Raw genomic sequence first — 102,950 nt, forward strand, 5'->3', positions numbered from 1 at the left:
CGCCGAGCCGCCTCGACGCGGACCCGCTCGACGTAGGCGGCGGGCGGCACGCCGAGCTCGGCGGTGAAACGCCGTTGCAGGTGCCGCGGGCTCAGCCCGGCACGTTCGGCGAGGTCGCCGATGCCGTGCCGGGCGCCGGGGTCGGTGTTGATCGAGGCGACCGCGGCCCGCACCGGGTCGGTGGCCGGCTGCGCCGACCAGAGCGGCACGCTGAACTGCGACTGGCTGCCGGGACGGCGCAGGAACATCACCATCTCCTGGGCCACCGCGTGCGCGATGTCCCGGCCGTGGTCCTGCTCGACCAGGGCCAGGGCGAGGTCCATCCCGGCCGTCACCCCCGCCGAGGTCCACACCCGCCCGTCCCGGATGAAGATCGGGTCGCAGTCGACGACCAGCTCGGGGTGCTCGTCCAGGAGCTGGCGTTCGCGGCTCCAGTGGCTGGTGACGCGGTGGCCGGACAGCAGCCCGGCCGCCGCGAGCAGGAGGGTCCCGCTGCACACCGACGTCAGGCGCCGGCAGCCGGCCCCGGCGGCGGCGACCCAGCCGACGAGGTCCCGGTCGCCGCGGATCTCGTCCACCCCGAGCCCGCCGGTCACCACCAGCGTGTCGATGCCGTCCGGGTCGAGATCGCCGACGCCGTGCGAGGCGTACACCGGCAGGCCGCTCTGCCCGCGCACCGGCCCGGCGGCGGGCGCCGCCACCTGGAGGTCGTAGCCGCCGGTGAGCCGGTGCGCGTGCTGGAAGATGTCGTGCGGCCCGACGAGGTCCAGCGGGTGGAACCCCTCGTAGATCACGAACACGATGCGGCGGGTCATGCCTCCAGGCTGCCTTCCGCCTGGTCATGGCGTCAACGACACGTACCCCACAGTTCGCGCCACGCGTTTTTTACGCGGGGTCCTTGAACGAGCAGTCCGCCGGGTCGTCGGGCTGATCGAACTCGCCCTGCGGCACGGGCAGCGGGGCGTCCTTGACCGTGTAGCCGGTGATCGGCCTGCCGTACGGGCCGCGGCTGACCGGGCTGAACGGGGCGGGCCCGGCGCCCATGTGCTGGCACCGCCACTCGACGACGCCCCAGGAGAAGCCCATCCGGTCGTACTTGTGGCCGCGCGGCGACTGGTAGAAGGTCAGCGTTCCGCGGCGAGCGTTCGCCGGGACGTCGTCCTGGCGGATGCCGGAGACCACCGCGACCGGGCCGGTGGCCATCACGTAGTCGACCTTGATCGAGCCCCAGTGGTCCTTGGGCGGCTGCCCCGGCGCGTCCGGCGCGTAGTGGTTGAACCTGATCGTGCCGCGCGCCGCCCCGAAAACGATCTTGTTGTTCTCGATCTTCCAGGGGTTGCCGTGCGCGTCCACGATGAACCGGCGGTACGGGTACTCGGTGTCGCCCGGGAACGTCACCCAGGCGTCACCCGTGACGTGCGCCTCCTTGACCCCGCCCTGCGCCGTCGCCGTCGCCGTCGCCGCCGTCGTTCCGCCGGGCTGGGCCTGCGCCGCCGCGCCGCCCGCGCCCAGCGCGGTCGCCGTGATCGCCACCGCCATGCCCGCGAACGCCGTCCGTCGCCTGAGAGCCACTGTGAGCCTCCTCGTGAGAGACGGGCGGCCCTGGCGGCGCGCCCGCGCCTCACAGACTTCCGGCGCGGCGGCCGTGGGGCTTCCCCCGTACGGCCGAGGCGTCTAGCCCGCAGGTGTCGGTGTCCTTCCCCCGTCCGGGCCGGTGCGGAAGGTGAGGCGGTAGGCGCTGGGGGAGACCCCACGTGTCCACCGACCGGTGGACACGGCGTTCCACCGGTCGCCGCTGCCGCCGGAGACCCCCGGACGACCAGCATCGATGTCATGAAGAACCTCCCCGTACGCATGGCGCGCTGGAGCGCGCACCACCCCTGGCGCGCGATCGCCGCCTGGTTCCTCTTCGTCTTCGTGTGCCTGGGCCTGGGCATCGCCGTCGGCGGCAACGCCGCCCAGTCCGCGGACTACCGCGTCGGCGAGGCCGGCCGCGCCGAGGCGCTCCAGGAGCAGGGCGGCATGGAGCGCAGGCCCCTCGAACGAGTCCTGATCACGGCGCCCGGCACGGCGGACCACGCCCGTACCTCGGCCGCCGCGCGGGACGTCACCGGCCGGATGAGGGCACTGCCCGAGGTCGCGTCCGTGGCACCGCCCGTGAGGTCGGCCGACGGCCGGTCGGTCCGGGTCGACGTCACCATGAAGGGCACCGAGCAGGACGGCAAGAAGTACGTCGAGCCGCTCCTCGCCCAGACCGCCGAAGTCCAGAAGGCCCACCCGGATCTGAGGATCGACGAGTCCGGCGGCCCCTCCATCAGCAGGGACGTCCAGGGGCAGCGCGGCGAGGACCTGTCCCGCACCGAGATGATCGCGCTGCCGGTCACGCTGATCGTCCTGGCGCTGGTCTTCCGCTCGATCCTGATGGCGATCGTGCCGGTCGTCCTGGCGATCACCTCGATCATGTCGGCCGTCGGCCTGTCGATGCTCGCCTCGCACGTGTTCCCGGACGCGGGCGTCGGGATGAACGTCATCCTGCTGATCGGCATGGCGGTCGGCGTCGACTACACGCTCTTCTACCTCAAGCGCGAACGTGAGGAACGGGCGAGATCACACGGCCGGCTCGGCTCCGCCGCGATCGTGGAACTGGCCGCCGCCACCTCCGGCCGCGCGGTCGTCGTCTCCGGCCTGGCCGTCGCCGTCTCCAGCGCCACCCTCTACCTCGCCGACGACGTCATCTTCGACTCGCTCGCGACCGGCGCCATCGTCGTCACCCTGGCGGCCGTCGTCAGCTCGCTGACGATCCTGCCCGCGCTCCTCGCCAAGTTCGGCCACCTCGCCGGCCGCCGCGCCCGCGAGCGCAAGCCCGAGGCCATGTCCGAGGCCATGCCCAAGGAGCCGCGCACCGGCCGTGTCGCCACCGCCGTGACCAGGCACCCGGTCCTGACCCTCGCCGCGGGAACGGCGGCCATGCTCGCCCTCTGCGCGCCGCTGCTCGGCCTCAACCTGACCGACGTGGGCCGCGAGACCTACTCCCGCGAGCTCCCCGCCATGCAGGCCTACGACCGGGTGAACGCCGCGTTCCCGGAGCTCAGGGCCATGAACCAGATCGTCGTGAAGGCCGCCCCGGAACGTTCGGCCGAGGTGACCGCCGCCCTGAACGACCTGGCCGCCCGCACCACGAACGACCCGCTGTTCGCCGGCACCCCCCAGCTGCGCACCTCGCCCGACCACCGCGTCACCATGCTGGAACTCGGCGTCCCGCACGTCGTCAGCACCCAGGCCGCACGCGACTCGCTCACCAAGATCCGCGAGATCCACCTGCCCGCGACCGTCGACCGCCTGGGCGTCCAGGCCGAGGTCACCGGTGAGGTGGCCCGCTACGTCGACTACCCCGACCACCAGAAGAACACGATGCCGATGATCTTCGGCGCCCTGCTCCTGGCCACCTTCCTCCTCACCCTCCTCGCGTTCCGCTCCGTCGTCCTCGGCCTGCTGGGCGCCGCGCTCAACCTGGTCTCGGCCGGGGCGGCCCTGGGCGTCCTCACCCTGGTCTTCCAGGGCACCTGGGCCGAGGGACTGCTCGGCTTCACCTCGATGGGCTCGATCGGCTCCCGCGTCCCGCTGTTCCTCTTCGTGATCCTCTTCGGGCTCTCGATGGACTACCAGGTCTTCGTCCTCAGCCGGATCCGCGAGGCCGTCCAGAACGGCGCCCCGACCCGCACCGCCGTCACCGACGGCCTGCGCCGCTCCGCCGGCGTCGTCACCGGCGCCGCCCTGGTCATGGTCACGGTGTTCGCGAGCTTCGTCCCGCTGCACCTGATCGAGATGAAGCAGTTCGGCTTCAGCCTGGCGGTCGCCGTCCTGCTGGACGCGTTCGTCGTCCGGCTGCTGATCCTGCCCGCCGCCCTGCTCCTGCTGAACGACCGGACCTGGTGGCCGGTGCGCCCGAAGCCGCAGGTCACCACCCACGATTCCCGATCACTGCAGAACGTAGGCTGATCACCATGCGGCCCCCCGACGACCAGTACTGGATCCTCCGCTGGAACGACATCTCCTGGATGCTCCTCGGCGTCACGCCCACGTTCATCGCGGGCCTGAGCGACGAAGGCGCGATCCGGTACTGGTCGCTCGGGCTCCCTCTCGCGCTGGCCGCCGCCTACGCCCTCCTGGCCCCGCGCCACCGCACCACGTTCCTCGGCGTCCTCATCCTCGGCCTGGGCGCCCTGTCGTACGTCCGCACGGGCGGGGCGGCCCTCTTCATCGTCTCGATCCCGCACTTCTGGATCCTGACCGGCAACCCCCGTCGCGCGATCGCCCTCAGCGGCGCCGCCGCCGTCGCCACCGCCGCCGGCGGCGTCCTCCGCAACGGCGATCCCCTCACCGGCAACGCCGTCGTCACGCTCCTGGCCTACGCGGCCAGCATCGTCCTCGGACTCGCCATGGTCAGGCTGCTCCGGCGCAGCGAAGCCCGCGCCGACCACCTCAGCCAGGCCCTCGAACAGACCCAGCAGGAGCTCGCCGAGGCCCACCAGCGCCAGGGCGCCGCCCTGGAACGCGAACGCCTCGCCCGCGAGATCCACGACACCCTCGCCCAGGGCTTCGCGTCCATCGTCGTCCTGGCCGAGGCCGCCCGTTCCGAGGCCGACCCCACCCACCGGCTGGACTCCATCGAACGCACCGCCCGCGACAACCTGGCCGAGGCGCGCGCCCTCGTCGGCGGCGCCCAGCCCGCCACCGGCACGATCGCCCGGACGCTCCGCCGCACCCTCGACCGCTTCGCCCAGGACACCGCGCTGTCCGTCGACGCCGACCTGCCCGACCTCGACTGCGACCAGCAGACCCGCGTCGCCCTCCTGCGCTGCACCCAGGAGTCGCTGGCCAACGTCCGCAAGCACGCGCACGCCACCACGGTCACCGTCGTCCTGGCCCGCGCCCCGCACGGCATCGAGCTCGAGATCACCGACGACGGCCGCGGCTTCGACCCGGCGACCGCCCAGGGCTTCGGCCTGAACGGCATGCGCGAGCGCCTGGCCGAACGCGGCGGCGACCTGACCATCACCAGCGCGCTCGGCGAGGGCACCCGCATCCTCGCCCTCATCCCGGACGGTGCCCCGTGACCCGAGTGATCCTGGCCGACGACCACACCGTCATGCGTTCGGGCCTGGCCGCCCTGCTCTCCGCCGATCCCGGCATCACCGTCGTCGGCGAGGCGGACAACGGCCGCGACGCCATCGCCCTCACGGAACGCCTCAGCCCGGACGTGGCCCTCCTCGACCTCCGCATGCCCGTCCTCGACGGCGTGGCGGCCACCACCGAGATCGTGAAGACCGGCACCCGCGTGCTGATCCTCACCACCTACGACACCGACACCGACATCGAACGCGCCGTCGAGGCCGGCGCGGTCGGCTACCTGCTCAAGGACGCCACCCGCGAGCAGCTCGTCGACGCCATCCACGCCGCCGCCCGGGGCGAGACCGTCCTGGCGCCCCGCGTCGCCCAGAAGCTCGTGGCCCGCATGCGCCGCCCGCCCACGACCCTCAGCCCCCGCGAGCTCGACGTCCTGGGGGCCGTGGCCGACGGCCTCTCCAACCCCGAGATCGCCAAGCGCCTCTTCATCGGCGAGGCCACGGTGAAGACCCACCTTCTCCGCATCTTCGCCAAGCTCGACGTCAGCGACCGCACCCACGCCGTGGTCGTGGCCATGGACCGGGACCTCCTGCCCCGCCCCTGATCCGTGCCGGCCTCATCCGGTGCCGGCGATCTGGGTGACGATGAAGTCGAGCCGCTCCTCCTGCAAGCCTGGGGGGATGCGGCCGCTGTCCGCCAGGACGGCCATGCCGTGCAACGCGCTCCAGGTGACCTCGGCGAACAGCTCGCGCCGTTCGTTGTCCGGGCTGAAGCAGGCGACGAACTCGTCGAAGCAGGCCCGCAGCGGGGGCGGCGTCTCGGCGCTCGCGAACTTCAGGTCGGTGGGCAGGACGAACATGGCCTGGTAGAGGGCGGGCCGCTCGGTCGCGAACTCCAGGTAGGCGCGGCAGACGGCGCGCAGAGCCTGCGCGGGCTCGGGGGCGGCCTGCCGCGCGCGGTGCAGGGAGGCGGCGAGTTCGACGAACCCGTCCAGGGCGACGGCGGCCACGATGGCGTCCTTGCCGTCGAAATGGCTGTAGAGCACCGGCTGGCTGTACTCGACCCGTTCGGCCAGCCGCCGTGTCGTCACCGCCTCCCAGCCCTCGGCCTCCGCGAGTTCGCGCGCGGCCGTGATGATCAGCTGATGACGGTGGGCGCGTTCACGTTCGCGGCGCTCGCTGATGGCGGACATGACCCCATCATAGCAACGCTAGACATCCTGTCGCAGATAGATCTTCGCGTGACCGCTGGGGATCACCCGGGGTCGCGAACCGGCGGGCCACCGCTTTGTGACAAAACGCGGCCGCTCGCACTCACCGGATTGACAAGCGCGCGAACGCGCACGAGACGTCGCTTCCCCGATTGTCAGTCGGGTGCGAAATATTCACCCCAAATGACGTCTCCGGCATAAAGAGAACGGCGCGGGTCTGACCGTACGGTCATGGCCACTGGGCTGGACCGATCACCGCGACGGCTCACCCCCCGCAACCGATCGTCTGTCGAAGGAGCCCACATGACAGCGGGCGTCGCCGAGCTCGGCAATAAAGCGCCACTCCCGGACATCTCGCCCAAGCCCGTCCCGCTGGTGGAACGCATCAGCGTCGTTTTCTTCGTGGTCGGCCCGGTCGTCGCCGTCGCCGCCGCGGTGCCCTTCTTCTGGGGCTGGGGAATCGGCTGGACGGACGTGGCGATCTTCCTGGTGCTCTATCCGTTCAACGCTCTCGGGATCACCGTCGGGTACCACCGCCTTTTCACGCACAAGTCGTTCAAGGCCAAGCGCTGGTTGCGGATCGTGCTGGCGTTCCTGGGCGGCCAGGCCTGGCAGGGCTCGGTCGTCTTCTGGGTCGCCGACCACCGGCGGCACCACAAGTACGCCGACATGGAGGGCGACCCGCATTCCCCGTGGGCGTTCGGGCCCGGCGTGTGGGGGCTGACCAAGGGGCTCTTCCACGCCCACATGGGCTGGCTGTTCCGCAAGCGCCGGACCTCGCGCAGCAAGTACGCGCCCGACCTGCTCGCCGACCCGGACCTGAGGTTCATGGGCCGCAACGACGTGTACGTGCTGATCGCCGCCTCGACGGTACTGATCCCGATGGGGCTCGGCGCGCTGCTGACGTGGTCGTGGCACGGCGCGGTGACGGCGTTCTTCTGGGCCGGTCTGCTGCGCGTCTTCGCCGGCGACCACATCACGTTCTCGATCAACTCCATCTGCCACGTCTTCGGCAAGGAGCACTTCCAGACCCGCGACCGCTCCCGCAACGTCTGGTGGCTCGCCATCCCGTCGTTCGGCGAGTCCTGGCACAACCTCCACCACGCCGACCCCACCTCCGCGCGGCACGGCGTCCTGAAGGGCCAGATCGACATCAGCGCCCGGGTGATCTGGCTGTTCGAGAAGTTCGGCTGGGCCTGGGACGTCCGCTGGCCGGACGAAGAGCGCCTGGCAGCCAAGAGGATCCCCTGAGGAGGAAAGTGTGAAGGAGCTCGACCGGACCCCGCTCATCGAACGACTGGGCCGCTGGGCCGACAAGTACCCGGACGACCGCGCCTACACGTTCGTCGACTACGCCGTGGACGTCGACGGCGTGGAGATCGAGATGACGTGGGGCGAGCTCGACCGCAGGGCGCGCGCGGTCGCCGCGACGATCCGCCGCACGGTCGAGCCGGGCGAGCGGGTCGCGATCCTGGCCCCGCAGAACCTCAACTACGTCGTCGCGCTGCTCGGCGCGATGTACGCGCGGGTCATCGGGGTGCCGCTGTTCTCGCCCGACCTGCCCGGCCACGCCGAGCGGCTTCTGGCGGTGGCCCGCGACTCGGGCCCGACCGGCGTGCTGACGACGAACGAGGCGCTGCCGCACGTGACGGCGTTCTTCGAGCAGCACCCGGACCTGCGGCCGCGCGAGACGATCCTGGTCGACGAGGTCGAGGACGGGCTGGAGTGGACGCCCGAGCCGATCGACCCGGACGACATCGCGTACCTGCAGTACACCTCCGGCTCGACCCGCACGCCCGCCGGCGTCATCGTCACGCACGGCAACCTGGCCGTGAACGCCGAGCAGTGCTGGGGCACCTTCGACGGCGTGCCGCGCCGCTCGTCGGGCGCCACCTGGCTGCCGCTGTTCCACGACATGGGGCTGGTGACGGCGGTCGGCCTGCCGCTGGCGTACGCGAGCCCCGCCCACCTCATGGACCCGGTCGCGTTCATCATGCGGCCGGCGCGGTGGCTGGAGCTGCTCTCCCAGCTGGAGGAAGGCTTCACCTGCTCGCCGAACTTCGCCTACGAGTACCTCACCGCGCAGGTCACCGCGGAGGAGAAGGCCAAGATCGACCTCAGCGGCGTGCAGGTCTTCATGAACGGCGCCGAGCCGATCCGGCCGCACACGCTGGAAGGCTTCCTGGAGGCGTTCCGCGAGTGCGGGCTGCGGCCCGAGGTGCAGGTCCCGGCGTACGGGCTGGCCGAGGCGACGGTGTACGTCGCGTCCTCCTCGCGCTACGAGCCGCCGGTGCTGACGAGCTTCGACCGCGACAAGTTGTCGGCGGGCGAGGCCGTGGTGGTGCCGGCCGACGCCGAGCGCGCCGCCGTGCACGTCGGCTGCGGGCAGCCGTACGGGCAGGAGGTCCTCGTCGTCGACCCGCGGACCGGCGTCGCCAACCGCGACGGGCTGGTCGGCGAGATCTGGATCCACGGGCCGAACGTGACGGCCGGCTACTGGGGGCGCCCCGAGGCGACCGCCGAGACGTTCGGCGCCCGGCTCGCCGAGCCGGTCGAGGGCGTGCCGGACGGGCCGTGGCTGCGCACCGGCGACCTCGGCGTCATGCACGACGGCCAGCTGTACGTGACGGGCCGGATCAAGGACCTGGTGATCGTCGACGGCCGCAACCACTACCCGCAGGACATCGAGTACACGGCGTACACCGCCGACGAGGCGATCCGCAACGAGTACGTGGCGGCGTTCTCGGTCGACACCGGCGAGGGCGAGGCCCTGGTCGTCGTGGCGGAGCGCAACCGGCGCGTGCCGATCCGGCGGCTCGACATTGAGGCCGTCGAACGGGCCGTGCGCGCCGCCGTCAAGAACGGCCACGACGTGCGGGTGCACGACTTCGTGCTGATCGAGACGGGCACGCTGCCCCGGACCACCAGCGCCAAGATCGCCCGCGCGGCCTGCCGCAAGGCCTACCTGGACGGCACCCTTCAGGTGACCGTCGTTCCCACCGAGTAGGCGGGGATTCCCGCTGCCGCCGGTGCCCACCCCCGGCGGTGGCGGGGCTCCAATCCAGGTGCCGCGCGTCCGGCCCGAGGCGCGGGGGCAGGCCGCGGGGTCAGGCCGCGGTGAGGGCTTCCAGGCGGGCGAGCTCGCCGCGCGACGCGACGCCGAGCTTCGGGTAGGCGTTGTAGAGGTGGTAGCCGACCGTGCGCGGGCTGAGGAAGAGCTGCGCGCCGATGTCGCGGTTGGTGAGCCCGGTCGCGGCGAGCCGCACGACCTGGAGCTCCTGCGGGGTCAGCAGGCTCAGCCGGTCGGCGGCGCCCCGCGCGGCGTGCGCGTCGCGCACCGGGCGGGTCTCGCCGGTCGCGCGCAGCTCGCCCCGGGCGCGCTCGGCCCAGGGCACCGCGCCGAGCCGTTCGAAGATCTCGAGCGCGGACCGCAGGGGGGTGCGGGCGTCACCCCGATGACCTGTGCGGCGCAACCACTCGCCGTACAGCAGCTCGGTGCGGGCACGCTCGAACGCGCGGCCGCAGCCCTGGTGGAGGGCGACGGCGCGGGCATAGAGGTCGCCGGCCTCTTCCTCGGGGGCGAGGAGGGCACGGGACCTGAGCGCGACCGCCTCGGCCCAGGCCATGCCGGTCGCGCGTGCCCACGTCTCGAACGACGCCAGGGCCGCGGCAGCACGTTCGGGCCTGCCCGCCCGCGCCGCGGCCTCGACGTGGTCGGGCAGCGTGTAGAGCCCGGCGATGTCGTACCGCGCGACGCCGGCGCCCAGGTCGTCGCGGCGGCGCAGCGCGTCGTCGTGGCGGCCGAGCCCGAGGTCGAGCACGGCGAGGGCGCTCGCCGACCACACGTCGCCGCCGGTGGCGAGGTCGCGCGCGGCGGCCTCGCCGCCGTCGATCGCGCTCAGCATGGCGAGGATGCCGCGCGCGTCGCCGGCGTAGAGGCTCTGGCCGGTGTCCTCGGCGATCCGCAGCGCCTCGGTGGCGGACGCCCGAGCGTCCTGGTGGGCGCCGCGGAACAGCTGCACGCGGGCGAGCGTGCGGAGCGCCTCCGGCAGGACGCCGACCGCGCCCAGCTCGCGGCAGTCGGCGACCAGCGCGGCGGACAGGTCTCCGGCCAGGTCCAGGTCGCCCGTCAGCACGGCCCACTCGATCGTGCACGCCCGTTCCATCAGGCCGAGCCCGGCCAGCACCGCGCCGCCGCCGGTGAGCAGGCGGCGGAGCGGCGGCACGCCGGCGGCCGGGTCGCCCGCCGCCAGTCCGGCCATCCCGGCCGCCGCGTCCAGGAACAGCCCGGCCGCCACGTCGGCCGACTCCGGCAGCAGGCCGCGGATCCGCGCCGCCGTCTCCGCCGTCGCGGCGGCGTCGCCGGTCGCGTAGATGACGCCCATCGCGTCGAACACCATGAACGCGGCCTTCAGCGGCGCCCGCTCGACGGCGCCCTCCGCCCCCTCGACGAGCAGGGCGTGCGCGGTCTTGGGCAGGCCGCGCACGTAGGTGTCCAGCGCCCGTACCTGCGCCAGCTCCGCTCGCATCAGCGGATCGGTCACGTGCGACCCGGCCAGGCCCGCGAACTCGGCCGCCCGGCGCAGCTGGCCGGCGTCGGCGGCGGCCCGCGCCGCCAGCGCCAGCCGCCGCAGCCGGTGCGGCGTCTCGACGCTGAGCTGCGCCGCACGGTCGTACGCGGCGGCGACGGCCGCGTAGCCGCCGCGGCCCCGCGCGAACTCGGCGGTCTCCTCCAGAACGGACGCCACGTACTCGTCGGGCTCGCTGGTGGCGGCGGCGAGATGCCAGGCGCGCCGGTCGATGTTGCCCACGCAGGGGAGCGCGTCGGCGAGGGCCCGATGCGCCGCGAGCCGCGTCCCGACCGGCACGCTCTGGTACGCGGCGGCCCGGATCAGCGGATGCCGGAACGTCAGCCGTCCCTCCGCCAGCCGGACCAGCTCCTTACGTTCCGCCGGGTCGAGGTCCTCGACCGCCGCGCCGAGCCGCCCGGCCGCGGCGATCACCGGCGTGAGGTCGCCGGTGCCCTCGGCGGCGGCGACCGCCAGCACGGTCCGGGTCGCCTCGGGCAGCGCGGCGATACGGTCGGCGAAGGTGCGCTGGATGCGCGCGTACGGCATGGCGCCGGGGTGCTCGGCGAGCATGCCCTCGCGCTGCGCGGCGGGGAGCTCGCGCAGCGCCAGCGGGTTGCCGCGGGCCTCGCCGGCGATCTGGTCGCGGACGTAACGCGGCAGGTCACCGGCGTGCTCGGCCAGCAGGTCGGCCGCGGCGCCGCCGTCCAGCCCGGTGAGCGTCAGCTCGTCCAGGCCGGGCGCGGGGAACGGCGGCGCGTGGCCCTCGCGGGCGCCGAACACCAGCACCACCCCTTCGGCGTTCAGCCGCCGCGCCGCGAACAGCAGCGCGTCCGCCGACGCCGGGTCGAGCCAGTGCGCGTCGTCCACCAGGACCAGCAGCGGACGTTCCTCGGCCAGCTCGCCCAGCAACGACAGCACGGCCAGCCCGATCAGGAACCGGTCGGCGGCGGACTCCTCGTGGCCGAGGGCCCCGCGCAGCGCGCGCGCCTGCCGATCCGGCAGCGTGCCGGCGCGGTCGGCGACCCGGCCCAGCAGCAGGCCGAGCCCGGCGAACGGGAGGTCGCTCTCGGCCTCGACGCCGATCGCCCGCAGCACCTCGAACTCCGGCCCGGCCGCTCCCGCCGCGTACTCCAGCAGTGCGGACTTGCCGATCCCCGCTTCGCCGCGCACGACCACGGCGACGCTGCGCCCGCCGCGGGCGCCCGCCAGCATCCGGTCGATCCGGCCGATCTCGTCCGTTCTGCCATAGAGCATGGTCGGGAGCGTAGGTCACCGATCGGCCCGGCCGGATCGGGCGCTGGACCGAGCCCGGGTCCTAGGACTCCGGGACCAGGACGACCTTGCCGGTCGTGCCCCGGCCGAGCAGCTCGGTGTGCGCCCGCGCCGCCTCAGCCAGCGGGAAGCCCTGCACCGCGGGGACGAGCCGTCCCGCCGCGGCCTCGGCGAGGGCCTTCTCCTGCATCGCGCGCAGCCCGCCCGGCACGTTCACCAGGCGCGGCCCCAGCGCGACCGTGACCTCGGCCATCCGGTCGAACAGGTCCCGGGTGGTCAGCTCGGTCATCGTCCCGGCCGACCAGCCGAACAGCACCATCCGCCCGCCGAACCCGAGCAGCTCGAACGCCTCCCGCCCGGCCCGCCCGCCGACCCCGTCGAAGACCGCCGTCACGGCCCGCCCGCCCAGCCCGGCCGAGACCTCCCCGGACCAGCCGGGCGCGCTGTAGTCGACCGCCACATCGGCGCCCGCCGCCCGCACCCGCGCGACCTTGGCCGCCCCGCCCGCCACGCCGACGACCGTGGCGCCCGCCGCCTTCGCCGCCTGGACGAGCAGCAGCCCGACACCGCCCGCCGCGGCCGTCACCAGGACGACGTCCTCCGGCGTGACCGCGCCGACATGGTGGATCGCGAGCGCCGTGCGCCCGGTGCCGACCATCGCCACGGCCGCCCCGAAGTCCAGGGTGGCCGGGACCTCGAACAGCGCCTCGACCTCGCGCACGGCCAGTTCGGCGTACCCGGCGTGGACCAGCCCCAGATGGGTGACCACCCGCCGTCCCAGCCAGCCCGCGTCCACCCCCTCGCCGACCTGGTCGACGATCCCGGCGACCTCGCGGCCCGGGGTGACCGGCAGGTCGGGCAGCGGGAACGGCAGCCCGTCCGCTTCCCCGGCCTGCACCGCCGTGTCCAGGAGGTGCACCCCCGCGGCCTTCACCGCGATCCGCACCTGGCCGGGGCCCGCCTGCGGGTCCTCGACCTCCTCGTAACGCAGGTTCCCGGCGGGGCCGAACTCGTACAGCCTGATGGCGCGCATATCGATCACTCCGTTCGTTCGCCGCCCCCGACGTTAGGGACGGCGATCACCGGCTCGCCTCTGTCGGACGACCGGGGCGCGCCCGGCCGCCCGGACCCAGTCGCGTGACAGAGGCGGCCCGCGTGCTCGCGTTCCTAACGTCCGGGTCATGAAGAACGAACCCGCCACCGACCCGCCTCCCGCCGTGCCCGTCGCGGGAGCCCCGCCGATGCGCTGGGCTCCCGTGATGGTCACCGCGCTCGCCATGTTGATGGTGACCCTCGAACTGAGCCTCTCCTCGGTCACGCTGCCCGCCATCGGCGCCGACCTGAACGTCGGATCCGCCGCGACCAAGTGGGTGATCCTCTCCTACGCGCTCCCCACCGCGGCGCTCGCCATCCCGCTCGGCCGCTGGGTCGACCGCGCCGACGCCCGCACGGTCTTCCTCTTCTCGGTGACCGGCGTCGCCGTCTCCAGCGTGCTGGCCGCCGTCGCCCCCACGTTCTGGCTCCTGCTGGCCGCCCGCGTCCTCCAGGGCGTGCTCGGCGCCGCGGTCGCCGCCGTCTACATGCCGATCGTCGCCGCCTCCGTCCCGCCCGAACGGCGCGGCCGGGCCCTCGGCTACGTCGCGACGGTCATGCCGCTGGGCGCGATGGCCGGCACCTCCATCGGGGGCTTCATCGCCGACGGTCTCGGCTGGCGCCCCGTCCTCCTCATCAAGCTGCCGATCCTGGCCGTCGTCCTCTGGCTCGGGCACCGTGTCCTGCCGCGCGGCGAGGGCGGCCTGCCCCGGCCCGGCCGCGCGCTGTACGGCGACACCCTGATCCTGGGCGGGGCCGTCACCGCGCTGCTCCTCGCGTTCGACCGCGTGGAGGCCGAGGCGCACGGCCTCGCGATCGCCCTCGCGGTCGTGGCGGTCGTCCTCGGCGCCTGGTGGTCGCGGCTGCCCGGTTCACGCCCGATCCTCGCGCTGACCCGCCGCCCGGCCTTCGGCCTGCCGCTCCTGGGCCTCCTGCTCCTCGCCTCCTACATCGGCCTGACCCTCTTCCTCCTGCCGTTCTACGTGTCGGACGTCTTGGACGGCGGCCCGGCGATGATGGGCCTGGCGCTGATGTTCTTCGTCGGAGCCTTCGCGGCGGCCTCGCCTCTCAGCGGGACCCTCGCCGACCGGTTCCCCGTCCGCCTGGTCGCCACCGCCGGAGCCGCGCTCAGCCTGGCCGGGACCCTCCTGGCCCTGACCCTCGGCCCGGACGCCGGCGTGTTCGACCTGGCCTGGCGGCTGGCCCTGATCGGCCTGGGGCAGAGCCTGTTCAACGTCCCCAACAACACCGCGATCCTGGCCGCGACGCCACCGGACATGGTCGGCGCGGGCAGCGGCGTGAGCATGACCGTCCGCACCCTGGCGTTCACGGTGGGCCCGTCCCTGGCCGCGCTGGCCTACACCCTCGGCGGCACCGGCGCCTCCGGCTTCCGCGCGGGCGTGCTCCTCATCGCCGCCCTTCAGGCCGCCGGACTCCTGGCCGCCCTCTCCGCCCGCACTCCGCCGGGCAACGCGTAGGGGCGTGTGCCCCTCAAGCCCGCGAACGTTCGGCGGAGCGGGTCAGGCGCCGCTGGCGGGTTCCACGGGAGTGGGGTCGGGGCGGCCGGCCTTGAGGACTTCACGCCAGGTGGAGCGGTCGAACGCGGCGGGGGTGGTGGTGGCGATGAAGTCCTCGATGGTGGCGGCGAAGCGCGCGGGGTCGTCGTGGTGGGGGAAGTGGCCCGCCCTCTCGAAGATCTCCAGGCGGCTGCCGGGAAGGGCCTTGTGGGCGATGTCGGCGTGGTGGACCGGGATGATGCCGTCGCGGTTGCCCCACACGATGAGGGTGGGCATCTTCTCGGCGAGGTAGGTGCGGTCGAGCATGGTGATGGCCTGGCCGCGGATGTCGAGGGCGGCGTGCACGGTGCGGAGGAAGGCGCGGCGCGCGGTCGGGTCGGCGAAGTGGCGGTAGCGGCTCATGAGGTAGTCGAAGTCCCCGCCCAGGCCCGCGCCTCCCGCACGGCGAAGGAGGGGAGAGGTCAGGGTGACGGCGCCGCGGACGAGGCGGTTGGTGAGGAGCGTCATGCCCGCGGAGGCCCAGGGCACCGAGGCCAGGCGGAAGGCGGGGTGGACCTCGCGGCCCAGGCCGGCGCTGCTGATGAGGGCGACGCGTTCGCACCGTTCGGGGAACTGGTAGGCGAACTGCATCGCCACCCCGCCGCCCAGGGAGTGGCCGACCACGGTGACCCGGTCGACGCCGAGGACGGTCAGCAGGTCGCGCATGCCGCAGGCGTACGCGGCCACGGCGTAGTCGGCGCGGGGTTTGTCGGACTCGCCGTGGCCGAGGAGGTCCGGGGCGATGACGGTGTGGTGCTCCGCGAGGCGGTCGATGACGCCGGACCAGGTCGCCGAGCAGTCGCCGATGCCGTGGATCAGCAGCAGCGGCGGGCCCTCGCCGGCCATGCGGAACGCGCGCCGGTAGCCGTGAACCTCGCGGTACTGGAGCATGAGGGCAGCGTGAACGAGCCCGGTTTCGGGGGAGTTACGAGTGCGTTGACGATGAGTCAATCAGCGCCCTGACCGTGGCTCAGCGTCCGGTGACCGAGCGGACCAGGGCGCGGGTCTCGGCACGGCGCTCCCAGGCGACGACCGCGAGGACCACGCCGAAGACGATGGGGAGGACGACCAGTCCGGGGGCGTCGAGGGCGGTGCACTGGGCGATGGCCGCACCGATCATCAGGCCGACCAGGCCGGTCGCGGCGGCGCCCGCGAGGCGCGGGATCAGCAGGCCGATGCCGCCGGCCAGCTCGACCGCCCCGGTGAGGTAGCGGAACCACTCACCCCAGCCGATCTTCACGAACGTCTCGACGGCGTCCTTCTGGCCGGCGAACTTGGGCAGTGCCGAGGCGACGATGAGGAACAGCCCGATCGTGATCTGGAGGCCCCAGAGGACGCGGCGCAGGGTGCGGTGGTCGGGGGTGGCGCTCGCGGTGTGAACGTGGGTGGCGGCCATGGTCTTTCCCTCCGGGACGGGTGATGCCTCAGGGGCATCCGTGGTTGTCTCGAACGGGTAGACCGGGCCGCCACCCCGAACTCATCGCTCCCGCGAAGGATTTCTCACGGAATCTTCGAGGGGGCGCTGACCTGCTGAATCAGCTGAACGACGGCATGATCTCGTCGTGGATCAGCCGCAGCTGGGTGTCGACGTCGGCGACGCCGGCCACCTCGCGGCCGGTGAACGACTTCACCAGCGCGCTGTCGGTGATCGCCAGGATCATGTGGTTGACGCCGGACGGCTCGATCTCGCGCTTGATCTTCGCCGTGACCTCGTCGGGGGTGCCGGCGAGCGAGAGCTTCTCGGTGATGTCCGGCGTGGTCAGCTCGATGGCCTTCGCCAGGTCGCCGCCGCCGATCGCCTCGATGATGGGCTCGACGTCCTTGGGGCTCACGCCGTTGCGTTCGAGCTGCTCGGCCGGCATCGCCGACGCGTACAGGCCGACCATGCTGCGCGCGGCCTCCTTCGCGGCGGCCGAGTCGGGCCCGGTCGCGAAGACCACCCAGGCGCCGATGTCGAGCGTCGTCCAGTCCTTGCCCGCGCGCGCGGCGCCGGCCTTGAAGTGCTCGACCGCGTAGTCGTACGCCTCGCGGGAGTAGGACAGCGCGTGGTGCACGCCGTCGGACAGCTCACCGGCCGCCTCGAACGACTTCGGCCCCCGCATCGCCCCGATCTTGACGGGCAGGTGCTCCTGGACGGGCCGCGCGAACGTGAACAGCCCGTCGTAGGAGTAGAACTCGCCGTCGCGGGTGATGGTGCCCTCGTCCAGCAGCGTGCGGACGACCTCGACGGCCTCCTTCACGCGGGTGAGCGGCTTGGTCTTCGTCCAGTCGATCTTGTACTGGGCCAGCACGCCGAAGTTGCCGCTGCCGAGCACGACCTCGGCGCGGCCGTTCGTCAGCTCGTCCAGGGTGGCGGCCGCCTGCGCGATGAGCGTCGGCTCGCGCAGCGTCACGGCGGACACGCTCGGGCCGAGGCGGATCTGCGAGGTCTGCGCGGCGGCGGCGGCGAACAGCAGCCACAGGTCCTTGTGCCACGGCTCGTCGGCCGCGTAGCAGGCGTAGAACCCGAGCTCGTCGGCGAGCCTGATCGAGGCGAGCGACTCGGTCAGCGGGTAGTCGGGGAGCATTGCGTAGCTGAACTTCATGGGTCTCCTTGGTGATGCCCTTGCGATGTGCGCGGGGGAAGCTGGGCAGAACGGTGGCTCTCGTGCGGCGGCTCCTCTCGCGGCCGGGCTCCGTGCTCCCGGTCAGCCCTTGATCTCGGTCCAGGCGCGGGCCCAGCGGTCGTAGTCGACGCACTCGCTGCCGCGCCCGTCGCCGCAGTCGGCGACCGGCGTCTTCCAGAACGCGATGCGCCGGTAGAACGCGGCGTCGCCGACCTGGAAGTCCTCGCAGAAGCCCGGCTCGGTGAACCGGCAGGCCTTCGGGTTGGCCGGCGCCTCGCCGAACCACTGGGCGACCTGCGACTGCACCCGCGCGGACGTGATCCAGTTCATCCAGCGGTACATGCAGTTCGGGTGCTGCGCCTTGGACGAGATCATCCAGGTGTCCGACCAGCCGGTGGCGCCCTCGGTCGGGAGCGTGGTGTCCACCGGGGCCTTCTCGGCCTTGGCCAGGTTGGCGATCACCTGCCACGAGGTGCCGGCGTGGTTGTCGCCGATCTTGAACGCCTGCACCTCGTCGAGGTAGTTGTGCCAGTACTGGCTGATGTTGGGCCGCTGCTTCTTGAGCAGCCCGACCGACGCGTCGAACTGCTCGCGGTCGAGCGCGTAGACGTCCTTGATGCCGAGGTCGGGCCGGTGCGTCTTGAGGTAGAGCGCGGCGTCGGCGATGTAGATCGGGGAGTCGTACGCGGCGATGTGGCCGGCGGCGGGCGACTTCTCGTCCCAGACCACGTTCCACGAGGTCGGCGGTTGCGGGAACTTGTCGGTCCGGTACATCAGCAGGTTGGCGCCGTAGCCGTGCGGCGCCCCGTACATCTGTCCCTTCACCGAGTTGTAGGGCTGGTTCTTGAGGTACGGCGCGATGTCGGCGTAGTTGGCGAGCAGGCCGGTGTTGACCGGCGCCACCTCACCGCCGTAGATGAGCCGCAGGCTGGCGTCGCCGGAGGCCGACACGCCGTCGTAGCGGCCGGTCTTCATCAGCGCCACCATCGAGTCCGAAGTGTCGGCGACCTTGGTGGTGACCGCGCATCCGGTGGCCCGTTCGAACGGGGTCACCCAGTCCACGGCCCTGTCGCTGGAGCCGTCTTCGGCGTAGCCCGCCCAGGCGACGAGGTTGAGCCGGCCCTCGCCCGGCCCGATCTCCTGTTGAACGGGGATCGCGGGCGCGGCCGCCTCGCCCTTCGGCTCGCCGTCGCTGCAGGCGGCGGCGGTGGCGACCGTGAGGACGGCCGTCAGGGCGGTGGCGATAACGGGTCGTACCGATCTGACGTTGATCACGATCGTGGGATTGTAGGCGCACGGACGGTGTTCGTGTGGGGCTATTAGCGTTATCTCGTCATGATCAGTAAAACTCCCCGCAATCGGCCCATAACTGATCTCTCCGGTAGTAGCATCCCCTGCGTTCGTCGCTAACCGTCACCGAACGAAAGCCTTCCGCTGTGGGAACCAAAGGCCGTCGAGCAGGTTCGGGAGCTGGTCATCGGCGCATCCGGCCGGGGTCCGGACGGTTCAGATCCGTCCGGTTCAAGGTCGTGGCGCTCGTCCTGGTGTCGCTGGTGTCGCTGAGCGCCCTCTGGGCGTTCGCGGCCAGCCTGACCCTGGGCGACGGGCTCAACCTGCGCAAGGTCGACACCGTCCACGACCATTTCGGCTACCCGTCCGGCGCGCTCGGCAGCGCGCTGCAGGCCGAACGCCGGCTCGCCGCCGTCTACCTCGGCAGCGGGCTGCCGGGCGACCAGGCCGCGCTGGAGTCGGGCCGGCTGGTCACCGACCGGCAGGCCGACCTGTTCCGCCGGCTCACCGCCGACGAGGGCGCGCAGGACGCCGCGTCCCAGCAGGCCCGCGGTCTCGCGGCCCGGATCGTCCAGCAGCTGGACGCGCTCGGGACCACCCGGACCGCGGTCGACCGCAAGAGCATGACCCGCTCCCAGTCGTTCACCAACTACACCGCCGTCATCACCGATCTCGGAACGTTGCAGGGATCACTTTCGACGCTCAGCAACGCGGACGTCGCCCGGGACGCTCGCAACCAGGTGTCGCTGACGCGTGCCCGCGAGATGCTCGCGCAGGAGGACGCGCTGCTCGCCGGCGTGCTGGCGGCCGGCCGGATGACGCCGGCCGAACGTGCCGAGTTCAGCCGCCTGGTCGGCGCCCAGCGCACCCTCTACGGCCTCGCCGCGCCGGAGCTCGCCACCGCCGAGCGCGCCTACCTGCAACGGATCACCGGGATGCCGGAGTACACCCGGCTGCGGACCCTCGAGGACCGGTTCGCCGGGCAGGCCCGCCGCACGACCGAGGCCGAGACCGCCGTCCTGTGGAAGACCACGGCCGACTCCAACCTCACCCGGCTGCGCGGCCTGGAGCTGGCGCTGGCCGACGCCTCCGAACGCCGCGCCGAGCCGATCGCGAACGGCATCATGGCGCGCCTGGTCATCGCGGGCGCGCTGGGCGCGGTCGCGGTCGTCGTGTCGATCGTGCTGGCGATCTGGGTCGCCAGGTCGGTCATCCGCGACCTGTCGGGCCTGCGCCGGGAGGCGCTCGACCTGGCCGACGTGCGGCTGCCGCGGGTGATCGGGCGGCTGCGCCGCGGCGAGGAGGTCGACGTCGCCGCCGAGGCGCCGCCGCTCTCGTTCGGCACCGCCGAGATCGACCAGGTGGGGCAGGCGTTCAACGCGGCCCGCCGCACCGCGATCCAGGGCGCGGTCGAAGAGGCCACGCTGCGCCGCAGCATCAACGACGTCTTCGTCAACCTGGCCCGCCGCAGCCAGGCCCTGCTGCACCGCCAGCTCGGCCTGCTCGACGCGATGGAACGCCGGATCAACGACCCGGAGGACCTGGAGGACCTCTTCCGGGTCGACCACCTGGCCGCCCGCATGCGCCGCCACGCGGAAGGCCTGATCATCCTGTCCGGCCAGGCGCCCGGCCGCGCCTGGCGCAACCCGGTCGCGGTCATGGACGTCGCCCGCGCGGCCGCCTCGGAGGTCGAGGACTACACGCGGGTCAACGTCGCGCCGATGTCGCGCGCGGCGGTGGCCGGCATCGCGGTCGCCGACGTCGTGCACCTGCTGGCCGAGCTGATCGAGAACGCCGCGATCTTCTCGCCGCCGCACACCACGGTCCAGGTGACCGGGCAGCAGGCGGCGCGCGGCTTCATCATCGAGATCGACGACCGCGGCCTCGGCATGACGCCCGAGGCGCTCGCCGCCGCCAACGAGCGGCTGGCGTCGCCGGGCGAGTTCGACCTGTCCGACACCGCGCAGCTCGGCCTGTTCGTGGTCGGGCGCCTGGCCCGCCGCCACAACGTCAAGGTGTCCCTGCGCATCTCGCCGTACGGCGGAACGACCGCGATCGTCCTGCTGCCGCTCGACATCGTCACGCCGGGCGACGACGAGCGGCTCGACTCCGGCCCGGCCGCGCTCACCCGCCGCGCCGAGGACGCGCGCATCCCCGTCGGGGCGGTGCGCGACTTCCGCCACGACTCGGGATCGGGGCAGTTCCCGGCGATCGAGTCCGGGGGCGGCGGCGCGGTGTTGCGGCTGCCGGTCGGCGACGACACCGGCGGCTTCCCCGTGGTGGACGGCGGTGGCGCGCGGCGCGCGGACACGGGCGGCTTCCCGGCGGTGAGCGGCGGAAGCTCGCCGCGCACCGGCACCGGTGGCTTCCCGGTCGTGGACGGCCGCGGCGCCCCGCGCGCGGGCTCCGGCGGCCACCCGAACGCCGGCGGCGGCCACCGGGCTCCGGTTGGCCACCCGGCCACGGACGCGGGCGGCTACCCGGCCACGGACGCGGGCGGCTACCCGGCCACGGACGCGGGCGGTCATCAAGGTGCGGCCGGTGGCTACCAAGGCGCAGGCGCCGGCGGCTACCAGGACGCGGGCGGCGGGGGCTACCCGGGCGCCGGTGACACGGGCGGCTTCCCGCGCGCGGACGCGGAAAACCCGCCGGGCGAGGCCTTCGCGCGTGCGGACACCGGGCCCTTCCCCCGCGTCGACACAGGGGGATTCCCCCGCGCCGACACCGGAGGATTCCCGGTCGCCGACACCGGCGGGATCCCGCGGGTGGACGCGGCGGGGACGCCGCAGGCACCGCCGCCGACCGGCCCGCCGGTGACGTCCGTGCCGCCGCCGGTCTTCGACGAGCTCTCGCCGATGCCCGCCGCGCCGCCGGTGCCGCCCGAGTCGGTCGTTCCGCCCGACGTGACCGGCGAACGCCCCGAGCTGCCCGTCCGCCGCAAGGCCCCGGGCGGCGCGTCCCGGCCCGACCTGCCGCGGCGGGTGGCGCAGGCCAACCTCGCTCCGCAGCTCCGCCGCGACCGCGGCGCCGGTGCGGGCGAGCCGGCGGCCGCCCCGGCGCCGCCACGGTCCGAACGTTCACCCGAAGAACTGCGCTCCATGATGTCGTCCATCCAGCGGGGCACCCGACGCGGTCGCGCCGAAGGCGTGGAGGACGGCGGAGGGTCGTGATCACGTGATGACCGGACCCGGGAACGAGTGGTTCGACGAGGACGCCGGTCCCCTCGTGCGTTCGTACGCGCTCACGCGCGGCCGTGCCCGCCCGGTCACCCGGGAGGCCTTCGACATGATGGCCGTCATCGAGGCGCGCGGCCGGCCGTCGTTCAGCCAGGCCGGGATCGGCCCCGAGCACCTGGCGATCCTCGAGCTGTGCCGGCGTCCGCTGCCCGTCGCGGAGATCTCCGGGCAGCTGCACCTTCCGCTCGTGGTCGTGCGCGTGCTCCTTGGCGACCTGCTCGACCAGCGCCTCATCGGCGTCATGCGGCCCCGGCGCGAGGAGGCGCCCGGGGCCGACGGCGTCGTCACCGAACAACTGCTCAGGGAAGTGCTCCATGGACTCGAAGCCCTCTGACACCGTCCCGTACCCGGTGAAGATCCTGGTCGCGGGCGGCTTCGGCGTGGGCAAGACGACCCTGGTCGGCGCGGTCAGCGAGATCAGGCCGCTGCAGACCGAGGAACTGCTCACCGAGCAGAGCGTCGGCGTCGACGACACCTCGGGCGTGGAACGCAAGACGACGACCACCGTCGCCATGGACTTCGGCCGCATCACGCTCAGCGAACGGCTGATCCTCTACCTGTTCGGCACCCCGGGCCAGGACCGGTTCTGGTTCATGTGGGACGAACTGGCCGAGGGCGCGCTCGGCGCGGTCGTGCTGGCCGACACGCGCCGCCTGGCCGAGTGCTTCCCCGCGGTCGACTACTTCGAACGGCGCGGGCTGCCGTTCATCGTGGGCGTGAACTGTTTCGAGGACGGTTACGACTACGCGCCCGGGGAGATCTCCGCGGCGCTCGACCTGAGCCCCGACATCCCGGTGCTCCTGTGCGACGTCCGGATGCGCGAGAGCGGCAAGCAGGTCCTCACCACCCTCGTCCGGCACGTCATCGCGCGCCGGGCGCAGCGGACGGCCGGCGCGGCGTCCGGCTGACGTCCCGGCGGAACGCGGCATGCCGGCGGGGGAGAGGACTCCACCCGCCGGCACGATGCGGCTCGAGGTGATGCGCGCCGGCGGTGCGGCCCGGCGGTGATCAGGCGGGTTCCGGCGCGAGGGCCGTGGCCGTGGCCGGAGCCGGCGCGGACACGGTCTTGGCCGCCGGAGCGCCGTCGCCTGCCGGGGCGCCGTCGTCGTTCGCCGGGGTGTCGTCGTCGGTGGGACGGGTGAGCGGCACCTGCTTGATGAACCAGGAGGTGGCGAAGGCCAGGACGGCGAGGACGGTCGCCAGCAGGAAGACCTGGTGCGTGCCGGCCGAGACCGCCTGCTCGTACACGTTCCGCACCGCCTCGGGCAGCCTGGCCAGCGCCGCCGAGTCGAGCTGGGCGTTCTCGCCGCCGCCCGCGGACGCCATGCCGTGGCCGGCCATGACGTCCTGCACCCGGCCGGTGAAGAGGGCGCCCGCGACCGCGACGCCGATCGAGCCGCCGATGGTGCGGGAGAGCGTGGCGGTGGACGAGGCGACGCCGAGGTCCTTCGGCTCGACGCTGCGCATCGTGATGATCATCGTGGTCTGCATCAGGCAGCCCATCCCGGCGCCGAGGAAGGCCATGAAGACCATCGAGGTCGGGCGGCCGGTGCCGGTGCCCATCGTGGAGAGCAGGAAGACGCCGATCGAGATGAGCAGGGCGCCGGTGATGATGACCGGCTTGTAGTTGCCGGTACGGGTGATGTACGGGCCGGCGAAGCTGTTGACGAGGATCATCGACAGGAAGACGGGCATCATCAGGATCCCGGCGTTGGTCGCCGAGGCGCCCTGGACGGCCTGCTGGAAGAGCGGCAGGAAGGTCATCGAGCCGAACATCATCACGCCGAGCATGAACCCGATCAGCGTGACCAGGGTGAAGTTGAGGTTGCGGAACAGGCCCAGCGGCAGCACCGGCTCGGCGGCGCGGCGTTCGACGGCGAGGAAGGCGGCGGCCGAGACCACCGACAGGACCAGCAGGCCGATGATCGTCGCGGAGCCCCAGGCGTACTGGTTGCCGCCCCAGGTGGTGGCGAGCACCAGCGAGGCGATCGCGGTGCCGAGGAGGGCGACGCCCAGGTAGTCGATGCGCGCCTGGCTGCGCTGCTTGGGCAGGTGCAGCACCGTCGCGACCATCACCAGGGCCAGCGCGCCCAGCGGCAGGTTCACGTAGAAGCACCAGCGCCAGCTCAGGTTGTCGGTGATGAAGCCGCCGATCAGCGGCCCGCCGATCATCGTCAGGCCCATCACCCCGGAGATCATGCCCTGGTAGCGGCCCTGCTCCTGTGGTGGGAAGAGGCTGCCGATCAGTGCGAACGCGCCGACCATCAGCCCGCCGCCGCCGATGCCCTGCACGGCGCGGAAGGCGATCAGCTGGGTCATGTCCTGGGACGTTCCGGCCAGCATCGAGCCGATCAGGAAGATGACGATCGAGGTGAGGAAGACGCCCTTGCGGCCGTACATGTCGCCGAGCTTGCCCCAGACGGGGGTCGTCACGGCGACGGACAGGGTGTAGGCGGTGACCACCCACGACAGGTGGGCCATCCCGCCCAGGTCGCCCACGATGGTCGGCATCGCGGTGCCCAGGATCAGGTTGTCCAGCGAGGCCAGCATCATCGCGATCAGCACGGCGCCCAGGACGACGTACTGGTTGCGGGCCTTGCGCGGGGTCTCGTCGGGAGGTGTCTCGGCGGGGGCCGTCATCGTGCTCATGTCGTCAGCTCCTGGGGGTGGATCCTGAGTCCGGGAGCAACTTACTTGCCGCCCGGCTAGTTATGTTGAGGAGAACGTACGGCGCTAACTTGCCGGGCGTCAAGTAAGTTAGGGTCGGACCTTGGACCTAGGCCGTACGCGGAGGGAGGGTGATGTGACCAAGCCGCAGACCCGGCGCAAGGACACGTACCTGCGCATTCAGAACGCCGCGCTGGAACTCTTCCTGGAGCACGGCTACGAGAAGACGTCCCTGCGAGAGATCGCCGAGAGCCTCGGCGTCACCAAGGCCGCGCTGTACTACCACTTCAAGACCAAAGAGGACATCGTCCACAGCCTCTTCGCGCGGCTCGGCGGCGAGTTCGACGAGCTGATCGAGTGGGGCGATGCCCAGCCGGCGACGCTGGACACCAGGCGCGAGCTGCTGAGCAGGCTCAACACCATCCTGGCCGGCGGCGCCCCGATCTTCCGCTTCCTCCAGGAAAACCAGGCCGCTCTCCGCGACATGCGTCTGGGCGAGGACTTCAAGGCGCGCATGCAGTCCCTCGGCCGCCTGCTCACCGACGACGACGCCGGCATGGTCGACCGGATCCGCGCGGTCAGCTCGCTCTTCACCGTCTACTTCGGCGGGTTCGCGCTGATGGACATGGAGGGGACGATGGAGGACAAGCGCGCCGCGCTCCTCCAGGTCGCCGAGGAGATGCTCACCGCCGCGCACGCCCCGAAGCCGTCGCCCGAGCCGAAACCGACGCCGAAACCGACGCCGAAACCGACGCCGCGGCCGTCGCCGGAGGCGTCGGCGCGGCCGTGATGGAGACCGAGGCCGCGGCGCGCGAGTAGGCGCCGGGCGTGGTGCCCGTCCAGCGTTTGAACGCGTAGGTGAAGCTGGACGTCCCCGAGTAGCCGAGCGCCGCGGCGACGGACTCGACCGTGCGGCCGGTGGCCAGCATCGCGCGGGCGGCGGCGCTGGTGGCCTCCGCGAGGAGCTCGCTGTACGCGACGTTCTCGGACCGCAGGCGCCGCCGCAGCGACCGTTCGCTCAGGCCGAGCCGGGCCGCCGTCTCCGCCTGGCCGGCGATGCCGGCCCCGGCCTCCAGCCGCCGGCGCAGGTCGGCGCGCACCCGGGCGGCGAGCACCCCGCCCGGGTGCGCCGAACGGCGGGCGCGCAGCTGGCGCTCGCAGTGGCGGCGGCTGAGCTCCGCGGTGGTCGGGTCGGCCTGGGGGAGCGTGGCCGACAACGTCAGGGCACTGATGGTTCCGCAGGTCACGGTCCTGCCGAACGACGGGCGGACACCGAGGACCGTCTCGTAGAGCGCGGCGTAGGACGGCCGGGCGTGACGGAACCTCACATCGTCCAGCCGTACCTCGGGCCCGGCCAGGTCGCGGACGAACGTGGCGACCGCGGCGAGGTCCCGTTCGGCGAGGAAGCGCGCGACCTCCTCGCCGTACGAGGCGCGGATCGCGCGGTCGTCGATGACGCTGCGCAGCGCGCCGGTCGTACGTTCGGCCGTCCACGGTGAGAACGCGTACGTGAGGTCGAAGTAGCGCATGCCGGTGTCGACCGCGGTGCCGAGCGTGGGGCTGCTGATCGCGGCGAGGCCGAGCAGCCCGAACGTGGTCGGGTGGTAGCGGGCGCCCGCCCGCAGGCCGAGACCGGGGACGTGGCCGAGCGCCCCGACCAGGTTGGCGATCAGGGCGAGTTCCTGGCCGGCCGAGATCTCGGCCTCGGGGTCGGCGAGGTCGGCGCGGGTCAGCCCGGTCCCGGCGAGGCACCGTGCGGCGGGCATGCCGTGCTCGGCGGCCAGCCGGGTCAGCAACACCGCGCTCGCGGCACCGCGGCGCGGCGCCCAGGTGACCGGATCCGTCATCCAGGCGGCCGTAACTCGCATGTCCTCACCAGCCCCTGCCTCGTGGCGTTCCAAGGGATGAGCAGGACACTAGACGCGTATTGGCAGTCTGCCAATAGCCTCCCGTGCGGTCGCGTACGCCGGGACGCGCCGCGAGGGCCACCGGGTCGCGCACGCGCTGCGCACGGCACTGATCAGAAGCCCGGGAGATAGGTGCCGGGGCCACTAGCATCACTGCTTATGGAGCTGCGGCAACTCGAATACTTCGTGACCGTCACCGAGGAGGCCGGCTTCACGCGGGCCGCCGCCAAGCTGCACGTCGCCCAGCCCGGCGTCAGCGCGCAGATCCGCCAGCTCGAACGCGAGCTCGGCCAGCCGCTGCTCGACCGGTCCGGCCGGACCGTGCGGCCGACCGAGGTGGGCGCGGCCGTCCTGCCGTACGCGCGGGCGGCGCTCGCCGCCGTCGCCGGGGCCAGGCTCGCGGTGGAGGAGCTGACCGGCCTGGTGCGCGGGCACGTCACGGTCGGCGTCGTCGAGTGGATGACCGTCCTCGACCTGCCCGGCCTGCTGGCCGAGTTCCACGGCGACCATCCGAACGTGGAGATCACCATGTTCGAGGACCAGACGGTCGACCTGATCGAGGCCCTGCGCACCGGCCGGCTCGACCTCGGGATCATCAGCATCGGCGACCCGCCGGAGGGACTGGAGACGCAGGTCGTCATCGACCAGGAGATCGTCGCCGCCGTCCCGCCGGGCCACGAGCTGGCCCGGCGGGAGTCGATCCCGCTCGCCGCGCTCCGCGACCGCCCCCTGATCTCGCTCCCGAAGGGCACCGGCCTGCGCGGCGTCTTCGACCGGGCCTGCGCCGCGGCCGGGTTCACCCCGCAGGTGTCCTTCGAGGCCGGCGACCCGCCCATGCTCGCCCGGCTCGCCGCCCGCGACCTCGGCGTGGCGATCCTGCCCGAGTCGGCCGCCCGCGCGTTCGCCGCCGAGGTGCGCACCGTCCGGATCGGCCGCCCGCGCCTGCGCGGCCGCATCGCCCTGGCCTGGCGGGCCGACGGCCCGACGAGCCCCGCGGCCCGCGCCCTCATCACCCTCGCCCGCACCCGAATGCCGGCTCCCGCCCCGGCTCCCGCCTGACCGTTCCTGCCGGCGCGGCTGACCACCCGCGGCCGACCGACGCGGCCGACCCGTACGTGGCGGGCGGTGCCCGGCTCGGCGCGGCGCTGGCCCGTGACGGCGCGCTGCCCCGGCGGCTCGGCGGCCCCGGCCCGCTGGCGGCCGTCACCGGCGTGCTCACCGTCCCGGTCGTGCTGAGCGGCCTCGATCTCGACGCGCCGATGCGGGCCACGGCGGCCTGCCTGGCCGCGGTCACCGTCCTGGCCATGGCGGCGGCCGTCCGCCTCCTGCCGGGACGCGGGCGCGCGGTCGCCGTGGCGGCCACCGCATTCAGCGCGGTCGTCGTGATGTCCTGCGGGCTCTTCCTCCTGCTCCCCGCCGTTCGCGCCGCGGACCGGCGGGCGGTGGCGCCCCGAGGGTGGGCACGAATGGAGAAGCACGGCCGGGGAGCGCCCACCTAGCGTGAAGGGCATGGAGGGACCCATGCTCACCTTGCCCCTGTGGCCGCCGAAGACCGTCGCCGTCCTGACGACGGTCGGCCCGGACGGGCCGCACGCGATCCCCGTGTCGTCCCCGGTGCGGGCGGGGGACCGTTCGATCCTGATCAGCCTGCACCGGTCGCGGCGGTCGCTCGGCCGGATCGAGGACCTGCCGCGGGTCGCGCTGCTGGTCACGGCGGACGGCGTCGCGTTCACCGCCCGCGGCACCGCCCGGATCGTGGCGCACGGCATGGCCGGCGCGCCCGACTTCGCCGCCGTCGAGATCATCGTCGGCGACGTCGACGACCACCTGACGGGCGTGTCGGTGCGGATCGGCCTGGACGACCGGATCGATACCCTCCTACAACTGGTCGCGATACGCCGCAGGTGCAGGGCCGCGGCGCGGCCAGAGGAGGCCTGACATGGCAGAACCGCGCGGCCCGGTCCAGCGCAGGCAGGACGCGCTCGCCAGGCTCGAACAGGACGTCGACGCGTGGGTCGCCACCGCCGACGAGAAGACCGGGACCCCGTACATGATCCCGCTGTCGTTCCTCTGGGACGGCACGACGCTGCTGGTCGCCACCCCCGCCGCGAGCCCGACCGCGCGCAACCTCCAGGCCACCGGCAAGGTGCGCCTCGGCATCGGGCCCACGCGCGACGTCGTCCTCATCGAGGGCACGGCGGAGGCCGTCCCCGATGCCGAGATCCCGGCCGCGACCGGCGACGCGTTCGCGGTCAAGACCGGCTTCGACCCGCGCGCGGAGACGAACGAGTACCTCTACTTCCACATCCGGCCGCGACGGCTCCAGGCATGGCGCGAGGCCAACGAGATCGCCGACCGCGACCTCATGCGCGCCGGCGCCTGGCTCGTCTGAACGAAGGATCGCCCATGTTGTTCAAGGCCGTCGTCGAACCGTCCGGGAACGCCACGGCGGTGCGGGTGCCCGCCGAGGTGCTCGACGCGTTCGGCGCGGGCAGACGCCCGCCCGTCACCATCACGATCAACGGCCACACCTGGCGCAGCCGCGTCGCGGCGATGCGCGGCCTGTCGCTCATCGGCATCAGCGCCGCCCACCGCAAGGGCGCCGGGATCGAGCCGGGCGACGAGGTCGAGGTGGAGGTCACGCTCGACACCGAGCCGCGCGTGGTCGTCGAGCCGCCCGACTTCGCCGCCGCGCTGGACGCCGACCCGGCCGCGCGCGCCGCGTACGACAAGCTCGCCTACAGCCACAAACGGCAGCACGTGCGGGCCATCGAGGACGCCAAGACCGAGGCGACCCGGCAGCGCCGGATCGCCAAGGCCGTCCAGACCATCGTCGGCGACTGACCCGGGTCAGAGGCCGTAGGCCTCCAGGAGGCGCAGCCAGATCTCGCTGACCGTCGGGAACGACGGCACGGCGTGCCAGAGCCTGTCGAGCGGCACCTCGGCGGTGACGGCGATCGTCGCCGCGTGCACCAGCTCGGCGACCCCGGGACCGGCGAACGTGACGCCGAGCAGCACCTTGCGCCGCTCGTCGACGACCGCCTTGGCCCGTCCGGTGTAACCGTCGCCCAGCAGGTAGGCGCCGCTGACGTCGCCGATCTCGTACTCCACGGCCCGCACGTCGAAGCCCTGGTCGCGCGCCGCCGCCTCGGTGAGCCCGACCGCGCTGACCTGCGGGTCGGTGAACACCACCTGCGGCGCCCCGTACCCGTCGGCCACGTCGCGCAGCCCCGGTCCCTCGTCCGGCTCGCCCTTGGCACGGGCGACGATCACGTCGCCGCAGACGCGGGCCTGGTACTTGCCCATGTGGGTGAGCAGGTTGCGCCCGTTGACGTCGCCGACCGCGTACAGCCACTCCGAGCCGGGAACGCGCAGGCTGTCGTCCACCCGCACCGGCCCCTTGGCCTCCAGCCCCGCCGTCTCGAGGCCGATGCCGGACGTGGCGGGACGGCGCCCGGTGGCCACCAGGATCTCGTCGGCCTCGACCGTCGACCCGTCGTCCAACTGGACGGTGACCGTGCCGTTCGCGTGCCGTTCGACGCGGGTCGCGTTGGTGTTGAGCCGGACGTCGACGCCGCCCGCGCGCATGGCGTCGGCGAGCAGTTCGCCGGCGAACGGCTCGTTCCGTTCGAGCAGGCGACCACCACGGACGATCAGTGTCGTCTCCTCCGCGCCGATCGCGTGCAGGGCCTGAGCCATCTCGCACGCCACCACGCCCCCGCCCAGGACCGCGAGCCGCCGCGGCACCTCGCGCAGGGTGGTCGCCTCGCGGCTGCCCCACGGCCTGGCCTCCGCCAGCCCCTCGATCGGCGGGACGACCGGCACGCTGCCGGTGGCCAGCACCACCGCGTGCCGCGCCCGGACGTCGGTGACCGCGCCGTCCGGCCCCGTCACCTGGACCGTCCGGTCCCCGGTGAGCCGGCCTCGGCCGCGGATCAGCGTCGCGGGCAGCTTGGTGATCCACTCGACCTGCCCGGCGTCGTCCAGGTGCGAGACCGCCTCGTCCCTTCGGGCCAGCACCTTGCCGGCGTCCACCGGGCCGAGCTCCAGCCCCGGCACCCGGGCCACCTCGCCCATCAGGTCCATCGGCCGCAGCAGCGCCTTGCTCGGGATGCACGCGTAGTAGGAGCACTCACCCCCGGCCAGATGCTCCTCGACCACGGCGCACGAGAACCCTCCCCGCACCACCCGGTCGGCCACGTTCTCGCCGGCCGGGCCGGCGCCAATCACGACAACGTCGATCTCCAGATCGGCCATGAGCCCACGTTATCCCGCCTCGCCGCCGCCGGTCGCAGGCACTCCGTCCACAGGTCACGAAGCAGTCGAACGGCCCTTCGCCGCCCAGCGCGGCGGCGGCGAAGAGCCGCCCGGGCCCCGGCGGGCGAAGCCGGGGCGAGCGGGCGGCCGGACGCGCCGGGGCGGAGGGCGCGCCCGGCCTCTGCGGGGCCGGAGACCTGGTGGCGGCGGCTTTACCGCCGGAATTCAGAACGCTGAGAGCACCCCTGAGGAAGGGGCGAACGGTGCCGAAGTGCGCACGGTGCAGAGTCGGCGAGTCACGGCCTGGCCGCTCCTCCCATCGGGCATTTCTCCATTGACCGCACTCGTCAGAAGCTTCTTACTCTCACTTTTCAAGGTCAGCAACAAAGCCACAACAAACGTCCGGATGTGGACGGATTCCTCACCCTTGAGTGGCGCGAGCAAATTCAACCCCCGCCCGCCGCCTACCCGTCCCCACCACCGTCGCCGCCTGCTGATCCGCTGACACCGGACCCGGCGGGTGTACGGCGGGCACGCCGGCCGCGCAGTTCGAAGAAGCCCCAGAAGGCCAACGAGGCCAGCCCGAACGCCAGGAAGAGGGCGAGCATCCGCATCCCCGCCCCCGGCGTGCGGGTCTCACCGGCCTTGGTCGCGAAGAGGACGTGGGTGAAGAAGAGCGTGGTGAAGCCCATGACCCCGGCCCACGCCCGGTCGCTCCATTCGGCGAGGTCCCGGCCGTCCATGAAGGTCAGCGGGATCAGCGCGAACAGGACCGTCTCGATGCCCATCACGACGAACCCCGCCAGCACCGCGTCGCCCAGCAGAACCCATGCGTCGCGGCTGCCGTCGTCGGCCGCCGAGTCCAGCGGGATCCGCGCCACCCAGGCCACGACCACGGCGCCCAGCGTGACCGCCGCCGCGATGAGGACGCCACGGCCGGCGAGGACCTCGTTCTCCCGCTGGGACGCCGGACGGCGCCGCCGCCGTCCGCGTCCTCCGGTCGTCCGGCCCGCCCGTTCGGGCTCGTCGGCGGCCAGGAACAGCCCGTACACGTAACCGGGCCTGAACCCGGCCGCCACGGTCGCCACCGAGCACATGGCCGCGACGACCAGCGCGCTCGGAACGGGCCGCAACTGCACCCGCTCGCCCGTGACGTGATAGCGGTACGCGACCGCGACGCCCGAATAGAGCGCCGTGGTGGCGACGACCGCGACGATGATGCCGATGGCCGAGAAGAGCGTCTTGAAGTTCGGTCCGACGCCCCCGCCGGCCACCAGGAGCAGTCCCGCGGAGACCGTGATGAAGAGCGCGACCCGCACGGCGGTGGAACCCCCGGTCCAGTCGCGGTTCCCGAGCCGCAACAGGCCGCGGATGTCGTCCCGGTTCTTCTCGTAGGTCTTGTTGAAGACCTCCGCGGGGAAGCCCACGGCCACGATGATCAGCCCGGCGAGCAGGACCGACGCCAGCGAGCGCGGCAGCCCGAACGGCACCTCGTGCGGCGAGGGCAACAGCGACGCGAGCCCCGACCTGAGGTCATCGTTACCGGGTGGCCCGGCGATCTGCAGGTCGGCGGCCGCCGACACGCGCCGCTGCCCGCCGCTGACACAGTCCAGATCCAGAACACGCCGCCCCGGCCGCGTCCCCGCCGGAACGACCACGGCACCGGTGACCGCGGACTCGTTGCTGGCCCTGTCGACGGCGGTGATCGGCGAACGCAGCGGGAGCACGCGGTCCGCCAGGCGAGGAACGTAGCTCTCGCAGTCCTGCGGGTACTTCCTCCCCATCACGAGCACGGTGGCGCCGGGCAGCGCCGACTTCGGCGACACTGACACGGAGGTGACCTGAGGCGGCGGTGGCGGCGAAGTCGTCGTGGTCGGTGACGGAGAAGGCGTCGGGTCCGTACTCGTAGGCGTCGGGCCGGTCGGCTCGCCGCCCGTGGGACCCGTGGTCGGGACTGACGGACCACCGGGAGGCGATGACGTCGACGTCGAGGGCGATGGGGAAGTGCTCCTCGGCCCGGGCGAGGTGGGTGTCACCGTCGGCGTGATCGGCGGCTTCGTAGGCCCGAGACCGGGGTCGGCGATGACGACGAAGAGCGCGGTCGCCGCCGAACCGGGGTTCGTCGCACACTCGGCGCTGATCGTGTGAACGCCCTCACGAGCCCCTTCGGGCACGGAGAACGTCGAGATGAACGCTCCCTGGTCGCTCACGTCGGCCGTGGGGAGCGGCGTCCCGCCGTCCCAAGTCACGAGGGCCTGCCCGGAACGTCCGCGCCCTGCGGCGTCGCAGTCGAAGGCGATCCCGCTCAGTTGCACGGCCTGGCCGGTCGCCCCGCTGCCCGGAGTCGCCTTGATGCCCGGTGGACCGTCGAACGGTATCTGGAGAACGGTGAGGGTGCGTTCTGCCGCGACCTTCTCGTTCCCGATGCACCGGGCCGTCACTTTGTACGGTCCATGCTTCGCATCGTCCGGAATTGTGAACGATCCGGCGAACGAACCTTCGGGGGTGACGGTCTGCGAATTGACCGACTTAGGCTCGGGAGAGCCAGGCCAGAGCACTTCGACGCTACCGGCGGCGTTTTCACCGACTCTGCAGTCGAAGCCCGTCCCGATCGGAGTGATCACATCACCCGGGTAGGCCACCGGGGGATCGAGGAACAGTTCCGGCTTGAGGACCTTCGTCACGGTGAAGGTCAGGGATATCTTGTCTTCGCCGCAGTGACCGGTCACCTCGTGTTGGCCTTCATTCACCTTGGGCACTTTGAACGAGGCTGAAAAGTCATCCGTGGAGTCCGGCGTGGCCTTTCCGAGCTCTGTCGTGGTGTCCCACGTCAACCGCACGTCCGCGCAACCCACGGCACGACCGCTGGCCTGGAAGAACTGACCTGGATTTCCGTGGTCCGGCGTTATCCCGAACTCCTCGAAGTGCCCTTTCTCGGTCCCCTCCACCACGAATTCTGTGGTGACGGAGACCTCTGGGTAGTCCTTACACCTCGCCGTGACGACATGCCGTCCCTCGCCGGCGCGCTCCGGGATCTTGAAGTCGGTGCCGAAGCTCCAGCCGGTTCCGCTGACGGGAGATGTCACCGGAAATCCGGGGACGTCCTCATCCCACAGGATTTCGGCCTGCCCGTCCCCCTCGGGCCCGTCACCGTTGCAGTCGAATCCAGATCCTGCCGCGTGAATCGGGTCCGTGGTCTTCCCCGAGCCCGGGACCAGTGTGACTCCTGGGACGTACACGGACGTGCTCGCGGTCACCGTGTCATCGTCCGTACAGCGAGCGGTCACCGTGTACTGGCCCGGCTGGGCGTCAGCTCTCACTTTGAGCAGGTGCGAGAGCCCACCTTCGCCATCGACACTTGCCTGCACATCAGAATCGATGAGTTTGTGCTCCGGTGTGGCCGGACTGGTCGCCGAGATGGTGACCTGGGAAACCTCCGGGCACTTCAGTTTGTGGCCCGAAATTTCGAAATCCTTGCCCGGTACCGCCGAACGTGGGCGAGCCGAGATCGAAGGTGGTTCCGCTTTCACTGTCACCGAAACACGGGCAGTTGCTTTGGGATACGGCTGTTCCAGTGGCTGCTGCATATCGGCGACCTGACACGTGGCCATCAGGCGATACAGCCCGGGGGTGGTTCCCGCGGGGATCGTCACAATGATGTCCGTGCTGCCCGCACTACGAGACTCGGCTGCTTGCACCAGTGTCCAGAGGGCTCCCTTGTCAACCCACCACTCCTGCAGCCAGATCTGCACGTTTCCGGTGTACTGGAGGGCCAATTCGGCGGAAGGTGACGGAGGCGAGCAGTCGAACCCGGTGACCGTGACCGTGGTTCTTCCTTCCGCCGGGACGGCCGCGGGCTTCACGGTGATTGTGGCCTCCGCCGCCTGCGCGTTCCCCGGGACCGCTAGTGACGCCGTGCAGAAGGCGGCCGTCAGCAGCAACATCCATGCCGCCAGACGGGCACGTCTTCTGGGCAGGTCGGTCATCGTTCGCCACCGGTCGTCAGGTCCGGACCCACGAACGGGCGTTCCCCGGATCCGTTCATCGTGGATCTCCTTTGGTGCCTCACCGTTCATGCTCGTTCGGCCTCGCCCCTGGGGCATCGGGGACCGCCCCAGGGGTTCGCCTAGTGAGGCCGAACGGAGCCGCAGGTGTTCACCAGAGCGGCTCGGCCTACGCCTCGGAATCGTTTCGCGCAGGATGCAGAGAGGCCGAGAGGGGCTCGAACGTCTCGGGGAGGTCCGCGGGCCGCGCCAGAGCCACGTCCTCCGTGGCGTCTGCGGGCTCGGGCCATGGGCGAGGACCGCCGGGCGAGATCGGCTCCGGCCCGTTGTCGTTCAGTTGATCACGAACCATGCCACTGCCGTTTCCGTCGTCGGGGCCTGAGTGAGAAAGATGGTGAACGCGCCGGCCGCCGGGTCGGGCACCGCGGCCCGTACGGCGACGCCGGGGCGGTTCGCCTGGAGCGTCGCGAGCACGACGCTGTCCGCGCGCACCGTCGGCCCGGCGACGGTGACCTGTGCGGAGCCCGCCGGGACCACCGTCCGCCCGCTGGAACTGAACCGCGCCGACCCCTGCACCTGGAGCGCCGTGGACCCGGCGTTCGGCGCGGTGGCGTACACCCCGATGCCTCCGGCATCGGTCGCCGTGGCACCGAAGACTCCGATGCCGCCACGGGCCGTGGCGTCGCCCTCGACGCCGATCCCGTAGTCGGTGTTGCTGCGGCCGATCGTCCCGATCGATCCCTCGCCCCAGACACCGAGGCGCGCGAACCCGAGGACGCCGACCCCGCTCGCCAGGCCGTTCAGGTTGATGCCCTCGACCCCGAACCCGTCGGCGCCGGACACCTCCCCGATGACCCCCGCCACCGGGGCGCGCCCCCGGACGCCGACACCTTCCTTGCTCCGGCCGTCGACGCCGGTCCCGCCCCCGACGTCCTCGCCGACAACCCCCGCACTGGCCTTGGCGACGCCGCGTACTCCGACCCCGGCGCTTCCACCTTGGAGGTAGAGCGATGTGCCATAAACGCCGTCACCGTTGTAGCCGTACGAACGTACGCCCACGCCCTGGTAGGCGACCGCGTAAAGGCCGTCACCGCCCGCCTGGCTGGCGAAAAGATAGAACCCCGTGCCATTCGCACCGCCGCCCGCCGAGTTCCACAGCGAGGTGGACGTGTTCTCGTTGTTGTTCGCACCCTGGCCTTGGATGACAGGTTGTCCGTCCGTCATAACATTCCCCCGATCCGCTTTCGCTCTAGAAAAGAGCCTACGTCGCAACCTTTCAAGAGCAAGAGCGGCGAATGGAAATGCCCACTTCAGGTCACAATTCCGGGATCCTGTATCCGAATCAATTTCTCCACCCCAGTAACCCACGCCGCAGGACACCCCGGCTTCACCACACCCGCAAGGGCCAGTCGAGATCGACGGCGAACGACTCGGCCGAACTCACTGGCGGACCGAGCGTTCAAAGCCCCGCCCGGCCCCGCCGTCCGAAGCGCGGAGCGTCGTGCGGCAGCCGGCCTCGGCGCCCATGGCTGATCGCGGCGGCCCGCAGGTCCGGTCGCCGAGCGACGTTCACCGATGAGCGGCCAGTACCGCCGCGAGGCCTTCTTGCAGATCTTTGACGAAGTACTCGGGAACCTCCAGCGACGGGAAATGCCCCCCGCTTTCGGGTGACCTCCATCGGACGATCTGCCGGTACCGCTCCTGCGCCCAGGGGCGCGGGCACTTCTCGACGTCGCGGGGATACATAGTGATTGCCGACGGGACGTCGACCCGAAGTTCGGGGTCGAGCGAGTTGTGACTTTCGTAGTAGATGCGGGCCGCCGACGCGCCGGTCCGCGTCAGCCAATAGAGGGTGACGTCGTCAAGAACGTTGTCTCTGGAGATCGTCTCGAACGGGCTGTCTTCGGTGTCCGACCACTCGGCGAACTTGTCGAGGATCCAGGCGAGAAGCCCGACCGGTGAGTCGACGAGCGAGTAGCCGATGGTCTGCGGTCGGGTCGCCTGCTGCTTCGCGTACGCCGCGCGGTGGCGCCAGAAATCGCGGGTCTCCTCGGCCCATTCGCGCTCGACCGCCGTCAGCCCCTCCGTTGCCAACCCGGGCGGTCCCTCCGCGAACGTCGTGTGGATGCCCAGGACGTGCGTCGGGAACCTGCCGCCGAGAACCGTGGTGATATTGCCACCCCAGTCGCCGCCGTGGGCCACGAACTCGCTGTAGCCGAGCCTGCCCATCAGTTCCACCCATGCGGCCGCGATCTTTTCGGTTCCCCATCCGGTGGCGGCCGGCTTGTCGCTGTAACCGAAGCCTGGGAGCGACGGCACCACGACGTGGAACGCCGGCGCGTCCGCGTCTTTCGGATCCGCCAGCTCGTCCACTACGTCGATGAACCGGGCAACGCTGTCCGGCCAGCCGTGGGTCAGGATCAGAGGAGTGGCATCCGCGCGCGCGGATCGGCGGTGCAGGAAATGGATTCCCAGATCATCAATGGTCGTGCGGAACTGGCCGACCCGGTCGAGACGCTCCTCGAACGACCGCCAGTCGTACCCGGTGCGCCAGTAGTCCACGACATCGACGAGGTCGGCAAGAGGAACGCCCTGGTCCCATCGGCGAGGGTCGGGCGCGGCGCGACGCACCGTCTCGGCCTCCGGTAGCCGCGCCGCGGCCAGCCGCGCGCGCAGATCGTCGAGGTCGGCGTCGGTCGCGTGGGCTTCAAACGTTTGCACGTCGCGGGTCGGACGGGACATGAGACCTCCTGGCCATCGCGGAACCGGCTAAGACGGTTCTAACATCCCGTCCTGCCACCGTGCAACCGGCTAAGGTGGTTCCATGAGCGCTGGGTTCCCTGACTTTCGCCTCGGTAGCGTGCTGGCGACCAGCTTCACGGGGACTCTGACGGAGCGCCGCGGCAACGCCGTGGAGCGCATTCCCACGCCGCAGCGACTCGTCGACTGGCTGGCGGTGAACGGCCTCGCCGTGGACTCCTGCACCACCGCCCAGCTCGACCTCGCCCGGGAACTGCGGGAGTCGATCCACCTCGCCGCGACAGCGGCCGCGGTCCAGGACGCTCTCCCCGCATCTGCCGTCCACGTCATCAACGACCGCAGTGCCGAGGGTCGGGCCGCTGCGATCCTGACGCCCGAGGGCAAGCGGCAATGGCGGCTCAGCTCGGGCTCCCGCGTGGAAGACGCCCTGAGCGTGATCGCCGCCGATGCGATCAGCATCATCGCGGGCGAACGAGACGGAAGATTGGCCTTGTGCGCATCACCGACCTGCCAAGCCGCCTTCTTCGACACCAGCCAAAGCCGCACCCGCAAATGGTGTGACATGAACACGTGCGGAAACCGTCAGAAGAAAGCACGCTTCAACGCCAACCAGCGCAAACCCTCTAGGTCGGCGAAGTGATCGTTACGCTCTCGACACGATGGTGGACGCGACCGGAGGTACATCGTCACGTTCTCCAGATCGCTACTACAGGCAGCGCGACCGTACAGGGCGTAGTCCCGGCCCAGATGCGATGCAGCGCCATGTCCTGGCTCAGGACGCCGACGCGGCGGTGAGGGCGGCCGTGAGCGCCCAGTCGAGTACCCAGTGGCGTTCGCCGAGGATCGTCCGGTGGACGTCGAATCCCATCTCCGGCCACCGGGCAAACGGGGCGGCGAAGGTGTCGCGAAGCGCGGGCCGGCCGTGGATCGGCTGCTCGCCGCCGTGCAGCCAGAACCGGAGTCCTGCCCGATGAGAAGGGCGTCACCTGCGCCGTTCTCCTCACCCGGGCGGCGGCGTTCTTCACCTCCCGCGGCATCACCCGCATCCAACGGGTACTGACTGACAATGCCAAGAACTACCGGATCTCACGAGCGTTCCAGCAGGACTACGCCGAGCCGGGCGCCCGACAGAAATTCACCCGCCCCCGCTGCCCATGGACCAACGGCAAAGCCGAACGCCTCAACCGCACCCTCGCCCAAGAATGGGCCTACCGACAGCCCTACACCAGCAACCAGCAACGCACCGACCAACTGGCCACCTGGCTGCAGCACTACAACCCCAAACGCCCACACGTAGCCCTCGGCGGCCAGCCACCCATCACCCGCCTGACACCAAGATCACGATCAGGTACATCTAGATCGCCGACACCGATGCAGCCTCACTTCTGATGCCGAACTCGCGGGTCAGCTCCTCGAACGCTTGCAGTGAGTCGGAGTCCGTCATCGACTCCCCGGTCAGGTCCTCGAGGCGCTCTCTGACCATGGGAAGGCCGCTCGCCCATTCCCGGACATGCCAACGGATCATGCCGTCCAGGTAGCGGCGCGCGGCCTTCCCGCCTCCGAGGACTGATCCCCGAGCCATGTGGTGCCGCCCGGCCTGGATTCGTTCAAAGGCCCACAACAGCGTGAAGTAGGCATGCCTGATCTTCTGGGGGGCGAAGTCCAGGTCAGGTTGGGGTGGGCCGTGAACAAGGGTGCCGAGGGCATCGCGCGCTCCGGCGACCTGCCCGCTGGTCAGGTCTTCGTGCAGGGACCGCGCCAGCTCGTAGTAATCGTGGCGCCGGTTCAATGCGTAGACCACCATAACCGCGGTGACACTGATGAGCGCGGAGACCGCGCTGGGAATCCAGTTCATTGCCTCGGCTGATCTCCTTCATCCGGCCTCACCGTCGCGGATGGAAGCAAGGCATGGGCGGGCAGACAGGCCAGCGGCCGGAGCTATGGTTGCGCTGGGGCACTGGTCGGACGATGGTGCGGCTTCTCTGGTTCCCGGAGGCAACGTCCTCGGGTGTCGGCTGGCTGGTTCCACGGGAGTTCGAGGCGATCATCCGCGGTGAGCGCTTACCGCGGGCCGTACAAGGTTTCCAGCAGGCCCCGCCATCGCTCCGGCGACATCAAGCAGGTCACTGGTGAACACAAAAACGGTGGTTCCCGGGGATGTGGTCTGGCTTCAGCAGAGGCGAGTTTCGCCGCCTTGACTCTGTTGTCTGACCCGTGAAATAGGTCTGGTTGGCCCAGCCATGGGCGCGTACCGTTTCCGCTGATGTCACACACGCCCCAGGCCTGAACCCCTGTGGCGTCGGCTGGTTCACCGTGTGTGTGCTCGTAGATCTCGGCGAAGGGGACCTCCGTGAGCGACAAGCGTGACGCCAGTGTCGGCGCACTTGAAGACCTGTCGCGGATGTTCAGCAAGCATTCCAAGAACCTGGACGCTTTGATCAAGAATCCGAACGGTCGGACGGTGTCGAGCACGGAGATCTGATGGGGGCCGGGTGCGGACCGGTTCCGGGCTCCGTGGATGGAGGCCAAGACCGCGTTCGACAAGATGGCGATCGCTCTGGAGCAGGGCGGCCAGGACCTCAAGCGTTCGCAGCAGAAAATCGAGGCGGCCACTCGCTGACCGCACCCGTCCTCCCTGTGGCGGGTCGGCGGGACTGCCTGGGTTTTCGCACCAGGGGGTCAACTGCCTCAGCGCCCAGGGGGATCACATTCGTTCCTGTGGCAAAGGTTGAAATGCGGTGAGTGCCCTTCTCTCCCCTGTCAACGCTTTGCTGATCGGGGCCTGGTGGTGGTCTGATGACACGGGCTGAGCAGGCGGCGGTGCGGTTGACGCAGATCAAGCAGCTGGCCGAGCAGCACGGGAACGCGTTGCGATCCTCGTTCGGGCTGTTGCTGGAGGGCGCGCTGGTCGGCCCGGCCGCCGACCGGCTCCTGTCCGACCTGGCGGACCGGCACCGCGATGTGCGCGCGGGGTTCTATGCGGCGTTCGATGCGGCAGAACGGCTCGCCGCACAGACCCAGGGCGGACCACCCCACGTCGGCGAGCCCTACATCCCAGGACCACCACGCGGTGGCCGACGCACCTCCACAGACGTACGAAGTGGCTCGCCCGACGGACTGCACCGGCTCGGTGTGGAGTTGGGCCGCGCGGGTCGGGAGTGGGAAGACGCCGGCGGCGCGCTGGTTCGGATCTTGGACGGCCTGGGCTTGGATACCGGCCCGGGGCATGGGATCCGCCGGGCCGGCGGCTGGGTGGCCCGCCAGCAGCAGGATGTGCACCGGCGGCGCGATGAACTGCTCAAGGCCGATCGTGACGCGGCGGTGCAGGCCGCGGTGCAATCGGCCATGGGTGTGGTGCGCGGCCTGGCCGCAGGGCTCGGGCAGGACGGTGACGGCAAGGGGCCGTGGGAGACCGCGCTGAGGAAGACGTGGCATGACTACACCCAGAGATATTTGGCCGGAGTGTGGGACGGCACCAAGGACCTGGGCCTGTACACGCTGGCCAGCAACGCCAGCACCGCCCCGTTCTACATGATGGTCGACTGGGACAGCTGGGAACAGCGCGGCCCGATCGGCCAAGCCAAAGGCCTGGCTCAAGGCGCACAACACCCCGTCGAGTTCGGCAAGGCGCTGATCAACTGGGACCTGTGGAAAAAGGACCCACTGCGCGCCTACGGAACCATGGTCCCCTCCATCGTCATCGGCGCCGTCACCATGGGCACCGGCTCGGGCAGCGCCGCCGGCAGCCGCCTCGCCGCCGCCCTCAGCAAGGCCAAAGTCACCGAGCGAATCGATGCGCTGCGCAAGGCCGGCCCTGGGGCACACGGTGTCCAACGACACCTGGATCCAACTGACGATGATCTGAAAAGAAGGCTGGGTACACCCAAGTACAACGATGACGGGTCACCGAAGCTCAAGAATGGGTTCGTTGTAACGAAAGACAAGATCGACCCAATGACCGGTACGACGAAGGACGGCGTCACTGGAAAGCTGCACAAGGTCGGACCGTATGCCACGAAATTTAATGATCCGAAGACATTCCAGAACGTTGAAGGGGTGTTGCGCATGCGGGCGCTGAAGAGTGGCGACTATGTCCAGAAGGTTCCGATCGAAGAACTTCTGGGCAAGAATGGACACAAGCACTTCACTGGTTATTTCATTGACCCCAACAGCCCAGGAAATTATCTGCCTATTAATTTCAAGGGAGGTGCGATCAAGGCGATCTTCAAGAAGGATGCGAACGGGAATCTTTATCCGTACACTATGTACCCAGATCCTGCCCCTGGAGTGCATCCATGAGCCATAGGTGGCTTCATCGTGAATGATCAGTTTCAGAAATTTGTCGAGGTTGGCCTGCATGTCGAACAGGTCAATGACCTTGAAAGCATGAAAGAGGTTCTCGAGGCGGGTTCGGCCGACTATGCGGCGGCGGTCAAGAAGGGGATGCAGGAATTGATTGCGAAACGCTCCCTTTCTGTGGACGACTGGTTCCATCAAACTTATGTTTCGTTTGATGACGAGGATGAGCTGTATTCGTACCTGCAGGCTGCCTATGATTACCTTTTTGGAAGCAGGTCTGAGCCGCCGGAGATCGATTGAGTCCGGATCCATCAGAGGTTTCAGTTGCCGCCCTTGGGTGTTGATTTCGACTCGACGCGATCGCCCAGGGCCAGGGCCCACTGCTCGAGCTGCCGGTAGCCGTCCTGGGTGACCTCGATCGTGGTCTGGGCCAGGCGGCCGCCGATCCCGTTCAGCTTGATGTACCCCGCGGCGCTTCAGGGTCTACGCCAAGTGCATCGACGGGCAGCACGATCAAGCCCGGAGGCGCATCTCAGACGCGCTCAAGGACTGATGGTCGGAATCCCACCCGCTTGCCCCGTGGGCAGGCATTGGGCAGGACTGGCCGCACAGCGCCGAATCTAGCGCACACAACCGCACACAGCATGAAGCCCCTGACTGGCGTAGTCGCTGGTCAGGGGCTTGTTTTGGCTGATCTTGGAGGCGCCCCCGGCAGGATTCGAACCTGCGACACCCGCTTTAGGAGAGCGGTGCTCTATCCCCTGAGCTACGGAGGCAACGCCGTCGAGCGTAGCGGACGGCAAGTACAGGGTAGAGGAACGGGAGCACCGATGGCTCCTCCTTATCGACGGGCTATAGGCCTGATCGGTTCGTATCGGTACGCTTCGTTGCCGTGACGGGACGGCATCGAGGGGACCTATCGGGGTTGAAGCGAGCCCCGTGGCAGGTGATCGCTGCTGTTGTCACGGCGGTTGTCGCGGTAGTGCTCGTGGTGGGGATCGTGTCGCGGCGCGGGGGCGAGGAGCCGCAGGTGGAGCGGCCTCAGGTGGCGCAGACGCAGCCGACGCCGACGGTGTCGGAGACGTACCCGACGTACGGCGAGTACGTTCCGCCGCGGCCCGTGCAGACGCGGGCGCCGCGGTCGACGCCGCGGGCCACGGTGACGCCGTCGCGCAAGCCGACGCGGCGGCCGTCGGCCGAGGCGCGGAGGTGCCCGCGGGGCTGGGAGGACGTCCCGTTCCTGCGCCGGTGGTGCCAGCGGAACGGTTACAGCGTCCGGTAACGCTCTGGTCACTCAGAACCTGTAGTACCGTTCCTGCGGATTGCTCCGGGCATGCAGGAGGAACGAGTGCCAACCCCTCGGTCAGCGGCGCTGGCTGCGGTTTTCCTGGTGATCTTGGCACCGGGGGCGGCGCGGGCGGAGAGTGACCCGATTGAGGCGTTGCGGCGGCAGGCCACCGAGGCGCGCACGCAACTGGAGAAGGCCACCAAACAGATGGAAGGCCGCAAACGCGATTTGGCACGCTCCCAAGACAAGCTGCGTGTCACGCTGAAGGATCTCGGCAAGGCGGAGGCGGAGCTCAACCGCATCCGCGAACCGCTGGCCAGGCTCGCGAACGCGTCCTACCAGCAGCCGGGCGCCGCCGGGTCGATGGCCATCTTCGGCGGCGGCGATCTCAACGACGCGCTGCGCGCCACCGCTGACGTCACCCACCTGGCGAACGGGCAGGACGCCCTGGTGAAGAAGGCCGACGAGCTCCAGAGCCGCCGGCAGCAGCTCTCGTCGACCGCGCAGGACCTCCAGTCGAAGAACGCGGTCGAGCAGACCAGGCTTCAGCAGGAGATCGACGGCCTCAGGAACAAGTCGACCCAGCTCACCAAGGACCTCACGGCGACGCTCAACCGCATGAGCATCGGCCGTGACCGGCGGCTCGAACTCGGCTGCGACAAGAGCCTGGCGGCGAACGCCCGGAAGTTCCCCAACGGGCTGATCCCCAGCAAGTACCTGTGCCCGCTGCCGCAGAAGGGCGAGCAGTTGCGGGCCGACGCGGCGCTGGGCTTCTACAAGCTGAACGCGGCGTACAAACGGCGGTTCGGGCGCGACATGTGCGTCACCGACTCGTACCGCAGCCTGGCCAACCAGAACCGCGTGTACGCGCAGCGGCCCGGGTTCGCGGCGGTGCCGGGCACCAGTAACCACGGCAAGGGCCAGGCGGTCGACCTGTGCGGCGGCGTCCAGAACTCTGGATCGTTGCAGTTCAACTGGCTGGAGGCCAACGCCGGGAAGTACGGCTGGCGCCACCCGGCGTGGGCCTACTCCAACCCGTTCGAGCCCTGGCACTGGGAGTACGGCACAGAGGACGAGGACGACTAAGGCCTGTTTCGACTCCGGGGCACGTCCTAGGCCTGCGCCGGGGCCTCGGCGGTCGGCACCACCTCGACCGTGCAGTGGGCGCAGCGGCGGGCCTTGATCGGGATGTCGCTCAGGCACTGCGGGCACTCGCGCGTGGTCGCGTCCTTGTTGCGGTCCAGACGTTCGATCAGCTTGGTCGTCGGCAGCACCACGACGAAGTAGACGATCAGCGCGGTGATGAAGAACGTGATCGCGGACGTCAGGAAGACGCCGTACGGGAACCTGGTCCCGTTGATGGTGACGGCCAGCTTCGTGTAGTCGGGCTCGCCTCCGAACAAGGCGATCAGTGGCGCGATGAAGGACGTCGCGAAGTCCTTGACCAGGCCCGCGAACGCCGCACCGACGACGAACGCCACTGCCAGGTCGACGAGGTTGCCGCGGATCAGGAACTTCTTGAAGCCGCCCATGGAATGCTCCTGCGGGGGTAGGGGGTCGTGTACACGACCGCCTGTACCCACAGAGGCGGCTCGATCACGCGGTGGCGGGGGCCGCGCTCTCCTCAAGTTGCGACGTGCAGAACGTGCAGAACGCGCAGAACGCGTTGTCTTGATCGGAACGCTGCTCAGGCAGCGCGGACAGTCGCTCTCGCCGACCTCCTCCTCTGTGCCCCATCCGCGTCACCACCTCGCCGATCGGCGGCACGACGGGATGTAGATGATCGCCGCCGTGATCAGGAACGAGATGCGCCGCCGTGAGAAAGATCGCATAGGTGGACCCTTTTGGGGGCCGGGATTGGTCCTGGTCTAAGGGCGTGTGTGCGGACCTGGAGGCGGTCGGACTTTGGTTGCGTTCGTCGTGGTCCTGGTGCAGGCCCGAGATCGGCGTGGGCTGAAGGCGCGGAGGGGGTGGGCGGGGAAGCGGGGGTGGAGTGTGGGCAGGGGAGTGGGCGGGCGTGGGTGGGCGCTCGCTTTCTGGTTGCGCAGGGGATTTTCGTATTAGGCGGTGGGGGTTACTTCGGTGGTGCAGTACTTGCAGCGGGTGGCTTTTACGGGGATCTCGCTGAGGCAGGCGGGGCAGTCTCGCTCGGTGGCCTCCTTGTTGCGGTTGGCCCGGTCGATCAGCTTGGCGACGGGGGAGACGACGAGGAAGTAGACGACGGCGGCGATGATCAGGAACGAGATGAGGGCGTTCAGGAAGACGCCGTAGGTGAACTTGGAGCCGTTCACCGTGAAGTAGAGGGAGGCGAAGTCGGGCTGGCCGCCGATCGCGGCGATCAGGGGCGTGATGAACGAGGAGACCAGGGTGGTCACCAGGGCGCCGAAGGCGGCGCCGATGACGACCGCGACGGCCAGTTCGACCAGATTGCCGCGCAGGAGGAACTTCTTGAAGCCTTCCATGGCCCCCCGATTCGTACTCGATCAGTTACGGATAGTTACCCCACGATAGTCAGCGACAATCTTGATCGTGCGGAGGCTGTGACGAGTGCCGCCGCCTGTGTCGGGGACGTCGCGACGACGATGAGGGCGCCCTGGTCGGTGGGCTCCTCCCGGGGGACGGCGATCACGGTCACCGCGGACACGACGGGCGTGGCGGGGGAAGCGGGCTGGTCGGCGGGGGGCGTGGCGAGGACGTCGATGCGGTCGCCGTGCTGGAGGAGGCGGGTGGACGTCGGGTCGGACATGCGGATGGGGGTCGCCACGACGCCGGGGGTGTGGTCGCGGAGGAGGCCGGGGCCGAGCAGGCGGGCGTCGGTGAGCGGTTCGCCGCGGCGGACGGGGCCGGTGAGGACGCGGCCGGTGGCGGGGGAGCGGAGGGCGCCGTCGGGGACCAGGGCGGTGGGCAGGGCGAGGGCGCGGACGTCGCCCGGGCGGAGGGCGGCGCCACCCGGGAGGTCCCGGGCGGCGGCGATCACGGTGACGGACGGGGGCGGGGCGGGACGGAGGGCGAGGAGCGCCAGGCCCGTCGCGGCCGCGGCCAGGGCGGCTGCGAGCGGGCGGCGCCGGCGGGCTAAGCGGGCCTTCATCAGGGGAGCTCGATCGGGAGCTTCATGCCGTCCAGCGTGCGGGGGCAGGGGCAGGTGCGGTCGGCGGGGAGCGCGGTGATGACGTCGGAGACGACGGCGCGGAGGCGGTCGATGTTGTCGCCGAAGACGCGGTAGACCTCTTCCATCGTGACGCCCTCGCCCTCCTCGATGCCGGCGTCGAGGTCGGTGACGAGGCAGAGCGGGGTGTAGCAGAGGGCCAGCTCACGGGCGAGGACGGCTTCGGGGTGGCCGGTCATGCCGACGAGCGTCCAGCCCTGCGCCGCGTACCAGTGCGACTCGGCGCGGGTGGAGAAGCGCGGCCCCTCGATGACCACGAGGGTGCCGCCGTCGACCGGTGTCCAGTCGGCCTGGCGGGCGGTGTCGACGGCGACGGCGCGGCCGGTGGGGCAGTAGGGGTCGGCGATCGAGACGTGGATGGCGGCGGCCTCGTCGTAGTAGGTCTGCGTGCGCGCCGTGGTGCGGTCGACGAACTGGTCGGGGACGGCGAGGGTGCCGGGGCCGTAGCCGGGGGTGAGCGAGCCGACCGCGCTGGGGGCGACGACCTGGCGCACGCCGAGGGAGCGCAGCGCCCACAGGTTGGCGCGGTAGGGGATCTTGTGCGGCGGGAAGCGGTGGTCGCGGCCGTGCCGGGGTACGAACGCGACGCGGCGGCCGTTGAGGTCGCCGATGGCGATGGGGTCGCTGGGCGGGCCGTACGGGGTGTCGACCGTCACCTCCTCGATGTCGTCGAGGAACGAGTAGAACCCGGAGCCGCCGATGACGCCGATCTCGGCCGAGGGTGCGGAAGGCGTTGTCATGCCGCTGACATTAACGAGCAGATCACCGCCGCTGCGAGCCCCCCCTCGCACCTGTGGATAACTCCACTGCGGACGGAAGACCGGGTGGTGAGGGGAAGGCCCGCCAGGCAGTGGAAGGACCCGATGGGCATGGGGAAGGGGCCCGGCGGGAGGTTGCCGGGCCCCTTCCTTCTTGCGGGCCGGGGGTCTGGAGTGAGCGCTCCGGTCCCCGGGGTGGATCAGCCGACCGGGTCGAGGACCTTGGGCGGCTCCTGGGCGGTGGTGGGCTTCTCCTTGGCCAGGCGGCTCGGCGCCCAGATGCGGCGGCCGATGTCGAACGACAGGGCCGGCAGGAGCAGCGAGCGGACGATGATCGTGTCGAGCAGGACGCCGAACGCGACCACGAAGCCCATCTCGGCCATCGAGACCAGCGGCAGGGTGGCGAGGGCGGCGAAGGTCGCGGCGAGGACGAGCCCGGCCGAGGTGATGACGCCGCCGGTGACGGTGAGGCCGCGCAGGACGCCGCGGCGGGTGCCGAGGGTCTGCGACTCCTCCCGGACGCGGTGCATGAGGAAGATGTTGTAGTCGACGCCCAGGGCGACCAGGAAGATGAACGCCAGCAGCGGGAATCCCGCGTCCGTGCCCTCGAAGCCGAAGACGTGATCGAAGATCAGCGCGCAGGCTCCCAGTGAGGCCAGGAACGACAACACGACGGTGGCCATCATCAGCAGCGGCGCGACCAGGGCCCGCAGCAGCGCCACCAGGATGAGGAAGACCACGACCAGGACGATCGGGATGATGACCTTGTTGTCGCGGACCGAGGCGCGCTGGATGTCGAGGTTGGTGGCCGTCTGGCCGCCGACCTTGGCGTTCGCGTCGGGGACGCGGTGGACGTTGTCGCGGAGCCGGTCGATGGTGTTCTGTGCGGCCTTGCTGTCGGCGGCGTTCGCCAGGGTCGCCTCGTACTGGACGAGGCCGTTCACGGTGGCGGGCTTGCCGACCTCGGCGATCCCGGGCGTGCCGGCGACGGCGCGGGCGATCTCGTCGGACGCGGACGCGTTGGCGATCACGACGGCGGGGGCGCCGGAGCCGGCGGGGAAGTGCCGGGCGACGGCCTCGGCGCCGACGATCGAGTCGGGCTTGTCGACGAACTGGCCCGCGTCCGAGAGGCCGTCGGCCTTCAGCGAGGTGAGGCCGAACGTCATCGCGACCAGGCCGACCGAGGTGAGGGCCCAGATGGCGCGGGGGTGCGAGCTGACGAGCCGGGCCACCCGGCTCCAGATCCCGTGCTCCTTGTCGTACGCGTCGGGGTCGAGGTACTTGGCCTCGAAGTGCGGGCGCTTCGGCCAGAAGATCCAGCGGCCGAAGATGACGAGGAGGGCGGGCAGCAGGGTGGTCATGGAGGCCAGGGCGGTGAGGACGCCGGCCGCGGCGACCGGGCCCATGCCCTTGGTGGAGTTCATGTCGGCGACCAGGAGGCACAGCAGGCCGACCGCGACGGTGGCGGCGGAGGCGATGATGGCCGGGCCGGCGCGGTGCAGCGCGTACGCCATGGCCTCGTGGCGGTCCTCGTGGCGGTGCAGCTCTTCGCGGTAGCGGGCCACCAGCAGCAGCGCGTAGTCGGTGGCGACGCCGAAGACCAGGACGGTGAGGATGCCGGCGCTCTGCCCGTTCACGGTGACGCCGCCGCTCTTGGCGAGCAGGTAGACGACGGCCTGCGCCAGGCCGAGCGCGAAGACGGCGCTGAGGACGGGGACGAACCAGAGAACGGGACTGCGGTAAATGATCAGCAGCAGGACGATGACGACGATGCCGGCGGCCATCAGCAGGAAGCCGTCGATCGTCTCGAAGACCTTGAACATGTCGGCGCCGCCGCCCGCGGGGCCGGTGACGTGCGCGTTCAGGCCGGGCGGGCCCCGCTTGGACAGGTCGCGAGCGTCGTCGACGGCCTTGGTGACGTCCTCGTCCGTCAGCGGCACGAGAGTCTGGAGCGCCTTGCCGTCCTTGGACGTGAACGGCCCCTGCACCTCCTGCGCGCCGGGCAGCTTGCCGAACGCCGCCGCGTCCGCCTTGGCCTTGGCCTGGTCGGCCGCGGTGACGGCGCCGCCGGAACGTTCGTAGACGACGACGGCGAGCATCGTCTCGTCCGCGCGGAACTGCTCCTGGAGCTTGACGACCTGGGTCGACTCGGCGCTCTTGGGCAGCCAGCTGGCCGCGTCGTTCTTCTCGACGTCGCCGAGCTTGCCTGCCAGCGGGCCGAGCGCGGCGAGCGCCACGATCCAGAGGGCGAGCACCGCCCATTTGGTACGTCTACCGGCGATCACGCCGGCCAATCGGTAGGCCCGTCCCTTGGGGGGAGCGTGGCTCTGGCCCGGTGCGCTCATGGTCTTCTCCCAGGTCTTCGTCAATCGTGGAAAACTTCGAGATATGTCGTGTCTGGTTCAGGTTGTCTCTCGATTAGAGAGTTGTCAAGTACTATCTCGAAACCGGTCCAGCCCATGGGCGGAGGTGGAGCGGGCGGTGCTCGAGATGGGGCGCGGGCCGGTTTCGTGCATGCTCTGATGTTCGCCGCGCGAGAGGTGCGAGCGCGTCGGGCTCGAGTGGTGACCGCGGCTACATCTTCCGAGTGAACTCCTCGCACGCGGCTACGCCCCGTGGCGTAGAAGGGCGCTCGCGGCTCGGCCGTGAGGAGGGGAGCGAACATGCCGCCTGGTCGGAGAGCCGCGGCGGGAAGAACGTGGCGCTACGTCCGCTTAGCGTCCCACCCGGGCGGGAACGATCACCTCACGCGGTCACTTCGGCGTTCGGGGGAGAAGTGGACATCGTGGTGTGGCGGGCTGCCGCTTTGTTGCTCACCTATCCTGACCAGCGGTTCTACAACCGCCGGCCGATGCTGCGCGCGGTGGTGGAGGAGTTGTCGCCGAGTCCGGCGGCCCGCCCGCTCGCCGGTTTCCTCGACCACGCCGAGGGGACGACGCCCGTACGCCTCGGGGTGCAGTACATGGAGATGCGGCGCTGCACGAGCCTCCACCTGACGTACCACTCCGGGCTCGACGCCGAGCACCGGCTCGCGGCCCGCACCCGGCTCGCCGATCTCTACCGCGCGGCCGAATGGGGCCAGGGGGAGGGTGAGGAGCCCGACTTCCTGCCGGTCGTCCTGGAGTTCGCGGCCCACTGCGCCGACGAATGGCTGCTACTGGAGCACCGTGCCGCACTGGAACGCGTGCGGTCGGGCCTGGTCGCCCAGTGCACGCCGTACGCCGCGCTGGTGGAGGCCGTCTGCGCCACACTGCCGGAGCCGCGCGGGAACGCCGAAAAGGGTCATGACCACACCCCGCCGGCCGGCGGAGATTTGGCCATGACCCTCGAGACCTGGGGCTCGTCGGCTTAGACGGCTCAGGCGACCTTGGTGCTCGACCCGCCGCCGGACGACGACGAGGAGCCGCTCCCGCCGCCGGAGGAGTCCGACGAAGAGGAGGAAGACGGCGAGGACGACGAGGACGACGTCGTCGAGTCCGACTTGTCGCCGGATCCGCCGTTGGACGAGGCGGCGCCGTTGCCCGCGCCGACCGTGGACGACGACTTGCTCGAGCCGCGGCTGTCGGTGCGGTAGAAGCCGCTGCCCTTGAAGATGATGCCCGCCGCGGAGAAGACCTTGCGCAGCTTGCCGGTGCAGGTGGGGCACTCGGTCAGCGCGTCGTCGCTGAACTTCTGAACGACCTCGAGAGGTTCGCCGCACTCGGTGCAAACGTACTGATACGTCGGCACGGTTCCTCCTCGCTGACACAGCCCCGGTGCCGGGACTGGCACTCCTGTAGAACGACTGCTAAATGGTACCCGTCACTGGAACACGATTCGCCCTGGGCGTATTTCCGAGCCCCGCCCGCGTGACCGGGTAGGGCCACCAGGCCACGTCCCGGAGCGGCGTCAGGTGCCGGTCTCGCCGAACCAGCCGGCCAGCTTGCCTCGGCGGCTGACGGCGCGGAGGCGGCGTTCGGCGGCTTCGCGGACCTCGGCGGTCGTGACGACCAGGAGGGTGTCGCCGGCGCGGAGCGCCGTGGTCGACTCGGGGACGAAGCTGCTGCCGTCCCGGACGACCAGGGTGATCGACGCCCCGACCGGCAGGCGGAGCTCGAAGATCTCGACGCCGTTGAGCCGGGAGTCGGCCGGGACCCTGATCTCCAGGAGGTCGGCGTGGAGCTCCTCCAGCGGGGCGGCCTCCACGTCCAGTTCGCGGGCCTGCTCGTCGCTGCGCAGCCGGCACCAGCGCGCGACCAGCGGCAACGTCGGGCCCTGGAGGAGGGTGAAGACGACCACGATGTTGAAGACGATCGAGAAGAGCCGACCGGCCCCCGACACCTGCTCGACCATGGGGATCGTGGCGAGGACGATCGGCACCGCGCCGCGCAGCCCCGCCCAGGAGGCGAAGATCTTCTCCCCCCAGGACAGCCGGAACGGGATCGTCGACAGGACCACCGACACCGGGCGGGCGATCAGCAGCAGCACGAAGCCGATCACCAGGGCGGGCACGATCTGCCGGGGCAGCTCGCTGGGGGACGCCAGCAGGCCCAGCATCACGAACAGCCCGATCTGGGCCAGCCAGGCGATGCCCTCGGCGAATCCGCGGGTGGCGGGCCGGTGCGGCAACCGCGCGTTCCCCAGCATCAGGGCGCTCACGTACACGGCGAGGAAGCCGCTCGCGTGCAGCAGCGCCGCGGCGCCGTACGAGCCGACCGCCAGCGACAGGACCGCGATCGGGTAGAGGCCGGACGCGGGCAGCGCCACCCGGCGCAGCGCGTACGCGCCGAGCCAGCCGATCGCCAGGCCGACCACCGCGCCCGCCGCCAGCTCGTAGACCATGATCGCGGCGAGCTCGGCCAGGTTGGGCATCTCGCCGTGCGTGGTGGCGCTGAGCGCGACGACGAGGATGACGACCGGGGCGTCGTTGAACCCGGACTCGGCCTCCAGCAGCCCGCTCAGCCGGGAGGGCAGGGGCAGCCGCCGCAACACCGAGAACACGGCGGCGGCGTCGGTCGGCGCCAGGACGGCGGCCAGCAGGAACGCCAGCTGCCAGTCGAGCCCGATCAGCCAGTTGGCGGCGACCGCGACCACCACGATGCTGATCAGCGTGCCGATCGTGGACACCGCGAGCGCGGCGGGCACCGCCGGGCGGACGTGCCGCCAGTTGGTGGTGATGCCGCCCTCGGCGAGGATCAGGACGAGGGCGGCGAGTCCGAGCGTCTCGGCGAGGTAGGCGTTGTCGAACTGGATGTGGAACGGGCCGGACTCGCCGATGAACAGGCCGATGCCCATATAGGCCAGGAGGCTCGGCAGGCCCGCCTGATGCGAGAGGCGCACCGCGACGATTGCACAGAGTATGAGTGAGGCCCCGAGGAGTAGCCAGACGTCGAGATGCACATCCCACCCTTCGGGGTCGTGGAAGCCTGATCGTTAAGTGATCCTACAGATTCGTATACGGATCACCTATTTGCGACTGACCGATGCCCCTGCGTCAGTGCCGCGCGGACTTCCGGGACGGACGGCCTCAGCGGCGCCTGACCTGCGGATCGATGCCGTTCACCACGTTCGCCACCGGACGGCCCGAGACCGCCGCCGTCACGTTCTCCTGGACCATCGTCACCAGCTTGATCTGGGACTGGTTGCTGCCGCCCGCCGTGTGCGGCGAGACCAGGACGTTCTCGTGCGTGCGGAGCGGATGGTCGGCGGGCGGCGGCTCCTGCTCGAAGACGTCGAGGGCGGCCCCGGCCAGCGTGCCCGACTCGAGCGCCGCGAGGACGTCGGCGTCCGGCGCGATCCCGCCGCGCCCCACGTTCACCAGCAGCGCGTTCGGCGGCAGCAGCGCCAGCTTCGCCGCGTTCAGCAGGCCGGTGGTCTCGGCGGTGAGCGGGATCGCGATCACCAGGATGTCGGACGTGGCCAGCAGGTCGTCGAACTCGCGGTAGGTGGCGGCGGCCTCCGGGCGGCGCCGGCGCGACCAGTACGACACCGGGCAGCCGAGGATGCCGAAGAGCCGGGCCGCCTCCTCGCCGATCGGCCCGTACCCCACGATCCCGACACGCTGCGTGTGGATCTCCCGCGGGCTCCGGGACAGCTGCTCCATCTGCGGCCACTTGCCCTCGCGGACCTGCCGGTCGCCCCAGACGAGGTTGCGGCAGAGGGCGAACGCGGCGCCGACCGCCCACTCGGCGACGGCCCGGGCGTTGAACCCGGCGGCGTTCGCGACCGGCACCCCGGCGGCGGCCAGCGCGTCCAGGTCGAGGCTGTCGGTGCCGACCGACGGCTGCTGGACGAAGGCGAGCTTCGGCGCGGCGGCCACGGCGTCGGCGTCCAGCGCCAGCCGCCCGGTGAAGTCACCGATGACCAGTTCGGCGTCCGGCAGGGCGGCGAGAAGCCCGTCCCGGTCGCGCGACGCCGGGAACGTGATCTCCGCCTGATCGCCCAGCCCCGCGAACAGCCCGCGCACCAGGCTTTCGTCCAGCGGGGGCAGGGAGAGGATCCGCCACGGAGCCGCCATCTCGAACCTCCAGCGTCCTGTGTCCAGCACGCGGCCGCCACCGGGCGGGCGGCCCGGGGTCAGTCGCGATCATGTCCTGGCCCAGCGTATTGCCGACCGGCCCGCCGGGAGCAGCCGCCCAGGTGGGGTATCGGCCGCCAGGGGAGGCCGAGCCGCCGCCCAGGAGAAGCTGCGCGGCAGCCCTGGAGAAGCTGCGCGGCAGCCCTGGAGAAGCTGCGCGGCAGCCCTGGAGAAGCTGCGCGGCAGCCCTGGGGAAGCCGACCGGGCCCTGAGCAGCCGGTCAGGGGAGACCGCGTGGCGGGTCAGGAGAAGCGGAGGAGGCCCCCGCCCGGGGTGACGGCGGCGCGCACCCGCTGGTCGTGCGGCTCGCCCGGCACCGCGTCCACCAGTTCCGCGTCGTACACCAGCCCGACCGTGAGGATCGCCGGGCCCACCCTGGCCAGCGCGCGGTCGTAGGAACCGCCGCCGCGGCCCAGCCGCAGCCCGGTGCCGCGGTCGATCGCCAGCGCCGGGACCAGGACCACGTCCGCGCTGGCCACCGCCGCCGGCCCGCGCGGCGGCTCGCTCGGCTCCATCAGGCCCCTCGGCCCCGGGACGAGCGAGTCCGGGCCCTCGTAGGACGCCCAGTCGAGATCACCGTCCGGCAGCAGCTTGGGCAGCAGCACGTACCCGCCGCGCTTCCACAATCCGAAGACCAGCGCGCGGGTGTCCGGCTCGGTGCCGAACGAGACGTACGCGGCGATCGTTCCGCCCATTTCCAGTTCGGGAACGGAAAACAGGGCATCACGCATGGAACGGGCCGCGGCGGCGCGTTCGTCCTCCGGCATTTGTGCTCGCGCTTCGAGCGACGACCGCCTCAACTCGCGTTTGGCGTCACGTACGTCGCCGCCGTTCTCGGGCCCTGACCGGTCACCGGCGGGTTTCGCCGAGTTTCTTATGGAGATTTCAGCCTCCCTCTCAGGGTGGTGCACGTTTTGCTCGCTCTCGGTGGCTAGGGTCTCTGCATGGCCGACTTCGCACCTGTACTCAAGGCTGTCGTCCCGGCGGCCGGTCTCGGTACCCGATTCTTGCCCGCCACCAAGGCGACCCCCAAGGAAATGCTGCCCATCGTCGACAAACCTGCGATCCAGTACGTCGTCGAGGAGGCGGTCGCGGCCGGCCTCACCGACGTTCTGATGATCACTGGGCGCAGCAAGCGGTCCATCGAGGACCACTTCGACCGGGCGTACGAACTGGAGGACGCCCTGCGCGCCAAGGGCGACGACGACCGCCTGGCCGCCGTGCGCGAGTCCAGCGACCTGGCGATCATGCACTACGTCCGGCAGGGCGAGCCGCGCGGCCTCGGGCACGCGGTGCACTGCGCCCGCCAGCACGTGGGCGACGAGCCGTTCGCGGTGCTGCTCGGCGACGACATGATCGACGCCCGCGACCAGCTGCTCACCCGGATGATCGAGGTGCGGCAGAAGCACGGCGGCAGCGTCGTGGCGCTGATGGAGGTCGAGCCCGACCAGGTGTCGGCGTACGGCTGCGCGGCCATCGAGGCGACCGACGAGTCCGACGTCGTCCGCATCACCGACCTCGTCGAGAAGCCGTCGGTCGAGGAGGCCCCGAGCAACTGGATCATCATCGGCCGGTACGTCTGCGACCCGGCGGTGTTCGACGTCCTGGAGAAGACCCCGCCCGGCCGCGGCGGCGAGATCCAGCTGACCGACGCGCTGCGCACGCTCGCCGACATGCCCGCCGAGCAGGGCGGAGGCGTCTACGGCGTGAAGTTCCGCGGCCGCCGCTACGACACCGGCAACAAGCTGGAGTACCTGCGCACGGTCGTGCAGTTCGCCTCCGAACGCGAGGACCTGGCGTCCGAGTTCATGCCCTGGCTGCGCGAGTTCGTCCGCCAGAACGAAGGCACGTAGCCCGCGCAGGCACGACCCGGGCAGGCACGACCCGCGCAGGCACGGCCCGCGAGAGGTGCGGCCCGGGCGAGGTGCGCGGGGTCGTGGGCGTGCGTGACGGCGATGGGCCGGGCGGCCGGCTCGGGGGAGGACGGCATGAGGACGGTCGACGAGCATCTGACGGACATCCTGGCGAACGTGCCGGTGCTGGCGCCGCTGGACCTGGCGTTGCTGGAGGCGGCGGGCGGCGTGCTGGCCGAGCCGGTGGCGGCGCCGGTGGCGCTGCCGCCGTTCGACAACTCCGCGATGGACGGGTACGCGGTGGTGGCCGAGGACGTCGCGGGCGCCTCCGAGAACGACCCGGCCGTGCTGCCCGTCATCGGTGACATCGCGGCGGGCGACTCCGGCGTGAGCGCGATCCGGCCGGGACTGGTCGCGCGCATCATGACCGGCGCGCCGATGCCCGCGGGCGCCGACGCGGTCATCCCGGTCGAATGGACCGACGGCGGCGCGGCCACGGTCCGGATCAGCCGCCCGGCGCCGTCCGGCCACTACATCCGGCGTGCCGGGGAGGACGTGGTCGCCGGGCAGATCGTCGTCGGGCCCGACGTCCGGCTCGGCGCGACCCAGCTCGGCATGCTCGCCGCGGTCGGCAAGGCCCGCGTGCCCGTACGGCCCAAGCCGCGCGTCGTCGTGCTCTCCACCGGCAGCGAGCTGCGCGAACCCGGCACCGATCTGGCGCCCGGGCAGATCTGGGACTCCAACAGCTTCATGCTCACCGCCGCGGTGGTCGAGGCGGGCGGGGTCGGCTACCGGCAGACGATGGTCGAGGACGACCCGCGCGCGGTGCTGGAGACGCTCGAAGACCAGCTCATGCGCGCCGACGCGCTCGTCACGTCCGGCGGGGTCTCGATGGGCGCGCGGGACGTGGTCAAGGAGGTGCTGACGGGGGTCGGCACCGTGGAGTTCCACAAGGTCGCGATGCGGCCGGGCAAGCCCCAGGGTTTCGGCCTCCTGGAGGGCACGCCCATCTTCACGCTGCCCGGCAACCCGGTCAGCGCGTACGTCTCGTTCCAGGTGTTCGTCCGGCCCGCGCTGCGCGCCATGCAGGGCCTGCCGCCGGAGCCGCTGCCCACCGTCACGGCCCTGCTCGCCGAGGACGTCCGGTCCCCTCAGGGGCTCCGGCATTTCGTGCGGGGGAGGCTCACGTTCAACCGTGACACCCCGATGCGGCACAGTTATACCGTCACTCCGGCGGAGGGCCAGGGGTCCCACCAGCTGGGCTCGCTGTCTTCGGCGAACGCGCTCATCGCGCTGGCCGAGGACGCCGTGGACCTGCCCGCCGGTTCGCATGTCGAGGTCTTGAGGTTGCCGTCATGAGCGCCATGGGTTCGGAGTTCACCGGTTTCACGCATCTGGACGCGTCGGGCGCGGCGCGCATGGTCGACGTCTCGGCCAAGAACGTGTCGGCCCGTACCGCGACCGCCACCGGCTTCGTCCGGCTGTCACCCGAGTGCGTCGGCGCGCTGCGTTCCGGCGACGTGCCCAAGGGCGACGCCCTGTCGGTCGCGCGGATCGCCGGGATCATGGGCGCCAAGCGCACCCCCGACCTGGTGCCGTTGTGCCACCCGATCGCGCTGCACGGCGTCGCGGTCGAGCTGACCGTCGAGGACGGCGGCGTCGCCATCCGCGCGACCGTCCGTACCGCCGACCGCACGGGCGTCGAGATGGAGGCGCTGACGTCGGTCACCGTCGCCGGCCTGGCGCTCATCGACATGGTCAAGGCGATCGACAAGGCCGCGGTCATCACCGACGTCCGGATCGAGGAGAAGACCGGCGGCAGGTCGGGCACCTACCGCCGCGCCGACTCCTGACGGCGTTCACCGCCTGAACCCCCGCCCGGAACGCCAGGCCGCCGCGACGCCGCGCACGGCCGAGGACGATCGAGGAGCCGAACGATGATCCGCGCGATGGCCGTCACCGTCTCGAACCGGGCGGCGGCCGGGGTGTACGCCGACAGGTCGGGCCCGGTCCTGGTCGAGCTCCTCCAGGAACTCGGCTGCCAGGTGGACGGGCCCGTGGTCATCCCGGACGGCGATCCGGTCGCCGAGGTGCTCCGCGAGGCCGTGGAGGCGGAGTACGACCTGGTCGTCACCACCGGCGGCACCGGCCTGACCCCGATGGACCTGACGCCGGAGATGACCCGCCTGGTGATCGAACGCGAGGTGCCGGGCATCGCCGAGACCATCCGTTCGCAGAACCGCGACGCCGTGCCCACCGCGATCCTTTCGCGCGGACTCGCGGGGGTCGCGGGCCGCACGCTCATCGTCAACCTTCCCGGCTCCACCGGCGGAGTCCGCGACGGCATCGCCGTCCTGGGCCCGGTGCTCCACCACGCCATCGACCAGATCGCCGGCGGTGACCACCCCCGCCCCGACCACCCGGAGCCCCCCGGCACCTGACCAAACGTCCGCCACGGCGCTGGGCGGGCGAGGTCAGGTGCGGATGACCTCGATGCCGGCCTCGGTGAACGCGTCGACGGCGGGCTGGGGGACGGTGCTGTCGGTGACCAGGACGTCGATCCTGGCGGTATCGCAGATCTTGGCGAACGCGCGGCGGCCGACCTTGGAACCGTCGGCGACGATCACGATGCGCTCGGCGCGTTCGGCCATGATCCGGTTGATGTCGGCCTCGCCCTCGTTGTGGCAGGTGGCGCCGTGGTCGACGGCGATGCCGTACACGCCGAGGATGGCCACGTCCAGCGTCACGTGGTCGAAGATCCCGGTGGCCAGCGGGCCGGTCAGCTCGTACGACTGCGGCCGCGGCACGCCCCCGGTGAGGACGATCTTGACGTGCGGGCGGACGGCGAGCTCGTTGCCGATGTTGAGCGCGTTCGTCACGATCGTGACGCCGGGCGCGGTGCCGTCGGCGTGCAGGTCGGCGCGGGTGGCGAGGGCCCGGGCGACCTCGGACGTCGTGGTGCCGCCGTTCAGGCCGATGACCGAGCCGGGCTTGACCAGCTCCGCCGTCGCCGCCGCGATGCGCTGCTTCTCCGGGGCGTGGCGGGCGCTCTTGTAGCGCAGCGGCAGGTCGTAGCTGACGCTCTGGACCACCGCGCCGCCGCGCGTGCGGGTCAGCATCTGCTGCTGCGCGAGCTGGTCGAAGTCGCGGCGGATGGTGGCGGCCGAGACGCCCATGCGGGACGCGGTCTCCTCGACGGTCAGCTGGCCGGCCTCGGCGAGCAGTTCGAGGAGTGCGTTCCAGCGCTCATGACGGGTCACAAGGCGCTCCCTTCGTGCAACGTTCGCGCATCCATGTGCATGACGGTGCACGCGCCACAGGTCTGCTCAGAGTCTATCCGTGCGCGCCCCTGTTCTTTTCTGCATGATATTGCTATAAATCAAGCAATATCAATCATCTGGCTGCACTCTGAGCCGGGTGGCGCGAGGAGGGGCGAACGTGCCGGACGCTTACACCGAGGACGAGATCGCCAGCCAGCCGGAGTGCTGGCGCCGCGCCGCCGTGGCCGACCCCCGGCTCACCGCGGTGCTGCCGCGGCCGGGCGAGCGGGTCGCGGTCGTCGGCTGCGGCACGTCGTGGTTCGTCGCGCAGTCGTACGCGGCGCTGCGCGAGGCGGCGGGGCAGGGGGAGACCGACGCGTTCGCCGCCTCCGAGATCCCGGCCGGACGCCCGTACGACCGGATGCTCGCCCTGACCCGGTCGGGCACGACCACCGAGGTGCTCGAGGCGCTCGCCGGCGCGCGCGGCCGGATCCCGACGGTCGCGATCACCGCCGATCCGGACACCCCCGTCATGACCGCCGCCGACGAGGTCGCCGTCCTCGACTACGCCGACGAACGTTCGGTCGTCCAGACCCGCTTCGCCACCACCCAGCTGACCCTGCTGCGCGCGAGCCTCGGCGAGGACGCGGCCAAGGCGATCACGGACGCCGAACGCGCGCTCGCCGAGCCGCTGCCCGCCGGAACGGTGGAGGCCGCGCAGTTCACGTTCCTCGGCACCGGCTGGACGGTCGGGCTCGCCCACGAGGCCGCGCTCAAGATGCGCGAGGCCGCCGGAGCCTGGACCGAGTCCTACCCGGCCATGGAATACCGGCACGGCCCCATCAGCATCACCGGTCCCGGCCGGATCGTCTGGACGTTCGGCGAGCCCCCGGCCGGGCTGGCGGCCCAGGTCACCGGGGTCGGCGGAACTATGATCGTGACCGACCTGGACCCGCTGGCCGACCTGGTCCGCGTTCAGCGGCTCGCCGTGGAGATCGCCCGGCGCCGCGGGCTCGACCCCGACACCCCGCGCAACCTGACCCGGTCGGTCATCCTCGACGCCGAGGTGTGAACCTGCCATGACCGTCCTCGCCAACGCCCGCCTCGTCCTGCCCGACGCCGTCCAGCACGGCTCGCTGCACATCGAGAACGGCCGCATCACCGCCCTCGCTCCGGGGAGCCCTGCCGCCGCCGCCCCGGAAGTGGTGGATCTGGAGGGGCGGTACGTGATTCCCGGGTTCGTCGACATGCACCTGCACGGCGGCGCGGGCTTCTCGTACCAGAGCGGACGCCCCGAGGACACCCGGCGGATCGTGGAGTTCCACCGGGCGCACGGCACCACGACCCTGACGGCAGGGCTCGTCACCGGCGGTCCGGACGAACTCCTGAACGCGGTGTCCGGCCTGGCGGAGGCGGCGCAGGAAGGGCTCATCGCGGGCGTTCACCTTGAAGGCCCCTACATCGCGGCCTCCCGGTGCGGCGCCCACGAGCCCTCGCTGTTGCGCGAGCCCGACCTCGCCGAGTTCGGGCGGCTCGTCAAGGCGGGCGGCGGCCACGTCCGGATGATCACGCTGGCCCCCGAGCTGCCCGGCGGCCTCGACCTCGTCCGGGCCGCCGCGGACGCCGGCGTCATCGCCGCGGTCGGCCACACCGACGGCACGGCCGCACAGGTCCAAGCCGCGTTCGACGCCGGAGCGAGCGTCGCCACCCACCTCTTCAACGCGATGCGGCCGCTGCACCACCGCGAGGGCGGCCCGATCGTCGCCGCGCTGAACGACCCGCGCGTGACCGTCGAGCTGATCAACGACGGCGTGCACGTCGACGCCGAGGTCGCCCGCCTCGCCTACAACGCGGCCGGCGCCGGCCGCGTCGCCCTCATCACCGACGCCATGGCCGCCACCGGCATGGGCGACGGCACCTACACGCTCGGCGTCATGCGGGTCGAGGTGAAGGACGGCCGGGCCCTGCTCGCGGGCGGCACGTCCATCGCGGGCAGCACCATCACGATGGCCGACGGCTTCCGCCGCGCCGTCACCGTCGTCGGCCTGCCGATCGAGCAGGCCGCCCGTTCCGCCTCGCTCGTCCCGGCCCGAGCCCTCGGCGTGGCCGACCGTGTCGGCTCGCTGGACGTGGGCAAGGACGCCGACCTGGTCGTCCTGGACGACGACCTCGGAGTCTCCAGGGTCATGAAGGGCGGTCGCTGGACGTGATCCTCACGGTGACCCTCAACGCGGCGCTGGACGTCACGTACGAGACGTCCAGCGTGGAGTGGGGCGGATCCAACCGCGTGGGCACCGTGGTCCAGCGGGCGGGCGGCAAGGGCGTCAACGTCGCCCGCGTCGCCGCCGCCCTCGGCTCGCCGGTCCTCGCGACCGGACTCCTCGGCGGCGCCACCGGCGACCTCGTCCGCGCCGACCTGGACCGTTCCGGGCTGCGCCACGACTTCGCCCCGGTGGCGGGCGCGTCCCGCCGCACGCTCACGGTGGTCGAGACGTCGACCGGCGCCGCGACCGTCCTCAACGAGCCGGGGCCGCACGTGACGCCGGACGAGTGGCAGGCCTTCCTCGGCCACTTCCGCTCCCTGGCGGGCTCCGCCGGGGTCGTCACGCTCTCCGGCAGCCTCCCGCCCGGCCTGGCACCCGACGCCTACGCGACCCTGACCGCCTGCGTCCCCTCCGGCGTACCGGTGATCCTGGACGCCGACGGGAACGCCCTCGCCCGCGGCGTCGGGGGAGCGCCCGCCCTGGTCAAGCCCAACGCCGAAGAGCTCACCCGGGCCACCGGCATCCCCTCGGCCGTCCACGGCGCCGAAGCCCTCCGTACCGCGGGCGCCCGAGCCGTCCTGGTCTCGATGGGCCCGGACGGCATGATCGCGGTCACCCCCGACGGCTCCTGGCGCGCCGTACCGCCCTCACCCGTCGCCGGCAACCCCACCGGGGCCGGCGACGCCGCCGTCGCCGCAGCCGCCCGTTCACTGGCGTCCGGCACCCCCTGGCCCGACCTCCTGCGCCACGCCGTGGCCCTGTCGGCCGCCGCCGTACGAGCCCCGGTCGCCGGCGACTTCGACCCCGCCCTCTACACCCGCCTCCTCCCCGAGATCGCCGTCCACCGCCTGACCTGAACCGGACCGCCCCACGGCCCGCAGGCGCGGCCTCCCCCCAAGGAAGATCCATGCCCCTCGTTTCCGCAGGTGAGATCGTCGGCCCGGCCGCGGCGGCGCGGCGTGGTGCGGCCGCGTTCAACGTCATCCAGCTCGAGCACGCGTCCGGGATCGTGGCCGGGGCCGAGGCCGCCGGGGCGCCGGTCATCCTGCAGATCAGCGAGAACGCGGTGCGCTACCACGGCGCCGCGGCCCCGATCATCGCCGCCTCGCTCGCGCTCGCCCGCGCCGCCGGCGTCCCGGTCGCCGTCCACCTGGACCACGCGACCTCGGCCGATCTCGTACGGGAGGCGGTGGAGACCGGCGTCGGCTCGGTGATGTACGACGCGTCCACGCTCCCGTACGAGGAGAACGTGGCCGCCACCGCCGAGATCGCCGGCTGGTGCCATCAGCGCGGCGTCTGGGTGGAGGCCGAGCTGGGAGAGGTCGGCGGCAAGGACGGCGTGCACGCCCCCGGCGCCCGCACCAGGCCGGACGAGGCCGCGGCCTACGTCGCCGCCACCGGGATCGACGCCCTGGCCGTCGCCGTCGGCAGCTCCCACGCGATGCTCACCCGGGACGCCGTCCTGGACCTCGACCTGGTCTCGCTCCTCGCGTCCGCCGTGCCCGTCCCGCTCGTCCTGCACGGCTCGTCCGGCGTCCCCGACGCCACCCTCACCGCCGCCGTCGAACGCGGCATGACGAAGATCAACATCGCCACGCAGCTCAACAAGGTGCTGACCGCCGAGGTACGGCGCGCCCTCGACGCCGACCCGGCCCTCGTCGATCCCCGCACGTACCTCGCCCCGGGCCGGGCCGCGATCACGACCGAAATCACCCGGCTTCTGGCCGTTCTTCGCGCCGTGTGACGCGGTTTTCCCGCGTCTCCTGGCCCACGGTGGGTTTCAGATAGGTGTCAACAGGGACCGGACCTGCACTCTGACCAGGTTGTCGGCGACAATTGATGGCGTCCGAACACTTCACCAGGGAATCATGGAGCCGTGGAACGACTGCGCGGATGGCCGGTCACGTTGACCGAGGGCCCGGTCGGGCTGCGCCCGCTGCGTCACAGGGACGCCGCCGTCTGGCGGGAGCTCCGGGTGCGCAACGCCGAGTGGCTGCGTCCCTGGGAGCCGACCAACCCCGAGACCCCGCTGTTCCGCAGCGGCCTCGGCCCGTACCTCAGCATGGTCCACACCATGCGCCGCGAAGCGCGCCAGGGCCTCGCGCTGCCCTGGGTCGTCACCCACGAGGGCCATTTCGCCGGTCAGCTGACCATCGGCGCGATCGTCTGGGGTTCGGCCCGTTCCGCCCAGATCGGCTACTGGGTAGATCGCCAGGTCGCCGGACGCGGGGTCATCCCCACCGCCGTCGCGCTCGCCGTAGATCACTGTTTCTTCACGGTCGGACTCCACCGCGTCGAGGCAAATATTCGTCCGGAGAACAGCGCCAGCCGCCGGGTGGTCGAAAAACTGGGATTCCGGGAAGAGGGAATTCGACGGCGCCATCTTCACATCGACGGCGCGTGGCGAGACCACATCTGCTACGCCCTCACGGTCGAGGACGTACCCGGTGGTCTCCGCTCCCGCTGGCTGGCGAGCACCAAACAGGCATTTCCGCGTTCGTCCTCGTCGCCGTGACACTTGGGCCCGCGCTGACTTTCGAGTGTGCCCGGGCGGTAAGAATCCTGCGATCGCGAAGAGTTGGCAAACAGAGAGTAACCGCGAGATCGATCTCGCGACACACCGCCCCTTATGCTCGTCAACCTCTAACAGCGACTCGTACCGTGCGGGACGTGGCCCTGCTCCCAATGCACGTGTGCGCGCCGAAAGTCGGCCCGCCTCTTCAGCGTGCCCTGGCGGTGGGCCTGTGAGCAGCACCGTTCTCTACCTGGCCATCGTCGCCGTCTGGGCCGTCGTTCTCGTACCCATGTGGCTCCGGCGCGACACCGAGGCCAACGGATTCTTCCGGCACAAGAAGAACGACGAGACCCAGGAGCTCACCCTCGAGGAGCCGACGCTCCCCGACGAGGAGCAGGAGACCCTCGACGAGGACCCCGCTCCCGAGCCCCGCCGCCGCCCCGGCCGCGCCGCCGTCATCGCCCGGCGCCGCCGCCGCACGACGGGCCTGCTCCTCCTCGCCCTCACCTCGGTGATCGTGATCGCCACCGGGCTCGCGCCCTGGTGGGTCTCCCTCCCGCCCGTCCTCCTCCTCGCGGGCCACCTCAGCCTGCTCCGGGTCGCCGTCCGCATGGACGCCGCCCAGCACCGCGCCGAAGCCGAGGACCGCGCCCGCCGCCGCGCCGAGGCCGCCACCGCCCGCGCCGAGGCCCGCCGCGCCGCCGCGGAGGCCGCCGAGGACGCCGAAGTCATCGAGCTCGCGCCCCACCTCGAAGAGGAGGTCTTCGACCAGTACGCCGACGACCGCCGCGTCGTCGGCGGCTGACCCCCTCCAATGCGCGAAGCACCCCCAATGTTTGCTAACCTTGCGGAGTCCTCGGGGCTGTAGCGCAGTCCGGTAGCGCACCTCGTTCGCATCGAGGGGGTCAGGGGTTCAAATCCCCTCAGCTCCACCGAAGACACCAGGTCAGAGGCCTGATCGGAGATCATTCCGATCAGGCCTTGATCGTTTGTCATCAAGTTGTCATCAGGATTCCCCGGCACCAGATGACACCATCCGCCACCCATCGCTGACTCCCGAAGAGCGGCAACCGACTGCAGAGCCGTCGCTCTTCGGCCAGTGCTGGTAGCGCGGGTTCGATTCCCGTCACTCACTCCAAAGAACCCCCAGCTCAGAGCCCGGATCACGACACAGTCGATCAAGGCTCAAGATCTTTTATCACCCATCTATCACCCCGGACACCCCACCACCACCCGGCACGACGTGGTCCATCGGGCAAAGACTCCGGAAGACGCCAGCCCCACCCGGAGGCCGTCACAGCCACCAGACCACCCCGCTCGCGCAGAGAGCGTCGGCTCCACACGGCAACGCGGCTTGATGGCATCGAACCACTCCTGCTTTGGCGGGGAGAACGGGGAGAGGGCCAAGGCGCTGTCGAGCGCGGCCGGACCACCCCCGCTCGCGCGGGGAGAACCCGCCAACAGCCCGGCGGTCTATGGCGCGCTGCGGACCACCCACGCTTGCGCGGGGAGAACGTTCTCCTCCGCATTCCTTACACATGATCGACCGGACCACCCCCGCTCGCGCGGGGAGAACGTACGTGTGCGGACGGGTCATGGTCACGGTTAAGGACCACCCCCGCTCGCGCGGGGAGAACCACGCGCCCCACGGAAGCGTCACCTCCACCGGCGGACCACCCCCGCTCGCGCGGGGAGAACTGAGTCTCGTTCATCAGGACAAACGACGTCCGCGGACCACCCCCGCTCGCGCGGGGAGAACCCCGTCACGTCCGTCTGACCGAACTCCCCAAACGGACCACCCCCGCTCGCGCGGGGAGAACGACTCCGCGGGAGATGAGCCGGGCGATGCGGGAGGACCACCCCCGCTCGCGTGGGGAGAACCCCATGAGCTTCTTGAGGCCCGACATCACCGCCGGACCACCCCCGCTCGCGCGGGGAGAACCAGCCCGGATGCGCCAGCACCCCCTCCACCAGCGGACCACCCCCGCTCGCGCGGGGAGAACGAGGGGCTGGAAGTGCTGGCGGCGCTCGCAGACGGACCACCCCCGCTCGCGCGGGGAGAACTCCGCGCGGCGACGATCTCGAGCATGACGTCGCGGACCACCCCCGCTCGCGCGGGGAGAACAATCGTCACGCTTGGTATGGACGATCGGACAGCGGACCACCCCCGCTCGCGCGGGGAGAACGACGCTCAACCGCTGGTTTATCGTCCAGGCCGCGGACCACCCCCGCTCGCGCGGGGAGAACATGACCGGGCTGCCTCCGTGGGCTGAGAACCGCGGACCACCCCCGCTCGCGCGGGGAGAACGCTTCGCGACCTGCGGCTATCCGGGGGCGTTACCGTTTTGAGATTTCGCGTACATCGGAGGTCGCACGTTTCCCAGGCTAGGGCCTGTCCCGTGATCATGTGTTGGGACGGTCAGGCTCCAGGGGCGGGGTCGGCATAGGGCCCGGAGAAGGTGCGGAGGTGCGCGGGTGTTAGCTTCCCTTCCCGTGACGGAGCACCAGGGCGAGACCAGAGCGGCCTATGACGGGGTCGTCGAGCTGTATGCGTCGATGTTCGCCGATCGGTTGGAGGATCAGCCGTTCTCGCGGAACATGATCGGCACCTTCGCTGAGTTGGTGCGCGGGATCGGGAAGCCGCGGGTAGCCGACGTCGGGTGCGGGCCAGGACATCTGACGGCCATGCTGCACGATCTGGAGCTGGACGCCTTCGGGCTCGACCTCTCCCCGGGCATGGTCGAACACGCCCGGAGGGCCCATCCGGCGCTGCGGTTTGATGAGGCGCGGATGGAGGCCTTGCCGGTCGAGGACGGCGCTCTCGGCGGCGTGCTGGCTCACTACTCGATGATCCACACCCCGCCTGGGGAAATGCCCGCGCTCCTCGCCGAGCAGGTACGTGTCCTGGCCCCAGGGGGCCTGCTCCTGGTCTCGTTCTTCGCGACCGACGGACCGGAGCCGGTCCGCTTCGACCACAAGGTGACGCCCGCCTATAGCTGGCCGGTGGACCGGCTCGCCGAGTTGCTGGCCGGGGTCGGGCTTGTCACGTTCGCCAGGCTGCTCCACGATCCGGCCTCCGAACGGGGCTTCCTCGACGCCCACTTGCTGGCACGCCTCCACTAGGGACTGCCCCTTGATCATTTGGCGGGGTGGCGGAGCCAGATGCGGATCGAGGCGACGTCGATGGTGCCCTGGTAGATGCGTTCTCTCTTGTCGTAGCGGGTGGCGACGGCGCGGTGCTGGCGGAGCTTGTTGACGCAGCGTTCGACGGTGTTGCGTTCTTTGTAGGCGTCACGGTCGAAGACCGGCGGCCGTCCGCCCTTAGAGCCGCGGCCGGCGCGATGGGCGGCCTGGTCTTTCTTGACCGGGATAACGGCCTTGATACCGCGTCGCCGCAGGTAGCGACGGTTGGCGCGGGAGGAATACGCCTTGTCAGCCAAGGCGCGTGCCGGCTTCTTGCGAGGACGGCCAACGCCGCGGCGCGGGATGCGGATGGACTCCATCAGCGCGATGAACTTCGGGCAGTCGGCGTGCTGTCCGGGCGAGGTGAGCCGGGCGATCGGACGGCACCGCCGATCGGCGACCAGGTGAATCTTCGTGGTCAGACCACCCGGGACCGGCCAAGCGCTTCGCGACCGCCGTTCGTCACCCGCTCGTGATCTTTACTGGCCCCTTTTGGGTGATGTCGACGGCCGGGGCGTGCCGCGCCCCGGCCGCGTGCTGGTGCGCCCGCACGATCGTGGAGTCGGCGCTGACCGTCCAGTCCTCGCCCTCGGCTTCGTCGCACCCGGCGCGCAGCCCGTCGAGGATCCGCTCCCACGTCCCGTCCAGCGACCACCGGCGATGCCGGTTGTAGACCGTCTTCCACCTGCCGTAACACGGCGGCAGGTCCCGCCAGGCGCAGCTCGCCCGGGTCCGGAAGAACACCCCGTTGATCACCATCCGATGATCGCTCCACCTAGCCCCGTGCACGTTCTGCATAGGGAGCAGCGGCGCCAGCCGCGCCCACTCCTCGTCCGTCAGGTCATGACGCTTCAGACGCTCCTCATCCACACGGATCATCTACAACAAACCGCCATCAAAGATCACGGGACACGCCCTAGTGCGGTGCCTCGGACTTGTCCGGCGAGGTGAGGGCGTCAGGTGATCGGCAGGGAAGGAGAGGTGGCTGGTGAGGGTCGACCGCACGCCACGCCCAAGCACTCATGGATGCCCCTGTTGAGGCGACCGTGGAGCGAGAATGGAGCGTAAACAGCTTCATGTAATCCCATCGAGGGTGGCGGGTTGCTGTGACATCAGGCTGGACGTCTCTGGCCTGGTGGCGCGGAGCAAGAAATGGAAAAGGTGCCCTTTCGGGGTGGCCGGGCGCGGCCACCGGGGTGAGGTGAGATCGGGCGCGATCTGTGGCGGGGGTGGGGAGCACGGACACGTCGAACTCGGTGAGGCGGCGGAATCGCCGGGCGCATCACAGTCCGCGGCGGAGCCGGTCGGTGCGGTTCTGGTTGTCGGATGAGGAGTATGAGGTCATCTCGGCGGCGGCTGAGAGCGAGCACCTGGCGAACGGGGCTTTCGCGGCGCAGGCGGCTCTGGCGAGGGCTGCTGGGAGGGAGCGGCCGGAGTGCGGGCTGCTGCGGGAGGCGCTTGGTGCGTTGATGCAGGCGTCCGGGCAGGCGCGTCGCATCGGCGTCAATCTCAACCAGTCGGTCGCGGCATCGCATTCGGGTGAGGAGGCTCCCGAGTTGCGTTGGTACGCGCAGGCCGCCGCACGGGCCGTCGGGCGGATCGACGATGCCGCTGAGCAGGTGAGGCGGCAGCTGCCGTGACCGCAATGTCGAGGTAGGGGCGGCTTTGGTGATCGCCAAGGTCATGCGCGGTGAACGTGTCGAGGGTCTTCTCCGGTACCTGTTCGGGCCCGGTAGGAGTAACGAGCATGTGGATGCTCGCCTGGTTGCGGGGTTCTGTTCGCCGGCCGAGCTTGAGCTTGGGGGAGGGTCGGGTCTCCGGCGGCTGGAGGGGTTGTTGAAGCAGCCGCTGGCCTTGCTCGGCGACCGTAACTACCGCAAGCCGGTCTGGCATGTGGCCGTCCGGGCGGCGCCTGAGGATCCGATCTTGGAGGACGGGCAGTGGGCTGCGGTCGCGCGTGAGGTCATGGCCCGGACCGGTCTGGCGCCGGCCGGGGATGAAGACGCGGTCCGGTGGGTGGCGGTCCGGCACGCGGACGATCACATTCATCTGGTCGCGACGTTGGCTCGTATGGACGGGGTTCGTCCGGAGGTATGGAACGACGGGCGCCGTGTTCGTGATGCCTGTCTGGCGGTGGAGCGGCGTTTTGGGCTGCGGCGGACGGCTCCGGCGGACCGGACGGCGGCGCGGCGGCCCAAGCGCGGGGAGAACGAGAAGGCGAACCGGCGGGGGTTGCCCGAACCGCCTCGGGTGACGCTGCGGCGGCTGGTCCAGGTGGCAGCGGCTGGAGCGCGGAGTGAGGACGAGTTCTTCGAGCGCTTGGGAGCTGAGGGGGTCCTGGTCCGCAGGCGGTTCAGCATCCGGGTGGCGGACGAGGTCACGGGGTATGCGGTCGGGCTTCCAGGCGACCAGACGAAGGGCGGACAGGTCGTCTGGTACGGCGGCGGCAAACTCGCGGCGGACCTGACGCTGCCGAAGTTGCGCAGCCGGTGGGAGCCTGATCGTCTGAACGCGGGACGGCCGTCCGCCGGCTACCAGCCGGTTTCCGGACGGCACCTGTCCGAGCTCTCCAGACGTGCCTATCTGCGGACGATCGTGGACGAGGTCGCGGACCGGGTCCGGACGGCAGAGGAGTTCTTCGAGGCCCTGGACGACGCCGGCGTCCAGGTGCGCTGCAGGTTCAGCCGGCGCGACCCTGGCGCGATCACCGGATACTCCGTCGCCCTTACCGTGCAAGGGGATGACGGAAAGGTTGCTTGGTACAGCGCGAGCCGACTCGGTGACAGCCTTGCCTGGCCTCGGCTTGAGCAGCGATGGCGGGCAGGCTCGTCGTACCGGGACGCCGGAACCGCGGACCTCACCACGACCGAGCGGCAGGCCCTTTATGACGATGCGGCACGAGCTGCCGCGTACGCCACATCTCACGTTCGCCGGTACGCCGCGGTGGATCCCCATGGTGCGAGAGACGCCTGCCGGGCCGCCGCCGATGCCCTCAACGTCACCTCCCAGATGACCAGGAACCCACATCTGCGCCGAGCGGCTGATGCTTACGACCGTGCGGCACGAGTGCCGTACGGCCGCATCCCCACGGTGACTCCCGCCGGGGAGAGCCTCCGCACTGCGGCGCGGCTACTGACAATCGCAGGCTTGACTGGCGACGGAACGGCCGTCTCCCCACTGCGCCTGATCCAAAATCTGATCACCCTTATTGAGGCGATCGCCCAACTCCACGATGGGCAGCGGCGGCGCGCCCAAGCAGCGGCATCGAGGCAGGCCGGCGAGCACTTGCGGCTGGCGGCAGGGCAGGCCATGGGCGCGCCCGCTTGGCCGGGGGAGCTGGAACGCTCTCCGAGTGCTCTGGATATCGCCTTGTCAGGGTTCCCTGCACCATGGGAGCCCTCTGAGGCGCCCGTGCTGCATGATCATCATGCCTCCGGCTCTCTGCGGCCTCTGGGGCGCAAGACGAACGCTCGTACTCCTTAGTCCGGTTGATTACCGTTTCGAGCCCTCGACATCACGAGCCGCAGCGCTAACCAGCATTGCCGCTGACCCACTGGCAACCTCTCGCCGCGCTAGAACGCGTCAGTGCACTCGGGCGAAAAATACTGTGCACGGAGTCGCAAGAAAACCATGACAGTGGCATGCAGACTTCTTGAGAAATGCCAAAGAGGCCGGGGAAGGGTAAATGATGACGATGAGCGTGTTGCGTGTTTCGCGGAAGTGGGTCCCGATCTTCCTGGCTTCCTTCAGTGCCCTGGTCGCGGCGTCCTCGATTGAGGTCCCGGCCGCGTGGGCGACGGAGGTGAAGGGTGAGCGGCAGTCCAGCAGGCCTGGCGTCGGAGCGATGGCCTGGTATCCGTCGCTAACCCCGTTCTACGCCGACAAAGAAAAGAAGAGGTCGAACCTGACTGGGGCACAACGAAGCGCGGCCCTCAACAACTGCCCCAACGGGTACCTGTGCATCGCCGCTGGTGAAGGCGACGGCCGTCACACCGTGTATGAGCTCTACTATTGCCCCCAGCGCGCTCTGTCCGACTTCATAGATGCCGGTGCTGTCGTCAACAATCAGACCTGGGACGCATGGGTCGTCCTAGAGAGAAAGGACGGTTCTCAGATCGGTGGTCCCATTGCGCCGTGGAACAAGATCGTGCCTGTTAATTGGCGCCCGGTATGGTACATCGACCCGTGCTGAAAACGAAAGCCTCGTGATAGAAAAGTCCAGTCGTTGAAGAACGGAATGTGGCTGACCGAATGATCGCTTCACACGATCATGGGGCGGCCGTCCTTGAAGCGGCGGTACTGGACCGACATCGAGGTGAGGGGCATCAGGGGCCAGTCGGTGATCTCGCCGGTCCGCTTGTCGACGATCAGCACTCGTTCGGTGGCCAGCGTCGGCACCGGGGGAGGAGGCGGCAACGCATGGTCGACCGGGCGGATGACGAAGCCCTCACTGAACTCCTCGACCGCGAGGAGCAACGGCCGTTCCGGGTCGTTGAGTCGAAGCGCTGACTGGCCTCGGTTCCACGCTTCTCCCGCGTCAATCAAGGGCAGGAGCCGCATGCGGTGGAGGGCGAAGACGTCGGCGACCCGGCCGATCGTTCTGCACGGTTGGCTCGCGTGAGAGGCGCAGCTGTTGCAGCCGATCAGGACCCGCGGATGCGAACGGCCATCATGGACGTCCAGGACGGCCGCCAGCGCGGAGGCGGTGGTGAGCGTGATGGCGTGTGCCTGGCGAAGGAACGCTTGAGTGGGGGCGTCGAGGAGGCCGCGTGCGCCGAGGTCCTCCAGCGCACGTTGGATGGCCTGGCCATCGGCGCGGTGGGCGGTGGACATGACTGCTTCGAGCGTCGCCTTGGTTCGGGCGTGGACCTCTGCAGCGGTGCGCATGACTGCTCCTTGTGGTGGATGAGCCCTGGGGACACGGACGCTTGGACCTGAGGCGTCCGTGTCCCCAGGGCCGCGGCCCTACATGCCGCGGCCCTACATGCCGAGTTCTCCCCTTTTGGCCTCGGTAGGCAGGGCGGATCTGGTGTGAAGAGACGCGGAATCGCCTCACGGACCTGGACGGACCTCATTCGCCGACTCGATCTGGCTGATGAGCCGCTCGGCGGTGTCCTCGAGATCTGAGAGCGGACGGCGAACGAGTTCGCCGTCGCCGTTCTTCCAGGTGAAGCCGCAAGGTGTGACCTGCACGCTGATCTCGTCGGCGACGATGGTCATCCCGGCCGCCTCCAGGAGGCGTGCTGCGTTCGTGCCGCGGACATCGAGGGCGGCCCGGAGGCGATCGGCGGCGTCTGTCGGTCGCACCGGGTGGAGGACGCTCGGCCAGTTCGCAGGCAGGGCCAGGGCGAACCATGCGCACTTCCCTGGTGCGGGTGCAGCCCGCAGTCGTGAACGGCTCCGGTGCCACCCTTGGTCGCTTGAGAGCGCGGCGACGATGGTCAGGCCCTTGCCATGCTCTTCGAGCAGATCTGCGCAGGAGGCGACAGGAGTGGTGGAACGGTCAGCGTCGTAGACCGAGACCACCATCTGCGGGGAGGGGGCAGACCTCGTCCAGATCCAGAGCTCGGGAGCGCAGACGGAGTCTGCGGCTTGGGCGGCGCGAGCATGCCGGTGCGCGTTGGTCGCGATTTCTGAGACTGCGACGACGGCGTCTTCGACGAGTGCGCCGGGAAGGTTGAAGGCGCGCATCGTGTCAGTCAGCAGAGTGCGGGCCGCCCGAGCGCAGAGGCCGGTGGTGGGGAGTTCGAACGCGCACGCGCCGCCCGAGAGAAGGTCGGTCGGCTTGCCGATCTTCATCGCTTGCTCCTTGCGTGGGCTCCGTACGAGGGGAGGGGGCGGTCGTCGTTCGTCACGACGTCGGTGCTCTGGTGGAGGAAGAAGCCCAGCAGCCGCCGGCGCAGGTGGCGGCGGGGGCGGGCGTGACGGGCCTTGATTGTGGCGACCGGTGGGGAGGCCAGGGCTTGGCTGGATGGGCTGCCGGCTGGCGGGCGAGTACTTGCGGCAGCCTGGAGCGGCCGTGACAGCGGGGGGCGGTATCCGAGGAACTCGACCAACCGACGCAGGTGCTCCGGCGAGGTTGCTTCCGCCAGAAGATGCTGGCCTCGCCGGTCGACGGCCATGGCCCAGTAGCGGCCGGTGTACTCGCCGAACCAGAACTGGACGCGAGGAAAGAGCCGGCGCAGCGCTCGCAGGGCCAGGTCTGGATCCTGTTCGGCGGCGTCCCACGGAGTTGCAGCTGGCAGCGCCGAGCATGCTGTGCTGGTCATCGTCGTCCCCTCGCTGCCGAGGGGCGATGGCGAACCGGGGGCGTGCGTGTCGGTGCCGGGGGCGGTGGCTCCGTACGATCGTGCATGGGTCGGACCTCCTGCGTCCGATCAAGGTCTCGGATCGATGTGTCCTCATCGGTCCGAGACCGCCTCACCTATGGAGCTGTGCGGCCGCCTCTCGGCGGCGGCGAACGCGGCGGCGGAGTGGGCGCTTCCAGTCGGCCTCTCAAACGAGTGGCCTCCCGGGTCTTGATGGCTGAAGCCATCGCGCGGGAGCAGGTCCCACCGCAGTTCGGTCGATCACTCCAAGTGTTTCTTCCGATACGAAGTGTCCTACTCAAGCGTGCTCGATGCAATCCAAACTGCAACATTGCAAGAGGGGGTCATGCTGCCGTGTAACGTCGTTCTCCGTTCAGCTGTCTGCACGTTGCGTCACCATGTGTGCAGCATGCAGATCAAGGAGGTTGTGGTGGCAGATCGTTCTCCGACGATCCGGCAGCGTCGCCTGGCCGCGGAGCTCCGGCATCTTCGAGAGCTGACCGGCCTCAACCTGGACGAAGCGAGCGAACGTCTCGGGTGGAGCAAGGCGAAGCTCAGCCGGGTCGAGACAGCTCGCAGCGGAGTGAAAGCCGCCGATCTCACCCTGCTGCTGGAGTTGTACAGCGTCCCGGATTCCCGCCGGACACGCCTCTCGACCTTGGCTCGCACTGCCAAGCAGCGTGGCTGGTGGGATGCGTACGCCGGCCAGCTGCCGACGGATTACTCCGCCTACATCGAGCTGGAGTCCGAGGCCGAGTCTCTCCGGTGTTACAGCGCGACCGTCCTCCACGGTCTGCTGCAGACCGAGGAGTACGCGCGGGAGATCATCCGTTCGGCGCTCATGCAGTTCTCTCCGCCGACAGAGGTCGACAGGAGAGTCGAGGTCCGGCTCACGCGGCAGGACGCGGCTTTCAAACGGCGGGAGACGCCGCTGAGGTTCTGGTCCGTCATCGACGAGAGCTGTCTGCGCAGGGCCGTGGGAGGCCCGGCGGTCATGGCGGCCCAGCTCCGGCGCCTGATCGAGCTGGCCGAGGAGCCGAACGTGATGCTTCAGCTGCTGCCGTTCGACACCGGCGCCCACTCCGCCTCCGCCGTCGGGACCTTCTCCATCCTCGAACTTCCCGAGCTGCACGTCCCCGACGTGGTCTACATCGAGGCGATGACGAGCGCCCTGTACGTGGAGGACGACTCCCAGGTACACATGTACGGGATGGCGTTCGATCAACTGCGAGCCGAAGCGATGGGGCCGGACGACACCTTGGCGTCACTCGCCCGGTTCGCAGAGGAGTACGAAGGAAAAGGGAATGTCTGAACGGGATCTCTCCCGCGCGGTCTGGCGTAAGAGCGTCCACAGCGACGGCGGGCAGGGATGCGTAGAAGTTGCTCACGTCCCTGGCCTCGTCGGAGTCCGTGACTCCAAAGACCCCCTGGGCCCCCACCTCGCGTTTGCCCCTGCAGCATGGGCTCGCGCCGCTCGGCGCATCGCCCGCGGCGACTACGACCTCTGACTGTAGCTACGCGTCGCCCTGCAGGTGAGAACGGAGCCAGGTGATCAGGCCTGGCCGCTCCCTGCTCAGCAGGTGTTACGTGGTGACAGACCGCTGAGACGTCGTCGCCCGCTCCGCGTGCGCGGCGTCTGGACGTTCGCCGGCGACGCCGAGCGCGCCACGCTGGTGGTCGGCGGCGACACCATGACCGCGACGTGGGAGCGCACCGACGACGGCGGGGCGACCTGGCGGCATTGGATGGACATGACCTTCACCAGGGAATCCTGACGCCACGGACCCCCGGTCACTTGTCGTGTGCCGGGTGTCTCGAGCACTCCTGAAAGCAACCCGTCGCGAACCGTAGGAGATGCGGTTCGCGACGGGTGGCTTCACGGGCAGGCGGTTTCGCCTGGTTTTGCCTGGGTCAGTTGCGTGGGCAGAAGCCGTTCTGGGTGGCGTCGACGCGGCGGCCGTCGGCGTCGAAGACCGAGACCGAGACGTAGGTGTCCTGGTAGGGGTCGCATCTGCCGGAGACGGAGACGTAGTTCTGGTCGTAGTCGTTGTAGCGTCCGGCCTGTGAGCCGTTGGAGCTGACCTGGACTTCGTCGGGGTCGGTGCCGCCCTCCCAGTAGAGGTCGCAGTTGAAGGGGTAGCCGTACAGTTCGTCGGCGTAGCAGAAGAACGCGGTGATGACCGGGGGTGGGGGTGCGGGGGGTGAGCCGGCGAGCAGGAGTTTGACGCGGAGGTCGAGCATGGCCTTGTTGATGGGCTGGTAGGCGCTGGTGAAGCGGGGTGGGGAGTTGCAGGTGGTGCTGGAGATGACGCCTTGTGCCTGGCCGTTCATGGGGTTGATGACCGGGCCGCCGGAGTCGCCGCCGCTGCTGCAGAAGGCGGCGTCGTTGACTCCGAGGATCGTGACCTGCACGTTCGGGCGGTCGCTGAAGAACGAGGGTGCGTCGCGGCCGATGGTGGTCAGGTTGCCGCAGCGGTATTTGCTGATGTCGCCGAAGGAGCACAGCAGGGTGCCTCTCAGGGCGGCCTGTGATCCCTGTACGGGGATGGTGCCGGCGTTGCTGCGGATGCTGGGCAGCGGCTGGGTGCCGGCGTCGACTTCGACGTAGGCCTGGTCTGGTGCCCGGGTGGTGGGGAAGGTGGAGCTGACGGTCGTTCCGACTCCGGTGCCGAGGTCGAGGAGGTCGCCGCGGTTGGTGCAGTGTCCTGCGGTGATGAAGCCCCTGGCGCCGGGGAGCCGTTCGGCGCCGAAGCCGACGGTGCAGAGCCCGGCGGGGTTCCGGAAGCGGTTGATGAAACGGTCGCCGCCGAGCAGGTCGGCGGTCAGCATCGATGGTCCCTGGCTTTTGTCGTAGGCGACCAGGCCTGGGGGTACGCCGGCGGCGGTGACCCACTGGGCGGCGGCACGTTCGGAGCCGGATGCGGCCGTGACGACGAGGCGGTTGCGTTCGGGGTCGACGTGCCAGCCGTGCACGGCGGTGCCGGGCAGTTTGTCGGCGCGGGCGCGCAGCTTTTGCCGGGCTGCCTCCAGTTCGCCGCGGCGGTGGGTGACCTGGGTGGGGTTGGCGCCTGCGGCGCGTACGGCGGGCGCGGCGCGCTGGTCGGTGAGGGCGACCATGAGGGCCGAGCCGTCGGGGGTGAGCCAGGACCCGGCGAAGTGCCGGCCGGCGGCGCGCCGGGCGCGTGCTTCGACGGCGTCGGCGGCGTGCTGGCGTCCGAGCCGGGTGATGGCCCCGGCGCGGGTCAGGCGCATGTCGCGCTGGATGGCCTCCAGCATCTTCGGCGAGCGGCGCGCCGCGTTCTCCCCGATACCGGGGGTGGGGGTCAGCAGCACGGCGCCCGGCGGTGGGCTCGGTTGGGGGATCGGTTCCTGGGCCGACGCTGTGGCCGACGTGCCGACAGCGGCCAGCGCGGCCAGCAGCAGGGTCAACGTCAGGAGCAGGGCGGCAGGGGATGAACGGGCCAGGGTTGTTCGCATGAGACACCTCGGAATCCAGCCGACATCTCTACAAGCTGGTATTCGCTGACCGAAGTCGGGCGGATGAACGGCCCGTGCGGCGAGAGGCCGTTATGCCATCTGTGGCCCAGCGGCGTGGGTGGTCTTGGGGACTCACATGCGACGGTCGACTTTGGGCAATCTCATTAGCTCGGCGAACGCCTCCTCGATTGAGAGGAGCTCAAGGCGGTCGGGTAGACCGGCCTCGAACACGGGAGTTTTGAGGGCCGCGCCATCCGCGAGGACCTCGATACGGGCGTCGGCCGACCCGGTGAGGTGGATGACTGTTGCAGTGCCCTGCTGCCGGAAGGACTTGGCGTTGATCCGCGCAGCGGCTTCACGCGTGATGACCAGGCGCGATGAGTCGTGGGGGAGGCAGAGGTACGTCTGGATCTGAGTGAAGTCCTCGATGATGGTGAGGCCCGGAATCCGTTCCTCAGCCAGGTCGCCGGCGTCCAGGCCGAAGAGACGCCAGGCTTCAGAGCGGGTGACCATCACTTCTCGTGCGCCAAAGCGGCCGTCCGTCAGAGTCTGCAGGACCAGGTAGCGTGCGGCACCCTCGGCACCCGCACCCACGATGGCGATGTCAGCGAAGGTGAACGGATTCCACTGTGGACCGTTCGCGAAGGTCTCAGGCTCCGCTCGCGGATCGGGGAGGGCGGGTTCGTTTACATCGCTGGGCTCAGAGGGGGACCTTACGCGCAGGACGGCCGCCGCAGGGGACAGGCGTCGGCGGCTCACGTAGACGCCGACACCCAGGAGAAGGACGAGCGCTCCTGCTGGCCACACCGGGACTTGGAATCCGTGGTTCGGCTGTGCCGCCGGCTCTGACACGTCCGGAGTTCGCGCCACCCGCAGTGGCACTGGCGTTGTCGGTCGCGTGAGCGCTGCCCTTTGGGAGGGACGCAGCTCTGAGGCCGCACTCGAGGGAGTCGGCGGCGCCTTGTGCTGATGAACGACTGTGGGCATCTGCCTCGGGCTTCGTCGTTCCCGAGACCCTTGCGCGGATCCGAGAGATTCCCGAGGAGCACTCCTTCGAGCCTGTGTGGAGGCGCGCGGCTTGCGGAGACGGGTCGGGCTCTGGCTGGTGGTCCGCATCGGTTCGCGCACCGCACGGTGGAGGGCCCGCTCCCAATCTGGGTCTGTACCGGACTTGAGGCTGCGCCTGATCTCGTCACGGAGGCCGCGGCAGAACTTCTCAGAATCGACGTACCGGCTTGCGGTCGCTCCGAGGTGCCCGCAGGCCGTCGCGGACTCATACGCCACAGGTACCGATCGGCTCGGATGATGGCCAGCCATGGCGAGGCCGCCTGCGAGGAGTGTCGAGTGGGTGATGATCAAGAGGTGCCGGTGGAAGGTCAGGATCTGTTTCCCTTCGTCGTGGCCGCGTAGGTGCGCAGCGCGGCGATTGCTTCGGCTGCGGTCCGAGTCTCGATCGTGAGTGTCATCCCGTCTGGCCTGGTCAGCTGAACGGCGGAGCCGTCGCTCTCCAGGGTGAACGTGGAGCCGTGCGGCCAGTCGCCGAACATGACGGCAGTCAGCCGGTGGTCCGGGCCCCTCACGACAAGGGGGTAGACCACGTCGTGGTCCTGGCCAGGGGTGCAGATCCAGAGCGTGGCCGGCCTCTCGCCCGATGCTCGAGATGCCAGGTCAGGGTTGGCGCGCTCCGCTTCTCCCAGGAATGCGGCGAGATCGAGTTCGGCTTCGAGGTGTTCGATCACTTCCTCGAGGAGTTCGTAGACCTGGAGTTGTGGCACAAGGTCTTCCTGGAGGGACTCGTCAAGGTCGCCTTCGAAAATGCGGTTCAGCTCGTTGCGCGTGATGAGCACACGTAGAGAGCCTGTGCTCTGGACCAAGGTCTCGACCAGGGCGGTACGCATGAACGCGTTGGCGCCCGTGCCGATGACCCCCATGCCGCTGGCTTGGGCAAGCTTCCACGCGAGGTCGCCGGCTTGAGCGAGCGGCACGGGGGACGCTTTGGAGAGATCTGTTGGCGCAGGAGTCTGCGCGGCTGCCGCCGGGGCGGCGGTGGGGTCACGTTCGCCGCGTGAGCCAGATCCGCGGCGAATTCGGAGGCGCTCTCGAGGCCGGTCTCTGATGCCTGGGGCCGTTAGCGGCCAGAACACCTGCTGGATCACGAAGAGGGCGAGCAGCAGAAGGATGACGATCAGCGTGGGGAGCGTGCCTCGTGGGATCTCAGACCCGACCTGGATTCCGGCGGATGGTCTTGGTGAGATTGTGGGCGCCGCCCTCTGCGCCGACGTCGGAGTGCCGATCGGGGACGGGCGGCCTGACGGCTGAGACGGGGAGAACGCAACGTCGGGGGCTTCGGGTCGCGTCAGAGGAACGTCATGTGAGGTGCCGCGCTGGGACTGCGGTTGATCGCTTCGGAGCGGTGGCCGTCTCGGCTCGCGAGCAGGGCGACGTGACTTCCTTCTCTGAGCCTGCGCCTCGGGCTTGGCGGCTACGCGCGGTTGCGTACTCTCCGGCTTCTCAGGCTGAGAGCGGACGGCGCGATCAGGGTGTTCGGCAGGAGGCTGCAGGCTCTTGGTCGTCTGCTCCTTGAGATCGCGACAAAGGGTCTTCTGATCAAAGAGCGCGTCTGCGGCACCCTTCAGTTGCACGCAGTCGGCGCGCCGGGATGCCTCTGCGTTCGGCCACGGCATGCTGCCGGAGAAGACGAGCGAGAGTCCGAGAACTGTGGCCGCGCTGATTCGCCCCGAATTCGCTGTTCTCGCCCGGCTCGGCCTTTGTCGACTCTCGGATCGGCGAACAAGCTTCCCCGCCACGTGAGCCACCTCCCCCGATGATGACCTGCGCATAGATCCGAAACTCAATCAGTGCGCGCTGCTGAACGGTTCTTCGACACAGCCACCCGGGACGAAGGTTAGGGATCCGTGATGGTGCCGATACTCGGTGTGCTCACCGCTGCCCGCGACGAGGCCACCTGATGGCCATGTACATCGCGATGAACCAGCCGAACACGACGGCGCACCCCAGGACGTTGACCAGGACGATGAGCATGATTTCGTCAGCTCCCCGGGCGAGTGCGATGAGCGTCGGCAGGACGGCGATGAACGCCACGAACGCAACGAGCGCGAGCCAGAAGAACGGGCTGGACGAGATCTGCTCGATCAATGGGCTTCCTTCGGGGTCAACGGCTACGTCGCCGGTTGCGGTCGGTTGACTGCGCAGGAGACTTTTTCTGGGGAGGGCGTGCTGTTGGTGCCTTGTGCGATGCAGAGGCCAAGGCGTGTTCCACAGAGAAAGGGAAGTCCGCCTTGGCCAGTTCGGCTGCCGGGGCGCCGGGCTGAGTGGTCGCTAGAGCCAGGCCGGCTCGCTGAATCGCCTCGGCGATGATGTCGTCCGGCAGATTGGTCGTGATCTCGAGGATCGTGTGGAGCTCGCCGGCGCTTACCTCGCGCCCTTGGCGGCGATATCGCTCCCGTACGTCGCGGATGAGTGTGGCGGCACGCAGTTGCTGGCCGGCAGCTTCCCATTCGCCTCGATCCGGGCCGTGAAAGTTCATGGCCCACGTGGCGCCCGTTCCCCGCAGCAGCGAGGGACGCACAGGCCCTGCGCCGCCGGTCCGCACGTGAGGGTCTCGGTCGAAGAACGGAATGGCCTCCCGCATCGCGGCCAACGGCCCCAAGCCTTCCTCGCGGAACCGGTCGTAGTGGCTCATCGCATGTGGATGTAGGTCCCGCAGCCGTTCTTCGGCCTTGCGGACCGCCGAGGCGGCCGACCGGTGGTCGTCTGCGAAGGGCACGGCCGCCCCCCAGACCTGCGCCACACGAAGGAGGTCGGCGTCTCGCAGCCAGGCTTTGTCATGGGCCGGTGCCCATCGAGAACGCGCTTCGTTCAGCTCGGCTTCGTGTGCCGCCCGGACAGCCCTAGCCTCGGCCACGTCGCGTGCCTCCTCAGCCGCTCGCAGGCGGGCAGCACGCCTCGCACGGCCTTGCTGAACGGCGACCGCCAGCGTCATCCACTGCGCGAGTCGCTGCCCTCCATACGCCAGACCCTCTGTGATGGGATCCGGGACGGGTTCGCCGCTCATGGGTGCCTCCCCGCGCCGCGTGAGGATGGGCTCGGTCGTCGGCCATCCCTGATCTGCGGCTCGTTCACGCTTAGCTCGGGAACTTGGGGGAGTTGCGGTGGAACAACGGGAGCTGCGCGGTCGCTCGGCGGAGGCTCCGGGCTGACAGCGGAGGCGACGGCCGACGTGACCTGGGCGGGCGGGAGCCCCGTTCGGGCAGAGACGCGGGAGACCTGTCGCGCGATCTTCGCGGGCGGCATCTCGCTGATGAGGCTGGCGGCGGCACGAACCGCCGCCAGCCTCTGCTCCGCGAACTCGAACGTCCCCCCGAATCGCTCGATACACACGTCGACGACCAGATCCGCGAGAGGAACCACATCTCGTAGCGCCTCGCGTACGGTCATGCACCCTTCGTAGTGCATGAGGTCGGCCGGGTCGGTGCCTTTTGGAAGAACGGCGACGTCGACCGGCCCTTCAACCTGCGAGACTGTCCGCCACGTACGGAGTACGCCGGAACGTCCCGCGGGGTCAGCATCGAGAGCAAGCACCAATCCGAGCTTGTCGACGTCGACCACAGCCCGAAGCGCGTTGAGTTGGGCCGGCCCGAAGGCTGTGCCGCAGGGCGCGACCGGGACCAGGCCTTCCGGTGCTGATGTGGCGACGGCCAGCAGGTCGAAGGGCCCTTCGACGACGATCGGCCGCGCGCCTCGGGAAAGCATCGTCCTGCCCTCGGCCAGCCCCAGGAGAAGCTCCTTCTTGTGGAAGATCCGAGAGTCGCGGCTGTTGAGATACTTCGGTCCCTTGCCCTGGTCTTGCCGCCGACCGGTGAAGCCCACGACGGCGCCGGCGGCGTTCTTGATGGGCACGATGACGCGGTCACGGAAGGTGTCGTACAGCAGTCCGTCTCGGCCGCGCCGTGCCAAGCCGGCCGCGACGATCAGCTCGTCGTCCCGGCCGAGATCCCGGAGGTGATCGGTCAGTGCTGCTCGGCCGCCAGGAGCGAAGCCGAGCTGCCACTGCTCCTGAACTTCCGTGCTGAACCCGCGGTCTGCCAAGTACTGCGAGCCCCAGCTGACCCCCAGCTGGCCGCGAAAGAACGCATGGGCCTCCTCCTGCATGGCGAGAAGGCGGTTGGTATCGGCATCCGGATCAACGGAAACTGCGGCGGCCTGTTGCGAGGAATCCCGGTGGAGACCGGGCGCCGCCTCAGCATGCGGAGCGGCCTCGAGTTCGCGACGAATCCGGGTGGCCACGCGGCGGATCTGTTCACCGACCGCGCGGATGTTCGCGGAAGGTCGTGACCGAGGATCATCACCCGCCCAGCTCTTCACGGCGGGGAAGACCATCGGCGACGCGTCGAGCCCCAGGTGGGCCAAGACCAGATAGGACACGGAATCTGCCCGCACCCGCCGTACACCGACGCATGCTGACTGATCGACGCCGTCGTCCATGCGATCGCCGCGCTGGAGGATATGGCTCAGCTGGTGCGCGATGAAGACTGCGGCAGCTAGATCATCGAGTCCGCGGGGGACGAGGATTCGGCGGTCTTCCCGCCCGCCGTAGGCCCACGTACTGCCCCGATCCGCGTACAGTCCGAGCTCGCTCGCCACCTGACCGAGCCGGCTCACCGCCGCGCCAGGGACAACCCTGCTCGCCCGCTGCTCGTACGAAGGCCCAGCCGTCTGCTCCACATCGAAGACCGACCGAGGGTTCCCCCGCGAGGAGACGATCCTGATGCCGGTCTCACCGCGGACGACTTGGCGTCCCTCGGCTCTCCATTCGTCGTACGACCGGACATCGGTGGCCGAATCCCGTTGGGCACCGATCAGCAGGCAGTTCTCGAAGCCGAATCGTCCGTGCCGGTGCAGCTGGTCGAGGAGCCACGGCCACGGCAACACCTCACCATGCAGCTGAGCGATTTGATCGTCCGCGAGGGCGCCCAGCACGCCGAGCTGCCATTGGCGCTCCCGTTGGTCTGGCTTGCGTCCGACGCGGGCCCGAGTTGGCGATGCCATTACGCCTCGCCCTTCGCAGCGGTGTCACCGCGAATCGCGGAGATGACCTCGGTGAGCCGTTCGTTGGAGACCGTGAACCCGAGCTCGCGCAGCCGCCAGCCCAGCTCGTCCCGGCTGAGACGGCGCTCCTGCCCATCGGCCTCTTGGTGGATCTGCCAGGCTGCGTCCATTAGCTCGGCGTCACCACAGCAGGCCGTGGTCTCGGCCTCCTCGGCGTACGAGGGAGCGATCTCGTGATTGGGCGTGAAAGTCTCGCTGACAGCCTCCTCGACCACGCCGCCGGGTAGCCGACGCAGAGCCATTCGTTCGGACAGTGGAGCTTTCCAGCGCCAGGTCCAGCGACCGTGTTCTTCGCGCAGGCAGGAGACGGCCAACAGATGGCGGTACTCCAGGTGGAGACCTTGCCGGTACGACGTAATGTGCCAGAGGACCATGCGGCGCCACAGCAGGAAGCTCGACACCGGGGCGAGCATCCACCGGGCCACCGGCACCCGCTCCACACGGCGTCCCGTCGATAGCCCGATCCATCGCCGAATCAGGTGCCGGACACCTTCGATCACCGTGACGAACAGGACCGGCATCGCGGCGTGCATGACGCTGCCCGCGAGCTCACCGTGCGCGGCGATGACGTTCACGAGCACCGTGCCGGCGACGTACGCCCAGGCGACCCACCGCAAGACAGGCCACGGGAGGTTGAGGTACTCCATCAGGAGGTCCCACATCAGCAGGACGAGGATGCCGACGTCCATGCCCACGGGGACGATCCAGGCCAGCGACCCGAAGTAGGGCTCGGCCATCTTCTCAACCGTGGTGAACGAGCCGATCCCGCCCAACACCGCCAGGGCCGCGATCATCGGCGTTACGACGATTCCGACGACCTTGACGACGAGCGCCGGACGCCCCGGAAGATCGGGCGTCGATTCCGCCTCCATCGCTAAGAATGAAGCCTCCACGTCCACGTCGGTCGCGGGCAGCTCGTGCAGGGTGCTCACCGTTCTCTCCTCTCGATCATCCAGACCAGGAGCCGGGCGACGTAACGCACGTCGTCCACTGGCCCGAGCAGACGCCCGTGCACGCTGACGTAGGCGTAGTCACCCTCGGCGCCCGCGCACAGGACCGTTTCCGTCCACCCGGCGCGACGGACCCTGAGCTGCCACCGGCCGTTGTGCGGCTTGCGCACCCGCACCGTCACCCCGAGCCGCTTCAGCTCGTGATGCAGCCGAAGCAGCCTGACCTGACGCTTTTCGACCTCTTCGCGGCCTGGCGCTGCCAGAGTTTTCATCGCGTCCCCCGGTGTTGTCAGCCGACGGCCTCGCAGGCCATCAACTAAAGTCCTTGGGAACGACGATGCATCACCCGCAAGCATGAGTCAATCAAAAACAACCAACGGCGTGTCCGTCACTCATAATCAATGACTCGGAGGGGTCGTGGCGCAGCAAGGTCCGAACGAGGAGACGGTGCTCAGCCCGTCCACGACTCTCGCCCAGAAGCTCGAATGGCTGATCCAGAACATGTGGCCGGCAGACGCCTCGCCACCCAGGAACAACGTGGAGACGGCTGCCGCGATCGCGGCGAAGACCGGTGAGGACATCTCGTCCACCACCGTCTGGAAGTTGCGCACCGGCCGCCAGGACAACCCGCAGCTCAAGACCCTGACGGCCCTAGCGCACTTCTTCGGTGTCCCGATCGGCTACTTCGGCTTCGAGTCCGAGGCCGACCAGGTCGACGACGACCTCACCTTCAAAGCCCTCCGCCGCGAGCTCGACACCGGCACCGTCCGATCCGACGTCCTCCGCGCCCTCGTCGAGCTTTCCCCAGACACCCGCTGGATCATCGACGAAATGATCCTCTCCGTAGCCGCCGCCGACCACCGCCGCCGACGCGACAGGCCGAACAGAGACCAACGGTAGAGCCAGCTACCAGAATCGACATCCGGAAGCGGGCTGGGGGCCTGAGTGATGGAGCCAGCACAGCCTCCTGCAACCCGGTCCGCACATGCCGAGATGCGGTTGCTGCCCGCTGGGCCGGCGGACGTCGCAGTCTTCCGCCGAGTTGCCGCGCACGCCCGTCACCGTCCGTCTCGGAACAGTCGACGTGCTTACGACTCAGCGACGTCGAGCAGGTCTTGGTAGCGCCTTTCTACGTGGGTGCTCTGGGCGCATGCCCTTTTGACGTCCTTGTCGGACCCGAGCTCGGTGAGCAGCGGCCCGGCGATATCCGGGGCGTCCTGGATGATCGAGGCAACGACCGGGGCGCCGGAGTTGCTGTAGAACACCTTCCGGTTCACCCCCATACCGCGGCCTCCTGGCTCGCCCACGTAGAGCAGCACCATCCACTTGAGGATCTCGTGAAGTTCCTGGTCCGGGATCGCCCGCAGCCCGCCGAACTCCTGAAGCTGGCGAAGAAGGCCCCCGTGAGACGCGTCGGAGGTCCAGTGGTGACCGGTGCGGTTCAATTGGTCGAGGAAGCCTGCGAAGAAAGCGCGACGCTGCGCCTTACGTAGGTACGGGAGTACACCGGACACAGACGCTACCCGGACCTGAAGCTCGGTCAGCGCGGTCCGTCGACCGATCTTGTCCTGGACATGCTTGGCCAGTTCGACCGTGACGGCAGGCCGGGTCACCTCAGCGAGGATGCCCGTCATCGTGAAGGCATTGTGTCGAACCAGGTCCGGCTCGTCGTCGTTAGTTGCGGTGGAGAACAGAAACTTCCCGATCTCCAACTGGCGACTGTCGGGTGCGTGCTGGTAGTCCTCCACCAAGCTGGGGTCCGCGGTGGCAGGGCCAGCGGTCTCGATGACTTCCTTGACCTCGCTGACCCGGATGAGGGTCACTGGGTCCCGCGAGAGAACTGCCTCAATGCAGGTCTTGAAGATGTAGACGCAGTCCTCGACCCCAGCCTCGTACTCAGAATCCTCGTGTTCCAGGTCACGACGAATCTCGTAAGACCTGGACAAGCGGCGCCACTCAGGGCGTGACAGCAGACCCATGCGGTAGGAAAGCTCGATGATGTTGTGCGTCGAGTAGGTCTCGATGTCCTCGGGCCGCTCAACTGACGGTAGTTTGTTCGCCTTCGCGGCGTCCCGGGCGATGTCGAGACCCGCGATGTTGATCTTCTCCCGCAGGTCTGCGATCGCCGCGTTGAGGAGCCGCTGACAGGCGCTGCTCGGGTCAACGACCATGAGCCGACGAACGCGCTCGATCAGCCCTTTCGACTGCCACTGTGGCCGGATCTGCGACATGAGTTGTGGCAATCCGCTGTCCTGGATCATCTCAACGTCCGGGTGAACGATTGCCACTACTTCGTTCCCGGGCTCGCTCGCCACGTTCACTCTCCCGATCTGTCGCTCCGACGCCTCCATCCTGCCATCGCGGGACAGCCTCGACAGGCGTCTTCCTTCGCCCGTGGCCCACGCCCGCCGTCGCGATGTTGCGCCTCCGAAGGTCAGGCCGCCCGCGCTGGCCGCACCTTCCGCACCACCGTGGCGACCTGCCAGCCCTGCGCCGACCTGCTCGTCGGCATCACGGTGTCCCATCACCGGATCTTGACGCCTTGGGAACGAGAGGCTTCCCGTGCCCCGGTCGGGCCGACTGGATGGCGGACGTGAGAAGGGCCCGCCGCGTTTCGAGAACGCGACGGGCCTGCACTGGTGCGCGGGGCGCCCGCCGAACGCACGCCCCGCGCCGCTTAGAGCATCAGCAAAATCGTCACCACCGCGGCGGCCGCTCCGATCGGAACGGCCAGCTTCGGGTCCTTGTGGACCACGAACATGACGGCCACGCCGATGAAGAGCACCAGCAGGCCCGGGGTGTTGATCTCCACGCCGTTCAGCGGCTGCGAGTCTCCGCTGAGCAGAGATACGCTGGGCATAGGACTCCAATCTCCGGCTAGGGAGTGTGTCGAGTTCGAAGGTGGCCCGCCTGTTGACGCAGGTGGGCCACCACTGTCATCGCCGATCCGGTGATCAGCACAACCCAGTGTCTTCGCTCCCCTCACAGGACTGAGGCCGGAGCATTTCGTCACTGAGTGCGATCGCGAGCTGGGTGGACATCGCATCTACACAGGTCAACTGGGTGCTCGCATTCGAGTCCAAGCCTTTGCTGATGTTGCAGAATCGTTATGTATGCGTCCCGGACAACCTCCGGACGTGCCGCCCGTCGAAGGGTGCCCCAAAGGCCCGGGGATACAGGGTGGTTCGAACGCTCAGACCACCGCCCAACCTCGTAGGTGCGCACACGCCAACTCCCTCGATTCGAGACGCCGTTCAGGTGCTCGGCGTAGCGTTGGCTGGACCAGCGCTCGCACTCCAGTGAGACGGCTGTGTACCCGCACTCGGCTTGCCCAGCAGCGAGCATTTCAGCACAGTGCGCGAGACAATGGAATCTCATCGCAGACAGTGAGACAAAGAGGAGACTTCCTGCCTATGCTGGCTGCATGCCGCGACGCGCGACGCCGCTGAACCCTGAAGACGGACCGCTTGCCCGGTTCGCCCTCAAGTTGAGACAACTGAGGGCCGCGACGCCGCCTGGCAGGTCGAGGCGCGTCGAGGATGTCCCCGCTTCCTATGGTTCTCCGAGTAGAGCGGCGATCTACCGTGCCCTGGCCGGAACGCAGCTCCCCACGGAGAAGACACTCGAGGCCATGGTCAGAGCATGGGCGCCGGAGCCCGGGACGGTCATGGACTACTGGATCAAGCGGAGACGGGAAACCGAGAAAGCTCTCGCTGAACGTGATCTCCCAGGCGAAGCCCACGCATCCCCACCGGAACGGGCCGGCGCGCCAATCCGCCCCCATCGACATGCGGCCGAAGATCGGACGCGCGTTTACAGCGGCGAACTTCTGGTCCTGCAACTGGAGCGATCTTCGCTTGCTCAATGGTTGAAAGAGCCGGTAAGTCGTGGGACTGAGAAGTATTACGAAGCGTTCCGTTCAGTGCTCGACGAACTACCTGAAGATGGAGGAGCCGATCGGTCGCCGGGCGCTATCAGGCATAGATTAGTGCGGCAGGTTGGTATCGGTTCTCCATCTACACTTTACGCTGTTGTGCAGCGTCGATCATTCACAGGTGCAATCGATGAAGGCGACTGCAAAGAGCGGTTGGCGAGAGCACATGTCGTTACCCGGCTAGCCGCACAGGCCAAGCTCTGGTTCTACCGCCCCTTCCGTTTGGCCTGGCTAGAGGGGCTAAGCAGGATCGATGCCCCGCAGGGTAGGCTCGCTGCGAGGACCCTGCTCCATGCGCTTATCTCCTGGGTGAAGGCTGAGTCGCAGCTCGCATGCTATTCGGAATATGCGCCGCCGCTGATCGCCGCCCAGGATCTTTCTCAGATAGTCGATGGCCAGCTTGACTTTGACGACGCCATGGAATTTCTGGGTCGAGTGGCCGAACGTGTCGCCACCTCGGCCCTGGCCATCGACGCACTCGTTGAAGCGGCCCATGGCGACCTAATGAGTATTGCCTTCGACCGGCCAGATGCCGTCCGTCGTTCAATCGACCAACTTCGAGAGCCAATCCAAGAAATCCTCCGATCTATTGGAAATCTCTCCAGCGAGGACGAGGCACTGATCCCGTCGGCTCAGCGGGAGGCCCTGCGCCGTCTCGCAGCGAGTTGGTAGCGAGGCGATGATCTGATGGCGTGGGGCTTGTTCAGGATCCGGTGCGCACGACGTGCCGGCCGGTCCCATCCCGAACCGCTGCGAGCGGTGAGAGCACCTGGGGCACACGCGGCGCGAGCCGGGGAGTCGGGTTGGCCGGGCCGGGGAAACCCGCCGTGAGCCACCGCCAGCACTGGTGGTACGAACGTGAAGTGGCCCCACCCGACCAGGTGATGACGGCCTGTGATTCAGCCTCAACTGGCGTGAGCGTCGCTGGGAGCCCAGGCGATGACGGGCCCGATGCTCTCGGGGAGTACCACGATGACGGGCTGCACCGGGGACCAGCCTCGTGGATTGTGGCCAATGGCTTCACCGGTGACGCCGAGAGCGACACGTCGGCGAGTGGTTCGCGGAGTTGGCATGATCTATCTTGCCAACCACGTCGACGGCTTGTTCGCCCGATTCCCTGTCGCCGGTCACTCGCCCGATCTCAGACCCCGGGAGGAGCCCATCGTGACGAAGATGTCGCTCGCCTGGAGCCTGCTCCCTGGAGGAGCCCAATGGACCGCCGCTGACGATCAGACGACCGTGCAGGCCACCGCGTCCTACCTCCGAGCCGGACCCGAAGATCTGCTGACCGCTGTGGCGCGTCTGGTCCTCGGAGAGTCAGAGACCCGGGCTGACTTCGAGGACGAGCCCATCACCTACCGTTGGATCTTTCGTCGGACCGGCGACGATGTGCACATCCGAGTGCTCGAACTGGCGGACTACAAAGAACCCGACCTGACGGGCACGGAACTCTGGTCCAGCCGGCAGACCGTCGATTCGCTGGCACGTGGTGTGATCCGTGGCTTCGACGAAGTCGTCTGGAAGCACGAGAAGCCGGATTCCACGAGGCGTGGCGTCGACCGTTCCCGCGTCTCGAACTCGAAGCCCTGAGAACCGCATGGCGTAGTCGAAACCGAAACCATCCCACTGAATAGCGACCGATGTCTTCACGGCCCGAGAGCCCCAGCCCGTGCTCGCGGCGAACGTGGAGCTCGACTCCGGCACCGCCAAGCTGGTCTGCGCAGCCTCAGAGCCACGATCACTCTGGGACGAGACATCCCACCAAACTCGCCCGCTCATGCCGCCGACCGCGCACCGATGAACTCGATCAGATTTTTGCTCGGGGCGGCGCCGGGCGGTGTTCAACCGAGCGACTTGATGAGTGCGGTGAACTCCCGGTCGGGGAAGGTGTGGCTCTTGTAGAGGGGGCCGCAGGGGACGTGGGCGAGCCGCGTGGCGAGGGCGGGCAGGTCGGGGTCGCCGTCGCGGTAGTGCTCGGCGAGTCGGGCGAAGTCGGTGAGGGTGCCGGTGACGCTGCGGTTGGCTGTCTTGGCCAGTCGGGACTCGCGCATGCGCTGGGTCTCGTCATCGATGAGTGCCTGTGATGCGCCGTACTCGGCGAGGGCTGAGGCGATGTGGTCGGGGACTCTGTTCAAGAGGGTCGCGGCCGGCGCCAGCGGCAGGAGGATCGGCAGGAGCGTCTCCTCGTTGACGAATAGGGCTACCTGGGGCCGCCAGAAGAGGGCGGTTGCGTACCACTGCCCGAGCCGGGTATCGGATTGCTCGTCAGCGCCGAGATCGGGAGGGCCGGTTCGGTTGAGGAGCTTCCTGGTGGCACGCACAATGAGCACGTCTTAGCGTCCCATGCCTCGGACGTCGAGTAGTGGTTCGGGGCGTCCTGAAGACTCCAGATGGTGAGGGACGTCCGCTTCTGCCGCGCTGAGTGAGTCGGCGAATCTCGCGATCTTGCTGTACCTCAGCACCATGACCTGCGATGGCGCCCCGCGTACTTTGTCTCGCTCCTGGTCGTGTCCTGGAGCTATGTCGCGGGGGTCATCCGCTTCATCGCCGTCAGGTGTCGTCGTGTGAGGCAGATTCGGGGGCGGCCGGGATGCTGAGGATGTCGGCGATGGTCGTGTCTGGGTCGGTGTCGTGGCCGTTCTGGTAGGTGTGCTCGTAGGTGTGGTCGCCTAGGGCTTCGCGTGTCTGTTTCTCGCAGGCTTGACGGGCGGCGACCCATTCGGGGAGGCCGGCTTGCGGTCGGCCGGATCGGGACCAGAGTTGCTGGGCCAGGCCGAGCAGGCGGGCGGCGCGTTCTTTCTGGCCGGTGGCGGCGGCGGTTTGGGCGAGCTGGTCGATCGCCATGCTCATGCCCGTGACGTCGTTCAGCCGGTGTTTGACCTCCAAGGAGGCCTGGGCGTAGAACCGCGCGGCCTCGGGGCGTCCGCACGCCAACTCGGCCTGGGCGCGAATGCTGTCGCCGTAGGCGCGGTACCAGCGTTCGCCGTGCCGGTCGCATTCGAGGCGCATCTGCTCCAGGACGGTGACGGCATCCTGGAAGCTGCCCGCGAGGACGTACGTGACGCCGCGGATGGCCCAGGCCAGGAGGGTGGCCAGGGTGAGCTCGTCGGCACGTCTGCCGGCGAGCAGCTCTTCGGCGGCCGGAGCCGCCACCGTTTGTGCCTGTTCTCCTCCGCTGATCGTCGCGGCGCCCGCGGAGGCGGCCTGCGCCATCTCCGCCGCGTCGGCGTCGCCGATCCCCTCGGCCGCCGCGGCGCACTCGGCTGCCCTGGCCGCGGTGGCGGCGGGGTTGCCCTGGATCATGAAGACGATGCTGGAGGCCCAGAGGGTCTTGGTACGGGCTGGGCCGGGTTCGGGGTCGTGCGCCAGTGCCCGTTCCAGGTAGTGCTGGCCCTCCTTGGGGAATCCGCAGCCGTACCAGTAGAACCACAACGACCCGGCCAGTTCCAGCGCAGAGTGGTCCCCGGTCTCGGGTTTGGTCTCGGTGAGGGTGAACTCCAGGGCGGTACGCAGGTTGGCGTGCTCGGCGGTCGCCCAGTCGTACCAGGTGTACTGGTCGGGTCCGAGCCAGGCGGCTCCGATGCGGCGGGCCATCGTCAGGTAGAAGTCCAGGTGCCGGCGCCGGAACCGGTCGTGTTCGTTCAGGTTGCGCAGCCAGAAGGTGCCGTAGGCGCGGATGGTGTCCAGCATCCGGTACCGCTGCGCGCCGCCCGGCATCGCCACCACGGTCAGGATGGACTTGCCGGCCAGGGCGTCCAGCAGGTCCAGGATCTGGTCGGCGGGCAGCAGGCCGTCGGCGCACACCTGGCCGGCGGTACCGGCGCCGAACGACCCGGCGAACACCGACACGCGAGCCCACAACAGCCGCTCGGCCGGGGTGCACAGCTGATGGCTCCAGCCGATCGCGGTACGCAACGCCCGATGCCAAGGCGGATCGGCCTCGGTCCCCTCGTGCTCGATGTCACCCACCTCGAACCGCTCCTCCAGCCGAGCGGTCAACTCGGTCGGCGACATGGCGGCCAGGCGAGCGGCCGCCAGCTCGATCGCCAGCGGAAGACCATCCAGCCTCTGACACAACCGCACCGAGTCGGCCCGGTTGTCGCCGGTGACCATGAAACCCGGCACCACCACGGCCGCGCGTTCGGCCAGCAACGCCACCGCATCATCACCGTTCCCCGGTGCCCCGACGTCCTTCGGTGCTCTGGCGCGGATCGCGGCCGGAGACAGGGCGGCGATGTCGGCCTCGGGTGTGGGAGCGGTGTCGGGGACGGGCAGCGGAGCGATGGGCAGCACCTGCTCACCCGCGACGTTCAGAGCGCGGCGGCTGGTGGCCAGGACCCGTAGCTTCGGCGCGGCGGCCAGCACGGCTTGGACGGTCATCGCGCAGGCCTCGGCCAGATGCTCGCAGGTGTCCAGAACCAGCAGGACATCACGGTCGGCCAGGTAGTCGGCCACCACATCGATCACCGACCGGGTGGTCTGGTCGGCCAGCGGCAGCGCCTCGAAGATCGCATACGGCAGCGAAGCCGCCTTGGTCAGCGGCGACAACGCCACCCACCACGCCCCGTCAGCGAACCGCGGCGCCAGCTCGACCGCGGCCCGCTGTGCCAGCCGCGTCTTGCCCACCCCCGCCACCCCGGTCACCGTCACCAGCCGCGACCGCCCACACAACAACCGCTCCAGACGCGCCAACTCCTCGCGACGTCCCACCAGCCTCGTCGTCTCGACGGGCAGACTCCCCGCCCGCCACCCCTCTCCCACCGTGACCCACCTCATCCACCGGACCGGCACTGGCGCGAAGACAACAGCATGCAGGACCCACCTGATCGCCCGCCGCCAATGTCGCCACAGCGGTCTTCAAGAGCAGGACCGAATCCACAGACTCCGCCCCGCCCATCACGATTGACCGCAAAGCGCCCCTCGGAGCTACCGACTGTGGCCTGGTGTTAGAGAGGCCCGGGCGGGGCGGAGCTCCTGATCTTCTTGAGAGCGCTGAACGCTCCCTCAAGTTTGAAGGGGAGGTCGGGAGAAGTTCGTAGAGAGTTGACGCCGACTGATGCCTATGGGCGGCGTGCCGAACCAGACCGGCGATCTCCGACCGGTCCGCCATCACCCCGATGGTGGATGACCAACCGTTTTCGACCCGGGCGGATCGGCCCTCGTCTGGCATGGCCTCAGCCCAGGCGGCGCGTCGCCGGGGCAACATCCACTCATGCCGCGCCCCGGGGCCCCCCATGCCGAAGCGATCCAGCGATGCCGACCCCATGGCCGACGCCGAACTGATCATCGAGTCCGAGATCCGAGCGGACGGCTCGTCGTTCCACCGCGTGATCGCCTTCAGCGAGTCCGCCGCAAGGCTGGCCGCGGCGCGCATGCCCCTGCCCACACTCGCCCCGCGCTGGCGTCCGCTGGCCATGCGCTGCCGAGCCCGCTGTCGGTCGCCCTGGTCACGAGGCGCCGCTCGCTTGGAATCGTCCGGCGGCTCGAGGGGCTTTGACGGCCACCGCCCGGGACTCCACGTGCGCTCTGTGTCGACGACCCACACCGCCGCCTGGAGGGGCTGGCTTTGTTGGTGAGAACGAGAGCCAAATGTTGGCCAGTGGCTCCGGAGATCGTCCACCGGCGTGACCAGTGTCGGCGAGAAGCGGAGCCACCTGTCGTACCCGAGGCGGTCGGTGATCGCCGATCCCATGTGGTTGAGACCGGATCGCTATGGTCGTTCGGTCGGGTGTGGTTCTTGGGTGCGAAGGTCTTGGAGATTGCGTGTCGCCACTGGTCATCGAGTTGCAGCCACTGCGGGCCGCCGGTTCCGTTCAGCTGGGTGCCTCGTTCGCGGACGCCGGCGCGGCACTGGAGGCATGGGGCTCACCGCGTCCGTACGTGCCCTATCCCGGAGCCGAGCCTCTGGATTGGCGGCTGATCGGGTCAGGTGTCGACGCTCACGTGTTCTGCGGGTCGGCGCTGTCGGTACAGACGGTCGAGATCTACAGGGATTTCGATTTTGAGCCTCGTGCACAGGTGTTCCTGCTGGGCATGGACGTTTTCTCGGTCCCCGCTGATCGGGTGATCGCAGAGTTGCGGGCCCGCCACGAGGTCGAGGTCGACGAAGGCGACTACGGCCTGACCGTGCCGGAGTTGTCGATCGGGCTGTCCCGGTCCGCTGTCCCATTCCCGGGAGCTGACCAGGAGACCGTCGACCGTTACACCTGTTTCGAGAGCGTCCTAATCGCGGGCCCTGGCTACTACGACTCGCCCTCTCGAGGCAGCGGGTCATGACCAGCGGTCTGGCAGCCGCAGGCAGGACTCGCCGCCGGAAGGACGAATCGTCGCGAATTGGCTGAGACGCCGACGCGCTTTGCGGCGACTCACGCTTTCGCCCGGAGCCCGGTGGCTCCAGCACTCACCAACATTCAAGCTCCGAAGAGATCAACTTCCGGCTCCTTAATCCCCAACAGGTGGCTCTCAAAGTCACCTACGAAGCCAGAGGGGCTCCGCCCCGCCCAGGTGGTCATCCTGGACGACCACTGCAGCACCACCAACGGCTCGCGGCCGCTGGTGGGCGGGATCCACCCCTGTCGGCGATGCGCGGTCTGGACGGCCGCGGCCTACGTGCCCTACTGATCCTCCTGACCTGCCGAGACAGCGGCGACGACGACCACACCGCCGCGCTGTGCCGCAGCCTCGACCAGCCGGCGACCCTGCTGTCTTGCGCCGGGGCGGTACCACTCGAACATCGGTCCGTCCTGTTCCCCCGCGCTGCTCAACGAGATCGGGAAGCTCGTCGAGCGCCCGTGACAAGTCATGAGGTCTGCAAGGCCATCGACGACACCCTCGCGCAGGCCCAGCAGCATCGGCCGCAGATGGATTGGCGAAGGTGGACGACGTCGCTTGTCCACCCGCTGCTTTAGTCGAGGCGGAGCGAAGCAATCGACCGCAGCTCTTGCGTTGTTGCGGCGATGAGTTCGCGGGGGAAGGTGAGCGAGACCCAGTCGGCAGGTTCACTGTCGTTCTTGGTAGGGCGGAGCAAAAAGACCTCCGGCTCAGCGAGCTCGGCCCAGACGTCCAGTAAGTGCTTGGCCTCTTCGGCTCTGATGACCAGCCAGGCTCTGCCCATCAGGCGGGCGGCGACTCGCTGTCGTTCGGCTTGAGGGGTGCGGGTGCCCCCTTCTCTTGTTGCTTCGCCTGCGTCCTGGCAGGCCACCTTGGTTGCGAATCCGAGTCGCCACAGCTCGGTCACCAGCGGCACCATCTCAACGTCGATGGCGACCGTGCGGCCATCGGGGGCCGTGAGCTGCGTTGTCGGGTGGTGCTGGGTCCAGTCAGTCAATCTGCCTACTCCTTAAGCAGATAAGCGGCCCAGCGGCCGGTCAGCTCGGCATGACGTGTGACCCACTCGTCGGGTCGAGCCTGGGCGGCGTTGCGCCATTGCGCGGCGAATCCGGTGGTGAAGACGTCGATGACAGTGGGCTGGGCTGTGGTCCAGGCGGGGAATTGGCTGATCCATTGGTCGGCGTGCTGGGGATGGTGGCCAGCGCCGATGAGCCAGGGGATGAGCGTCATCAGTTCCAGCCAGGGTGCGCCGCGGGTGACGAACGCCCAGTCCACGACGAAGGCGCGGCCGTCGTCGGTGATGATCAGGTTGTCTTGGTTGAGGTCGGTGTGGAGGAGCGCGTCGCCGGCGAACATGGCCGGGTTGTCGGTGTATTTCTGCCAGCGGCGTTGGGCCGACAGCATGGGGACGTCGGGGCAGGTGATGTTCTGGATGGCGTGGATGGTCTTGGCCAGGACGTCCAGGTCGGGGGAGGCGGGGGAGTAGTCGGCGCGGCGGCCGGTGATGTGGTCGAAGCCGAGGGCGAGCCAGTCTTCGGTCTCGGCTGTCCAGCGGAGGCGGGGGGCGAACTCTGCGACGGCGGGGTTGACGGCGGCTTCGCGGCGCAGCGACATGACCTCGGGGCCGTCCCTGTCGGCCAGCTTGCGGGCAGCCTTGACGAACACCTGGCCGTTGCCGGTGTCCAGCGTGGAGGCGATGTCGGCGTGGTTGCCCGTGGAGGCGGGGACGACGTCGCGGACCGTGCCGGCCTGGGCTTCGATCGCTGCGTGGAGCTTTTTGGGCAGGTCGTTCCAGTCGGTGCGCACGTGCGTCCTTTCCGGGTTTCGGGTGGTCAGATGCTGATGGTGAGCGGACGTTCGAGGGGCAGGTAGCCGCTCCAGTCCACCAGGGCTCGCCAGTCGCGGCCGCCTTGGTCGTTGCATTCGGGTGGGCAGCAGCTGGTGGCGGCCTCGCCCTCCCAGAATTCTGGATCCACGAAGTAGCCTGTGGTGCGCAGTTGCGGGATGGTGCGGGCCAGCGCGGCGCCTGACCGGATGTCGTCGTCCATGACCGGGCGGTGGTGGATGAAGGAGTGGGCGAAGGCGAGGCTCATCGGAACGTACACCTCGGTCCGCTGGAGGCTCAGGTGCCACGCCTGGTCAACGGGCGGCGTCGGCACGATGCGGACGTAGTTGCGGGGGTCGCGGCGTTCCGCCCGCCGGATGTTGCCGACGGCTTTGAGGAAGACCAGGTTCTGCCCCGCGACGCGTGCGCAGTAGTCGTGGGTGGCGTGCGTCGCCTTACGGATGTCGTCTACGAGCAGGGTGAACGCTTGAGCGGGGATCAGCTCGCGTGGGTCCCTGCCGGTCTGAGTGATGTGGTTCAACGTGACGGTCATGCATTCTCCCGGACTGGTTGCGCGACGTCCTCGCCGTGCGTGGTCCTGATGGGCGGGTTTCTGGAACTGGGCGTGGACGATCACCTCGGTGAGCCGGTCGTAGCGGGCGGCCTGGCCGTAGGCATGTGCGACGCACACCGCACAGATCTGGGCGCAGACTTCAGCGTCGGTCCCTGTGGGCCGCCGGGGATTCATCGCTTCGGGGACTTGCGTGCGACGCAACAGCAGAGCGCGGCTGCGGGGGTCTGGGCTAGGTCGAGTTCGGGGCGCCAGGTGCAGGGGACGACGCCGGGGTCCAGGAGTTGCAGACCGGCGTCGGTGACGTGGCGTTCGAGCGTTTGGGGAGTGCGGGTGGTGATGGCCGGGCCGCCCAGGTCCTGAAGGACCCTGAGTGCTGCTTGCAGGCCGTTAACGGGTGGGGTGCTGACAGCTGCCCAGGAGATGGCGGCCATCGACCCCGATGGCAGCCGGTCCGCAAGTGTGGTGAGGATGCCGCAGACGATGGCGTCGTCGGGGACGTAGTGCAGGACGCCCAGCAGGATCAGCCCGATCGGCTGGTCGAAGTCGAGCGTCACCGCGGCGGCGTTGAGGACCGCGTCGGGGTGGCGTAGGTCGGCGTTGACGTAGTCGACGGCGCCTTCGGGCTTGCTGGTGAGCAGTGCGCGGGCGCAGGCCAGGACGAAGGGGTCGTTGTCGACGTAGACGACGCGCGCGGCAGGGGCGATGTTCTGCGCGACATGGTGGGTGTTGTTCCAGAGGAAGGCCGGCAGCCCGGGGCCGACCTCCAGGAACTGACGGATGCCGGCCGCGCCGGCCATGAACGTCACGACACGCCCCAGGAAGTCACGGTTGGCCTGCACGGCCTCGGCGATCGTAGGACAGGCGTCGATCATCTGTTCGCCGGCCTGCTCATCGGCGGGGAAGAAGTCCTTGCCGCCCAGCAGGTAGTTCCACACCCGCGCCGCATTCGGCACGCTCGCGTCGATCGAATCCGAACCGGTCGCAGCTCGGTCGACCGGGTTTGCGGAGTCGTGTTTCCGAGGGGGCATCGATGCCTCTCCAAGGGCGGGCGAGGGAGCGGAGGTGTTCCTGGCTGCGGTAGCGCAGGGCGGCTTGGACGGCGTCAGCATGGGGTCGCCTTCGCTGGCGGCCGGCCTGGGGTCTGGCGGCGGTGCAGCATGTCCTGTAAGGAGTCGGTCATCGCGTCGATGTCGGCGAGCGGCCAGGACAGCTGGTAGCAGGGTCCCGTTTTCAGCCAGCGGGGGTGGTGCCAGTGCAGGTCACGGCCGCTGCTGCCCAGCCGCGGCCACACGAACACCCAGGCGCCGTCGCGGCCGCCTGCGTCGTGGACGATGTGGGCGCCTACGGCGACCTCGCGTACGACGTTCCAGGCGTAGTGGACGTAGGTGCCAAGGCCTCGTTCCTCCAGCCGCAAGGCGAGCGCGACCGCATGCTCACGGGCGTCGGCCAGCTCGTCGGCCAGAAGGTGGTAGGGCCCGTGCGGCGGCATCATCGCTGCCGCGCCTTCCGCGCGACGCAGCAGAACTGCGCCGTCGCCGGCGCCCCGAAGGGGTTGGGTTCTGGTCGCCACGACGCGCAGGTGACGACACCGGGATCGACCAGCTCTAGCCCGGCGCCGGTCACGACGTTCTTCATGGCTTGGGGTGAACGCGTGACGAGGGCTGGGCCGCCCAAGTCTTCGAGCAGGTCGAGGGCCTGCCGCATCCGGTCGCCGCCGACCTCGGCGGTGGCCCACGACAGCGCGACCTTGCTGCCGTCCGTCACCGCCTCCGCGAGGGTGGCGAGGATGGCGTGAACGTCCTCGTCCCGGGGGACGTGGTCCAGGACGCTGAGCAGTAGCAGCCCGATCGGCTCGGTGAAGTCGAGCGTCCGGCTGGCCTCGGCGACGATCCGTTCCGGATGGTGCAGGCCGGTTTCGACATAGTCGACCTCGCCGTCAGCGGTGCTGGTGAGCAGAGCGCGGGCGTGCACCAGAACGAGCGGGTCGTTGTCGACGTAGACGACCTTGGTGTCGGATGCGATGCGCTGCGCGATCTCGTGGGTGTTGTCCACGGTGGGCAGGCCCGTTCCGATATCCAGGAACTGGCGAATCCCGGCCTCGCCGGTCATGAACCGCACCGCGCGGCACAGGAACGCGCGGCTGTGCCTGGCGGCGGCGACGATCTCAGGGAATATCTCGATCATCTGTTCGCCGGCCTGCCGGTCGACGGGATAGTTGTCCTTGCCGCCCAGCAGGAAGTTCCACAGCCGGGCCGAATGCGGCACGGACGTGTCGATGACCGCCGACCCGGACTCTGCGGCGACCGACGCCGCGGTGGTAGGCGTCATGGCCGGCCCTTGGAGGAGAACGCGACGGTGCCGACGACCCGCACGCCCTTGATCTGACGGCGCTCCACCTGCCGATATGTGCTGCCGAGCGGGGCCCACTTCTGCACGTCATAGGGCGGGACCTGCGCAAACCAGCCCGCCTCCTTGATCAGCTCGGCGATCTGCTGCTCGGTGCGGAAGTGGATGTCGCTGGAGGCGCCGTCGTAGCCGCGTTCGATGTCGGCGACCGCGGCCTGGTCGACGCTGCTGGAGCAGGCGTGCGAGATGACCAGCGCCGAGCCGGGCGCCATCCGTTCGTGCAGCTGGGTCAGGATCCCCAATGGGCCACTTGGCCCTTCGTCAGGGCCGATGAAATGCAGCACCGCCGCCAGCACAACGACAGCCCTCTGCTCCAGGTCCACACCACGAGCGAGCAGGCCTGGGTTGGCGAAGATCGTGTCGAGATCACGGACGTCCCCGCTCGCGACCGCGGCGTAACCACAGGCCGCGGCTTCCCGGCGAGTCCGGAACAGCGCCCGGAAATGCGAGAGAACGATCGGATCCGGATCGACACCCACGACCTCGACATCCGGATAACGGTCATGCACGACCTGATCGATGGACCGCAGATCCTTCGGCAGATGGTCGATCAGACCCATCCCGATGTCGAGCACCAGCCCTGCCTCCACCTCACCCACCGCCCACGAGGTCGCACGGCCGGCGAACCGGAAGTTCTCCCTGGCCAGCGCAGGGGCGCTCGGCGCAGCATCAATGATCTTGGCGGCTGCGATCCGGTCGACCAGATAGTTGTCCTTCCCGCCCAGCAGATAGTTGTAAATCCTCGCCGTACTGGCCTTGGTGAACAGGCTGGCGTCGAGAGGGCGACCGGGTTCATCGAAAGACATCGGGAAGGCCTTCCGGACTTCTGTAGACCTGGCTGCGAACGGCCAGGGGAACGGCGACGCCTGGGGAAGGCGTCGGATCAGCGGCGCTGGCCTCAGCGGCATCAGTCGAGGAGCGCCTCGTACGGCTAGGGCAGGGCGCGGTGTTCTCCCCGTCTGCCCGACTCGCGGACCAGGAACCGGCGGAGGCCCGCAGGCGGGATGGCCATGTCCGGATCCGCGTGGCAGCCAGGCGACTCGGGAGTCAGACGTCCGAATCATTCGGGCTGGCCTCCCCCCGATGCCTGTGGGAGCCAGGCCCCCTGCGCTGCTTCCCGCTCAGGGCCGGTCAGCGCTTTGGCGATGACCAGCGTGGTTTTGCACGGCCACGCCGTCAGGTCATGGCCGCAGATGTACTGGCCCGACACAGAAGGGTGAGGTCGCGGTGCATGCAGCTCCAACGTGGCCAGAACGGCCTCGGCCACCTGGCCTGCCTCGATTCCTTCACCCGCCTCGACGAAATCTGAGAACCCGGTCAGGGCCGGCAGAGGCCGGGACGCCGAACCATCGCGGTGGCACCCAAATGCGATCACCTCGGCAGGCGGCAGAGACTGCCCGGCGACCACATGCAGAGGCGCGCGGCCATCCCGCCTCGACGCCTGGCCTGCTCCCTGACCGCGGGCCCGCTGATCCTTGGCAGCAGCCGACTGCATTGGTTGGTCTCCCTTCGAACCAGGGGAACGACGTGGCCTCATGCGTGCCGATCGTGGCGCGATAACCGGTGACCTCCCATGCCGCGATGTCATGGCCGTCCGCAGCGCCGCCATGACAGATTGAAATGGTGTCGCCGCGTCGGCGTGACTACCGTTGGCGCCCGCGCGGGTCCGTCACGTAGTGCGTCCACGCAACGTCAGGGGCGGACGCTCGATGCGTCGCATCGACCGGGCAGGAGACCGGGATGAGCAACGGGACATCCGTGAGAGTCTGCGTGGCCTGCCGGATGACCCGGCTCTCGCGCTACAACCCCGACTCGCTGTGCGAAGCGTGCCAGCGTGCGGCATGCGACTCCACCGACATCGCCCCCACCTGGCTGTGGGACTCCGCAACTCTGCGCGCGGCGCTCGCCCGCGCCGACATCCCCGCAGTGATCGCATTGCTGCGCGCGGCCTCAGGCCTCTCACAAGACGACCTGGGCTTTCTCGTCGGCAAAACGCAGTCCACCATCAGCCTGGCCGAACGCGGGCAACGCGGCACGTTCTTCCACGTGCACGAGCTGCTGGCGTTCGTCGACGCCGTCGGGATGCCGCGGACGGCACTGGCCCCTCTCATCCTGGGTAGAGCAGATGCGACTCTGGACGAAGCAACCAGCGACCAGATGACACCCCCAGGAGACGCGGTGGACCGGCGAGAGTTCCACGGACTCGCCGTCGGCCTGCTCACCATGGTGGCGCTCCCCGCAGCACCCCCGCCGGCACGGGTGGACATCGCCCACATCCGGCACCTGCAGGCCGCCATCCAGGGGCTGCGTGACCGCGGCCGCATCGTCGGCGGCCGGGCCATCCTCCGCGACGCCGTCAGCCTCTTCCGGCGTGCCCGCACCATGCTGGACGACAGCGAATACACCGAGGCGACCGGCCGTCAGCTCCTCGCTTTGACCGCCGACCTCGGTCTGGTCGCCGGCTGGCAGGCCTACGACTCCGGCGACCAGCAGCTCGCCCGTCACCTGTACGGCGAGGCCGAACTACTGACAGGCAGCGTCGGCGATGACGAACTTGCGGTGCACCTCTTCGTGAACATGGCGCAACAGTCCATCCAGATGGCCAAACTGACACAGCGGCGCGGACTGGCCCGCGAAGGCCTCCGGCTCGTCGAGAGGGCAGCCGACCACGCCCGCCGCGAACCGTCCCCCAAGCTGCACGCCGTGGTCCAGTTGCGCCGCGCGCTCGCCCACGCCCAACTCGGCGACGCCATCGCCTTCCGCGCCTCCCTCAGCGCCGCACGCCGCGAACTCGACCGTGGCGAGCACCCCAGCGACCCAGCCTGGGCACGGTTCATCCGCCCGTCCGAGATCACCGGATACGAGGCCATGGGCCTGCAGCGGCTCGGCGACCTCCGCCGGGTCGCCGACCTCTATCACGACGTTCTGGTCGACCAGGACCGCTCACCCCGCGATCGGGCGTTCTACCGCGCCGCCCTGGCCAGCGCGCTACTCGCCAAGGGTGATCACAGCAGTGCGGTCGCCGAGGGCCTACGGCTGCTGCCCGAACTCGACGACGGTCGGATGACCTCTACCCGAGTCCTCCGCGAGCTGCGCCCGATCCGCGACGCGGCCAGCGCCGAAGCCGACGGCGCGGAGTTCCGGACCAGGTTCGATGCCGCTGCCCAGACACTGTCAGCCTGACCATCTAAGGGAGACAGCAACGTGGAAGAGGTCACCTTCGAACACCTCGATGGCCCGGCCGCGTACCGGATCCGGGACCTGGTCGGCGAGATCGACCAGGACGCCCGCGCCGAAAAGATCGAAGCCGGCGAGGCGTTCGACCAGCTCGACGCATTCCTGGACCGCTTCGACGCCTACGTCCAGCGGCCCGGCTTCGACCTCGTCCTGGCACGTCTGGACGGACAGCCGGTCGGTCAGGCGTGGGGCTGGCCCCTTGACGCCGACACCGGCTGGTGGCGCGGCCTGACCGACGAACCCGAACCCGGATTTACCCAAGAGGACGGGCACCGCACGTTCGCCTTCTCCGAACTCATGGTGCGGCGCTCCGCAGCCGGCCAAGGCCTCGGCCACGCAATCCACGACGAACTGCTCGCCCACCGCCCCGAGACACGCGCCACCTTGCTGGTCCGGCCAGAGAACACCGTCGCCTACCAGGCGTACGAGCGATGGGGCTGGCGCAAGGTCGCGGAACTGCGACCCGCGGTCCCGCACGCCCCGCACATGCACGTGTTGATCTTGCCGCTGCCGACGACCTGATTGCGTGGCTGAGGGGCCCCGCGTTTTCCGGACAGCATCCTGATGGGTGATCTGCGGGCAGATCTACGCTGCTTGCTGCCGGTCCAGGTACTCGGTATGGACCTCAAGAGGGGTCCGGTATCCGTTCGCGGAATGAAGCCTGCGTTGATTATAGAAGCCCTCGATGTACTGCACAACCGCGCGGCGGGCTTTGGCGCGTGTGGCAAATACCATACGGTTGAGCCACTCGTTCTTCAAAGCGCCGAAGAATGACTCGGCCAGCGCGTTATCCCAGCACACACCGGTCCTGCCGACCGAGCGGCGCATCTTGTACTTCTCGGTCAGATGTCGGCCGAACTCGTCACTGGTGTAGTTCGATCCGCGATCTGAGTGGAAGATACAGCCTTTCTCGAGGTGGATGTTCCCGGCCGCCGAGTCCAGGGCGGCGGTGATGAGCGAGGTCTTGAAGTGATCGGCCATCGCCCACCCGACAACCATTTTCGAATGGCAGTCGATCACAGTCGCCAAATACAGGAAGCCTTCCCAGGTCGGGATGTAGGTGATGTCGCCGACCAGCTTGGT

Annotated in this window: 95 protein-coding genes, 2 tRNA genes, 2 pseudogenes and 1 CRISPR repeat array (1 of these 100 cut by a window edge); of the genes and pseudogenes, 47 read left to right on the top strand and 52 right to left on the bottom strand. The window is 69.8% G+C overall.

The genetic code is table 11. From position 1 onward, the window contains the following. Positions 1 to 815: the 5' portion of a DJ-1/PfpI family protein gene (locus ABZ810_RS35130; protein ID WP_358410638.1), read on the bottom strand. It extends 163 nt beyond the left edge of the window; 815 of the gene's 978 nt are visible here — the first part of the coding sequence; it begins with the start codon at positions 813 to 815; its stop codon lies beyond the left edge, outside the window. Positions 816 to 885: 70 nt separating this feature from the next. Next, positions 886 to 1,572: a hypothetical protein gene (locus tag ABZ810_RS35135; protein WP_358410640.1), complete on the bottom strand. Its 687-nt coding sequence runs from the start codon at positions 1,570 to 1,572 to the stop codon at positions 886 to 888. 261 nt (positions 1,573 to 1,833) lie between these two features. On the opposite strand from ABZ810_RS35135, the gene ABZ810_RS35140 reads away from it, so the two are divergent. The 3 genes from ABZ810_RS35140 to ABZ810_RS35150 are packed head-to-tail and all read left to right on the top strand — an operon-like array spanning position 1,834 to position 5,731. After that, positions 1,834 to 3,999: an MMPL family transporter gene (locus ABZ810_RS35140; RefSeq protein WP_358410642.1), complete on the top strand. Its 2,166-nt coding sequence runs from the start codon at positions 1,834 to 1,836 to the stop codon at positions 3,997 to 3,999. Between the two features lie 5 nt (positions 4,000 to 4,004). Continuing rightward, positions 4,005 to 5,117 carry a sensor histidine kinase gene (locus tag ABZ810_RS35145; protein WP_358410643.1) on the top strand — a complete coding sequence of 371 codons (1,113 nt, stop codon included), beginning with the start codon at positions 4,005 to 4,007 and terminating at the stop codon, positions 5,115 to 5,117. Beyond that, positions 5,114 to 5,731, top strand: coding sequence for a response regulator transcription factor (locus ABZ810_RS35150; protein ID WP_358410644.1), 618 nt, complete (start codon positions 5,114 to 5,116; stop codon positions 5,729 to 5,731). The genes ABZ810_RS35145 and ABZ810_RS35150 overlap by 4 nt, the downstream gene beginning before the upstream one ends. Positions 5,732 to 5,743: 12 nt before the next feature. On the opposite strand, the gene ABZ810_RS35155 is transcribed toward ABZ810_RS35150, so the two are convergent. Continuing rightward, positions 5,744 to 6,319 carry a TetR/AcrR family transcriptional regulator gene (locus ABZ810_RS35155; protein ID WP_358410646.1) on the bottom strand — a complete coding sequence of 192 codons (576 nt, stop codon included), beginning with the start codon at positions 6,317 to 6,319 and terminating at the stop codon, positions 5,744 to 5,746. A gap of 321 nt (positions 6,320 to 6,640) precedes the next feature. Between ABZ810_RS35155 and ABZ810_RS35160 the strand changes: the two genes are divergently transcribed. Both ABZ810_RS35160 and ABZ810_RS35165 read left to right on the top strand, forming a co-directional pair. Further along, complete coding sequence (locus ABZ810_RS35160; RefSeq protein ID WP_358410648.1) at positions 6,641 to 7,588, top strand: acyl-CoA desaturase; 948 nt, start codon at positions 6,641 to 6,643, stop codon at positions 7,586 to 7,588. Between the two features lie 10 nt (positions 7,589 to 7,598). Beyond that, positions 7,599 to 9,344, top strand: a complete 1,746-nt coding sequence (locus ABZ810_RS35165; protein WP_358410650.1) for a fatty acyl-AMP ligase — start codon at positions 7,599 to 7,601, stop codon at positions 9,342 to 9,344. 100 nt (positions 9,345 to 9,444) lie between these two features. Here the strand turns inward: ABZ810_RS35165 and ABZ810_RS35170 are convergent, their stop codons facing one another. Together ABZ810_RS35170 and ABZ810_RS35175 are read right to left on the bottom strand one after the other, a co-directional pair. Beyond that, the gene (locus tag ABZ810_RS35170; protein ID WP_358410652.1) at positions 9,445 to 12,162 is read right to left on the bottom strand and encodes an AAA family ATPase; all 2,718 of its coding nucleotides are present in this window, start codon (positions 12,160 to 12,162) and stop codon (positions 9,445 to 9,447) included. A 61-nt stretch (positions 12,163 to 12,223) separates the two neighbouring features. Next, positions 12,224 to 13,213 carry a zinc-binding dehydrogenase gene (locus tag ABZ810_RS35175; RefSeq protein ID WP_358410653.1) on the bottom strand — a complete coding sequence of 330 codons (990 nt, stop codon included), beginning with the start codon at positions 13,211 to 13,213 and terminating at the stop codon, positions 12,224 to 12,226. Positions 13,214 to 13,361: 148 nt separating this feature from the next. On the opposite strand from ABZ810_RS35175, the gene ABZ810_RS35180 reads away from it, so the two are divergent. Then, entirely contained in the window at positions 13,362 to 14,750 is a 1,389-nt protein-coding gene (locus ABZ810_RS35180; protein ID WP_358410655.1) for an MFS transporter, read from the top strand. 42 nt (positions 14,751 to 14,792) lie between these two features. Here ABZ810_RS35180 and ABZ810_RS35185 read toward each other — a convergent pair whose 3' ends face one another. The 4 genes from ABZ810_RS35185 to ABZ810_RS35200 form a co-directional block, all read right to left on the bottom strand. Further along, complete coding sequence (locus ABZ810_RS35185) at positions 14,793 to 15,719, bottom strand: alpha/beta fold hydrolase (RefSeq protein ID WP_358410657.1); 927 nt, start codon at positions 15,717 to 15,719, stop codon at positions 14,793 to 14,795. Positions 15,720 to 15,798: 79 nt separating this feature from the next. Then, complete coding sequence (locus ABZ810_RS35190) at positions 15,799 to 16,224, bottom strand: DoxX family protein (protein WP_358410659.1); 426 nt, start codon at positions 16,222 to 16,224, stop codon at positions 15,799 to 15,801. Between the two features lie 139 nt (positions 16,225 to 16,363). Then, positions 16,364 to 17,413, bottom strand: coding sequence for an LLM class flavin-dependent oxidoreductase (locus ABZ810_RS35195; protein WP_358410661.1), 1,050 nt, complete (start codon positions 17,411 to 17,413; stop codon positions 16,364 to 16,366). A 102-nt stretch (positions 17,414 to 17,515) separates the two neighbouring features. Then, positions 17,516 to 18,709 (bottom strand): ABC transporter substrate-binding protein, encoded by a 1,194-nt coding sequence (locus tag ABZ810_RS35200; protein WP_358410663.1) that lies wholly within the window; start codon positions 18,707 to 18,709, stop codon positions 17,516 to 17,518. Positions 18,710 to 18,963: 254 nt separating this feature from the next. Between ABZ810_RS35200 and ABZ810_RS35205 the strand changes: the two genes are divergently transcribed. Genes ABZ810_RS35205 through ABZ810_RS35215 form a run of 3 tightly spaced genes read left to right on the top strand, consistent with a single transcriptional unit; the run spans position 18,964 to position 22,868 of the window. Next, the gene (locus ABZ810_RS35205; protein ID WP_358410665.1) at positions 18,964 to 21,894 is read left to right on the top strand and encodes a nitrate- and nitrite sensing domain-containing protein; all 2,931 of its coding nucleotides are present in this window, start codon (positions 18,964 to 18,966) and stop codon (positions 21,892 to 21,894) included. Between the two features lie 7 nt (positions 21,895 to 21,901). Next, positions 21,902 to 22,294 carry a DUF742 domain-containing protein gene (locus ABZ810_RS35210; RefSeq protein ID WP_358410667.1) on the top strand — a complete coding sequence of 131 codons (393 nt, stop codon included), beginning with the start codon at positions 21,902 to 21,904 and terminating at the stop codon, positions 22,292 to 22,294. Then, complete coding sequence (locus ABZ810_RS35215) at positions 22,275 to 22,868, top strand: ATP/GTP-binding protein (protein ID WP_358410669.1); 594 nt, start codon at positions 22,275 to 22,277, stop codon at positions 22,866 to 22,868. Before ABZ810_RS35210 ends, ABZ810_RS35215 begins: the two co-directional genes overlap by 20 nt. A 100-nt stretch (positions 22,869 to 22,968) precedes the next feature. Here ABZ810_RS35215 and ABZ810_RS35220 read toward each other — a convergent pair whose 3' ends face one another. After that, entirely contained in the window at positions 22,969 to 24,609 is a 1,641-nt protein-coding gene (locus ABZ810_RS35220) for an MDR family MFS transporter (protein ID WP_358410670.1), read from the bottom strand. Positions 24,610 to 24,763: 154 nt separating this feature from the next. Here ABZ810_RS35220 and ABZ810_RS35225 point away from each other — a divergent pair, with 154 nt between their 5' ends. Then, a complete protein-coding gene (locus ABZ810_RS35225; RefSeq protein WP_358410672.1) occupies positions 24,764 to 25,417 on the top strand; it encodes a helix-turn-helix domain-containing protein in 654 nt (217 codons plus the stop codon). On the opposite strand, the gene ABZ810_RS35230 is transcribed toward ABZ810_RS35225, so the two are convergent. Further along, the gene (locus ABZ810_RS35230) at positions 25,311 to 26,474 is read right to left on the bottom strand and encodes an AraC family transcriptional regulator ligand-binding domain-containing protein (RefSeq protein WP_358410674.1); all 1,164 of its coding nucleotides are present in this window, start codon (positions 26,472 to 26,474) and stop codon (positions 25,311 to 25,313) included. The genes ABZ810_RS35225 and ABZ810_RS35230 overlap by 107 nt on opposite strands. Positions 26,475 to 26,693: 219 nt before the next feature. On the opposite strand from ABZ810_RS35230, the gene ABZ810_RS35235 reads away from it, so the two are divergent. From ABZ810_RS35235 to ABZ810_RS35255, 5 genes are read left to right on the top strand one after another with little or no spacing between them, the layout of a single operon-like run. Beyond that, a complete protein-coding gene (locus ABZ810_RS35235; protein WP_358410676.1) occupies positions 26,694 to 27,593 on the top strand; it encodes a LysR family transcriptional regulator in 900 nt (299 codons plus the stop codon). 56 nt (positions 27,594 to 27,649) lie between these two features. Then, positions 27,650 to 28,033 carry a hypothetical protein gene (locus ABZ810_RS35240; RefSeq protein WP_358410677.1) on the top strand — a complete coding sequence of 128 codons (384 nt, stop codon included), beginning with the start codon at positions 27,650 to 27,652 and terminating at the stop codon, positions 28,031 to 28,033. 22 nt (positions 28,034 to 28,055) lie between these two features. Next, a complete protein-coding gene (locus ABZ810_RS35245; RefSeq protein WP_358410679.1) occupies positions 28,056 to 28,472 on the top strand; it encodes a pyridoxamine 5'-phosphate oxidase family protein in 417 nt (138 codons plus the stop codon). A 1-nt stretch (position 28,473) separates the two neighbouring features. Next, positions 28,474 to 28,926, top strand: coding sequence for a pyridoxamine 5'-phosphate oxidase family protein (locus tag ABZ810_RS35250; protein ID WP_358410680.1), 453 nt, complete (start codon positions 28,474 to 28,476; stop codon positions 28,924 to 28,926). Between the two features lie 14 nt (positions 28,927 to 28,940). After that, positions 28,941 to 29,378 (top strand): YdeI/OmpD-associated family protein, encoded by a 438-nt coding sequence (locus tag ABZ810_RS35255; protein ID WP_358410681.1) that lies wholly within the window; start codon positions 28,941 to 28,943, stop codon positions 29,376 to 29,378. Between the two features lie 6 nt (positions 29,379 to 29,384). On the opposite strand, the gene ABZ810_RS35260 is transcribed toward ABZ810_RS35255, so the two are convergent. The 4 genes from ABZ810_RS35260 to ABZ810_RS35275 all read right to left on the bottom strand — a co-directional run bounded on the left by ABZ810_RS35260 (position 29,385) and on the right by ABZ810_RS35275 (position 37,537). Continuing rightward, on the bottom strand, positions 29,385 to 30,791 hold the full coding sequence (locus tag ABZ810_RS35260) for an NAD(P)/FAD-dependent oxidoreductase (protein ID WP_358410682.1): 1,407 nt from the start codon (positions 30,789 to 30,791) through the stop codon (positions 29,385 to 29,387). Between the two features lie 464 nt (positions 30,792 to 31,255). Further along, positions 31,256 to 34,777, bottom strand: a complete 3,522-nt coding sequence (locus tag ABZ810_RS35265) for an FGLLP motif-containing membrane protein (protein WP_358410683.1) — start codon at positions 34,775 to 34,777, stop codon at positions 31,256 to 31,258. 351 nt (positions 34,778 to 35,128) lie between these two features. Next, positions 35,129 to 36,019, bottom strand: a complete 891-nt coding sequence (locus ABZ810_RS35270; RefSeq protein WP_358410685.1) for a hypothetical protein — start codon at positions 36,017 to 36,019, stop codon at positions 35,129 to 35,131. Between the two features lie 345 nt (positions 36,020 to 36,364). Further along, positions 36,365 to 37,537, bottom strand: a complete 1,173-nt coding sequence (locus ABZ810_RS35275) for an epoxide hydrolase family protein (RefSeq protein WP_358410686.1) — start codon at positions 37,535 to 37,537, stop codon at positions 36,365 to 36,367. Between the two features lie 82 nt (positions 37,538 to 37,619). Here ABZ810_RS35275 and ABZ810_RS35280 point away from each other — a divergent pair, with 82 nt between their 5' ends. Next, positions 37,620 to 38,195 carry a CGNR zinc finger domain-containing protein gene (locus tag ABZ810_RS35280; RefSeq protein WP_358410687.1) on the top strand — a complete coding sequence of 192 codons (576 nt, stop codon included), beginning with the start codon at positions 37,620 to 37,622 and terminating at the stop codon, positions 38,193 to 38,195. A gap of 320 nt (positions 38,196 to 38,515) precedes the next feature. Then, positions 38,516 to 38,944, top strand: a pseudogene (locus tag ABZ810_RS35285) (integrase core domain-containing protein); the annotation flags it as partial. On the opposite strand, the gene ABZ810_RS35290 reads toward ABZ810_RS35285, so the two are convergent. After that, positions 38,910 to 39,410 (bottom strand): hypothetical protein, encoded by a 501-nt coding sequence (locus tag ABZ810_RS35290; protein WP_358410688.1) that lies wholly within the window; start codon positions 39,408 to 39,410, stop codon positions 38,910 to 38,912. The pseudogene ABZ810_RS35285 and the gene ABZ810_RS35290 overlap by 35 nt on opposite strands. Before the next feature lie 495 nt (positions 39,411 to 39,905). On the opposite strand from ABZ810_RS35290, the gene ABZ810_RS35295 reads away from it, so the two are divergent. The 3 genes from ABZ810_RS35295 to ABZ810_RS35305 all read left to right on the top strand — a co-directional run bounded on the left by ABZ810_RS35295 (position 39,906) and on the right by ABZ810_RS35305 (position 42,154). Beyond that, on the top strand, positions 39,906 to 40,037 hold the full coding sequence (locus ABZ810_RS35295; protein ID WP_358410690.1) for a hypothetical protein: 132 nt from the start codon (positions 39,906 to 39,908) through the stop codon (positions 40,035 to 40,037). A gap of 314 nt (positions 40,038 to 40,351) precedes the next feature. Continuing rightward, complete coding sequence (locus ABZ810_RS35300; protein ID WP_358410692.1) at positions 40,352 to 41,854, top strand: hypothetical protein; 1,503 nt, start codon at positions 40,352 to 40,354, stop codon at positions 41,852 to 41,854. An 18-nt stretch (positions 41,855 to 41,872) separates the two neighbouring features. Next, a complete protein-coding gene (locus ABZ810_RS35305) occupies positions 41,873 to 42,154 on the top strand; it encodes a hypothetical protein (RefSeq protein ID WP_358410694.1) in 282 nt (93 codons plus the stop codon). A 403-nt stretch (positions 42,155 to 42,557) separates the two neighbouring features. Here the strand turns inward: ABZ810_RS35305 and ABZ810_RS35310 are convergent. Continuing rightward, positions 42,558 to 42,630 (bottom strand) — tRNA-Arg (locus ABZ810_RS35310). 254 nt (positions 42,631 to 42,884) lie between these two features. Here ABZ810_RS35310 and ABZ810_RS35315 point away from each other — a divergent pair. Together ABZ810_RS35315 and ABZ810_RS35320 are read left to right on the top strand one after the other, a co-directional pair. Further along, positions 42,885 to 43,136, top strand: coding sequence for a hypothetical protein (locus ABZ810_RS35315; RefSeq protein ID WP_358410695.1), 252 nt, complete (start codon positions 42,885 to 42,887; stop codon positions 43,134 to 43,136). Positions 43,137 to 43,244: 108 nt separating this feature from the next. Then, positions 43,245 to 44,228, top strand: a complete 984-nt coding sequence (locus ABZ810_RS35320) for a D-alanyl-D-alanine carboxypeptidase family protein (RefSeq protein ID WP_358410697.1) — start codon at positions 43,245 to 43,247, stop codon at positions 44,226 to 44,228. A gap of 26 nt (positions 44,229 to 44,254) precedes the next feature. Here ABZ810_RS35320 and ABZ810_RS35325 read toward each other — a convergent pair whose 3' ends face one another. The 5 genes from ABZ810_RS35325 to ABZ810_RS35345 form a co-directional block, all read right to left on the bottom strand. Further along, on the bottom strand, positions 44,255 to 44,674 hold the full coding sequence (locus ABZ810_RS35325; protein WP_358410698.1) for an MscL family protein: 420 nt from the start codon (positions 44,672 to 44,674) through the stop codon (positions 44,255 to 44,257). Between the two features lie 528 nt (positions 44,675 to 45,202). After that, positions 45,203 to 45,604, bottom strand: a complete 402-nt coding sequence (mscL, locus tag ABZ810_RS35330) for a large conductance mechanosensitive channel protein MscL (protein ID WP_358410700.1) — start codon at positions 45,602 to 45,604, stop codon at positions 45,203 to 45,205. 35 nt (positions 45,605 to 45,639) lie between these two features. Next, complete coding sequence (locus tag ABZ810_RS35335) at positions 45,640 to 46,230, bottom strand: RcpC/CpaB family pilus assembly protein (RefSeq protein ID WP_358410701.1); 591 nt, start codon at positions 46,228 to 46,230, stop codon at positions 45,640 to 45,642. Next, complete coding sequence (locus ABZ810_RS35340; RefSeq protein ID WP_358410703.1) at positions 46,230 to 47,048, bottom strand: S-methyl-5'-thioadenosine phosphorylase; 819 nt, start codon at positions 47,046 to 47,048, stop codon at positions 46,230 to 46,232. The genes ABZ810_RS35335 and ABZ810_RS35340 overlap by 1 nt, the downstream gene beginning before the upstream one ends. A gap of 218 nt (positions 47,049 to 47,266) precedes the next feature. Beyond that, positions 47,267 to 49,411 carry an MMPL family transporter gene (locus tag ABZ810_RS35345; RefSeq protein WP_358410705.1) on the bottom strand — a complete coding sequence of 715 codons (2,145 nt, stop codon included), beginning with the start codon at positions 49,409 to 49,411 and terminating at the stop codon, positions 47,267 to 47,269. A 431-nt stretch (positions 49,412 to 49,842) separates the two neighbouring features. Between ABZ810_RS35345 and narJ the strand changes: the two genes are divergently transcribed. After that, the gene (gene narJ / locus ABZ810_RS35350; protein WP_358410707.1) at positions 49,843 to 50,418 is read left to right on the top strand and encodes a nitrate reductase molybdenum cofactor assembly chaperone; all 576 of its coding nucleotides are present in this window, start codon (positions 49,843 to 49,845) and stop codon (positions 50,416 to 50,418) included. Between the two features lie 5 nt (positions 50,419 to 50,423). On the opposite strand, the gene ABZ810_RS35355 is transcribed toward narJ, so the two are convergent. From ABZ810_RS35355 to ABZ810_RS35370, 4 genes are all read right to left on the bottom strand, one after another. Then, positions 50,424 to 50,795 (bottom strand): FmdB family zinc ribbon protein, encoded by a 372-nt coding sequence (locus tag ABZ810_RS35355; RefSeq protein ID WP_358410709.1) that lies wholly within the window; start codon positions 50,793 to 50,795, stop codon positions 50,424 to 50,426. Between the two features lie 159 nt (positions 50,796 to 50,954). Further along, positions 50,955 to 52,445, bottom strand: a complete 1,491-nt coding sequence (locus tag ABZ810_RS35360) for a potassium/proton antiporter (RefSeq protein ID WP_358410711.1) — start codon at positions 52,443 to 52,445, stop codon at positions 50,955 to 50,957. 127 nt (positions 52,446 to 52,572) lie between these two features. Then, positions 52,573 to 53,562, bottom strand: coding sequence for an NAD(P)-dependent oxidoreductase (locus tag ABZ810_RS35365; RefSeq protein WP_358410713.1), 990 nt, complete (start codon positions 53,560 to 53,562; stop codon positions 52,573 to 52,575). A gap of 302 nt (positions 53,563 to 53,864) precedes the next feature. Further along, complete coding sequence (locus ABZ810_RS35370) at positions 53,865 to 54,422, bottom strand: 5-formyltetrahydrofolate cyclo-ligase (protein WP_358410715.1); 558 nt, start codon at positions 54,420 to 54,422, stop codon at positions 53,865 to 53,867. Positions 54,423 to 54,566: 144 nt separating this feature from the next. Here ABZ810_RS35370 and galU point away from each other — a divergent pair, with 144 nt between their 5' ends. The 4 genes from galU to ABZ810_RS35390 all read left to right on the top strand — a co-directional run bounded on the left by galU (position 54,567) and on the right by ABZ810_RS35390 (position 57,916). Further along, positions 54,567 to 55,475, top strand: coding sequence for a UTP--glucose-1-phosphate uridylyltransferase GalU (gene galU, locus ABZ810_RS35375; protein WP_358410716.1), 909 nt, complete (start codon positions 54,567 to 54,569; stop codon positions 55,473 to 55,475). Positions 55,476 to 55,610: 135 nt separating this feature from the next. Continuing rightward, positions 55,611 to 56,834, top strand: coding sequence for a gephyrin-like molybdotransferase Glp (gene glp, locus ABZ810_RS35380; RefSeq protein ID WP_358410718.1), 1,224 nt, complete (start codon positions 55,611 to 55,613; stop codon positions 56,832 to 56,834). Between the two features lie 5 nt (positions 56,835 to 56,839). Beyond that, the gene (moaC, locus tag ABZ810_RS35385) at positions 56,840 to 57,328 is read left to right on the top strand and encodes a cyclic pyranopterin monophosphate synthase MoaC (RefSeq protein ID WP_358410810.1); all 489 of its coding nucleotides are present in this window, start codon (positions 56,840 to 56,842) and stop codon (positions 57,326 to 57,328) included. An 84-nt stretch (positions 57,329 to 57,412) separates the two neighbouring features. Then, the gene (locus ABZ810_RS35390; protein ID WP_358410720.1) at positions 57,413 to 57,916 is read left to right on the top strand and encodes a MogA/MoaB family molybdenum cofactor biosynthesis protein; all 504 of its coding nucleotides are present in this window, start codon (positions 57,413 to 57,415) and stop codon (positions 57,914 to 57,916) included. A 33-nt stretch (positions 57,917 to 57,949) separates the two neighbouring features. On the opposite strand, the gene ABZ810_RS35395 is transcribed toward ABZ810_RS35390, so the two are convergent. Next, positions 57,950 to 58,735, bottom strand: a complete 786-nt coding sequence (locus tag ABZ810_RS35395; protein WP_358410721.1) for a DeoR/GlpR family DNA-binding transcription regulator — start codon at positions 58,733 to 58,735, stop codon at positions 57,950 to 57,952. 178 nt (positions 58,736 to 58,913) lie between these two features. On the opposite strand from ABZ810_RS35395, the gene ABZ810_RS35400 reads away from it, so the two are divergent. The 8 genes from ABZ810_RS35400 (at position 58,914) to ABZ810_RS35435 (ending at position 66,637) form a co-directional block, all read left to right on the top strand. Further along, the gene (locus ABZ810_RS35400; protein WP_358410723.1) at positions 58,914 to 59,807 is read left to right on the top strand and encodes an SIS domain-containing protein; all 894 of its coding nucleotides are present in this window, start codon (positions 58,914 to 58,916) and stop codon (positions 59,805 to 59,807) included. A gap of 7 nt (positions 59,808 to 59,814) precedes the next feature. Continuing rightward, positions 59,815 to 60,945 carry an N-acetylglucosamine-6-phosphate deacetylase gene (gene nagA, locus ABZ810_RS35405; RefSeq protein ID WP_358410724.1) on the top strand — a complete coding sequence of 377 codons (1,131 nt, stop codon included), beginning with the start codon at positions 59,815 to 59,817 and terminating at the stop codon, positions 60,943 to 60,945. Next, positions 60,942 to 61,856 carry a 1-phosphofructokinase family hexose kinase gene (locus tag ABZ810_RS35410; protein WP_358410725.1) on the top strand — a complete coding sequence of 305 codons (915 nt, stop codon included), beginning with the start codon at positions 60,942 to 60,944 and terminating at the stop codon, positions 61,854 to 61,856. The genes nagA and ABZ810_RS35410 overlap by 4 nt, the downstream gene beginning before the upstream one ends. A gap of 50 nt (positions 61,857 to 61,906) precedes the next feature. After that, on the top strand, positions 61,907 to 62,743 hold the full coding sequence (locus tag ABZ810_RS35415; protein ID WP_358410726.1) for a class II fructose-bisphosphate aldolase: 837 nt from the start codon (positions 61,907 to 61,909) through the stop codon (positions 62,741 to 62,743). Between the two features lie 132 nt (positions 62,744 to 62,875). Next, positions 62,876 to 63,514, top strand: a complete 639-nt coding sequence (locus ABZ810_RS35420) for a GNAT family protein (protein ID WP_358410727.1) — start codon at positions 62,876 to 62,878, stop codon at positions 63,512 to 63,514. A gap of 229 nt (positions 63,515 to 63,743) precedes the next feature. Then, positions 63,744 to 64,319 (top strand): hypothetical protein, encoded by a 576-nt coding sequence (locus ABZ810_RS35425; RefSeq protein WP_358410729.1) that lies wholly within the window; start codon positions 63,744 to 63,746, stop codon positions 64,317 to 64,319. A 53-nt stretch (positions 64,320 to 64,372) separates the two neighbouring features. Beyond that, positions 64,373 to 64,446: transfer RNA gene (locus ABZ810_RS35430), tRNA-Ala, on the top strand. Positions 64,447 to 64,878: 432 nt separating this feature from the next. Continuing rightward, positions 64,879 to 65,822: direct repeats of the CRISPR family, unit length 29 nt; unit sequence CGGACCACCCCCGCTCGCGCGGGGAGAAC. A 185-nt stretch (positions 65,823 to 66,007) separates the two neighbouring features. Next, a complete protein-coding gene (locus tag ABZ810_RS35435; RefSeq protein WP_184884609.1) occupies positions 66,008 to 66,637 on the top strand; it encodes a class I SAM-dependent methyltransferase in 630 nt (209 codons plus the stop codon). A gap of 14 nt (positions 66,638 to 66,651) precedes the next feature. On the opposite strand, the pseudogene ABZ810_RS35440 reads toward ABZ810_RS35435, so the two are convergent. Beyond that, positions 66,652 to 67,552: pseudogene (locus ABZ810_RS35440) on the bottom strand (IS5 family transposase). Positions 67,553 to 68,004: 452 nt separating this feature from the next. Here ABZ810_RS35440 and ABZ810_RS35445 point away from each other — a divergent pair. The 3 genes from ABZ810_RS35445 to ABZ810_RS35455 all read left to right on the top strand — a co-directional run bounded on the left by ABZ810_RS35445 (position 68,005) and on the right by ABZ810_RS35455 (position 70,889). Then, positions 68,005 to 68,337 carry a hypothetical protein gene (locus tag ABZ810_RS35445; RefSeq protein WP_358410730.1) on the top strand — a complete coding sequence of 111 codons (333 nt, stop codon included), beginning with the start codon at positions 68,005 to 68,007 and terminating at the stop codon, positions 68,335 to 68,337. 28 nt (positions 68,338 to 68,365) lie between these two features. Continuing rightward, complete coding sequence (locus tag ABZ810_RS35450; protein WP_358410731.1) at positions 68,366 to 70,180, top strand: hypothetical protein; 1,815 nt, start codon at positions 68,366 to 68,368, stop codon at positions 70,178 to 70,180. A 202-nt stretch (positions 70,181 to 70,382) separates the two neighbouring features. After that, positions 70,383 to 70,889 carry a hypothetical protein gene (locus ABZ810_RS35455; protein WP_358410732.1) on the top strand — a complete coding sequence of 169 codons (507 nt, stop codon included), beginning with the start codon at positions 70,383 to 70,385 and terminating at the stop codon, positions 70,887 to 70,889. Between the two features lie 68 nt (positions 70,890 to 70,957). Here ABZ810_RS35455 and ABZ810_RS35460 read toward each other — a convergent pair whose 3' ends face one another. The 3 genes from ABZ810_RS35460 to ABZ810_RS35470 form a co-directional block, all read right to left on the bottom strand. Continuing rightward, complete coding sequence (locus ABZ810_RS35460) at positions 70,958 to 71,584, bottom strand: hypothetical protein (RefSeq protein ID WP_358410734.1); 627 nt, start codon at positions 71,582 to 71,584, stop codon at positions 70,958 to 70,960. A 165-nt stretch (positions 71,585 to 71,749) separates the two neighbouring features. Beyond that, positions 71,750 to 72,496, bottom strand: coding sequence for an ATP-binding protein (locus ABZ810_RS35465; protein ID WP_358410736.1), 747 nt, complete (start codon positions 72,494 to 72,496; stop codon positions 71,750 to 71,752). Further along, positions 72,493 to 72,966, bottom strand: a complete 474-nt coding sequence (locus ABZ810_RS35470) for a hypothetical protein (RefSeq protein WP_358410737.1) — start codon at positions 72,964 to 72,966, stop codon at positions 72,493 to 72,495. The genes ABZ810_RS35465 and ABZ810_RS35470 overlap by 4 nt, the downstream gene beginning before the upstream one ends. Positions 72,967 to 73,414: 448 nt before the next feature. Between ABZ810_RS35470 and ABZ810_RS35475 the strand changes: the two genes are divergently transcribed. The 3 genes from ABZ810_RS35475 to ABZ810_RS35485 all read left to right on the top strand — a co-directional run bounded on the left by ABZ810_RS35475 (position 73,415) and on the right by ABZ810_RS35485 (position 74,780). After that, on the top strand, positions 73,415 to 74,317 hold the full coding sequence (locus ABZ810_RS35475) for a helix-turn-helix transcriptional regulator (RefSeq protein WP_358410739.1): 903 nt from the start codon (positions 73,415 to 73,417) through the stop codon (positions 74,315 to 74,317). Beyond that, positions 74,310 to 74,513, top strand: a complete 204-nt coding sequence (locus ABZ810_RS35480; RefSeq protein ID WP_358410741.1) for a DUF397 domain-containing protein — start codon at positions 74,310 to 74,312, stop codon at positions 74,511 to 74,513. The genes ABZ810_RS35475 and ABZ810_RS35480 overlap by 8 nt, the downstream gene beginning before the upstream one ends. A gap of 117 nt (positions 74,514 to 74,630) precedes the next feature. After that, positions 74,631 to 74,780, top strand: a complete 150-nt coding sequence (locus ABZ810_RS35485; protein WP_358410743.1) for a hypothetical protein — start codon at positions 74,631 to 74,633, stop codon at positions 74,778 to 74,780. 136 nt (positions 74,781 to 74,916) lie between these two features. On the opposite strand, the gene ABZ810_RS35490 is transcribed toward ABZ810_RS35485, so the two are convergent. The 8 genes from ABZ810_RS35490 to ABZ810_RS35525 all read right to left on the bottom strand — a co-directional run bounded on the left by ABZ810_RS35490 (position 74,917) and on the right by ABZ810_RS35525 (position 83,833). Then, positions 74,917 to 76,482: a S1 family peptidase gene (locus tag ABZ810_RS35490; protein ID WP_358410745.1), complete on the bottom strand. Its 1,566-nt coding sequence runs from the start codon at positions 76,480 to 76,482 to the stop codon at positions 74,917 to 74,919. A gap of 132 nt (positions 76,483 to 76,614) precedes the next feature. Beyond that, a complete protein-coding gene (locus ABZ810_RS35495; protein ID WP_358410747.1) occupies positions 76,615 to 77,334 on the bottom strand; it encodes a hypothetical protein in 720 nt (239 codons plus the stop codon). A gap of 524 nt (positions 77,335 to 77,858) precedes the next feature. Beyond that, the gene (locus tag ABZ810_RS35500) at positions 77,859 to 78,467 is read right to left on the bottom strand and encodes a hypothetical protein (protein ID WP_358410748.1); all 609 of its coding nucleotides are present in this window, start codon (positions 78,465 to 78,467) and stop codon (positions 77,859 to 77,861) included. Between the two features lie 955 nt (positions 78,468 to 79,422). Continuing rightward, on the bottom strand, positions 79,423 to 79,638 hold the full coding sequence (locus ABZ810_RS35505; protein WP_358410750.1) for a superinfection immunity protein: 216 nt from the start codon (positions 79,636 to 79,638) through the stop codon (positions 79,423 to 79,425). 16 nt (positions 79,639 to 79,654) lie between these two features. Then, positions 79,655 to 80,557 carry a hypothetical protein gene (locus ABZ810_RS35510; protein WP_358410752.1) on the bottom strand — a complete coding sequence of 301 codons (903 nt, stop codon included), beginning with the start codon at positions 80,555 to 80,557 and terminating at the stop codon, positions 79,655 to 79,657. Then, positions 80,554 to 82,482, bottom strand: a complete 1,929-nt coding sequence (locus ABZ810_RS35515) for a toprim domain-containing protein (protein ID WP_358410754.1) — start codon at positions 82,480 to 82,482, stop codon at positions 80,554 to 80,556. Before ABZ810_RS35515 ends, ABZ810_RS35510 begins: the two co-directional genes overlap by 4 nt. Positions 82,483 to 82,550: 68 nt before the next feature. Beyond that, positions 82,551 to 83,543 carry a DUF2637 domain-containing protein gene (locus tag ABZ810_RS35520; RefSeq protein WP_358410756.1) on the bottom strand — a complete coding sequence of 331 codons (993 nt, stop codon included), beginning with the start codon at positions 83,541 to 83,543 and terminating at the stop codon, positions 82,551 to 82,553. After that, positions 83,540 to 83,833 carry a hypothetical protein gene (locus ABZ810_RS35525; RefSeq protein ID WP_358410758.1) on the bottom strand — a complete coding sequence of 98 codons (294 nt, stop codon included), beginning with the start codon at positions 83,831 to 83,833 and terminating at the stop codon, positions 83,540 to 83,542. The genes ABZ810_RS35520 and ABZ810_RS35525 overlap by 4 nt, the downstream gene beginning before the upstream one ends. Before the next feature lie 145 nt (positions 83,834 to 83,978). Here ABZ810_RS35525 and ABZ810_RS35530 point away from each other — a divergent pair, with 145 nt between their 5' ends. Further along, complete coding sequence (locus ABZ810_RS35530) at positions 83,979 to 84,461, top strand: hypothetical protein (RefSeq protein WP_358410760.1); 483 nt, start codon at positions 83,979 to 83,981, stop codon at positions 84,459 to 84,461. Positions 84,462 to 84,649: 188 nt separating this feature from the next. On the opposite strand, the gene ABZ810_RS35535 is transcribed toward ABZ810_RS35530, so the two are convergent. After that, positions 84,650 to 86,086, bottom strand: coding sequence for a hypothetical protein (locus ABZ810_RS35535; RefSeq protein WP_358410761.1), 1,437 nt, complete (start codon positions 86,084 to 86,086; stop codon positions 84,650 to 84,652). 152 nt (positions 86,087 to 86,238) lie between these two features. Next, positions 86,239 to 86,421: a hypothetical protein gene (locus ABZ810_RS35540; RefSeq protein WP_358410763.1), complete on the bottom strand. Its 183-nt coding sequence runs from the start codon at positions 86,419 to 86,421 to the stop codon at positions 86,239 to 86,241. Between the two features lie 807 nt (positions 86,422 to 87,228). Between ABZ810_RS35540 and ABZ810_RS35545 the strand changes: the two genes are divergently transcribed. After that, a complete protein-coding gene (locus ABZ810_RS35545) occupies positions 87,229 to 88,167 on the top strand; it encodes a hypothetical protein (protein WP_358410765.1) in 939 nt (312 codons plus the stop codon). A 399-nt stretch (positions 88,168 to 88,566) separates the two neighbouring features. Continuing rightward, positions 88,567 to 89,085, top strand: coding sequence for a hypothetical protein (locus ABZ810_RS35550; RefSeq protein ID WP_358410767.1), 519 nt, complete (start codon positions 88,567 to 88,569; stop codon positions 89,083 to 89,085). Positions 89,086 to 89,336: 251 nt separating this feature from the next. On the opposite strand, the gene ABZ810_RS35555 is transcribed toward ABZ810_RS35550, so the two are convergent. Then, complete coding sequence (locus ABZ810_RS35555) at positions 89,337 to 89,825, bottom strand: hypothetical protein (protein WP_358410769.1); 489 nt, start codon at positions 89,823 to 89,825, stop codon at positions 89,337 to 89,339. A 220-nt stretch (positions 89,826 to 90,045) separates the two neighbouring features. Then, entirely contained in the window at positions 90,046 to 92,271 is a 2,226-nt protein-coding gene (locus ABZ810_RS35560) for an AAA family ATPase (RefSeq protein ID WP_358410771.1), read from the bottom strand. A gap of 987 nt (positions 92,272 to 93,258) precedes the next feature. Between ABZ810_RS35560 and ABZ810_RS35565 the strand changes: the two genes are divergently transcribed. Then, the gene (locus tag ABZ810_RS35565; RefSeq protein ID WP_358410774.1) at positions 93,259 to 93,771 is read left to right on the top strand and encodes a hypothetical protein; all 513 of its coding nucleotides are present in this window, start codon (positions 93,259 to 93,261) and stop codon (positions 93,769 to 93,771) included. Positions 93,772 to 94,109: 338 nt separating this feature from the next. On the opposite strand, the gene ABZ810_RS35570 is transcribed toward ABZ810_RS35565, so the two are convergent. The 8 genes from ABZ810_RS35570 to ABZ810_RS35605 all read right to left on the bottom strand — a co-directional run bounded on the left by ABZ810_RS35570 (position 94,110) and on the right by ABZ810_RS35605 (position 99,436). Next, positions 94,110 to 94,346, bottom strand: a complete 237-nt coding sequence (locus tag ABZ810_RS35570; protein WP_358410776.1) for a hypothetical protein — start codon at positions 94,344 to 94,346, stop codon at positions 94,110 to 94,112. 53 nt (positions 94,347 to 94,399) lie between these two features. Continuing rightward, positions 94,400 to 94,822: a hypothetical protein gene (locus ABZ810_RS35575; protein WP_358410778.1), complete on the bottom strand. Its 423-nt coding sequence runs from the start codon at positions 94,820 to 94,822 to the stop codon at positions 94,400 to 94,402. Between the two features lie 5 nt (positions 94,823 to 94,827). Then, positions 94,828 to 95,631: a phosphotransferase gene (locus ABZ810_RS35580; protein WP_358410780.1), complete on the bottom strand. Its 804-nt coding sequence runs from the start codon at positions 95,629 to 95,631 to the stop codon at positions 94,828 to 94,830. 26 nt (positions 95,632 to 95,657) lie between these two features. Continuing rightward, complete coding sequence (locus ABZ810_RS35585) at positions 95,658 to 96,203, bottom strand: hypothetical protein (protein ID WP_358410782.1); 546 nt, start codon at positions 96,201 to 96,203, stop codon at positions 95,658 to 95,660. Positions 96,204 to 96,394: 191 nt separating this feature from the next. After that, on the bottom strand, positions 96,395 to 97,333 hold the full coding sequence (locus ABZ810_RS35590; protein ID WP_358410784.1) for an SAM-dependent methyltransferase: 939 nt from the start codon (positions 97,331 to 97,333) through the stop codon (positions 96,395 to 96,397). Continuing rightward, positions 97,327 to 97,716 (bottom strand): hypothetical protein, encoded by a 390-nt coding sequence (locus tag ABZ810_RS35595; RefSeq protein WP_358410786.1) that lies wholly within the window; start codon positions 97,714 to 97,716, stop codon positions 97,327 to 97,329. The genes ABZ810_RS35590 and ABZ810_RS35595 overlap by 7 nt, the downstream gene beginning before the upstream one ends. Beyond that, positions 97,713 to 98,552 (bottom strand): SAM-dependent methyltransferase, encoded by an 840-nt coding sequence (locus tag ABZ810_RS35600; RefSeq protein WP_358410788.1) that lies wholly within the window; start codon positions 98,550 to 98,552, stop codon positions 97,713 to 97,715. The genes ABZ810_RS35595 and ABZ810_RS35600 overlap by 4 nt, the downstream gene beginning before the upstream one ends. Then, positions 98,549 to 99,436 (bottom strand): SAM-dependent methyltransferase, encoded by an 888-nt coding sequence (locus ABZ810_RS35605; RefSeq protein ID WP_358410789.1) that lies wholly within the window; start codon positions 99,434 to 99,436, stop codon positions 98,549 to 98,551. Before ABZ810_RS35605 ends, ABZ810_RS35600 begins: the two co-directional genes overlap by 4 nt. Before the next feature lie 934 nt (positions 99,437 to 100,370). Here ABZ810_RS35605 and ABZ810_RS35610 point away from each other — a divergent pair. After that, on the top strand, positions 100,371 to 101,813 hold the full coding sequence (locus ABZ810_RS35610) for a helix-turn-helix transcriptional regulator (RefSeq protein WP_358410791.1): 1,443 nt from the start codon (positions 100,371 to 100,373) through the stop codon (positions 101,811 to 101,813). Between the two features lie 21 nt (positions 101,814 to 101,834). Beyond that, on the top strand, positions 101,835 to 102,389 hold the full coding sequence (locus tag ABZ810_RS35615; RefSeq protein ID WP_358410793.1) for a GNAT family N-acetyltransferase: 555 nt from the start codon (positions 101,835 to 101,837) through the stop codon (positions 102,387 to 102,389). 63 nt (positions 102,390 to 102,452) lie between these two features. On the opposite strand, the gene ABZ810_RS35620 is transcribed toward ABZ810_RS35615, so the two are convergent. Continuing rightward, the coding region (locus ABZ810_RS35620; RefSeq protein ID WP_358410795.1) for an IS3 family transposase at positions 102,453 to 102,950 on the bottom strand (498 nt) is incomplete at its 5' end.

The organism is Spirillospora sp. NPDC047279, assembly GCF_040643285.1.
In the GTDB taxonomy this organism is placed as follows: domain Bacteria; phylum Actinomycetota; class Actinomycetes; order Streptosporangiales; family Streptosporangiaceae; genus Spirillospora.

Coding starts and splice junctions, on each gene's coding strand:
- ABZ810_RS35605 (WP_358410789.1), bottom strand. CDS start 99,436: ATGTCTTTCGATGAACCCGGTCGCCCTCTCGACGCCAGCCTGTTCACC.
- ABZ810_RS35230 (WP_358410674.1), bottom strand. CDS start 26,474: ATGACGGATCCGGTCACCTGGGCGCCGCGCCGCGGTGCCGCGAGCGCG.
- ABZ810_RS35610 (WP_358410791.1), top strand. CDS start 100,371: ATGAGCAACGGGACATCCGTGAGAGTCTGCGTGGCCTGCCGGATGACC.
- ABZ810_RS35220 (WP_358410670.1), bottom strand. CDS start 24,609: ATGAGCACGATGACGGCCCCCGCCGAGACACCTCCCGACGAGACCCCG.
- ABZ810_RS35180 (WP_358410655.1), top strand. CDS start 13,362: ATGAAGAACGAACCCGCCACCGACCCGCCTCCCGCCGTGCCCGTCGCG.
- ABZ810_RS35245 (WP_358410679.1), top strand. CDS start 28,056: ATGCTCACCTTGCCCCTGTGGCCGCCGAAGACCGTCGCCGTCCTGACG.
- ABZ810_RS35250 (WP_358410680.1), top strand. CDS start 28,474: ATGGCAGAACCGCGCGGCCCGGTCCAGCGCAGGCAGGACGCGCTCGCC.
- ABZ810_RS35300 (WP_358410692.1), top strand. CDS start 40,352: ATGACACGGGCTGAGCAGGCGGCGGTGCGGTTGACGCAGATCAAGCAG.
- ABZ810_RS35510 (WP_358410752.1), bottom strand. CDS start 80,557: ATGAGCGGCGAACCCGTCCCGGATCCCATCACAGAGGGTCTGGCGTAT.
- ABZ810_RS35265 (WP_358410683.1), bottom strand. CDS start 34,777: ATGACCGACCTGCCCAGAAGACGTGCCCGTCTGGCGGCATGGATGTTG.
- ABZ810_RS35140 (WP_358410642.1), top strand. CDS start 1,834: ATGAAGAACCTCCCCGTACGCATGGCGCGCTGGAGCGCGCACCACCCC.
- ABZ810_RS35545 (WP_358410765.1), top strand. CDS start 87,229: ATGGACTACTGGATCAAGCGGAGACGGGAAACCGAGAAAGCTCTCGCT.
- ABZ810_RS35560 (WP_358410771.1), bottom strand. CDS start 92,271: ATGAGGTGGGTCACGGTGGGAGAGGGGTGGCGGGCGGGGAGTCTGCCC.
- ABZ810_RS35460 (WP_358410734.1), bottom strand. CDS start 71,584: ATGCGCACCGCTGCAGAGGTCCACGCCCGAACCAAGGCGACGCTCGAA.
- ABZ810_RS35365 (WP_358410713.1), bottom strand. CDS start 53,562: ATGGCGGCTCCGTGGCGGATCCTCTCCCTGCCCCCGCTGGACGAAAGC.
- ABZ810_RS35470 (WP_358410737.1), bottom strand. CDS start 72,966: ATGACCAGCACAGCATGCTCGGCGCTGCCAGCTGCAACTCCGTGGGAC.
- ABZ810_RS35260 (WP_358410682.1), bottom strand. CDS start 30,791: ATGGCCGATCTGGAGATCGACGTTGTCGTGATTGGCGCCGGCCCGGCC.
- ABZ810_RS35195 (WP_358410661.1), bottom strand. CDS start 17,413: ATGAAGTTCAGCTACGCAATGCTCCCCGACTACCCGCTGACCGAGTCG.
- ABZ810_RS35480 (WP_358410741.1), top strand. CDS start 74,310: ATGTCTGAACGGGATCTCTCCCGCGCGGTCTGGCGTAAGAGCGTCCAC.
- ABZ810_RS35190 (WP_358410659.1), bottom strand. CDS start 16,224: ATGGCCGCCACCCACGTTCACACCGCGAGCGCCACCCCCGACCACCGC.
- ABZ810_RS35175 (WP_358410653.1), bottom strand. CDS start 13,213: ATGCGCGCCATCAGGCTGTACGAGTTCGGCCCCGCCGGGAACCTGCGT.
- ABZ810_RS35455 (WP_358410732.1), top strand. CDS start 70,383: ATGATGACGATGAGCGTGTTGCGTGTTTCGCGGAAGTGGGTCCCGATC.
- ABZ810_RS35325 (WP_358410698.1), bottom strand. CDS start 44,674: ATGGGCGGCTTCAAGAAGTTCCTGATCCGCGGCAACCTCGTCGACCTG.
- ABZ810_RS35185 (WP_358410657.1), bottom strand. CDS start 15,719: ATGCTCCAGTACCGCGAGGTTCACGGCTACCGGCGCGCGTTCCGCATG.
- ABZ810_RS35600 (WP_358410788.1), bottom strand. CDS start 98,552: ATGACGCCTACCACCGCGGCGTCGGTCGCCGCAGAGTCCGGGTCGGCG.
- ABZ810_RS35590 (WP_358410784.1), bottom strand. CDS start 97,333: ATGCTGACGCCGTCCAAGCCGCCCTGCGCTACCGCAGCCAGGAACACC.
- mscL (WP_358410700.1), bottom strand. CDS start 45,604: ATGGAAGGCTTCAAGAAGTTCCTCCTGCGCGGCAATCTGGTCGAACTG.
- ABZ810_RS35210 (WP_358410667.1), top strand. CDS start 21,902: ATGACCGGACCCGGGAACGAGTGGTTCGACGAGGACGCCGGTCCCCTC.
- ABZ810_RS35535 (WP_358410761.1), bottom strand. CDS start 86,086: ATGGGACACCGTGATGCCGACGAGCAGGTCGGCGCAGGGCTGGCAGGT.
- ABZ810_RS35415 (WP_358410726.1), top strand. CDS start 61,907: ATGCCCCTCGTTTCCGCAGGTGAGATCGTCGGCCCGGCCGCGGCGGCG.
- ABZ810_RS35475 (WP_358410739.1), top strand. CDS start 73,415: ATGCAGATCAAGGAGGTTGTGGTGGCAGATCGTTCTCCGACGATCCGG.
- ABZ810_RS35540 (WP_358410763.1), bottom strand. CDS start 86,421: ATGCCCAGCGTATCTCTGCTCAGCGGAGACTCGCAGCCGCTGAACGGC.
- ABZ810_RS35215 (WP_358410669.1), top strand. CDS start 22,275: ATGGACTCGAAGCCCTCTGACACCGTCCCGTACCCGGTGAAGATCCTG.
- ABZ810_RS35345 (WP_358410705.1), bottom strand. CDS start 49,411: ATGAGCGCACCGGGCCAGAGCCACGCTCCCCCCAAGGGACGGGCCTAC.
- ABZ810_RS35570 (WP_358410776.1), bottom strand. CDS start 94,346: ATGCTGCTGGGCCTGCGCGAGGGTGTCGTCGATGGCCTTGCAGACCTC.
- ABZ810_RS35595 (WP_358410786.1), bottom strand. CDS start 97,716: ATGATGCCGCCGCACGGGCCCTACCACCTTCTGGCCGACGAGCTGGCC.
- ABZ810_RS35465 (WP_358410736.1), bottom strand. CDS start 72,496: ATGAAGATCGGCAAGCCGACCGACCTTCTCTCGGGCGGCGCGTGCGCG.
- ABZ810_RS35170 (WP_358410652.1), bottom strand. CDS start 12,162: ATGCTCTATGGCAGAACGGACGAGATCGGCCGGATCGACCGGATGCTG.
- ABZ810_RS35525 (WP_358410758.1), bottom strand. CDS start 83,833: ATGAAAACTCTGGCAGCGCCAGGCCGCGAAGAGGTCGAAAAGCGTCAG.
- galU (WP_358410716.1), top strand. CDS start 54,567: ATGGCCGACTTCGCACCTGTACTCAAGGCTGTCGTCCCGGCGGCCGGT.
- ABZ810_RS35390 (WP_358410720.1), top strand. CDS start 57,413: ATGATCCGCGCGATGGCCGTCACCGTCTCGAACCGGGCGGCGGCCGGG.
- ABZ810_RS35340 (WP_358410703.1), bottom strand. CDS start 47,048: ATGACAACGCCTTCCGCACCCTCGGCCGAGATCGGCGTCATCGGCGGC.
- ABZ810_RS35155 (WP_358410646.1), bottom strand. CDS start 6,319: ATGTCCGCCATCAGCGAGCGCCGCGAACGTGAACGCGCCCACCGTCAT.
- ABZ810_RS35275 (WP_358410686.1), bottom strand. CDS start 37,537: ATGTCCCGTCCGACCCGCGACGTGCAAACGTTTGAAGCCCACGCGACC.
- ABZ810_RS35490 (WP_358410745.1), bottom strand. CDS start 76,482: ATGCGAACAACCCTGGCCCGTTCATCCCCTGCCGCCCTGCTCCTGACG.
- ABZ810_RS35270 (WP_358410685.1), bottom strand. CDS start 36,019: ATGACGGACGGACAACCTGTCATCCAAGGCCAGGGTGCGAACAACAAC.
- ABZ810_RS35335 (WP_358410701.1), bottom strand. CDS start 46,230: ATGAAGGCCCGCTTAGCCCGCCGGCGCCGCCCGCTCGCAGCCGCCCTG.
- glp (WP_358410718.1), top strand. CDS start 55,611: ATGAGGACGGTCGACGAGCATCTGACGGACATCCTGGCGAACGTGCCG.
- ABZ810_RS35235 (WP_358410676.1), top strand. CDS start 26,694: ATGGAGCTGCGGCAACTCGAATACTTCGTGACCGTCACCGAGGAGGCC.
- ABZ810_RS35145 (WP_358410643.1), top strand. CDS start 4,005: ATGCGGCCCCCCGACGACCAGTACTGGATCCTCCGCTGGAACGACATC.
- ABZ810_RS35160 (WP_358410648.1), top strand. CDS start 6,641: ATGACAGCGGGCGTCGCCGAGCTCGGCAATAAAGCGCCACTCCCGGAC.
- ABZ810_RS35550 (WP_358410767.1), top strand. CDS start 88,567: ATGATCTATCTTGCCAACCACGTCGACGGCTTGTTCGCCCGATTCCCT.
- ABZ810_RS35585 (WP_358410782.1), bottom strand. CDS start 96,203: ATGACCGTCACGTTGAACCACATCACTCAGACCGGCAGGGACCCACGC.
- moaC (WP_358410810.1), top strand. CDS start 56,840: ATGGGTTCGGAGTTCACCGGTTTCACGCATCTGGACGCGTCGGGCGCG.
- ABZ810_RS35255 (WP_358410681.1), top strand. CDS start 28,941: ATGTTGTTCAAGGCCGTCGTCGAACCGTCCGGGAACGCCACGGCGGTG.
- ABZ810_RS35280 (WP_358410687.1), top strand. CDS start 37,620: ATGAGCGCTGGGTTCCCTGACTTTCGCCTCGGTAGCGTGCTGGCGACC.
- ABZ810_RS35290 (WP_358410688.1), bottom strand. CDS start 39,410: ATGAACTGGATTCCCAGCGCGGTCTCCGCGCTCATCAGTGTCACCGCG.
- nagA (WP_358410724.1), top strand. CDS start 59,815: ATGACCGTCCTCGCCAACGCCCGCCTCGTCCTGCCCGACGCCGTCCAG.